This is a genomic window from Clostridium beijerinckii, assembly GCA_003129525.1.
Lineage (GTDB): Bacteria > Bacillota > Clostridia > Clostridiales > Clostridiaceae > Clostridium > Clostridium beijerinckii_D.
In genome coordinates, this window is sequence record CP029329.1 from 698,185 (window position 1) to 785,000 (window position 86,816).

The 86,816-nt window shown below is 29.7% G+C and carries 68 protein-coding genes, 4 tRNA genes, 3 rRNA genes and 2 pseudogenes (2 of these 77 only partly in view); 10 read left to right on the forward strand and 67 right to left on the reverse strand.

Annotation, left to right across the window (positions count from 1 at the left end):
• The 3 genes from DIC82_02790 to DIC82_02800 all read right to left on the reverse strand — a co-directional run.
• A protein-coding gene (locus DIC82_02790) for a PTS glucose transporter subunit IIBC (GenBank protein ID AWK50079.1) crosses the window boundary here: on the reverse strand, window positions 1-762 show its 5' end (the start). The gene continues 831 nt to the left of window position 1, outside the view; only the first 762 of its 1,593 coding nucleotides appear in the window; the start codon lies at window positions 760-762; its stop codon lies beyond the left edge, outside the window.
• A gap of 194 nt (window positions 763-956) precedes the next feature.
• Window positions 957-1,682, reverse strand: coding sequence for a MurR/RpiR family transcriptional regulator (locus DIC82_02795; GenBank protein ID AWK50080.1), 726 nt, complete (start codon window positions 1,680-1,682; stop codon window positions 957-959).
• A 33-nt stretch (window positions 1,683-1,715) separates the two neighbouring features.
• Window positions 1,716-3,479 carry a GGDEF domain-containing protein gene (locus DIC82_02800; protein AWK50081.1) on the reverse strand — a complete coding sequence of 588 codons (1,764 nt, stop codon included), beginning with the start codon at window positions 3,477-3,479 and terminating at the stop codon, window positions 1,716-1,718.
• A gap of 120 nt (window positions 3,480-3,599) precedes the next feature.
• On the opposite strand from DIC82_02800, the gene DIC82_02805 reads away from it, so the two are divergent.
• Window positions 3,600-5,294 carry a DDE transposase gene (locus tag DIC82_02805; protein ID AWK50082.1) on the forward strand — a complete coding sequence of 565 codons (1,695 nt, stop codon included), beginning with the start codon at window positions 3,600-3,602 and terminating at the stop codon, window positions 5,292-5,294.
• Window positions 5,295-5,489: 195 nt separating this feature from the next.
• On the opposite strand, the gene DIC82_02810 is transcribed toward DIC82_02805, so the two are convergent.
• From DIC82_02810 to DIC82_02835, 6 genes and pseudogenes are all read right to left on the reverse strand, one after another.
• Window positions 5,490-6,668, reverse strand: coding sequence for a metallophosphoesterase (locus DIC82_02810; GenBank protein AWK50083.1), 1,179 nt, complete (start codon window positions 6,666-6,668; stop codon window positions 5,490-5,492).
• Between the two features lie 87 nt (window positions 6,669-6,755).
• The gene (locus DIC82_02815; protein ID AWK50084.1) at window positions 6,756-7,973 is read right to left on the reverse strand and encodes an amidohydrolase; all 1,218 of its coding nucleotides are present in this window, start codon (window positions 7,971-7,973) and stop codon (window positions 6,756-6,758) included.
• A gap of 43 nt (window positions 7,974-8,016) precedes the next feature.
• Complete coding sequence (locus DIC82_02820) at window positions 8,017-9,063, reverse strand: CPBP family intramembrane metalloprotease domain-containing protein (protein AWK50085.1); 1,047 nt, start codon at window positions 9,061-9,063, stop codon at window positions 8,017-8,019.
• A 236-nt stretch (window positions 9,064-9,299) separates the two neighbouring features.
• Window positions 9,300-9,434: pseudogene (locus DIC82_02825) on the reverse strand (radical SAM protein).
• Between the two features lie 389 nt (window positions 9,435-9,823).
• Window positions 9,824-10,549: a chemotaxis protein MotB gene (locus tag DIC82_02830; protein AWK50086.1), complete on the reverse strand. Its 726-nt coding sequence runs from the start codon at window positions 10,547-10,549 to the stop codon at window positions 9,824-9,826.
• 17 nt (window positions 10,550-10,566) lie between these two features.
• Entirely contained in the window at window positions 10,567-11,352 is a 786-nt protein-coding gene (locus tag DIC82_02835; GenBank protein AWK50087.1) for a flagellar motor protein MotA, read from the reverse strand.
• A 426-nt stretch (window positions 11,353-11,778) separates the two neighbouring features.
• Between DIC82_02835 and DIC82_02840 the strand changes: the two genes are divergently transcribed.
• Together DIC82_02840 and DIC82_02845 are read left to right on the forward strand one after the other, a co-directional pair.
• Window positions 11,779-12,507: a DUF421 domain-containing protein gene (locus DIC82_02840; GenBank protein ID AWK50088.1), complete on the forward strand. Its 729-nt coding sequence runs from the start codon at window positions 11,779-11,781 to the stop codon at window positions 12,505-12,507.
• 13 nt (window positions 12,508-12,520) lie between these two features.
• Window positions 12,521-12,886, forward strand: coding sequence for a hypothetical protein (locus DIC82_02845; GenBank protein ID AWK50089.1), 366 nt, complete (start codon window positions 12,521-12,523; stop codon window positions 12,884-12,886).
• A 55-nt stretch (window positions 12,887-12,941) separates the two neighbouring features.
• Here DIC82_02845 and DIC82_02850 read toward each other — a convergent pair whose 3' ends face one another.
• The 40 genes from DIC82_02850 to DIC82_03045 all read right to left on the reverse strand — a co-directional run bounded on the left by DIC82_02850 (window position 12,942) and on the right by DIC82_03045 (window position 64,477).
• A complete protein-coding gene (locus DIC82_02850) occupies window positions 12,942-14,384 on the reverse strand; it encodes an aryl-phospho-beta-D-glucosidase (GenBank protein ID AWK50090.1) in 1,443 nt (480 codons plus the stop codon).
• A 268-nt stretch (window positions 14,385-14,652) separates the two neighbouring features.
• Window positions 14,653-16,017: a 23S rRNA (uracil(1939)-C(5))-methyltransferase RlmD gene (locus DIC82_02855; GenBank protein AWK50091.1), complete on the reverse strand. Its 1,365-nt coding sequence runs from the start codon at window positions 16,015-16,017 to the stop codon at window positions 14,653-14,655.
• Between the two features lie 496 nt (window positions 16,018-16,513).
• Window positions 16,514-17,935, reverse strand: coding sequence for a pyruvate kinase (gene pyk, locus DIC82_02860; GenBank protein ID AWK50092.1), 1,422 nt, complete (start codon window positions 17,933-17,935; stop codon window positions 16,514-16,516).
• Window positions 17,936-18,021: 86 nt separating this feature from the next.
• Window positions 18,022-18,978 carry a 6-phosphofructokinase gene (gene pfkA, locus DIC82_02865; GenBank protein AWK50093.1) on the reverse strand — a complete coding sequence of 319 codons (957 nt, stop codon included), beginning with the start codon at window positions 18,976-18,978 and terminating at the stop codon, window positions 18,022-18,024.
• 448 nt (window positions 18,979-19,426) lie between these two features.
• Entirely contained in the window at window positions 19,427-22,999 is a 3,573-nt protein-coding gene (locus DIC82_02870) for a DNA polymerase III subunit alpha (GenBank protein AWK50094.1), read from the reverse strand.
• Window positions 23,000-23,092: 93 nt separating this feature from the next.
• Complete coding sequence (locus DIC82_02875; protein ID AWK50095.1) at window positions 23,093-23,377, reverse strand: stress responsive protein; 285 nt, start codon at window positions 23,375-23,377, stop codon at window positions 23,093-23,095.
• Between the two features lie 39 nt (window positions 23,378-23,416).
• Complete coding sequence (gene whiA, locus DIC82_02880; GenBank protein ID AWK50096.1) at window positions 23,417-24,367, reverse strand: DNA-binding protein WhiA; 951 nt, start codon at window positions 24,365-24,367, stop codon at window positions 23,417-23,419.
• A gap of 39 nt (window positions 24,368-24,406) precedes the next feature.
• Window positions 24,407-25,759 (reverse strand): hypothetical protein, encoded by a 1,353-nt coding sequence (locus tag DIC82_02885; GenBank protein AWK50097.1) that lies wholly within the window; start codon window positions 25,757-25,759, stop codon window positions 24,407-24,409.
• Complete coding sequence (locus DIC82_02890) at window positions 25,756-26,640, reverse strand: RNase adapter RapZ (GenBank protein ID AWK50098.1); 885 nt, start codon at window positions 26,638-26,640, stop codon at window positions 25,756-25,758. Before DIC82_02890 ends, DIC82_02885 begins: the two co-directional genes overlap by 4 nt.
• Window positions 26,641-26,847: 207 nt before the next feature.
• Window positions 26,848-27,762 (reverse strand): UDP-N-acetylmuramate dehydrogenase, encoded by a 915-nt coding sequence (gene murB / locus DIC82_02895; GenBank protein ID AWK50099.1) that lies wholly within the window; start codon window positions 27,760-27,762, stop codon window positions 26,848-26,850.
• Window positions 27,763-28,019: 257 nt separating this feature from the next.
• The gene (locus DIC82_02900; protein AWK50100.1) at window positions 28,020-29,885 is read right to left on the reverse strand and encodes an excinuclease ABC subunit C; all 1,866 of its coding nucleotides are present in this window, start codon (window positions 29,883-29,885) and stop codon (window positions 28,020-28,022) included.
• 35 nt (window positions 29,886-29,920) lie between these two features.
• The gene (locus DIC82_02905) at window positions 29,921-31,393 is read right to left on the reverse strand and encodes a penicillin-binding protein (GenBank protein AWK50101.1); all 1,473 of its coding nucleotides are present in this window, start codon (window positions 31,391-31,393) and stop codon (window positions 29,921-29,923) included.
• 3 nt (window positions 31,394-31,396) lie between these two features.
• The gene (locus tag DIC82_02910; GenBank protein ID AWK50102.1) at window positions 31,397-32,617 is read right to left on the reverse strand and encodes a cell division protein FtsW; all 1,221 of its coding nucleotides are present in this window, start codon (window positions 32,615-32,617) and stop codon (window positions 31,397-31,399) included.
• Between the two features lie 259 nt (window positions 32,618-32,876).
• Window positions 32,877-33,320 (reverse strand): hypothetical protein, encoded by a 444-nt coding sequence (locus tag DIC82_02915; GenBank protein ID AWK50103.1) that lies wholly within the window; start codon window positions 33,318-33,320, stop codon window positions 32,877-32,879.
• A gap of 335 nt (window positions 33,321-33,655) precedes the next feature.
• A complete protein-coding gene (locus tag DIC82_02920; protein ID AWK50104.1) occupies window positions 33,656-36,481 on the reverse strand; it encodes an excinuclease ABC subunit UvrA in 2,826 nt (941 codons plus the stop codon).
• Between the two features lie 102 nt (window positions 36,482-36,583).
• Window positions 36,584-38,557: an excinuclease ABC subunit B gene (locus tag DIC82_02925; protein AWK50105.1), complete on the reverse strand. Its 1,974-nt coding sequence runs from the start codon at window positions 38,555-38,557 to the stop codon at window positions 36,584-36,586.
• Window positions 38,558-38,735: 178 nt separating this feature from the next.
• Window positions 38,736-40,106, reverse strand: coding sequence for a signal protein PDZ (locus tag DIC82_02930; GenBank protein ID AWK50106.1), 1,371 nt, complete (start codon window positions 40,104-40,106; stop codon window positions 38,736-38,738).
• Between the two features lie 11 nt (window positions 40,107-40,117).
• Window positions 40,118-41,383 carry a peptidase S41 gene (locus DIC82_02935; GenBank protein AWK50107.1) on the reverse strand — a complete coding sequence of 422 codons (1,266 nt, stop codon included), beginning with the start codon at window positions 41,381-41,383 and terminating at the stop codon, window positions 40,118-40,120.
• A gap of 369 nt (window positions 41,384-41,752) precedes the next feature.
• A complete protein-coding gene (locus DIC82_02940; protein AWK50108.1) occupies window positions 41,753-42,643 on the reverse strand; it encodes an ABC transporter permease in 891 nt (296 codons plus the stop codon).
• A complete protein-coding gene (gene ftsE, locus DIC82_02945; protein ID AWK50109.1) occupies window positions 42,633-43,319 on the reverse strand; it encodes a cell division ATP-binding protein FtsE in 687 nt (228 codons plus the stop codon). Before ftsE ends, DIC82_02940 begins: the two co-directional genes overlap by 11 nt.
• A gap of 278 nt (window positions 43,320-43,597) precedes the next feature.
• Window positions 43,598-44,446, reverse strand: a complete 849-nt coding sequence (locus DIC82_02950) for a hypothetical protein (GenBank protein AWK50110.1) — start codon at window positions 44,444-44,446, stop codon at window positions 43,598-43,600.
• Window positions 44,447-44,955: 509 nt separating this feature from the next.
• A complete protein-coding gene (locus DIC82_02955) occupies window positions 44,956-45,900 on the reverse strand; it encodes a transketolase (GenBank protein AWK50111.1) in 945 nt (314 codons plus the stop codon).
• Window positions 45,900-46,721, reverse strand: a complete 822-nt coding sequence (locus DIC82_02960) for a transketolase (GenBank protein ID AWK50112.1) — start codon at window positions 46,719-46,721, stop codon at window positions 45,900-45,902. The genes DIC82_02955 and DIC82_02960 overlap by 1 nt, the downstream gene beginning before the upstream one ends.
• 497 nt (window positions 46,722-47,218) lie before the next feature.
• Window positions 47,219-47,572, reverse strand: a complete 354-nt coding sequence (locus tag DIC82_02965) for a PemK family transcriptional regulator (protein ID AWK50113.1) — start codon at window positions 47,570-47,572, stop codon at window positions 47,219-47,221.
• Window positions 47,573-47,582: 10 nt separating this feature from the next.
• The gene (locus DIC82_02970) at window positions 47,583-47,840 is read right to left on the reverse strand and encodes a hypothetical protein (GenBank protein ID AWK50114.1); all 258 of its coding nucleotides are present in this window, start codon (window positions 47,838-47,840) and stop codon (window positions 47,583-47,585) included.
• 237 nt (window positions 47,841-48,077) lie between these two features.
• The gene (locus DIC82_02975; GenBank protein AWK50115.1) at window positions 48,078-48,707 is read right to left on the reverse strand and encodes a hypothetical protein; all 630 of its coding nucleotides are present in this window, start codon (window positions 48,705-48,707) and stop codon (window positions 48,078-48,080) included.
• A 121-nt stretch (window positions 48,708-48,828) separates the two neighbouring features.
• Entirely contained in the window at window positions 48,829-50,334 is a 1,506-nt protein-coding gene (locus tag DIC82_02980) for a bifunctional ADP-dependent NAD(P)H-hydrate dehydratase/NAD(P)H-hydrate epimerase (protein AWK50116.1), read from the reverse strand.
• A complete protein-coding gene (locus tag DIC82_02985; protein AWK50117.1) occupies window positions 50,334-50,705 on the reverse strand; it encodes a holo-ACP synthase in 372 nt (123 codons plus the stop codon). Before DIC82_02985 ends, DIC82_02980 begins: the two co-directional genes overlap by 1 nt.
• Before the next feature lie 72 nt (window positions 50,706-50,777).
• On the reverse strand, window positions 50,778-51,107 hold the full coding sequence (locus tag DIC82_02990; protein ID AWK50118.1) for a hypothetical protein: 330 nt from the start codon (window positions 51,105-51,107) through the stop codon (window positions 50,778-50,780).
• 617 nt (window positions 51,108-51,724) lie between these two features.
• Window positions 51,725-52,066, reverse strand: a complete 342-nt coding sequence (locus DIC82_02995; protein ID AWK50119.1) for a single-stranded DNA-binding protein — start codon at window positions 52,064-52,066, stop codon at window positions 51,725-51,727.
• Between the two features lie 92 nt (window positions 52,067-52,158).
• Complete coding sequence (locus tag DIC82_03000) at window positions 52,159-53,019, reverse strand: YihY/virulence factor BrkB family protein (GenBank protein AWK50120.1); 861 nt, start codon at window positions 53,017-53,019, stop codon at window positions 52,159-52,161.
• 243 nt (window positions 53,020-53,262) lie between these two features.
• Entirely contained in the window at window positions 53,263-53,496 is a 234-nt protein-coding gene (locus DIC82_03005; GenBank protein AWK50121.1) for a D-alanine--poly(phosphoribitol) ligase subunit 2, read from the reverse strand.
• Between the two features lie 12 nt (window positions 53,497-53,508).
• Window positions 53,509-54,654 carry a D-alanyl-lipoteichoic acid biosynthesis protein DltB gene (dltB, locus tag DIC82_03010; protein ID AWK50122.1) on the reverse strand — a complete coding sequence of 382 codons (1,146 nt, stop codon included), beginning with the start codon at window positions 54,652-54,654 and terminating at the stop codon, window positions 53,509-53,511.
• Window positions 54,651-56,165: a D-alanine--poly(phosphoribitol) ligase gene (locus DIC82_03015; protein AWK50123.1), complete on the reverse strand. Its 1,515-nt coding sequence runs from the start codon at window positions 56,163-56,165 to the stop codon at window positions 54,651-54,653. Before DIC82_03015 ends, dltB begins: the two co-directional genes overlap by 4 nt.
• A gap of 127 nt (window positions 56,166-56,292) precedes the next feature.
• Window positions 56,293-57,480 carry a D-alanyl-lipoteichoic acid biosynthesis protein DltD gene (gene dltD, locus DIC82_03020; GenBank protein ID AWK50124.1) on the reverse strand — a complete coding sequence of 396 codons (1,188 nt, stop codon included), beginning with the start codon at window positions 57,478-57,480 and terminating at the stop codon, window positions 56,293-56,295.
• A gap of 424 nt (window positions 57,481-57,904) precedes the next feature.
• Window positions 57,905-59,221 (reverse strand): UDP-N-acetyl-D-glucosamine dehydrogenase, encoded by a 1,317-nt coding sequence (locus tag DIC82_03025; protein ID AWK50125.1) that lies wholly within the window; start codon window positions 59,219-59,221, stop codon window positions 57,905-57,907.
• 118 nt (window positions 59,222-59,339) lie between these two features.
• Window positions 59,340-59,918 carry an N-acetyltransferase gene (locus DIC82_03030; GenBank protein ID AWK50126.1) on the reverse strand — a complete coding sequence of 193 codons (579 nt, stop codon included), beginning with the start codon at window positions 59,916-59,918 and terminating at the stop codon, window positions 59,340-59,342.
• A 163-nt stretch (window positions 59,919-60,081) separates the two neighbouring features.
• On the reverse strand, window positions 60,082-61,263 hold the full coding sequence (locus DIC82_03035) for a transcriptional regulator (protein AWK50127.1): 1,182 nt from the start codon (window positions 61,261-61,263) through the stop codon (window positions 60,082-60,084).
• Window positions 61,264-61,390: 127 nt separating this feature from the next.
• Window positions 61,391-63,676, reverse strand: coding sequence for an ATP-dependent helicase (locus DIC82_03040; GenBank protein AWK50128.1), 2,286 nt, complete (start codon window positions 63,674-63,676; stop codon window positions 61,391-61,393).
• Between the two features lie 210 nt (window positions 63,677-63,886).
• The gene (locus DIC82_03045) at window positions 63,887-64,477 is read right to left on the reverse strand and encodes a hypothetical protein (protein ID AWK50129.1); all 591 of its coding nucleotides are present in this window, start codon (window positions 64,475-64,477) and stop codon (window positions 63,887-63,889) included.
• 563 nt (window positions 64,478-65,040) lie between these two features.
• On the opposite strand from DIC82_03045, the gene DIC82_03050 reads away from it, so the two are divergent.
• On the forward strand, window positions 65,041-65,292 hold the full coding sequence (locus DIC82_03050; GenBank protein AWK50130.1) for an AbrB family transcriptional regulator: 252 nt from the start codon (window positions 65,041-65,043) through the stop codon (window positions 65,290-65,292).
• Between the two features lie 158 nt (window positions 65,293-65,450).
• Here DIC82_03050 and rsmI read toward each other — a convergent pair whose 3' ends face one another.
• From rsmI to DIC82_03065, 3 genes are all read right to left on the reverse strand, one after another.
• Window positions 65,451-66,296: a 16S rRNA (cytidine(1402)-2'-O)-methyltransferase gene (rsmI, locus tag DIC82_03055; GenBank protein ID AWK50131.1), complete on the reverse strand. Its 846-nt coding sequence runs from the start codon at window positions 66,294-66,296 to the stop codon at window positions 65,451-65,453.
• A 1-nt stretch (window position 66,297) separates the two neighbouring features.
• Entirely contained in the window at window positions 66,298-67,047 is a 750-nt protein-coding gene (locus tag DIC82_03060; GenBank protein AWK50132.1) for an SAM-dependent methyltransferase, read from the reverse strand.
• A 319-nt stretch (window positions 67,048-67,366) separates the two neighbouring features.
• Window positions 67,367-68,608 (reverse strand): glycoside hydrolase, encoded by a 1,242-nt coding sequence (locus DIC82_03065; protein AWK50133.1) that lies wholly within the window; start codon window positions 68,606-68,608, stop codon window positions 67,367-67,369.
• 318 nt (window positions 68,609-68,926) lie between these two features.
• Here DIC82_03065 and DIC82_03070 point away from each other — a divergent pair.
• Together DIC82_03070 and DIC82_03075 are read left to right on the forward strand one after the other, a co-directional pair.
• Window positions 68,927-69,002 (forward strand) — tRNA-Pro (locus DIC82_03070).
• A gap of 74 nt (window positions 69,003-69,076) precedes the next feature.
• On the forward strand, window positions 69,077-69,721 hold the full coding sequence (locus DIC82_03075) for an HAD family hydrolase (protein AWK50134.1): 645 nt from the start codon (window positions 69,077-69,079) through the stop codon (window positions 69,719-69,721).
• Window positions 69,722-70,182: 461 nt separating this feature from the next.
• On the opposite strand, the gene DIC82_03080 is transcribed toward DIC82_03075, so the two are convergent.
• Window positions 70,183-70,929, reverse strand: coding sequence for a peptidylprolyl isomerase (locus DIC82_03080; protein AWK50135.1), 747 nt, complete (start codon window positions 70,927-70,929; stop codon window positions 70,183-70,185).
• Window positions 70,930-71,125: 196 nt separating this feature from the next.
• Between DIC82_03080 and DIC82_03085 the strand changes: the two genes are divergently transcribed.
• Entirely contained in the window at window positions 71,126-71,803 is a 678-nt protein-coding gene (locus tag DIC82_03085; protein ID AWK50136.1) for a uracil-DNA glycosylase, read from the forward strand.
• Between the two features lie 163 nt (window positions 71,804-71,966).
• The gene (locus DIC82_03090) at window positions 71,967-72,377 is read left to right on the forward strand and encodes a DUF3785 domain-containing protein (protein ID AWK50137.1); all 411 of its coding nucleotides are present in this window, start codon (window positions 71,967-71,969) and stop codon (window positions 72,375-72,377) included.
• Between the two features lie 246 nt (window positions 72,378-72,623).
• Here DIC82_03090 and DIC82_03095 read toward each other — a convergent pair.
• The 4 genes and pseudogenes from DIC82_03095 to DIC82_03110 all read right to left on the reverse strand — a co-directional run bounded on the left by DIC82_03095 (window position 72,624) and on the right by DIC82_03110 (window position 74,183).
• Window positions 72,624-72,699: transfer RNA gene (locus DIC82_03095), tRNA-Phe, on the reverse strand.
• A gap of 5 nt (window positions 72,700-72,704) precedes the next feature.
• Window positions 72,705-72,821 (reverse strand): 5S ribosomal RNA (gene rrf, locus DIC82_03100).
• Between the two features lie 371 nt (window positions 72,822-73,192).
• A complete protein-coding gene (locus DIC82_03105) occupies window positions 73,193-73,699 on the reverse strand; it encodes a hypothetical protein (protein AWK50138.1) in 507 nt (168 codons plus the stop codon).
• A 355-nt stretch (window positions 73,700-74,054) separates the two neighbouring features.
• Window positions 74,055-74,183 (reverse strand): annotated as a pseudogene (locus tag DIC82_03110) (acetyltransferase).
• Window positions 74,184-74,526: 343 nt separating this feature from the next.
• Between DIC82_03110 and DIC82_03115 the strand changes: the two are divergent.
• The gene (locus DIC82_03115; protein ID AWK50139.1) at window positions 74,527-75,264 is read left to right on the forward strand and encodes an NAD-dependent protein deacylase; all 738 of its coding nucleotides are present in this window, start codon (window positions 74,527-74,529) and stop codon (window positions 75,262-75,264) included.
• A gap of 85 nt (window positions 75,265-75,349) precedes the next feature.
• Complete coding sequence (locus DIC82_03120) at window positions 75,350-75,919, forward strand: NAD-dependent protein deacylase (protein ID AWK53021.1); 570 nt, start codon at window positions 75,350-75,352, stop codon at window positions 75,917-75,919.
• A gap of 398 nt (window positions 75,920-76,317) precedes the next feature.
• On the opposite strand, the gene DIC82_03125 is transcribed toward DIC82_03120, so the two are convergent.
• The 10 genes from DIC82_03125 to DIC82_03170 all read right to left on the reverse strand — a co-directional run.
• Window positions 76,318-77,553: a competence/damage-inducible protein A gene (locus DIC82_03125; protein ID AWK50140.1), complete on the reverse strand. Its 1,236-nt coding sequence runs from the start codon at window positions 77,551-77,553 to the stop codon at window positions 76,318-76,320.
• Between the two features lie 583 nt (window positions 77,554-78,136).
• Window positions 78,137-79,090 carry a glucokinase gene (locus DIC82_03130; protein ID AWK50141.1) on the reverse strand — a complete coding sequence of 318 codons (954 nt, stop codon included), beginning with the start codon at window positions 79,088-79,090 and terminating at the stop codon, window positions 78,137-78,139.
• Window positions 79,091-79,166: 76 nt separating this feature from the next.
• Window positions 79,167-79,418, reverse strand: a complete 252-nt coding sequence (locus DIC82_03135) for a hypothetical protein (GenBank protein ID AWK50142.1) — start codon at window positions 79,416-79,418, stop codon at window positions 79,167-79,169.
• 289 nt (window positions 79,419-79,707) lie between these two features.
• Complete coding sequence (gene fusA / locus DIC82_03140) at window positions 79,708-81,789, reverse strand: elongation factor G (GenBank protein ID AWK53022.1); 2,082 nt, start codon at window positions 81,787-81,789, stop codon at window positions 79,708-79,710.
• Window positions 81,790-82,522: 733 nt separating this feature from the next.
• Window positions 82,523-82,993, reverse strand: a complete 471-nt coding sequence (locus tag DIC82_03145) for a hypothetical protein (GenBank protein ID AWK50143.1) — start codon at window positions 82,991-82,993, stop codon at window positions 82,523-82,525.
• A gap of 165 nt (window positions 82,994-83,158) precedes the next feature.
• Window positions 83,159-83,596: a hypothetical protein gene (locus DIC82_03150; protein AWK50144.1), complete on the reverse strand. Its 438-nt coding sequence runs from the start codon at window positions 83,594-83,596 to the stop codon at window positions 83,159-83,161.
• A 330-nt stretch (window positions 83,597-83,926) separates the two neighbouring features.
• Window positions 83,927-84,002 (reverse strand) — tRNA-Ala (locus DIC82_03155).
• Between the two features lies 1 nt (window position 84,003).
• Window positions 84,004-84,080: transfer RNA gene (locus DIC82_03160), tRNA-Met, on the reverse strand.
• 46 nt (window positions 84,081-84,126) lie between these two features.
• Window positions 84,127-84,243 (reverse strand): 5S ribosomal RNA (gene rrf / locus DIC82_03165).
• A gap of 68 nt (window positions 84,244-84,311) precedes the next feature.
• A 23S ribosomal RNA gene (locus DIC82_03170) occupies window positions 84,312-86,816 on the reverse strand (it continues 409 nt past the right edge of the window).

Here is an 86,816-nt window from a genome sequence, read left to right on the forward strand (position 1 = left end):
AATTACATTTTGCCCATTAATAATCATTTGATCACCTACTGCAGAGTATAGGAATGGTGACCAAATCAAATGGTGGAGTCCAGTTGGAACTAAGAATCTATTTAAAAATCCATAAACAAATACACCAAATGGCCCTGCTGTACTCATAAATCCTGTAAGTGCTGTAATTCCATTTGCTATGGTAGGCCAAATATATGTTGTTCCAATACTAAATATTGTAATCACAGGAATCATAATAACAAATACAAATTTACTATTACCATAAGGAGCCATGGCACCTTTAAATTCTGTGTTTCCATACTTATTGTGAACTAAAGCCACTAAAACTCCTAAAATCATGCCTAGAAAAACTCCCATATCGGTTACATGAAATCCCAGTTGAATTGTTTGTCCAGTACCATATAAAGTACTTGCTGTATCACCCTTAATTAATTTACCTGATAATTCTAACCACTTACTGTTAGCACCTAAAAATAATATATAAGACATTATAGATATAAATGCTGCATCTGATTTTTTCTTTTTTGACATACCAATTGAAATTCCAACGCAAAACAGAATACTTAAATTCCCCATAATCGGTGACAGCATACCATTGAAGAATTTTCCTGTCTTCCAAATTAGTCCTCCTTCTGTAACGAAAGTTGTATTAGTAAAAACTGCAGTTAATGCAATCAACATCCCCACAATAGGCAAGAATAATACTGGTCCAATCATAGCCTTAGCAAACTTTTGCATACTATCTAAAATCTTGTCTTTCATTTAAATTTACCCCTCTCTAATCTTATAATATTTTCCTTTGGTAATTACCTAGGCATATAATATCATGATTTACAAACTGTGTTAATAGTTTTAGGCATTTCAGTAACATGTTGAGCAAAAAGTAAACATGTTTACCTCTTTATACGAAAAAAGGCTGCCTCCAGAATTAATCTTAAGGCAACCTTTTAAGCGGCTTATATATTATTTATTACTTTATCTAATAGGTATTCCATAATAATCATCACTCTAGCATAAAAATAATTCGCAGTAATATTTCGATCATCTAATTCTTTATCATCCAATATAGAAAAATTCAAAGTCGATTCTTTAGCCATATGATTCACTTTTTCTCCAGTAAATGTAATGATATCCAGATCATTTTTAACTGCATAATCTATAACTTTCGTTACGCTTTCAGTCTCTCCACTTTTGGATATTCCAATTACTAAAGCACCACCTATTTGATTATTATCATACACTCCATAAGAATTTGTTTTGATACATTTAAATCCTAATACCAACATCTTTCTCCAGAAAAATTCTGCAATGGGGGAAGAAAAACCAGTAGCTGTTATAAAAATTATATCCTCTCTATGTTTAATTAACATGGATATAAAGATATCTATCTTTTTTTTATCAATATGAGATATGAAACTAGTGATGTCAGAAGTATGTTCTTGATTCTTTTTATGGTTTTTTATTATGAAATTCAAGCGATATAACATATCAGTATAACCAGTATAACCTAACTTTTTTGATAATTTAATTACTGTTGATGCAGAAGTATAATTAATGTTGGCAACTTCCCTTACACCTTTATCTAATACCGTCTCACTATTTTTCACTATATACCCAAGCACTTGTCTCTCTATTTCCGTCAATTTATAGTTATCAGCAATTTTATAAATATCAAACTCCATCTGATTCCTCCATATTGTATAACATATTTACTCTTAATTAGTTTGTGTTAGATATTCTACGAATATTTTAACTATATCAGGATCAAATTGCTTTCCTGAACATCTTTGTAATTCTTTAATAGCATCTTCTTTACTAAAAGTTTTTTTATAAATATTATTACTAGTCATGGCATCATATGCATCTGCAATATTAACAATTCTAGATATTAACGGTATACTTTCTCCCTTTAATTTAAGAGGGTATCCCTCTCCATCCCATCTTTCATGATGTGTTAATACACCTTTAGCAATATTATCTAATTGATTAGAAGCTTTTATAATTCTATATCCCTTTTCCGTATGAGTTTTAACTATTTCAAATTCATCATCTGTTAATCTTCCTGATTTCAGTAGTATTTCTTCGTTTATACCTATTTTACCTATATCATGAAGTTTAGCAACTATTGTAAGTTCATCCATTACAGAGATTGGAAGTGATAATCTTTCCCCAATAATCAAAGAATGTTTTAAAACTCTATCTGTATGTTCTTCTGTTTCTAAACTTTTAGTTTGAAGTCCTGTTTGCAATGAATACATCACCGAACTGTTAAAACTACTTTTTTGTAACAACTTCTGCCTATACACCTTATCTTCAGCTTCCTTTAAAGCCTCATATATACTTTTATTTATATTATCAGTTATAGATGCACCTAAAGATATACTTATATCAATTAAGTCATGCTTATAAAGTTTACACTGTTCAAATATTTTTTTAATAATGTTTTCACACTCATAATCAGTACTATTGGGAACTAGAATTACAAATTCATCTCCACCTATTCTAAATATTAATTGTCTATCATCACAAACATCTCTAAGAACCTGAGCTATAAGTTTTAGCAACTCGTCCCCTTCACGGTGCCCTAAGGTATCATTTACTAATTTCAAGCCATTTGCATCTCCCATTATCACTCCTAGTGGAAGATGTTCTTTTGCTAAAAGTGTCTTTGCCCTTTCTTCAAAATAAGTTCTATTATATAAGCCAGTTAAAATATCTGTAAAACTTGCACGTTTTAACTCTTCTTCTACTTTTTTATTTTCAGTAACATCTAAAATTAGTCCAACTACACCAACAATTTCATTATTTTTATCTATTACAGGTACTTTTACCGCTGCCGTATATATGTCTTTTCCGTCATCTGAGTGAAGTATTGTTTCAGTTTTTATGCTTTGCTTTGTTTTTATAACTTCATTGTCTTCTTTTGTATATTTAATTGCTAATTCTTCTGAAGCATGTATATCAAAATTTGTTTTCCCTACAAATTCATCTGTTCCTTTTTCATTATAAAACTCATCAAATTTCTTATTTGTATAAACATATTTCCCATCTTTATCTTTATAAAAAACCATACCTGGCAATGTTTCCATTACTATCTTTAATACTCTTTCTTTTTCTTCTATAATCTTATCCTTCTCATTTATAATATCTAAATTTGTATATATACCAGCTATAGCAATTATTTGTTCACTTTCATCAATTAATGGAATTATAGTGACTTTTCTATAATTTCCATCTAAACATATTTGTTCTGTTATGGGCTTCAATGAATTTATAACTAAATTATAATATCCACGCAATTCATTATTTACTGCTCCATTAAAAATTTCTTCATCTTTCAGTCCAATAAAATCCTTATTTGTACCTTTATATATATTTTGATATTCTTTATTAACGTATATAAATCTCAAATCAAGATCTTTTATCCATATAGGTTGTAGAATATTATCCACTAATAATTTGAACAGTTTGTACTCCATATCATATTTTCTCCTCTTTAAGTTTATATAAAATAATTATAACATGATTAGACCACAAAAAGCTGACAAATATCATCCAATTAGAATTTAATGATATAATAGCATTATAAAATTAAACGTATGAGGAGAATTACTATGTTTTGCAAAAATGACCTTCAACAAACTTCATTATTTGAACCAATCAACCAAATGCCAAAATACCTTCAAGATATTTTAAATAAAAGTTGGGCTAAGGCATTTAAGGATCATATTTTTCCGCGAATAAATGAGGAGCGTTTTTCGGTTTTATATAGCAATAAAGCCTCAAGGCCTAATTCACCTATTAATGTTATTCTTGGCTTACTAATTATAAAAGAAATATTTCAGCAGACTGATGAAGAGCTTATCGGCTCTATTCATTTCGATGTAAGATATCAATATGCTTTAAATACAACTAATTATGAAACACAACCAGTATCTATAAATACTCTAACAAATTTTAGAAACAGACTTGTTGAATATGAAGCGTCAACTAATGAAGACTTAATAAAAGCTGAAGTTGAAGCTTTATCCGAAAGCATTGCTAAGTATTTATCTGTTGATAATAAAAAAGTTAGAGTGGATTCGTTAATGGTTAGTTCATCATGCAAAAAATTAAGTAGAATTGAGCTAGTATATTCTATAAATAGCAGACTTATTAAAGCTCTAAATATAATAAATCCACCTATTATAAGTGATGAACTAAAACCGTACCTTGAAAAGGGGCATAAAAATGACACTATATATAGAACTCAAGATTTAAAGGCTGATTCAAAACTTTCAATTTTAATCGAACATTCTAAAATTCTATACAATATCGCTCTGAAAGCTGGAGATATAGTTACTTCAACAGAAGAGTTTCAACTTTTAAATAGAGTTATTCAGGACCAAACTACAGAAGATGCTGCAAAAAATTTAGTTATTAAAGATTCAAAAGATATAACTTCAACTAGTTTACAAAATCCAACTGACAAAGATGCAACCTACAGAAAAAAATATGGTGGTAACGTTGGTTATGTTGTTAATATACAAGAATCATTTAATGATAAAAACAGTGTTATAACAGGCTATGACCTTAAGCAAAATATTCACAGCGATTCAAAATTTGCTGATGATGTTATTGCTAATTTAGCTTCACAAAATAAAAATTCAAACTGTAAACTACTAGTTGATGGTGCTTACTATGAACAAGAAAAAGCCAAAAATGCTTTAAAACAAGGAATTGAAATGATTCCAAGTCAACTAGTTGGCAGAAAAGTATCTACTGATAAACTGAGTTATTCAAAATTCATTGTAGATGACGAAAAAAATGTAATAAGTTGTTGTCCTAACGGAGTCGAACCTGTAGAGTCTTATTATAGTTCAAAATCTTATACAGCCAAATTTGACTCCAGTACATGTGAAAAATGTCCTTTAAATTCACAATGTCCAAAGAAAATATCAAAGAAATTTAATACCATAAGAGTTAGCGAAAAAGCTTATAATACAGCTACTCAAAGAGAAAAAATGCACGAGAGTGAGTATATAAAGCTTGCAAATAAAAGGGCTGGTATAGAAGGTATTCCTTCTGTTTTGAGGAGAAGATATAAAATTGATACCATGCCTATCCGGGGATTATTGCGCTCAAAATTATGGGTTGGATTTAAAATCGCAGCCTATAACTTCAAGAAACTGTTAAAACAGTTTCTTGAAAGTGGCATAGAGTGTTTTCTCAATATAATTGCATGTATAGTTGCTGTAATAATTAACTGTTTTAAATTATATTTTTTAGAATTTGAAGCAAAGCTGTCAAACTAATCACGATACTTTATAGTTTTTGTGGTTTAATCATAACATTAAAATTTAAACCTTGTAGATGCTCGTCTAAATACTTAACACAAATTACCAACATATATATTATGTATATATTACCATATAAATTGTACTGGTTAAACTACAAAAGATTGTAATATAGGGTTTCTCAATAATAATTTCAATTATCATTGGGAAACCCTATGTTTTAAAGTTAATCTTAATATTTACTATTTCGTTTTCACTTCCAATTCTTATTGGCGGCCCCCATGTTCCATATCCTGAACTTACAATTAAATTGAAATTATCCTTTATTAAATGCCCATAATCCTTTTCATTTAAATAGTTTGTAATAAGATTACCTGGAAATATCTGTCCTTTATGCGTATGCCCTGAAAGTTGTAAATCCACATTCTCTGTTTCTGCTTCCTCTAAGTTCTCTGGTCTATGGTTTAAAACTATAATCGGAAGTGATTTATCAACATCTTTCAAAATATCGCTTAACGGTTTTATTTCTTGTCCTGTTACTCTTCTGTTTGCTGGATCATTTCTTCCAACTACATAAAAGCTCTCTGCTATTTTTATTGACTCATCTTGCAAAAACTTGATATTTGCATCTTCAAAGTATGAAATAGTTTGTGATAAATCACCGGTACCATATTCATGGTTTCCTGTAATATCATATACTCCATACTCGGATTTTATATTCTTAAATGTTTCTCTAGAATATTCTTTTAAATTTGTAGTTGTATTTTCATCAAATATATCCCCACAAAATAAAACTATATCTGGATTTAATTCATTTATTGAATTTACCATTTTATTAATGCCATTTTCTTTTATTGTTATTCCCATATGAACATCAGAAATCATAACAACATTTAATGAAGTGATTTTTCCTGCATATTTATTAATATTTACTTCATAATTAGTTACAACTTGATTTTGAGCATTCCGAATCCCTAAACCAACAACAATAAATACTATTATAAATACCGAAATTCCATTACAATATATATTTTTTAGGTTTTGTTTAATTGGTTGACCAATATTAATCTTCTTTAAAATAAACTTTATAATATCTACCACAAAAAATATCATTATTGAATAAATAAAAATACCAAGATAAGTTGTACCAATCAATGTAACTATAGATGTTATCCAATTATCTGTAGTTAATATGCCCATAAATATATCCCTTAAAATAAAAGCTAAGGCAACAGTCCAATATATCAACCAATATATTAACCAACACCATCTATATTTAAATTTTAAGCGCCCATGTAAAAATATTCTTTTCCCTTTTAAGCCAATATAATAACAAAGGCTAATATATAAACCTAATACAATAAAAATTAATATAATCACCTTAGTATTCATTTTTTTATTTACCTCTTTTCAATTGACATAGAATAATTGTAAGTTACAAATTACAACTTCAATGAGAAAACTCAATAATCCAATAATTTAACAGTCAAAAGTTCTTGGTTGCGCTTCGCGCTTTTTTAGAGGTGTATATTTTTTATCCAATATTTCTTTTAATCCACCTTCTGCTAAATGAGCAAAGTATTTTGAGCAATTTAAAATTGCTTTTTCATCTACTTGATACGCAGGGTGATGATGTGCATAAGATAATCCTGTTCCTATAATAATAAATGCCCCCGGTATCTTCTTTTGATAGTATGCAAAGTCCTCTCCTTCTAATCCCATAGAAATCTGTTTAACATTATAGCCTGCCCTTTTCCCAAGTTTAGTACCAAAGTCAACCCATTCTGCCGTATTATTAGTTGCTGGTGATCCTGAATGCCAAATAAGTTCTGCACTTCCCCCAAAAGATTGTGCTATTCCAGTAATTATTTCCTTCATTCTTTTAGATATTAACTCACGTATATCTTCATTTAATGTTCTAACAGTTCCTTCAAGATATGCAGCTTCTGGTATTACATTCCACGTATTTCCACCCTCTATATGTGTTACACTTAAAAGTGCTTTTTCTGTTGCACCTATGTTACGACTAACAATTGTCTGAAGAGAAGTAACTATGTTACTTGCAATTATGATTGGATCTATTCCTCTTTCTGGTTTAGCTGCATGACTTCCAACACCTGTGACTTTAATTTCAAATCTATCAACTGCTGCAGTCATAGCTCCGGGTTTCATCCCCATAATACCAACTTCTGCATCAGAAACATTATGTACTCCAAAAATTGCCTCTACATCATCTAAAACACCTGTTTCTAAAATTTTCTTGGCCCCATCTGCACTCTCTTCTCCTGGTTGAAAAATAAATTTTACCGTACCTATTAAAGATGTTTGATGCCTTTTAACTAAATAAGCCGCTCCCAAAATTACTGCTGTATGAAAATCATGTCCACATGCATGCATCTTACCATTAATTTTAGACTTATAAGGTAAACTTGTCTCTTCTTGAATCGGCAATGCATCTATATCACATCTAATAGCAATAACTGGTCCATTAGGATTTCCTTTTATTTGAGCTACAAGCCCTGTTTCTAGTGGTAAATCAAGAACTTCTATATCTACTTTTCTCAATAACTTCTTTATCCACTTTGTTGTTTCAAATTCTTCATTAGGCAATTCAGGATTTTCATGTAATTTACGATACACACCTATAAGCTCATCGTTCAAATTCTCTATTATTGATAATAATATCTTATTCATCATATTAATCCCCCTTATTTAATTCTTAATTATTCATTAAAATACATTACTTCTTTATTACATTAGTTACTATCATAATTCCAACTACAAATATCACATAAAATGTTATATATGACAATCCCCATATTCCACTAAAAGAATACCTAACTTTTTCATGAGTTTTTAGTATTCTATTGTCCTCTTTTATTGTTTGAGCGAAGTCTTTCCCATATTTAATAATAAATGCTGTAAGCGCTAAAATTCCAGCAAAAGCATATATAGCTATAGACATGGATTTTAGTAACTGCATGTCAATCAATGACACTCTTGTCATTGTAAAAGTTATTGTGTTGTTAAATATATGCGCTATTATTGATGGTACAATGGACTTAGACTTAATAGTAATAAATGCTAAAACAATTCCCATTAATACAGGATTAACAAATTGAACCAAGTTTAAATGAAACATAGAAAATAAAATAGAAGATACGATAATTGCTGTTAAGTTTCCATACTTTTGCATACTCTTAAGTATAAAACCTCTAAATATTATTTCTTCTAATATAGGTCCTAGTAAACATGCATATATTAGAAACAATATTAAATATTTACTTTGTGCGGGAAAACTAAAATCTGGCTCTGGAATAATTATACCGTACCGTTTAATAATTGTTGAATATGTTAAATAGATTATGCTTGAAATCATTCCTATTCCTATACAAGAAATTGTTCCTAATAATATAAATATTTTAGGTGATTTATTTTTGTTAAATATGTCTTCTTTAAATTTTATATTTGTAGTCTTCATTGCTATTATAATTGCTACTATATCTCCAATTATACAGGGAAGATATCCTACCAAAAAATTATACTTATCTTTAGAAATCCCTAAAATAGTATTTATTTCAGGATTAGTTGTTATATCTATACCTAAAACTCTCCCCCTAATTTTAATGCCTAATATAATTACAAATCCTATTACATATACTAATATCGCCAGTATAAGAAGCATTCTTGCACAATTTCCGCCAGTTTTCTTCATATCATTTTTTATTCTTAATTTCCTGCCCTCAATTTCTTGTTGAAAATCATTTACCATCTCTTTACCTACCATTCCATTAATTAATTATCAAGTGAAACTTGATTCGAGTTGGGGTAATCTCAATCTAGACATTAGTTGAACCTATACCCTAAGAGGGTAAAATATCTCTGCAAAGTTTAATATTATTATACCATATCAATAGTTTTATTAATTTTTTTAAATCAAAACATGGAAATTTGATTGTCCTCGTACCACTTCTTATAAGCAGCAATAATATCTTCCATTTTATATAATATTCCAAATCTATCACATTCACTACGGCTGTCACAATAAATACATCCATGACAACATCCCTTGTAGATATTCATATTATAATTCTTCCCAAACCGCTCATTATGCTCAGCATATCCTGATATAATTGTTTTTGCAGTTATGAATTCCATTATTGCCCTCCATTTAATTCTATATATATCTTTTCATTATACTAAATTAAGCGTCTTAAAATAACTTTTCAAAGATATCTAAAGTTAGTATACCAATTTTAACATAGCAACGTACTTCACATTATAATTTATAATATATATGTATTATTATAAATATATATTATTAATAAGTTATTATATAGTTAAAAATATCACTTAATTATGTGAAATATTATAATAGCTTGCCTATATTTATCTTTTCCGTTGAAAATGAAAAAAGCTATTATGAAAAAGCACTCAATTAGCTTGAACTATACCCTGCATAATTAACAGAATGTTGTTCACTTAAATTGAATGCTTTTTATTATCCTCAAATCTCTATTTAATTAAATAGTTTTTAATTTTTCTTATCAATTTGATTTTTCTTCTGTAGCTGACGGATACTTTCGAACTACAATAATTTCTACTCTTCTATTTTTAGCTCTACCGTCCTCTGTGGTATTCTCAAATTTAGGCATATATTCACCATAAGCTTGAATGGATACTTTATCTGCACTAATTTTTCCTGAGCTGACGATAAAATTCATTACATTTATAGCTCTCATTGAGCTTAATTCCCAGTTAGATTGGAATTTATCATTCTTAATAGGTACATTATCTGTATGCCCTACAACTTTAATTTGATTATCTAAGCCTTGAAGCAGATTTGAAACTTGTACAAGTAATGGTGATAAATTGTTTTTCACATCTGCCTCACCGGTATTAAAAAGCACAGCATCTTGTATTGAAATTTCTAGTCCCTCATTGTTAAGATCAACCTTAACCTTATCCGAATAACCCTCTTTTGTAATTTCTTCCTCTAACATTTTTTTTACTTCAGACATCTTGTCATACTCAGCTTGTCCTGGTGAAATCTCCATAGGGATAACTGAGTTACCATCTTGTTGCATTACACCACTACCACCTGCAAAAATAATATTAAATTGTTCGCTCATTGCCTTAAACTTTCCTGCATCTGTTTGACCCATAGCAAACATAACAATAAATAGTGCTAATAGGAGTGTTAACATATCTGAATATGGAAGAAGCCATGCTTCATCAACATGCTCTTCATGATGTTCTTTTTTCTTTCTCATCATTACTCTCCTTTAAATTATTTTTCACTATTGTTTTCTTCAAATATTCCTCTTTTGCTTGGTTCTATCATCCCTACTAGTTTTCTTTCAATACTCTTTGGATTATTCCCTGCTTGAATAGCTAAGATTCCTTCAAGCATAATATTCATACTAGTTACTTCTTCTAAAGATTTTCTTTTTAATCTGTTTGAAAATGGATGCCAAATTAAATATCCAGTAAAAATACCATAAACGGTTGCAACGAAAGCTGACTTTATACTCTCTCCAAGTTTGTCAATATCATTAAGATTTCCAAGAGCACCAATCAGTCCAATAACAGCTCCTAAAACTCCAAGGGTTGGTGCTGTACCTCCTGCTGATGAAAAGGCTGTAATACCAAGACGATGTCTTTCTTCCATACTCTCAATTTCTATTTCTAATACTTCTTTTATAAGGTCTGGCTCTAAACCATCGACTACCATCTCTAATCCTTTTTTTAAGAACTTGTTTTCTAATCCATTTATAGTACCTTCAAGAGATAATAATCCATCCCTTCTAGTTGTTTGAGCCATTTCTACAAGTTGCATAATAATTTCACTAGGCTCTTGTTTATTCTTATTACTAAAAAGGACCCCAAAAACTTTACCAATTTTAAGAAACTCACCTTTTGGAAAAGAATTCATTAATCCAATTACGGTACCACCAAGAATTACCATTATTGCTTCAAGACTTAGTAGTACAGAAAGACTCGCCCCTTTTTCTATCATAGCGGCAACTACAATTACAAAACCGCCAATAAGACCTGTAATCAAAAATATATCCATGTTTGTCCTCCTTTTAATATGTGTTCTTCAATTCGTCAAATACTAAATCTTCATTTAGCACTTTAATTATTTCACCTAATATAATTGTAATAATTCAAATTTTCCCTCATATTCTTCAAATTTCTTCTAAAAATATAATACCATAATATTAGTTAATCGAAAACCATATTTTTATATGTATTGTCACAATAATGAAATTTATTATAATATTTGAAAGGCCTATTCCTGTAGCTTACATTGAATTATATATGCCTGTATTTGATTATTTATTTTCTTTAATAAACATTATTAACGTTCATATTTTCTTATTCTTCTTTGTCGAAAATTAAATACTCCATCAGTCCTATATTATGTATAGTATAAAATTTAATTTAAGTTAGATAATAACTATATATTATGGATATTTAAGATGAGGAGGTGTGAAAATTGAATGAAGGATTAGTAGTTCTTGTGCGATCTATTATCGCATTCTTTTCTTTACTTATTTTTGCGAAGATATTAGGTAAACAACAAATAAGTCAATTAACATTTTTCGATTATGTGCTTGGAATAACAATTGGATCTATTGCCGCAAGTCTTACTACAGATTTGTCCAGCAGAGCATGGCCACATTTTGTCGGCCTTTTCACTTGGGCTTTGCTTGGATATGTAATGGAATATATCACTATGAAATGGAGATATGCTGACAAATATATAGATGGAGAACCTACAATTGTTATTATGGGTGGTAAAATAATGGAAAATGCATTGCGAAAAATGAAGTATACAGTATCCGATATTATGGCGTTATTAAGAAATAAAGATATTTTTGACTTGTCACAAGTGGATTTTGCAATCATTGAACCAAATGGTCAGTTATCTGTACTTAAAAAACCAGAGTATGAGCCTTTAACAGCTCAAGATATGAATATTACTAAAGCATCAACTGGTATAAGCACAGAACTTATTTATGATGGAATACTTATAGATCAAAATCTAAAACAACTTAATAAAACTAAAAAATGGATTATGCATGAACTTAAGCTACAGGGAATTAAGCATATTTCCGAAGTATTTCTTGCAACATTAACTCCTTCTGGCTCTTTGTATGTAGATAAGTATGATGATCATATTGTAAAAATAACTGATATTGGTGATTATAAAGGACCATATTAAGGAGTGAAGTATCATGAGAAAATTTTTAGTTATAACTATTCCTATAGTGACATTAGCTCTTTTTGTATTAATTATGTTTAGTAGTAGTATTTTAAAACGTTCTATTGGAAAGGATGATAATATCCCTGAATCAATACAAATAATCATTCAGGACATAGAGTCCGAAAATTGGGAAGATGCTAATAATAAAACAGATAAGTTATCAAATACATGGAAAAGGGTAGTTAAAAGAATTCAATTTAGTTCAGAAAGAGATGAAATAAATTTATTTAGTACAAATATAGCCCGTCTTCATGGTGCAATTATGGCAAAAGATAAGTCAAGTTCATTTGCTGAATTAAATGAAGCATATGATCATTGGGAAGAATTAGGCAACTAAGATTTAAAGGAGTCATTGATAAAAATATCAACGACTCCTTTAATTCATCTTGAAACTATAGTTCTTCACCATTAGTCTTTATTACATTTTGATACCAATAGAAGCTATCCTTCTTGTAACGATTCATAGATGCTCCTTCTTCTTCTTCACGATCTACATAAATGAAACCATAACGCTTTTGATATCCATTTAACCAGCTTAATAAATCTGTTATTGACCATGTGCAGTATGCAAGTACTTCACAACCTTCATTAACAGCTTCCTTTAATTCTTCTACATGAGCTTTTAGATATGCTATACGATAATCATCATGAATCTTATTATCTTCAGTCTTCTTATCAAATGCTCCGAGCCCATTTTCAGAAATAACTATTGGTAAGTCATATCTGCTTGTGATAGTTCTACAGCACATTCTTATACCCATAGGATCTATAGTCCAATCCCAATCTGTAGTTTTTAAATATGGATTTGGTGGGTTCTTGTATAATCCTGGTGTTCCACTAACTTGTGCTGTACCTTTTTTACCTGTAGTATTCATTTCAGCCATTCCAACCCCATCTATTGGATTGTATTCAACAACTGCAGTTTGATAGTAGTTTACTCCCATAAAGTCAACTTGTGCTGCTGCCTTCATAAGCTCTGCATCTCCATTTTCAAACTTTGGTGCAACGCCTTGTGATTCTAAATATTTAAATGCTGCTTTTGGATAACGTCCATATGCATAAACATCCATCCACCAAAATGATTGTAAATCATCATAATCTGCCTTTGCCATATTGTTTATTGGAGAACAATCAATTGGATAAGATGGTCCGAATGCAAAACTTGCACCTATCTTACCATTTGGAACTATTTTTCTAAATGCAAGTACTGCCTTAGCATGAGCTATGTTTGCATGATGATTTACTTGATAGAACATCTTTGAATCATTCTTCTTACCTGGTGGGTGTGTTGCCATCATCCATCCATGAGCTGTAAATATATTTTGTTCATTTAGAGTTATCCAGTACTTAACTTTATCCTTATAACGTTCAAATAGAGTTATTGCATAACTTTCATAATCATCAATTATCTTTCTACTTTCCCACCCATTATACTCTTCTTGCAAAGCTTGTGGTAAATCCCAATGGTAGATTGTAACCATTGGTTCAATTCCATATTTTAAGCATTCATCAATTACATTATCATAGAATTGTAAGCCTTTTTTATTAACTTCGCCTTTACCTTTTGGGTAAATTCTTGGCCAAGAAATTGAAAATCTATAAGTCTTTAATCCCATTTCTGCCATTAAAGCAATATCTTCTTTAAAACGATGATAATGGTCAACTGCTACATCACCTGTTGTAGATTTAAATGTTTTCCCAGGAATCCTTACAAATTCATCCCAATTGCTTCTTCCTTTTCCTTCTTCTTCAGCAGCACCTTCTACTTGATAAGCCGCAGATGCGCTTCCCCATAGAAAATCCTTTTGGAAACCATGTTTTTCTTTAAAATACATTTCCATCCTCCTTGTATAATATTTCTTATTTGCTTTTAATTAAATGTCGTATTCATTTAATATAAGAAACTACCCATATTTATTAACAATTTTATAAATCTAGATTATCATAAAACCATGAAGTTTGTCTATATCTTTTATATTTTTATGTTATAACTTTTCATTCAAAAAGAAGTTCAATATTCTGCAAAAAATAAAAAATAAAATGCGTTGGTTCCAGAATCTTACTTCCAGCTACCAACGCACTAAATATCTTGTTATAATAATTCTACTTACGATATAGCAAAACTACACACTCTACATGCTTCGTCATAGGAAACATGTCAACCGGCTGTACTTCTACCGTCTCATACCCCAACCCATTCAAATGTTTTAAATCCCTCGCCAAAGTACTAGGATCGCAAGATACATAAACTACTCGTTTAGGTTTTGCATTTCCTATAGCATCTAACAATTTAACATCACAACCTTTTCTAGGAGGATCTACAACTATTACATCTGGTTTAATTCCATCATCTATTAATCTTGGAATTACCTCTTCTGATTTACCTGAATAAAATTCAGAATTAGTTATTTTATTTTGCTCAGCATTAACTTTTGCATTTTCAATTGCTTGTTCTAAAATTTCTACTCCATAAACCTTTTTAGCCCTTTGGGATAAAAATAATGTTATTGTACCTGTACCACAATAAGCATCAAATACAGTCTCATTTCCACTTAAATTAGCATATTCTAAAGCCTTATTATAAAGGACTTCTGTTTGCATTGGGTTTACTTGAAAGAAAGATAAAGGTGATATGTTAAACTTATATTTACCTATGTAATCACATATATAATCTGATCCCCATAAAGTAGAACATTTATCTCCAAGAACTAAATTAGTATCTTTCGAATTTATATTTTGAATTACACTTTTTAAATTTATAACTTCTTTAGTCAATTGATTTATTAATTCCTCCTTATGAGGAATTTCTTTATCATTAGTAACTAATACAACCATAACGTCTTTAGTCTTAAAGCCTTTTCTAATCATTATATTTCTAATTAACCCTTGTTCATAAAACAACCCATCTTGTTTAGCTGGTATTATTGAATACTTTTCCATCCAATCTCTTATAGTTCTTACAATTTTATCAGCTTCCTCATCTTGGAGTAGGCAAGTGTCCATATTAATTATTTCATGAGTTTTTTCACTAAAAAATCCTATTGCAAGTTTATCTTCTACCAATCCAACAGAATATATAACTTTATTTCTATATCTATATCCATTCTCCATTCTCAGTGGATATTTTACGACTTTTTCATCTAACCCTGCAATTTTCTTTATACAATCCTTTACTCTATCAAATTTAAAATCTAATTGTCCTTCATAACTTAAATGCATTAAAGTGCAACCACCACACTTTTTATAATTACCACATTCAGGTTCTTTTCTTTCATTTGATTTTTCTATTATTTCTATAAGTTTTCCATAAGCATATTTTTTCTTAGCTTTAATTATCTCTGTTTTTACTGTTTCTCCCTTCAATCCTCCTGGTATGAATATTGGATATCTATCTATTTTTGCAACACCTTCACCTTCATAACCTAAGGATTCAATCTTCACAATATATTCTTTATTATTTTCTAACACGCACACACGTCCTTCGTTAAAATTTAGGGATATGAATCAAAATAGAAAGTCAACGATGCTATGTATATTTTGCGCAAGGCAAGATATACTAGCATACCAACTTGTTATTTTTTAATCTCTCTTAGTCTTATTTAAAAAAAGAGCACCTTTCGGTGCTAATACAGAATCAGTTGCCATTTAATTCCATAGTCATTGAATAAGTATCTCTCTTTTAAATCAATAATATACATTATATATTAAATATTACTTATATAAATGTTAATTTTTTGTTAACTTTTTTATTTATCCACAATAAAATATATAAAATTAAATCAATCTAGAATTTTTAATTATCAATTCTAATGTTCCCTTGCTTATATTAGCCACTAAATATTATTAATTTTTCTAACTATCATTGAAAACTTCAAATCATATAATTTTTAAATATTCTTAAATATAAAAAAGAGACTTCAGTAAAATAATTACCAAAGTCTCTGTATGTATTATGTTTTAAATCTTATTTTACAACGCTAACCTTTAATAGGTTTGTTGCTCCAATTTCATTAACAGGTACTCCAGCTGCTAATACAACTGTATCTCCTGATTTAACATATTCATATACCTTAGCAGTTTCAACTGATTTTTCTAACATTTCATCAGTTGATATCATCTTATCAGCAACTATTGGATATACACCCCATGAGAATGCTAATTGTTTAGCAACTACTGAATCAGAAGTAACAGCTATAATTGGACATTCTGGTCTACATTGAGAAATTCTTCTTGCAGTAGCTCCAGTTTGAGTTGATGATATAATAGCTTCTGCTTGTAATTCACTAGCTGCATTACATGCTGCTCTTGATATTACTCCTGATATAGCTGGTGTATGAGTTTTAGCATTTGAAACAGCAACTGTATAAGTTAATTGTTTTTCAGTTTCTTCTGCAATTTTAGCCATTGTAGCAACAGCTTCTACTGGATAATCTCCGTTAGCACTTTCTCCTGATAACATTATTCCATCAGTACCATCTAAAATAGCATTAGCTACGTCTGAAACTTCAGCTCTTGTAGGTCTTGGGTTTCTCATCATTGAATCTAACATTTGAGTTGCAGTTATAACTGGCTTTCCAGCAGCATTACATTTTTGAATCATCATCTTTTGAACTGCAGGAACTTGTTCTATTGGAATTTCAACACCTAGGTCTCCTCTTGCTACCATTAAAAGATCTGAAACTTCTAAGATAGAATCGATGTTGTCAACACCTTCTTGGTTTTCGATTTTTGAACAAATTAATATTCTTTCTCCACCATTTGCATCAAGTATATCTCTAATAGTTTTTACGTCAGATGCTTTTCTTATAAATGAAGCAGCGATCATAGTAACTCCAACTTCACAACCAAAGATTAAATCAGATTTATCTTTTTCAGTAAGAGCTGGTAATTTAATAGATACTCCTGGTACGTTAACTCCCTTATGAGTTCCAACGAATCCAGTATTTTGAACTTCACACTTTATAGCGTTTCCTTCAACAGATTTAACAGTTAATCCAACTAAACCATCATCTATTAAGATAGTATTTCCTGGTTTAACATCATTAGCCAATCCTTCATATGTAACAGCACATTTAGTAGCGTCTCCAACTAATTCCATATCTCCAGCATATACTGTAAATTCTGTACCTTTAGTTAATTCAAGTTTCTTAGGTTCGAACTTTCCTGTTCTGATTTCAGGTCCCTTAGTATCAAGAATTATTGCAATTTCTCTGTTAAGTTTCTTTGATAATTCTTTAACCTTTGCAATTCTTCCACCGTGTTCTTCGTGGTCACCATGTGAAAAATTATGTCTTGAAGCATTCATTCCTGCTAACATTACTTTTTCTAATATTTCCATATCCTCACTTGCTGGGCCAATTGTACAAATCATTTTAGTTTTTCTCATTAAACTAACACTCCTCTTTCTTTGATTAGTCACATAATTAAATGTGTCTCTATTTATAAACTTTATATAAATAAACTATATTATTATTATGATAATACTTTCGCAATATCATATAATTCTTGATCAAATTTACTTTCTATATCTAAAGCTTCATCGATATCTTGATCAATGATCTTGTTATCTTTAATTCCTATTACTCTTGAAGTTTTTCCTTCTATTAATACTTCAATAGCCTTTGCTCCCATTCTTGAAGCTAAAACTCTATCTGTTGCTGAAGGGCTTCCGCCTCTTTGAATATGACCTAAGATTGTTGCTCTTGATTCAATTCCTGTTACTTCTTCAACATATTTTGCAAGTTCAAATGCTCCACCAATTCCTTCTGCAAGGATTATTAAGTTGTGCATTTTCCCTTTGTTTTTGCCTTCTAAAATAGTTCTGCAAAGTTCATCTTTATTAAAGTCGATTTCTGGAATTATAACTGCTTCTGCTCCACCACAGATACCTGCATATAAAGTTAAATCTCCACAATCTCTTCCCATAACTTCTACAATTGAAACTCTTTCATGAGAAGTTGAAGTATCTCTAATTTTATTTATAGCATCTACAACAGTATTTAATGCTGTATCAAATCCTAAAGTAAAATCAGTATAAGCTAAGTCATTATCAATTGTTCCTGGTAAACCAATTGTTTTGATTCCAAGTTGTGATAATAATTTTGCTCCCATAAATGAGCCATCTCCACCTATAACTATTAAAGCTTCTACGCCATAGGCTTGTAATATTTTAGCAGCTTTTTTTCTTACTTCTTCATTTTTGAATTCAACGCATCTAGCAGTTCTTAAGATTGTTCCACCTCTTTGAATTATATCTGACACTGAATTTCTATCCATGCTGAATAATTCTCCATTGATAAGTCCAGCATATCCTCTTTGAACTCCCATAACTTCAATTCCGTTATGAATTGCAGTTCTTACTACTGCTCTAATTGCAGCGTTCATTCCTGGTGCATCTCCACCACTTGTTAACACAGCTATCTTTTTCATAATATATATTTCCTCCTTAAATATCACAGGACACTTATCGTCCCCCGTGAACATAATATAACCATAATTTATTAACCAACAATTATTGTACATAAATTTCTATAAATTATCAATCATATTTATCCAAATTCTGATATTATTCTAAAATAAATCTCTTAATTTTATGAAAAATTTTATATTATATATATATTCTTAATTATACTACTTATTTTGCTATTTTACATACATTTCTAATTATAAGTTCATATACATTCTTAATTAAGATATTGGCTGCATTTAATGTATTATGTTTATTTATAAATATATATTAAACTTTAATTTACCTTCTTTATTATACCCAATAATCGATAAATTAATATAATTTAATATAATTTTTGCAAGATTAATTTTTGTAATATTTTTCATTTACATATTTGATAATTTTAAAGTCCTCAATTGCTATTAATTGTCATTCTTGTATTTTTACATTCTCTTCACCCAAATTTTCCTTTAACAAATTCACCACATTACTTTCTAGTGATACCCATCTATCTCTTGGCACTCTAAATTTTTGTTTTTCTTTACTTGCAAATATATAAATAGGTGTATCTCCAAGGTGTTCTTTTATTAACAGTTCTTTAAGTTTTTTACTAAGTTCTTTTGCTGCTATTGTATCCTCTGCTCTCAAATAAATTTTCGAATTATCTATTTTTTCTAAAGGTTCTATACTTTCACAGATAAGTTTAGGTGGTTCATCTTCTTTTAAACTTAATCTACCCTTTATTATAACTAAACTATCAGTTACACATAATTCTTTAACTTTATCTAATGTTTTAGGAAAGACTATTACTTCAATTGTCCCTGTTAAATCTTCAAGTTTTAAAAATGCCATTATCGTATTATTTCTAGTTACCTTTTGATTGACTACTGCAAGTATTCCTCCAAGAATTACTCTATCATTATCTTGGAGAGTGTCTTGACTATTAAATATTGCAACTTCAGCTATATCATTTTCCAATGTATCATCAAGGGTCTCTTGAACTAAAAATATTTTAGATATTTCATTTGAAGTTTGCATTTTTAAAGTTTGAGCATAATCATCTAACGGATGTCCTGTAATATAAAGTCCAGTCATTTCTTTTTCCATAGCCAACAAATTTCTTTTGTTAAATTCTTTTATATTAGGATACTTGACTTCTGGATTTTTTAATTCTTCAGTTGCGAATAAACTTATTTGTCCATCAATATTTCTTCTCTTATCACTTGATATATTTTCGATCATTTTTTCATGAACTGCTAACATTTTCGATCTAAAAACTTTAAAATTATCTAAAGCTCCAGCCTTTATTAAGCACTCAACTGCACGTTTATTTATTGCTGATGGTTCCATTTTATTTATAAAGTCTACTAAAGATTCAAATTTACCTTTCTCTTCTCGCATCTTTACAATACTATCTACAACATTAGCTCCTACATTTTTAATAGCTGCTAAACCAAATATTATTTTATCACCTTTAACTGTAAATCTTGAAAAACTCTCATTTATGTTAGGTGGCAGTACTTGTATCCCTAATTCCTCTGCTATTGCAATGTAATAAGCAACCTTTTCATTTATTCCCATAATTGAATTAAGCATAGCTGCAATCATTTCTACAGGATAATATTTCATAATATATGCTGTTTGATAGCCTACAACTGCGTAAGCTGCTGCATGTGATTTATTAAAAGCATAAGAAGCAAAGTCCATCATAGAATCAAAAATCTTATTTGCTGCGTCCTCTGTAATTCCATTTCTTATACATCCCGGAACTACTACTTCATCATTTTCAACAATACCATGAATGAAATTTTTTCTTTCCTCTTCCATGACTTTATGCTTTTTCTTAGACATAGCTCTTCTAACCATATCACTTCGTCCCATAGAGTATCCTGCCAAATCTCTAACAGCTTGCATAACTTGTTCTTGATATACTAAGCATCCATAGGTTACTTTTAATATGGGCTCTAATTCTTTAGTTAGATAAGTAACTTTCTCTGGATTTCTTTTTCCATCTATGTACCTTGGTATTTCAGCCATTGGACCTGGTCTATATAATGAAATTCCTGCGATTATATCCTCTATAGAATCAGGTTTTAATTCCTTCATGAAAGATGTCATGCCAGCTGATTCCAATTGGAATACTCCTGCTGTATTACCTTCACCAATCATTTTATAAACTTCTTTATCGCTAAAATCTATCTTATCAAGATCTATATCCACATTTCTATTTTGTTTAACCATGTTAATTGCATCGTTCATAACAGTTAAAGTTCTGAGTCCTAAGAAGTCCATCTTTAACAATCCAAGCTCTTCTAAAGTTCCCATCCCAAATTGAGTTACTATCATTTCATCATTCTTTTGTAATGGCACATACTCAACTAATGGTCTTGATGCAATAACAACACCTGCTGCATGGGTTGAAGAATGCCTTGGTAGTCCTTCTAAGTCCTTCGCAACATCTATTAATGTTTTTACTCGTTCCTCATTGTCATAAGCTAATTTGAGTTCTGGATTCATTTCTAATGATTTTTCTATAGTTATATTTAGCATTGTTGGTATCATCTTAGCAATTCTATCTACTTCTGAATAACTATAGTTCATGGCCCTTCCTACATCTCTTATGCATACTCTAGGAGCCATTGTACCAAAAGTTATTATCTGTGAAACATTACTTGCCCCATATTTCTCTACAACATAATCAATAACTTCTTGTCTTCTTTCATAACAGAAGTCGCTATCGATATCAGGCATAGATACTCTCTCTGGGTTTAAAAAACGTTCAAATATCAAACTATACTTTATAGGATCTATCTTAGTAATTCCTAGAGTAAATGCTACTATTGACCCTGCTGCAGAACCTCTACCAGGTCCTGTTGGAATTCCACTTTCATAAGAAAATCTAATGAAATCCCAAACAATTAAAAAGTAATCAACATAACCCATTTGTTTTATAACATCAAGCTCATATTCTAATCTATCTATGTACTCCTTTGCTTTCGCACTACCATCCTTTATCTTATCTACTTGTTCATAATTTAAAGGCTTTCCAATTAATTCTTCAAAAATGCCATATCTCTCAATAAGCCCTTTATAACAAGTGTCTCTAAGATATTCATATGGGTCTTGCCCTTCTTCTAATGGAAATTTAGGCAATTTAGATTCATGAAACTTATATTCATAATTGCATTGTTCTGAGATTTTAATTGTATTTTCTAGTGCTTCTGGCACATATGAAAAAATATCCCACATTTCTTCAGCACTTTTAAAATAAAATTGATCTGAAGGATATCGTCTTCTATTAGGGTCGTCAATAGTTTTAGCTGTTTGTATGCACATTAACACATCATGAGACTTAGAATCTTCTTTATTTATATAATGGACGTCATTAGTTGCTACTAATTGTATCCCTGTTTCCTCTGCTAATCTTATATTTTCTTCATTTACTTTTTTTTGTTCTTCCATTCCATGATTTTGTACTTCAAGATAGAAATCACCATTAAATATCTCTTTATATATTAAAGCTGCTTCTTTAGCTTTTTCGTAATTTCCTTTAAGGTGATAATTTTGTACTTCGCCCCCTAAACATGCACTTAAAGCAATTAATCCTTCACTATGCTTTCTTAAATAATCATGGTCAACTCTCGGCTTATAATAAAAGCCTTCAATAGATGCTGCTGATACTATTTTCATCAAATTTTCATATCCAATTTGGTTTTTAACTAATAAAACCAAATGATAAGTCGAATTTTCTTTATCTGGTTGTTTAATATGCATAGATTTTGGTACCACATATACTTCACAACCTAATATTGGCTTTATTTCATTTTCTTTTGCAGCCTTAAAAAAGTCTACAAGTCCATACATAACACCATGATCTGTTATCGCTATACTCTTCATTCCTAGTTCTTTAGCTTTTTTCATAAGATTTTTAATTTTACCTGATCCATCTAATAAACTATATTCCGTATGCAAATGCAAATGACAAAATTGTTTTTCTTCCAAATGCAACTTCTCCTTCCCTTAAATATCAATTGTCAATTATCAATGCTCAATTATCAATAATTGACAATTGAGCATCGAGCATTGAGCATTGATCTAAAAATCTATAGTTTTACTTCCTTCTAAATAAGGTGTTATAACCTTCTTAACTTTCTCCACATGAAATTCATTCATATCATAAGCTAAGTAGTCCTCCTTGGAATCAAATCTTGTTATAATTCCAATATCATAACTTCTATCACTTCTTACTACATCTATTCCTACTTCTAATTGCTTTAATTCTTTAATATTTCCGTCCATAGATAAAAATGTTTTTTCTAACAATTGTAAATTCATATTTGTTGGTTCTTTTACTTTAAAAAGTACAATATGTGTAAACATGATATCCCCCCTTTGTTTAATTGTTAACTGTTAATTGAGTTAATACTCGCCTGTTCTCAATTCCTCTGCTATTTTTTCTATTTTTCTTAATCTATGGTTTATTCCTGATTTCCCCACTGGAGGCTCTAGCATTTCTCCTAATTCCTTTAGTGACTCATCTGGATAACTCAATCTTAATTCTGCAATTTCTCTTAGATTATCCGGTAATCTTTGAAGGCCTATTTGTGCTTGTATTAGTTTTATGCTTTCAACTTGTCTTACAGCTGCATTTACTGTTTTTGAAAGATTTGCAGTTTCACAATTAACAAGTCTATTTACATTATTTCTCATTTCCTTCATTATTCTTATATTTTCAATTTCTAATAAAGATGAATGAGCGCCAATTACGTTGAGTAAATCTACAATTTGTTCTCCTTCTTTAATGTATACTATAAAGCTGTTCTTTCTTTGTATTACTTTTGAATTTAAACTAAAAGTATTGATAAGATTCGATAAGTCTTTAGCATATTCCTCACTATGAGTTACAAACTCTAAATGGTAAGTTTTTTCAGGGTTACTTATACTTCCACCACCAATAAAAGCACCTCTTATATATGCTTTTTTTGTATCATCTTCTTTAAAAATGTGTGTTTCAATCCTGTAGTCTAAACTCATTATCCCATCGATTTCTTTAAGTATACCAGTATCACTTAGTAATCCTCTAACACCCATTTCTTCTGTAATAACTACCATATAAATATTATTCTTTTTTAATGAGTTACTTTTTTTTACCATTAATCTTGAATGAATATTAAAATGTTCTTTTAAAAGTGTAAAAATCAATCTAGCACTAGCTGGATTTTCCGTGGTCATTTTAAAGCTAAGTCCACTTCCACTAAAAGCTAATGTGCCACTAACCTTCATTATAGCTGATATTTCTGCCAAGGCTTCTACCTTAGAAATATCTATATGCCTGCATATTTCTCCTTTAACTTTTGATGAAAATGACATCTTGTTTCCTTCCTTATCTATACATATTTCAATTTACAATTAATCTATTTCTTTTCCCTTTTCTTCTCTTACTCTTTCCTTAATACGTTGTGATAAATACATATATTCTATAATTTTCTTCTTATCATATAAAAGTTTCTTTTCCATTATTGTATCTGCTAATACTTCTGCTAATTTATCTGAATCGTGTTTTATAAATCCATTTTTAATTTTAACTAAATTATCACCGACTATTTTTACTCCTAAACTATTTATATCTTCTCTATCTAACTTAACAAGTTCTGCACCATCTTGTTCATATTTTTCTTTTAACTCATCTGTTATTTCACCTGTATTTGCAATTACATAATCAACAATATCTTTTCCACCGTATTTAAGCAAAACCTTCAAGTGGTCTGATGTTTTAAATCCTGTAGTTTCACCAGGTTGAGTCATTATATTTGAAATATAAATTTTAATAGCATCACTTTTTCTAATTTCCTTTGCAATATCTTTAACAAGTAAATTCGATATTATACTAGTATATAAACTTCCAGGTCCCATAACTATTGCATCTGCTTCTTTTAATGCATCTAATGATTCTTTTAATGCCATTGCATTTTCCGGCCTTATTTTAAGTTCTTCTATTCTAGAATTTTGTTTAATAGCCTCTTCTGGAATTTGAGATTCGCCTTCCACTATGTTGCCGTTTTGAAGCTTTGCTACTAATTCCATATTATCTAAGGTAACTGGTATAACCTTTCCTGTTACTGCAAGTACTGAGCTCATTTTTTGAACTGCTTCTTCAAAATTATCTGATATTCCAGTCATCGCTGCTAAAAATAAATTCCCAAAACTTTGATTTTTCAATCTACCGTCTTTAAATCTATATTGAAGTAAATCCTCTAGTATAGGTTCAGTATCTGCAAGTGCTAAAATACAATTTCTTATATCTCCTGGTGGCAATATTCCTAAGTCTTCTCTCAAATCTCCAGAACCACCACCATCATCCCCAACTGTTACTATTGCAGTAATATTAGATGTATAGTATTTTAATCCTCTAAGCATTGTTGAAAGACCAGTTCCCCCACCAATTACAACTATTTTAGGACCTTTAACTAATAATCTTTTCTCATATATTAAACTTTCAATTTTTCTACTATCCAAGGACACTTTTAGATAGCCTCTATTAACTAGTGCAATTATAGATCTCATCATTTCTGTAACTGAAATATATAACACAAATACTCCTGTAATATTTAGAAACACATAAAAAACTTGATAATATAAATCATAAACTCTATGAGTCACTAATTCTGTAAAACCAAATGCTATTAATAATATTCCGAATACTCCAAATGCTAGCCATCGTTTTACCTTAATCCCTATTTTAAGCCAGTCGCGTATCCTCATAGCTTCTTTTCCCCTTTATGAAGATCTTCTGCTACATCTCTATGTTCTATTCTTGAGTTATAGTTTTCTTTATTTAATCTTTCATAAACTTCATTTGCAATTGCAACGGAGCGATGTCTTCCCCCTGTACATCCTATAGATATTATCAACTGTCTTTTTCCTTCTTTAATGTAATTAGGAATTAAATATTTTAGCATATCCATTAATTTTTCTATAAAATTAACAGTTTCCGTTTGCTTTAATACATATTCTTTAACTTGTTCATCGTTTCCTGAATACTGCTTTAATTCTGGAATATAGAATGGATTTGGTATAAATCTAACATCAAAAACCAAATCGGAATCTACAGGTATTCCATATTTAAATCCAAAACTCAATACTGTAATTGATAATTGCTTTTCTGGATAAATATTATCCCCGTAAGTTTGATTTATCTTTTCTCTAAGGTGTCTTATTTCATACTTAGATGTATCAATCATAATGTCTGCCAAATTTTTGACTTCTCTTAGTTTTTCTCTTTCTTGAGTAATACCAGTTAAAACCCTTCCATCTGGTGATAACGGATGACTTCTTCTTGTTTCTTTAAATCTTTTTATAAGAACTTCATCAGTTGCCTCTAAAAATAAAATTTCATATTTAAATTCATTTTGTTTTAGATAATTCAAAGTTTCTAAAAAATCATCAAAGAAAATTCCACCTCTAATATCTATAACCAATGCTACTTTTTCAATATTGCCGCCACTTTGCGTACACATTTCTGCAAATTTTGAGATTAACTTTGGTGGAAGATTATCTACACAAAAATACCCCAAATCTTCTAATGCTCTTGTTGCTTGTGTTTTTCCTGCTCCTGATAATCCTGTAACTATAACAAATCTCATATTACACACTCCCCTTTTGCCAAAGATCACTTTTAGGCACATAAGTCCATTTTCTTGAATGTGCCTTAGGATTAAAATTATATCATACTATTATAATTAAATCATAAAAAACCCAAAAGTCATAAACTCTTGAGTTTCAGTATTTAACCTAACATTGATCTCTTCAATCATCCTAATCATACTCAAAAGATAACAAATAAGTATGCCTTAATCTTCACCTAAAATTCTAACTTCTGGGTGTAACTCTACACCAAACTGTCTTTTCACTTCATCTTTAACATGATATATTACATCTAATACATCTTTAGCTGTTCCATTTCTCTTATTAATTACAAAGCCAGCATGTTTTTCTGAAACACATGCTCCACCTATTGTAAATCCCTTTAGACCTGCATCTTCAATTAACTTTCCTGCAAAATAACCTTCTGGTCTCTTAAAAGTACTACCTGCTGAAGGATATTCTAATGGTTGCCTATCTTCTCTTCTTGTAGTTAATGCATCAACTCTAGCTTGAATTTTTTCTTTATCTCCAGGTGTTAAATCAAAAGTTGCACTTAATACTATATACCCCTTTTGCATAACTAAAGATTGTCTATACCCTAAATTTAATTCCTCTTTAGAAAAAACTTTAACTTCTTGGTTATCATCTAACACTTCTGCTTTCTCAATAACGAATGATATTTCTCCATCATAAGCTCCTGCATTCATAAATACAGCTCCACCTACACTACCTGGAATTCCACATGCAAATTGAAACCCTGCTAAGGATCCTGCTGTAGCTTCTGTTGAAACATCTTTAAGTAATGCTCCACATTGTGCTGTAATTTTATTACCAACACGTTCTATTTTATTAAGTTCGCATAACTTTATAACAACGCCTCTAATACCACCATCTTTAACTAAAATATTAGATCCATTTCCTATAACATAAAATGGAATTTTATTTTGTTTACAGATAGTGATAGTTTCTTTTAGTTGTTCTATATTATTGGGAGTTAAAAGTATATCTACCGCTCCCCCAACTTTAAAGTATATATGTTCACTCATTTTCGCATCTAACTGAATCTGTGACTCTTCATATATCTTATTAAACAAATTATTATACTTTCCATACTGATTCATGCTAAAACTCCTCAAACACTGATATTAATATCATTTCTTTACATCATATAGAATAATCCATAAATTAAACTAACACAAGAAAAACTTTATCCGATTGTTAACTGCGCTAATAAACTCAAAACAATACAAATTAAATTTTATTCATATTAACCTATACTTAGTAAATTTTTATTCCGTATTATTATAGCATAATTTATTTATTTTGTTCATGTTTTTAATCATATTCAAAAAATTAACAATCATTATGCTAGTCTACTTTATGTATTATGCCTAAAATATGTGAAAATGCTATTTGCTGCCTTGTTATCGATTGACTCAGTTTCAAGAAGTTCATCTAGTGTAGCTTTTTTTATATTATCAATGCTTCCAAATTTCATAAGGAGTGCCATTCTTCTTTTTTGCCCAATATTGGGTATATCATCTAATATTGAATGTAATGTTCTCTTATCTCTTAAACTTCTATGATACGTAATTGCAAATCTATGAACTTCATCTTGAATTCTTCTTATCAATTGCATTAAATTAGAATTTCTATTTATTATTAACTCATTGTTATTATAGATTATTCCTCTTGTTCCATGATGATCATCTTTAACTAATCCACATACCGGTATATTTATGCCTAATTTATCTAAAACTTCAACAGCTATGTTTACTTGACCTTTTCCGCCATCCATCATAATTAAATCTGGAAAGTTAGAAAATTTTCCATTAGAAAATTTAATTTCTTTATCTTGGATTTCTTTAATTTCCTTTAACCCATGAGTAAATCTTCTTTCTAAAATTTCTCTCATGCTATCATAATCATTCGCATTTTTTACAGTTTTTATACGGAATCTTCTATAATCACTGTTTCTAGCTTTTCCATCTTCAAATACAATCATTGATCCTACAGAATCTACACCTTGTATATTAGATATATCATAAGCCTCTATTCTAAATGGCATACTATCAAGCTCTAATAAGCCTTGTATTTGTTCTAAACATATTATATTCATTTCTTTATCTTTTAAAATTTTATCCTTGAATTGATCTAAAGTAACCTTAGCATTACTTTTTACCAATTCTAGCATATCTTTTTTCTCACCTTTTATTGGAATCTTAGCAAAAACCTTCGAACCCCTCTTTACACTTAAGAATTCTTCTAAAGATTCTATTTCATCACTTTCTGGAATATAAATGTTTTTAGGTACCTTTGGAGTACCTCCATAAAATGATATTATAAATTGAGAAATAACAGTACTATCTTCTTCATAAGAACTATTTTCAATAATAAAATGTTCTCTTCCTGTCACTTTTCCATCTCTTAAAAAGAAGATTTGGATGCAGCAATCTTTCTCATCTTTATACATATTAATGAAATCTTCATCACCTTCTTGAGATTTAAATACTTTTTGTTTTTCAGCTATATTCTCTATAGCTAAAATTTTATCTCTTAGGGATGCAGCCTTCTCAAATTCTAAATTTGAAGAATTTTCTTGCATCTCTTTTTTTAATTTATTCAATAAGGTCTTATCTCTACCACTTAAAACATCCATAATCTCATCTATCATATTTCTATAATCAATCTTCGAAATATGCCCTTCACATGGAGCTTTACATTTTTTTATATGGTAATTCAAACATGGTCTTGTTTGTTTTCCACCTTCTACAATAAATTTCTTACAAGTTCTAAGAGGAAATATTCTTCTTATTAAGTTTATTGTTTCATGTACAGCTCCAGCATTAGGATACGGTCCAAAATACTTATTTCCATCTTTTGCATAATTCCTAGTAATAAAGACTTTTGGGAAATCCTCATTGGTAGTTATTTTTATGAAAGGGTAAAATTTATCGTCCTTTAATGAAATATTATACTTGGGGCTATATTTTTTTATTAAATTACATTCTAATATTAATGCTTCCATTTCAGAATCTGTAACTATATATTCAAATTCAGAAATATTCTTAACCATAGCTTTTACTTTTTCTGAATGATTCTTTGAATTTTGAAAGTATTGCCTAACTCTATTCTTCAATACTTTTGCTTTTCCAACATAAATAATTTCTCCAAGAGTGTTTTTCATTAAGTATACTCCTGGTTTGTCAGGTAAAATCTTTAATTGAGCTTTAAAATCGAACATAATCCACCCCCATTTGATCAATTAACAGTTAATTATTACTTGTTACTTGAAATTACTCTTCCTGCCACCTGTGCTGCTGCTACAGATCCATATCCTCCATTTTCAACAATTACTGCCACTGCAATCTTCGGATTATCTGCTGGTGCAAACCCTATAAACCATGAATGAGGAGTCGCATTTTGCCCGTTAGGAAGAACATAATCTGCTGTTCCAGTTTTACCTGCAGCATTAGTTCCTTGGAAATAAGTCCAACTACTATTTACTTTAGAATCGACTAAGTTCTTCATATAATCTTTTATAATAGCTGCATTTGTTGTACTAAGAACTTGTTTATATACTTTTGAATCTATAGTTTTTACTATATTGCCATCCTTATCTATTACTTTACTAACTAATGTAGGTTCCATCATCTTTCCATTATTAGCTATAGTACTTGAAATTAGCGCCATTTGCATTGGTGTAGCTAAAATACTACTTTGACCAATTCCTGTTTGTGCTATACTTCCAACTTCTACTGTTTTTAATGTGGGGAATTGGCTTTTTGTAATATTAAATCCTTCTGAGTCAATTGTATTATTGAATCCATATTTCTCTGCTGTAGTTTTTAATTTATCATTTCCAAGTTCCATGGCTAATGTACCGAATACTACATTACTTGACACTTTAAAGGCATCTTTTAAATCTAAAGTTCCATAAACAGCATTATTCGCATTGCTTAAGGATTGTTTAGAATTAAATACTATTTTTCCTTCATCTTGAAAGGTTCTATTTGTAACACCAGTTATGTTATCCAACGCACTTGTTAAGGTAACAGTTTTAAAAGTTGATCCTGGTGGATATAATCCAGAGGTTGCTCTATTTATAAGTGGGCTATTGTCTGCTGTACCTGCATTGGCTGCTTTCATTGAACTCTCTAAATCATTAGGATTATATGTTGGTTTTGAAACCATTGCAAGTACTTCTCCAGTTTTAGGATTCAATGCAACTACGGCCCCCTTGTTATTTCCAAGAGCATCATATGCTACCTTTTGGAGCGTAGAATCAAGTGTTGTTATAACCCCATTTCCAACTTTAATTTCATCTTCTTTTCTATTTTGAAACATTTCTTTTAATTTATCCTTACTAAAATCTTTAGTTAAATTTAAAATGTTATCTGTAATTTTATTATGAGTTGTTAATTCACTATCATAATTTGCCTCTAATCCTGTTAATCCATATCTTGGATCTACATATCCCAAAGCATGAACATATAAGTCTCCATTAACATAAGTCCTTTTTTGTGTAAGCGCATCTACTCTTGCACTTGTTGTTAATGCATTTTTATTTCTATCATATATAGTTCCTCTTAAAACTTCATTTCTTTTTGCCCAAAGTCTTTGATTTCCTTGTCCCTCTGCTATGTTAGGTGCTGAAAAAACTTGAAAATATGCAATATATGATATAAGAGCTACAAAGCAAAAGAGAAAAACTACCATTACTTGTTTTATACTATTAGAAATATTTTTCAAATTTTAGCCCTCCTCTGATATCTTTTGAAGTATTGCCAGTGCAAAGAACATACTTAATATGGAAGATCCACCATAGCTAATAAGAGGTAATGTAATTCCCGTAAGTGGTATTAATGCAAACACTCCTCCAATTATAACTAATACTTGGCAAGCTATCATAGCGCTTATCCCTATAGTACCAAGTTGTGAAAATCTATCTTGAACCCTAAAAGCTGCTCTCATTCCTCTATAGAAAAACAAGAAATAAATCATCATAATTCCAATAGCAAATACCATTCCTAGTTCTTCACAAATTACTGCAAAAATAAAATCTGAAGTATTAACTGGTACAAATCCTGGATAGCCCTCACCTAAGCCTGACCCCAGCATACCACCAGAAGAAATTGAATATAAACCTTGAACTATTTGATATCCTTCTGTATTTGAATATTCCCATGGGTTTCTCCAAATTAATATTCTTTGTCTTACATGTGGGAATAATTTATATGCAAGAAATGAACCAGCTATAAATAATACAAAAGTAATTACTACATATTTTTTCTTTCCAGTAGCAACATAAAGCATTGTTATTGCAATACCAAAAAATATTAAAGCTGAACCTAAATCTTTTTGCATAAACAAGCATCCCAATGAATACATGACTACTAATGCAGGTTGCCAAAGTTGTCTAAAGTCCTCTTTAATATTATTTTTATCTTCGTAATCTTTAAATGCGGCTGCAAGATAAATCACAAAACTGATTTTACCAAATTCAGATGGCTGGAATCCCATGCTTCCAATCATAACCCAGTTAGTTGCTCCATAGACTTCTTTTCCAAAAACTAATGCCATTGGCATAAAAATTAGTGTTATAATTAAATATATTTTTTTATATTTTGCAAAATCTCTTAAATCTCGAATTGCTACAACTAACGTAATAAATATAACAATGCCTGCTGTAAACCAAATTAATTGTTTAATTGCAACGCTAGTATCTAATCTATATAACACAGCCATGCCTATAACTGACAATATGCATGCAAATATAATTAAAAACTTATCTCCTTGTGGATAAAATTTTCTAACTAAAATTTGAGTGACTGTTAATAATACACATACTACCAATCCCATGTATATTGCACCCATATCAATAGGATCCTTTAATATAGCTATATTGGTAAAAAGAGCCATACATAAAAGATAAGTCAAAATTAATAGTTTTACCTCATCCTTTTTAATCTTCAATCTATATCACCTCGTTACGTTTATTTATTTTATATGTACACTTTTAATTTAGCATAGAACAAAAGTTGCTGTATACATTTTTTAATTCCCAGTAAACAATGATCGTATAATTTCCTATCCATTAAATAAACAAATAACAAATCCGTACCTAGCCTATTTTCTTTCATATGCCTTAATTTTTTGTAAGGCTCAGTGAAAGATGTATACTCCTCCACTGAGCCTAATTTGTCTGAATTCTTTAAGTTATGCTAGATATGCTTTACCTTAAAATTTTAAAAACTGCTGTTCCAATCTTTATTTCATCTTTATTAGTTAATTTCATTTTTCCACTTATTTTGTTTCCATTTAAATAAGTACCATTTGTGCTATTCAAATCTTCTATAATTAATGAATCATTCCTCACTATAATTTTAGCGTGATTTCCAGAGACATGTTGATCATATAAAGCAATTGAATTGCCATCGTTTCTACCTATTGTCAAATCTGATCTTATGGGGATAATGGATCCATCCTTTAAATCTTTGTTATTTCCCGAATTTATTATTTCTAATCCATAATTTCCTTTTGCTATAGGTAGTTTTCTCTTCTTACCACCATTTTTAACATCCTTATACATTATCTTCAGTGCATAGTATATTATTACATATAACATAATAATAAAAACTACTCCAAAAATTCCAGCAATCATTCTTGAAAAACTCATATTTTCACCTCAATATCTATTCCTGTATCATAGGCATCTGAAAAATTACTATTCAAACTATATGATATGTATTTTGCATTTACCTTATTAATGATTATACAACAAAAAATTAAGTCTGACACGTAAAATTCAGTTAAGAGTTAACAATGTACGGTCAATGCATGTTCAATTCACAATTCTCAATGCATAATTATGTAATAATTTCCTTTGGAAATTGAATTATTACATATAGAAATGTTTGATACCTACATTTCTTATTTTCCTTAATATTTTCAAATCTATTTATGGATTTGTTCCTTCATTGTGCATTGCACATTATCTCTAAATACTAATCATTAGAACAATATTTTTTTTAAATACTCTCCTGTATACGACGCTTCAACCTTACATAGTTCTTCTGGAGTTCCTGCTTTAATAAGAGTTCCTCCCTTATCTCCACCTTCTGGTCCTAAATCAATTAAATAGTCTGCACATTTTATGACGTCTAGATTATGTTCAATTACAACAACAGTATTTCCTGCTTCAACTAGCCTTTGAAGTATTTCTATTAATCTGCTAACATCATCTACATGTAATCCTGTTGTAGGCTCATCTAATATGTACAATGTCTTTCCTGTACTTCTTTTAGATAATTCAGATGCTAATTTTATTCTTTGAGCTTCTCCACCTGATAATTGAGTTGATGGTTGACCTAATCTAATATATCCAAGACCTACATCATTTAATGTTCTTAATTTATTTTCGATCCTAGGTATATTCTCAAAGAATTTCACTGATTCTTCAACTGTCATATTTAATATATCATCTATATTTTTGCCTTTGTATTTGACCTCTAGAGTTTCTCTATTGTATCTCTTCCCCTTGCAAACTTCACAAGGTACATATACATCAGATAAAAATTGCATTTCTATTTTTATAATTCCGTCACCAGAACAAGCCTCACATCTTCCACCTTTAACATTAAAACTAAATCTTCCGGGTTTATATCCCCTCATTTTAGCTTCCTGCGTTTGCGAGAAAAGTTCTCTAATTATATCAAATGTACCTGTATAAGTAGCTGGATTAGAACGTGGTGTTCTTCCTATCGGGCTTTGATTTATATCTATTATTTTATCTATATTCTCATGTCCAATTATTTCTTTATGTTTTCCTACGGGATTTTTACTTCTATTTACTATCTTATTTAATCCTTTATAAAGTATTTCATTTACTAAAGTACTTTTTCCAGAACCTGAAACTCCTGTAACTGCAGTTAATGTTCCAAGTGGAATTGTTATATTTATGTTTTTTAAGTTATTCTCTTTCGCCCCTATAACCTTTATACTTTGCCCATTACCTTTTTTTCTTATCTCAGGTATTTTAATTAATTTCTTTCCTGTTAAGTATTGACCTGTTATCGATTTTTCACATGCTTTAACTTCTTCGAGAGTTCCAGCAACTACTACTTCTCCTCCATGCTCTCCTGCACCAGGGCCAATATCAACAATATAGTCGGCTTCTTTTATGGTATCATCATCGTGTTCTACAACTATTACCGTATTCCCTACATCTCTTAAGTTTTTTAAAGTTTGTATTAGTCTATCATTATCTCTTTGATGCAAACCAATACTAGGTTCATCTAAAATATACAAAACACCCATAAGTGATGAACCTATTTGAGTTGCTAGTCTTATTCTTTGAGATTCTCCTCCTGATAAAGTTCCTGAATTTCTGCTTAAACTTAAATAATCTAGTCCTACATCCAATAAAAATTGTAATCTATTTCTGATCTCTTTAATAATTTGTTCACTAATAATTCTATTCTTTTCTGAAAATTCTATTCCATTTATAAAATCTAATTCTTCTCTTATTGGCATGCTTGCAAATTCAAATATATTTTTTTCACCAACAGTAACTGCTAATGCTTCATCGCTTAATCTTGCACCTTTACACTTAGGGCAAAAGTCATCGCTCATATATTGTTCTATTTGATTCTTTATCATATCTGAATTAGTTTCTCTATATCTTCTATTCAAAGAATTTATTTCTCCATCAAATGCGTAATTATATACTGCCTTGATACCATCCTTTGTATATTCAACCTTAAGTTTCTTTCCTTTTGTCCCATATAAAAGTAATTCAACATGTTTCTTATCTAAATCTTTTATTGGCGTATTTAAGTCTAATCCATATTCTTTAACTAATGATTGAAGTATGGCATAGGTCCATGAATCTTCTTTAAGTCTTCCATTTCCCCAACTAGCTACAGCCCCATCCATAATGCTTATTTCTGTACTCGGAATTACCAGTTTCTCATCTATCTCAATTAAAGTTCCAAGACCATCGCAATTATCACATTTTCCAAATGGAGCATTAAATGAAAATAATCTAGGTGCTAATTCGCCGATGCTTATTCCGCATTCTGCACAAGCAAAATTTTCACTAAATAAAGTATCATGTCCGCCAATAACACTGGCTATTACTAAGCCTTCTCCAATTTTTAGTGATGCTTCTATAGACTCTGTAAGTCTTCCTTCAATTCCTTCTTTTATAACAATTCTGTCTATAACAGCTTCAATATTATGTTTTTTATTTTTATCTAATTTTACTTCTTCTTCAGTTAAATCATAAATTTGCCCATCAATTCTAGCTCTTGTAAATCCATTTTTCCTTATATTTTCTAATAACTTTTCATGAGTTCCTTTTCTGCCTTTTACTATAGGTGATAATATTTGAAGCTTTGTTTTATCCCCATAGTTCATAATCTTATCAACAATTTGGTCAACAGATTGTTGGGTAATTTCCTTTCCGCATTTTGGGCAATGCGGAGTCCCCACTCTTGCATATAATAATCTTAAATAATCATAAATCTCTGTTATTGTTCCAACTGTAGATCTTGGATTTTTGTTTGTACTTTTCTGATCTATTGATATTGCTGGAGATAACCCTTCTATGTACTCAACATTTGGCTTATCCATTTGTCCTAAAAATTGCCTTGCATAAGAAGATAAAGATTCCATATATCGTCTTTGTCCTTCTGCATACAACGTATCAAAAGCTAAAGATGATTTACCTGATCCTGATAACCCTGTAAACACAACTAATTTATCTCTTGGTATTTCTAAGCTAACATTCTTTAAATTATTAACTTTAGCACCTTTAATTATTATTTTATCCTTCATAACACAACCCCCTTAATTTCTTAAATTTTAAATATATTTATCAAAAATTACTTATATAATTTTCCAAACTCCACAAGGAGTTTGTTCCTTCATTGTTCATTGTTAATTGTTAACTGTTAATTGATTAATGATGTCTCTAAGTTCAGCGGCTCTCTCAAATTGCAGATTCTTTGCAGCTAATAGCATTTCTTCTGTATATTCTTTAATTAACTTATCTTTTTCTTTCTTTGTAAGTTTCTTTTTATCATCTATCCTATACTCTGCTACTTCTTCTGCAATCTTTGTAGCTTCTATAATCTCTCTGACTTCTTTAATTATTGTTGTTGGAACCATTCCATTTTTGATGTTATATTCTTTTTGTATAGCTCTTCTTCTATCTGTTTCCTTTAGCGCTTTATCCATAGATTTTGTTATATTATCTGCATACATTATAACTTTACTTTCTGAATTTCTAGCTGCTCTTCCTATAGTTTGTATCAATGATGTTTCTGACCTTAAAAAGCCTTCTTTATCAGCATCTAGAATTGCAACCAAAGCAACTTCTGGTATATCTAAGCCTTCTCTTAAAAGGTTTATTCCCACTAATACATCATATTCTCCAAGTCTTAAATCCCTTATAATTTTCATTCTCTCTATAGTAAGTATCTCTGAATGCATATAAGTAGCCTTAACTCCAAGTTCTGTTAAGTACTTAGTTAAATCTTCTGCCATACGCTTAGTCAAAGTTGTTATTAATGTTCTAAATCCACATTCTTTAGTTTTATTGATTTCTCCATATAAGTCATCTATTTGTCCTTTTATAGGTCTTATAATGATTTCAGGATCTAATAATCCTGTAGGTCTTATAATTTGTTCCGCAATTACTTCTGAATGATCTATTTCATAAGCTGCTGGAGTTGCACTTACAAAAACCACTTGATTTATTTTCTTTTCAAATTCTTCAAACTGTAATGGTCTGTTATCATATGCACAGGGGAGCCTAAATCCATAATCTATTAAAGTATTTTTTCTAGACCTATCACCTGCATACATTGCTCTAACTTGAGGTAATGTTACATGACTTTCATCAATAAACATCAAAAAATCTTCTGGAAAATAATCTATTAAAGTTTTAGGTGGTGTTCCAGAAGCCCTACCATCCAATATTCTAGAATAATTTTCTATTCCACTACAATATCCCATTTCTTTTATCATTTCAATATCAAAGTTAGTTCTTTGCCTTAATCTTTGAGCTTCTAAAAGTTTATCTTGAGCATTAAGCTCTCTTAATCTTTCTTCTAATTCTCCTTCAATCATCCCAATTGATTTTTCAACAGTTTCTCTTGAAGTTGCAAAGTGAGACGCAGGAGTTATTGCTACATGATTTCTTTCTCCAAGAATAGTTCCTGTTAATACGTCAAATTCCCTTATTCTGTCAATTTCATCTCCAAAGAATTCAATTCTAATTCCCTTATTTGAATATGATGCTGGAATTATATCTAAAGAATCACCTCTCACTCTAAAGGTTCCTCTTGAAAAGTCTATGTCATTTCTTTCATATTGAATATCTATAAGTTCTCTAATAACTTCATTTCTTTCCTTTTCCATTCCAGTACGGAGGCTTATAGTCAATTTTTTATATTCATCTGGATTACCTAACCCATATATACAAGAAACAGATGCAACAATTATTACATCCCTTCTCTCAAAAAGAGCTGAAGTAGCTGAATGTCTTAATTTATCTATTTCATCATTTATGGATGCATCTTTTTCTATAAATGTATCTGTTGAAGGTTTATATGCTTCTGGCTGATAATAATCATAATAGGACACAAAATATTCGACTATATTATCAGGAAAAAATTCCTTAAATTCCGAACATAACTGCGCTGCTAAAGTTTTATTATGAGCTAGAATTATAGTAGGCCTTTGTAATTTCTCTATAATATTTGCCATAGTAAATGTCTTTCCGGAACCTGTTACTCCGAGTAAAGTTTGACATCTATTATTATGCTTTATTGAATTGATTAACTCATTAATAGCTTGTGGTTGATCTCCCGTAGGTTTAAACTTAGAATGTATTTTAAATTCTCCCATTAAACTACCTCCATTTCGAACAGACATTCGCATTATATGTCTATTTTACTTTTCCTTAACTATTAAGTCAATAATTTATGTTATATATTTTTCAATTGCCAATTTTATAAATTCCACAATTATACTTTATTAAAGAAAAAGATGGCTAAGCCATCTTATATAAATTTTCAATTATCAATTATAATTTCTTATCATTATCTTCTTCATCTTGATTAATTTTATTCTCATTAATTCCGTCTTGTTCTGATTTATAGCTTTTTTTCTGTTCTGAATTTTTAAATTTGCTAAAAACACTTTTAAAACTGCTATCATCAACTGGTATAATATCTTCTTTTTTTACCTTTCTAGGTACCAATAATACTCCAAGTCTAGTATTTTTATTATGTCTAAATTCAATATCTCTTATAATCCCTTTTGAATCTTTAATCTTCAAAATTGCATTATACCAGTTCGCTTTTAAAATGGCATAACTCTCTGCTTCTGAATTAATATTTTTATTATTTATCGATAGAATTTTATTTCCAACACCAATACCAAATTTTCTAACTTGTGAATCAGTTGAAATTTCTAAAATTGTTAATCCTTCTTCATCGCTTACAAATTTAGGTTTTCTCTTTTCTTCACTTTTTGTTTGATTATTTAACATAAATTCATGAGCAAATGGTGTGAAAATTACAACTACTATTTCACCCCAAATTCCAAATCTAGTAATTTGAGCTGCAATAATTAAAATAATTCCATAAATTAATATATGCCATCCTGATGATATTGCCTTTTCTCTTTTACTTCTTGTAAAAGTGATTGATGAATATCCTAGAATTGTATAAAATGGTAACATTGAAATTATACTACTTGTTATTAAACTAAGTCCTGAAGATGATTTAATTAATGGCCACCAATCTGGATTTTGTATAGATTCTGTCATATAATTTAGTGATGAATCATTCATAGTTATTCCAATCATTATCGCTACAGGTAATGCCCAATACCTCTTTAATGCATATCCGCCTATAATTTTCCCATCCTTATTTGCGAATACAGGAACTGCACCTCTATCACCATCAATCATTACTAATATACCCTCAATAATATGAAAAACACCAATAAAAATTATTAAATATAGTATGTCAATATTAAATATTATATTATTTGAAAACCCTGGTACAAATTTACTTAATAATTTAATTATAATACTTATAACTCCTAAAATAGCTCCCGAATAGGAAAAACATATTAATCTTGGTTTTATAAACATTAATAATATAGATATAATAAACAAATATTCAATTCCTGAATTTCTATTAAACACTACACCTAAACTCGTAAGAATTAAGCTCCCTATACTTCCGCCCATAATCCCTAAAACAAGTTGAGATAGTGTAAGTTCAATAGATGAATTTACACTACCTCCTAAAATCATTTTTTGCATAGATACTGTCTTTCTATTTTTCAAATGTAACATTATCATTAAAGTAATTAATAGAAATACTAATGGGGGAGCTATTATTGCACCTGCAACATTCCTTAATGTATATATTAATAAACTCATTCTATTTCCCCCTACTGTATCTTTTCCTCTATTTTTTGTATTGCTGTTTTCAATTGTTCATCTGTATTCTTATCATATCCATTTTCATCTATTCCTACTTGTGTTGTAACTTTAACATCTGGAATTATTCCTTTTTTATGGATGTTCTCTCCATTTGGTGTGTAATATTTAGAAATAGTTACTTTAAGACCACCAATCCCATTATCAAATTTAATTGATTGTTGAACTATTCCCTTTCCAAAAGTAGTTTGACCTATAGTTGTTGCTATACCATAATCTCGTAAAGCTCCTGTAACAACTTCTGAAGCACTGGCACTATTTCCATTAACTAATACAACTAAAGGAATGCCTTCGGCTATTCCACCAAGTGATAATGATTCATTTCTATTATCATACTTGTCAATTGTGTAAGTTATTATTTTATCCTTTTGTATAAACTGAGAAGCAACTCCTACGGCTTCTGTTAATAATCCACCCGGGTTTTCTCTCAAATCCAAGATTGTTCCTTTCATGCCTTGATTTTTCAATTCTTCGATGGTTGCTTTAAAATCTTCTGTTGTATTTTCATTCATAAAAGTTTTTATTCGGATGTATCCTACGGATGAATTGAGCATAGCACCTTCTACAGATTTAATTTTTACCTCTTCGCGTACTACCTTAACATCAAATTCATCATTCTCAGCTCTTTTAATAGTTAACTTTATTTCTGAGTCATTAGCTTCTGCAATCATAGATACTGCTTTTTCTAGTTCATCCCCAGATATATCTACATCATTTATCTTTTCTATTATATCATTTTCTACCAATCCAGCTTTCTCGGCAGGTGAACCTTTCATCGTAGATACAATTGTCACTTTATTATCTTTAGGAATTATAGTAACACCTATCCCCATAATACTACCATTACTTTGTTTCATTAAATTATCAAATTCCTTTGCATTCATAAACACAGTATATTGATCATTTAACGAATTAGTCATTCCCTTGATAGCACCTTCCAAAAGAGTATTATCATCAATTTCACCGTCAAACTTTTCAATTAGTTTATCTCTAACTATAAAAAGTGCTGAATATTTACTCTTATCATTAATTTGTTCTGCAGTAGTTTTAACTTGTGATGATGTTTTCACTAAAAAAATACCTTTAGTTGCCATATAATTTCCACCTATGAAAGATACACAACTAATAATTATTATAAAACAAATCAATGGTATTATTAAAATTCTTTTTCTTTTTTGTTTATTATTCCCAAACATATATTTCTTTGATTTCTTCACCTATAAAGACTTCCTTTCACATGTATTATACATATAACCCCAATAATACCTTTATAAACTTAGTCTTAGACACATGAAATAAAATAGCAGACCAAAAATGCGTAAACTAAGTAATCATACTGGTCTGTTATTTTTTTGAATGTGCCTTTGCAGGATTCTTATATAGGCTTCTCTTAAAGATTCCTTGGTGTTAGATTTAATTTTTCTTTATTCTCATCACATTTATCTGATATCTAGTCGTTCTAAAGTTCTCATCCTTCGGATTATAACTAAGAACGTCACGACCCTAGATTAGTTCAACTAGATTTAGTTGGAATATAAAATTCCAACTAAAAAGTTTCACTTTATGTTTATACTAATTTGCAAAAATTATACTACTAAAAATTTTCTTAATGCAATTATACTGGCAACTCCACCAACTACAATTCCACCAAACATAAATTGCCATGATAGTGTTGTTAAAATATAAGCTGATGGCACAAGACTTATGAATACTAGTTGTGAAGCAATCCATTTTACTAATCCATTATATGCAAGGAATAATGCTCCACATGCAAAAGTTGCTCCAATTAATCCTATTACCATACCTTCTATCACAAATGGCCATCTAATAAACCAATCAGTAGCCCCTACAAATTTCATAATCCCAACTTCTCTTCGTCTTGAAAATACAGTTAGTTTTGTTGTATTCATTATTAAAAATATTGAAACGCCCACTAATATTATAAATAGTCCAAATCCAACTACCTTTACACCATTTACAATTCCTATAATTTTATCAACTAGTTCTTGTTGTTCTCCAATAGTTTCGATACCTTCAAAATCTTTTATCGCTTTACTTATGTCAGATGTGTATTCTGGCGACTCTAATTTTACTGTAAATGATGCTGAAAAAGGATTATTTTGTAATGTATATCCTTTTAGTAATCCTTCATTTTCATTTGTAGTTTTTTGAAAGTTCTTATATTCCTCTTCTTTTGATTGATATACTATATCTTTAACCCCATCAATTTCTCTTAATTTTATCTCAATTTCTCTTTGATCAATAAGCTTTATATCATCTTTAAGAAAAATTTTAAGTTCGACTTTATCTTGAACGTTAGTAATTCCTTTGTTTATATTAGTAGCAACCAACATAAATATTCCTAGAACAAAAAAAGTTATAAGAACAGTAATTACTGAAGCAAAACTAATAGTTCTATTTCTTTTTAAACTTGTAAATGCATCTTTAATAAAATGTGTAATAGTATTAATTTTCATCTTCGTACTTACCTCTTTTCTCGTCTCTAACAATTTCTCCTTTTTCGATAGCTATAACTCTTTTTTTCATGTAATCAACAATTTCCTTAGCATGAGTAGCCATTAAAATAGTAGTTCCCGCTTTATTTATATCATCAAGTAATGACATTATTTCTCTAGCTGTATCAGGATCTAAGTTACCAGTAGGTTCATCAGCAATTAAAACAGCTGGATTATTAACTAATGCTCTTGCTAGCGAAACTCTTTGTTGTTCTCCTCCTGATAATTCATTTGGGAACATTTTATATTTATGAGATAAACCAACTAAAGACAATACCATTGGAACTCTTCTTCTAATATCTTTTGGTGATGCTTCTACAACTCTCATTGCAAATGCAACATTTTCATATATATTAAGGTTTGGTATCAATCTAAAGTCTTGGAACACCATTCCTATCTTTCTTCTGTAATAAGGTACTTGCTTTCTAGTAATAATCGTCAAATCTTTATCTGTAACTGTTATCTTACCGTTAGTGGGTTCAATTTCTTTTAAAATCATTTTTATGAATGTAGATTTACCAGATCCACTTGGTCCTACTAGAAATACAAATTCTCCTGATTCTATTTTAACGTTAATGTCTGACAAGGCTTTTACATTATTATCATAAATTTTAGATACTCCTCTAAATTCGATCATACTCAAACACTCCTTCTTTATCTGATGTCTAGTTATTCTAATGTTATCCACCTTCAGATGATAACTAAGAACGTCACTGCATAGATTAATTCAACTAAATCCACGTGAAATGTAAAATTTCACATGAAAAGTTTCACTTTATCCATATATCCCTCAAATTAATTGAAAAACTTACAAAATTAATTATAACATAAGAATACTTTGTAATGTTATACAATTTTATTAAATATAAATGATAAATGGGCCACATTTGATAATATGATTTTCATATACTATTTTTACTCTATGTCATTGAATCCTTCCCCCAAAACTTCATGAACTTCCCCTACTGTTATAAAAGCCTCCGGATCTATCTCTTTTATAAATCTCTTCAATTTTATAAATTCGCTTCTACTTAAAACTGCATATAGTATATTATTTGATTTGCCTGTATAGGCTCCTATTCCATTTAAAAATGTACATCCACGATCTAAACTATATATTATAAACTTACTTATTTCATCATTGTGTTTACTTATAATAAATACACTCTTGCATATATTGAATCCTTCTATAACTCTATCAACTATTATTCCAAGTAATATCACACTTAACATAGAATATAAAGCCACATCTATTCCAAAGACTAATGCACTTGCAAGAGTTATTACAAAATCAACCACTAATAATGACTTTCCTATATCTAAATGAAAGAACTTATTAAGAATTTTAGCCAATATATCAGTTCCTCCAGTTGATGCATTTTCATTAAATACAAATGCCATCCCAATTGCTGAAATTAAAGTTCCAAAAACAGTAGCCATCATTAAATCACTAGTTATTGCTATTGGATTTAAAAACTTTTCTATTACCCACAATATTATAGATAATCCTAAACTAGCATAAATTGTTTTCACCCCAAAGTTTCCATCAATAAACATAAATGCAACTAGAAATAATGCTACATTCAAGACCAATGTTATTATTCCAATTGAGAGATTAGGCATAATTGCATTTATAACTATAGCTGCTCCCGTTACTCCCCCTGCTGCAATATTATTAGGTGCAAAAAAATATTCTACTGATAGTGCAACTAAAATTATCCCTAATGTTATTATTATATATTCCTTAAATTTCGTTGTTTTCATTTTATATTCCCCCTTTTTAATTCTTATTCATATAGAACTTCTTTAAGGAAACTCTACTTACAGACCTTCGCTGAGTACTCACAGAGTAAGCGACCATCATCAAATCACAGATTCGTGATGTCTGCTTAACTGATTCACTCCAAATCATTATTTTAGGAAGGGGCTGTTGCATAATTAATATGAAATAGCAGATCTTTTATACAAATACCTTTAATAAACAGCCGTTTTGCATCAGCCCCTAAGCTCGAGCAACCAAATATAAAATTTGGACATTCACTTTTAGGATTCTCATCTATCTACTTATAGTTTTCCTTGTTTACTTTTGATTATTCAAGAATAGGAACAACGAGTAATCAATCTTCTTTCAATTTCTATTTTCCTATATATGAATAAAAAAATACAGGATATTTTGCTATTTCATAAGCTTTATATCCTGTATTTTTAATATACTATATTTTATTATCTTTAATCTTGAATTATTTCACTTGTTACATAAATTTAAGATTAAATTATTTCTTTAATGAAATAGCCTTTTTGCTATACTCTACTATGGCTTCTGTTGTTAAACCATAAGTCTTCAATAACTCATTAGGTTTACCACTTTCACCAAAAGTATCTTTTATTCCAACTTTTAATACTGGAACTGGACATTCTTCTGTTACAACTTCAGCAACTGCAGAACCTAACCCGCCAATCACACTATGCTCTTCCGCTGTAACTATTACTCCAGTTTCTTTGGCTGCTTTAATTAATAACTCTTTATCAATTGGCTTTATTGTATGTATATTTATTACTCTTGCATTAATTCCTTCTTTAGCTAATTCATCTTTAGCCTCTAAAGCTAATTCAACCATCATTCCTGTTGCTACTATAGTAATATCATTACCTTGTGTTAATGTTACACCTTTTCCAATTTCAAATCTATAGTTTTCTGAATTATTTATAACACTAACTGGTAATCTTCCTAATCTTACATAACAAGGACCATTATATTTTGCTACTGCGAGTATTGCTGCTTCTGTTTCTACAGCATCTGCTGGATTAATTACTATCATGTTTGGAATACTTCTCATCAATGATATATCTTCAATCGATTGATGAGTAGCTCCATCTTCTCCAACTGTTAATCCTGCATGCGTTGCACAAACCTTAACATTTAGCTTTGGGTAACATATTGAATTTCTAATTTGTTCAAAAGCTCTTCCAGCTGCAAACATTGCAAAAGTACTAGCAAACGGAATCTTTCCACAAGTTGAAAGACCTGCTGCAACTCCCATCATATTAGCTTCAGCTATTCCCATATTTATAAATCTTTCAGGAGCTACGGCTTTAAAATCTGCTGTTTTTGTTGATTTAGATAAATCTGCATCAAGAACTACAACATTTTCATTTAAAGTTGAAAGTTTTGCTAAAGCTTTACCATAAGCTTCTCTAGTTGCTATTTTATTTGCCATTAGTTTTTCCCTCCAATTTCTTTTAATGCTTGCTCACATTGCTCTTTACTTGGAGCTGTTCCATGCCATTCTGCTTTATTTTCCATAAATGAAACGCCCTTACCTTTTATTGTGTTACATATAACAGCAGTTGGTTTTCCTTTAAATTCCTTTGCCTTTGCAATTGCATTTATAATTTCATCATAATCATGACCATTAATCTTTAAAACATTCCATCCAAAAGCTTCAAATTTTTTATCTATAGGACCTGGATTCATTACGTTCTCTATGTTTCCATCTATTTGTAATCCATTATTATCTATAAATGCAGTTAAATTATCTAATTTATAGTGAGCTGCTGACATTGATGCTTCCCAAACTTGACCTTCTTCAAGCTCTCCATCGCCCAAGATTGTATATACTCTATAATCCTTCTTATCAAGCTTTCCTGCTATTGCCATTCCTACAGCTGCAGAAATTCCTTGCCCAAGTGAACCTGTAGACATATCAATTCCTGGTAGATCATTCATATTAGGATGACCTTGTAATCTTGATCCAGTTTGTCTTAATGTTTTTAATTCTTCTACTTCAAAGTATCCTTTTCTAGCTAAAGCGCTATATAAGGCTGGTGCTGCATGCCCCTTTGATAAAACAAATCTATCTCTATTAGGATCATTTAATTTAGATGTATCTATATTCATTTCTTTAAAGAATAATACTGCCATAATATCAGTTATTGATAAAGACCCTCCTGGATGACCCGATGCTGATTCTGTAAGCATAGATACTATATCTTTTCTCATTAGCTTTGAAACTTCTTCAAGTTTGTATTCATTATTCATTATAGAACCCCCTATTATTAATTGATTTATTGATTCATCCGATATCTAGCATCCGTAAACTTCCTCTTCTTTAAAGTTCGATATAACGGCTGCACGCTCCTGGACATTGTGCCCCTTGTGGGCACATTGTGACCCTTGTGGTTATAAGTTCTTCTAAGCCTCAGTTAAAAGAGAAAATTATATTTTTATTAAGATAATATATCTGAAGCTAAGAATCATTTTATAGTATGTTTCATTTTTAACATATTTATTCTAACACAGAAGATATTATTTGTATACTACATTTGTTAATGTGATATACTTTTGTCGTTTTATTTCATATATAAAGTGATTAATACTTTAAAAAGGGTAGTATAAATATTATTTTATTTATACTACCCCTTAATTATTATAGATACTTAACTTATGAATTACTCTTATATTCTAAGTGCATACCCCTTATTTTTGGGATATACTATAAATCTAACTTCCACCTTGGGTATCTATACCTTGATTTTTTAATTTAAATTTAAGCTAACTGCTAATGCCTTATCAACCTTTTTCATATCGGCTTCAGTCATATGTCCAATTTTTTCTTTTAACCTTCTTTTATCTAATGTTCTTATTTGTTCTAACAAGACAACAGAATCTCTATTTAATCCATATTCCTCTGAAGAAATCTCAACATGAATAGGTAATTTAGCTTTATTTATTTGAGATGTTATTGCTGCTACAATAACAGTAGGACTATATCTATTCCCAATATCATTTTGTATTATAATAACAGGCCTTATTCCACCCTGCTCAGATCCTATGACTGGACTTAAATCCGCATAGAAAATTTCCCCTCTTTTTACCACAATGTTTGCCATTTTTAAATAATCACACTCCGCAAATCCATGCCTCATACTCATTAACATCGTCTAACATATATTCGAAACCTAATTTGGAATATTCTAGGTTTATTTCAGCCATTTCTTGATAACCCTTTTTCATTAATTTTTCAAAATCAGCTGAAAATCCTTCGTTAATATATTGTATTAACGATTTCTCCATAATTCCACTACTTTTTTTAATTTTATTATTTTTTATATCTCTACTTTTCTTGTTTTTCATATTATTCAGCTTAATTATTGACATATTTTCGCCTCCATAGCAGTAAAAAGTTCTTTATAACTATGATTATATTGCAAATTATGTCAATTTGTCAAAGGATTTGTCTTACTTATTTGTCACTTATTTGTCACTTATAAGATAATTCTTTGTTTTTATCATTTTTCCCATAACTTATGTATGTATTTTAGGTATCTATAACGTTAGTATATCTTTTTTTAATGCTAATGCTGGCTTGATTTCAATTTAATAAACTTATTTTATTTAAAATAAATTATCATTCAAATTTTTTTCTTTTTTGAAATTTTTATAAGTTATTATAACTCTTTCTTTATTATTCTCATCTAGAATTCTCAATAGAACCGGAAGCTTTGTATTTTTATCTACATAAAATTCTGCCCTACTTAAATGTTTATTTTTACTATTATATTTCATATCTACTTGTAAATAAATTCCTTCACCCCATTCAGCCTTAACTTCTTTGATTTCACAACTCTGAGGATTTGATAAAATATTCTCTATAAATGATAATGGATAGATTATATCTATATTTTTATCAAGAATGTATTCCTCATCTTCTTTTCCTTCTACTTTAATCTCTTCACCTTTGTAAACCTTAACTCCTCCAAGTCCATCCTTAAATTCTATTCTTGATCCTTTCTCAAAACTATAATACTGCATTGTGTTTTCCTTAAATTCTGTTTTTGAATTTTTAAATACATATTCAACTGTACTGCTATAGCATTTTGTATTTTTCAATTCATTTATTATCTCTTGATTTGAAGGCGTAATTATATTCCTACATAAAATAATGAATAAAATTATAAAGATTGGAACAAAAATTAAGATTCCTATTATCATTTTTTTGCTAAATAAAAGTTTTTTTAAATTCATAAGTCCTCCAAAGATTTATTACTACATATTACTATTTATGAAAATCTCTAGACTTTTATTCTTAATTAAGACATATGAAAAAAATATTAAGTAAAATATGTGGTGTATATTTTTACTATGGTTAACTAATAATATAGTTAATTTCTTTAGGCAATTCATTTATAATATCCCTTGCATTTACTATGTAAGCTTGCTTTCCTAATTTATCAGCTATATCTCCATGAACATAAGCCCCTAAAAGGGCTGCTTTCTCTAAATCAACACCTTGTGATAGAAATCCATTTATTATTCCTGTTAATGCATCTCCCATACCTCCAGATGCCATTTTACTATTTCCTGTTGGATTTATATAAGTGTCTTTCCCATTCGAAATTACAGTATTATATCCTTTTAATAAAACAACTATTCCATATTTCTGTGCAACTGTTCTTACTATATTAGTTCTATTACATTCCACCTCTTCAACAGTTATCCCTAAAAACCTTGCCATTTCACCCGGATGTGGCGTAATAATTGCTCTACCTTTTAAATTATCTAATAAATATTTATTTTCTCCTATCAAAGTTATTCCATCTGCATCAATTACAACTGGGCATTTACTATTTTTAACAACTTGTTCTAATAATTTTTCTTCCCTATGGCCAGTTCCAATTCCAGGTCCAAAAGCAATAGAAGTTGCACTTTTTATGATTTCGATTACATTTTTCTCCTCCAAATTCAAAGTCATAGCCTCTATGAATCTGCTCGATAACGCTTTTTGAACATCTTCATTACATATTAATGTTGTCAGTCCTGCCCCTGCTCTAACTGTACATTCCGTAGTTATATACGCCGCACCTATAAATCCCATTCTACCTGCTACAACTAATGCTCTACCATAATTCCCCTTATGACCATAAACCTTTCTCTTAGAGAGCAATTGTTTATATTGCTGTTTTTCTAAAATGTAAAAATTTCCGGAGTTAACTCTTTTAATATTTTCTGGTATCCCTATTTTTAATATCTTCATATTTCCAACACAATTTATTGCTTTATAATTTAAAAATCCTTGTTTTACAACTTCAAATGTATATGTAATATCAGCATGTACTGCAATTCCTCTCTCAATTCCTGAATCACAATCCAAGCCTGATGGAGTATCAATTGATACTATAAGCTTCCCATATAGATTTATATCTTCTATAATGTTCTTAAATATACCGGTCAAATCTCTGTTGAGTCCAACACCAAAAATCCCATCTACTACTACATCATAATTTTTAATATCATTAATTATATACTCATCTATATCTTTTTCTGATTTTATGAACAAAAGATCTCTTTTATCAATTAATTTTTCTAATATATTAAAATTAATCCTAAAATCATCTGTATAATTTTGATCTTTACTTATAATATAAACCTTTACTTTTTTTCCCTTTAGTATCAAATGCCTACATAATGCTAGGGCGTCCCCTCCATTATTACCTTTTCCACATAATATTAAAAATGACTCACCTTTATCCACCACTTCTTTGAATATACCTATTGCAGCATTCTCCATAAGTATAATCCCTGGAATTCCTATATTTTCAATCGTATTTTTATCCATTTCTTTGCACTGATTAGCTGAAAAAATTTCAAACATCATATCACCTCCATCACTGCATAAGCTGTTGCATTTTCTTTACTATGTGAAATACTAACATGCATATTAAATTCTTTTATATCTAATAATTTATAAATCTTATAACTCAAATTTACAATTGGTTTTCCTAACTCATCTCGCAATACTTCAATGTCCTTTAATCCAAAGCCTCTAAATCCTGTTCCTAACGCTTTGCTAATTGCTTCTTTAGCTGCAAAATTCCCAGCTATTACATTACCCTTGAATCCCTTTAATTTGAAATATTCAATTTCATTATACGTAAATGATTTCTCAAGAAAACTACTAGTTCTCATCATTACCTTTTCTATTCTATTAATTTCTATTATATCAGTACCAATTCCAATAATCATAATTTGCCGCCTCTCTTAGTAATATCTTACCATATATTAGCGTAAATATTTAATTATTGCTATACTTTAATGCTAGTTTATAGCTTGTTCTTGTATCCCCACATCAAATTCATAAGCATGCTCATCTACATAGCTCCCTATGATATCAATTAAATGGAGAGGTGACACTTGATTATTGTACAACTTAATGAGTAGTTGTTTTACCTTATATCTATGAGGTGAAATTATTTCTATGTTCGCTCTTTCCAAATTTATATTTTTTAAGCCCACATAATCTTCTCTTTCAATTTCAATTCCATATGCTATTATTCCCCTATAGTCTTTTTTTATAAGTCTATAAGCATACCTAAACTCTACATCATCATCTCTATTAATAGATGTGTATTCCTCAACCAAATTCATACCCATTCAACTCCTTAATTAATAATTCTTAATTACATACTTATACTAGCACATAATATATTAATAAATTGTCAAAGCATGTCCGCTATTTCAAAGTTTATATATTTTTTTATTGACAATAAAACATTTTCCTGAAGCTTTTATAACATATAGATACTTCAAGCTTTCATAATTATAATTTAATTTGTCGAATTCAATTAACATTAGTTTTAGTTTTATAAGAATAGAATTATATTTATGAACCTAAAGAAATGGCGGATAAACAATTTATGTGCATTATATTGTGCAAATAAAAAAAGAGCTATCAGCTCTTTTTTTACCTCATAATCTCTTTTTTTGTTTAACCATAATCGAAAAATAACTTTTAGATATCGTTTACATATCTATTATAACACACTATATTCTAAACGCAACACTTTTTATGTAAATATCTTTTATTTCCTATTATTTTTAATATAATCCATATATTTTTATTAGTAATAGTTATTTTTGTGCTTTTTATTTTTCTAGTCGCATATTTATTCCTTTTAAATCAAAATAAATAGTATGTTGAATATTAATATTGCATCATACTATTTATTCTATATTAAGGCATATTCAAATATAATTTATTACTTCTACAAAGCCTGTGTTTCATTCTTATTATTTTCAAGGAATTTAAAATCCTCTGCCACAACTTCTGCTATATATTTTTTATTTCCATCTTTGTCCTCATAACTACCAGTTCTAAGTCTTCCGCTTAACGTTATAAGACTTCCCTTTTTCATATACTTGACTATAGCCTCTGCTTTTTTACCCCAAACTATAATTGGAATAAAATCTGCTTCTCGAACACCATCAGGTAGTCTAAAATTTCTCTGTACAGCAATTGTAAATTTAGTATAAATTTTATCACTATTTTCACTATGTCTTAGTTCAGGGTCTTTAACAAATCTCCCTAATAATATTATTTTATTCATATTTTACCTCCTGAGTATTTTTCATCTAAAGTTATATCCACTTCAGTGATTTATATTCATTGAAAATAAAAATTTCAGTAAATAAAATGCATTTATTTATAATCTAGTAAATGCATTTTATTTTTAATTTCTACTGTAACAAAATTTATTTCTACACCTATAATAATTATCATTGATATGAGAAATAACCAAGTCATAAGTATAAATACAGCACCCAAACTTCCATAAAACCTAGTATAATTATTGAAGTTATCAATGTAAAAGGAAAATCCAAAAGATACTATTATCCAACCTACTGTACTGAATATAGACCCTGGAATCACTTCTTTCCATGTAAGCTTTTTAGTTGGTGCAAGCTTGTAAATAGTTGCAAATATGATTATCATAATAATAAATATAAAAGCATATCGAAATATGTTCCAAACAATAAGTATAATCTCATAAAATTGATTAGTATTTTTAATATATTCACTTATTACATTTCCAAATACTAACATAGTTAATGCTAGTATAATAATTAATGCTAATGCCACTATTCCTAACATGGAGATAATTGAAAGTTTAATAAAGGATCTATTTTCTTTAAAATCATAAGCCTTATTCACGCTTTTAATTATAGCTTTAAAAGCAGATGATGCTGTCCACATCATTAATATTATGGATAGTCCTAATAATCCTGTATATTGATTATCAGATATTTCTTTCACTGTTGACTGTGTTAATTCCAGTATTCTTTTAGGTAAAACAATACTTAATCCTTCTAATATTTGACCAGAACTTAAATCACTGAATCCAACTAATGTCATTAAAAATAACATAAATGGGAAAAAAGACAATACTAAATAATATGCTAATTGAGATGATAATGCAAATACATCATCCTTCTCAATTTTAGCTATAAGGTGTATGAATAAGTTTAATTTATTCCTCAATTTTAAATCTACATTTCTCATTTAATCACCATTTCTTATTTTTATTTCTACCTATTGATCAAATTTTATTGATTATTACAAAGTATAGAATAATTTCTTTAATCTATTTTATTCTATATTTATAGATTATATACAATATTGCACTATCATTATACATTTTCTTATGATCGTTGAGTATTGTATAATTATAAAAGTGGTTACCCTAAAAATTTTAAGGTAACCACTTTAAAAATATACTACATAGTTATATTAGAATGTAATTTGCTAATTTAGTTTACTATTTAGAAATTTAACTAAATTATTTACTGTTGCCATATCCTTTTTTTCTAAATCTGTTGGTTGTAATCTTAATCCAAAGACTTCTTCAATCTTTAATAATACTTCTATAATTCCTAATGAATCAAGTAATCCAGCTTCAAATAAATCTGCATCCCTTTCTTCTGAGATATCATCATTACCAGTAACTTCAATTAATATGTTTAGTACTTTTTCTTCCATTAAATTCTCCTCCTACTTACTATATAAATATCCTGAAAATAGTAATAAACCAAAACATGCTATATGAAATGTCACGACTATTTGGATATATTGAAACCATTTCTCCTTTTTATGAGCTTTATAAAATTTTGATTTGCGTTGATATATATCTGTACCCACCAATGCTAATCCTTGATAAAGTCCATAAATAATATAATACCATTTTAAATCATGCCATGCTCCCATAACAAGCATCGTTATCATTTGTCCGATATGTGAAGCAATAATTCTATTTTTAAATCTCTTATTTCTCATGCTATTTAATACAAATCTTGAATATATATAATCTCCAAACCATTTTGACAATGATATGTGCCATCTAGTCCAAAATTCCTTCATATCCTTACTCAAAAATGGCTTATTAAAGTTTTCGGGTACTTTTATACCCAAAATATGACTTGTTCCTACTGCAAAGGCAGTATATCCTGCAAAATCAAAAAATAGATATAAGCTATATGCATACATATAATTCAAAGAATTCATAAATGTTATATCAGTTGGAATCTTACTCATCCATAATGCACTAATTAAATTAGCAATAATAAATTTATATACTATGCCTCTAATTATACGTTTTATACCCAAATTTAAATAATCACTTATATATTCTTTTTTATCTATACTTTTTTCTAAATCAGCCTCAAATCTTCTTGACCTGTCTATTGGCCCACAACTTAGTGTTGGGAAAAATAAAAAGAAATATAAGACTTTAAATATATTTACTTCCTTAATAGCTCCATCATATATTTCAATAATCATTTGTATAGCTTTAAAATTAAGATATGAAAGACCTATAAATCCTATACTCCGTTCAATTGTTATAGCACTTATTTTGAAAATAATTACTGGTAACATAGAACAAAATAAAGCAAAATAATATAAATACTTATTGTCTGTCTTTTTTCTCAAGACAAAATACACTTTAATTAATATAATTTCTGCTACTAAAAACAGTGGAAATACCTTCCCGATTCCCATAATTGCTATTATCATTAAAATTGATATAAAAACACCATAATATTTAATCTGTTTTTCTAATAATCCTAAAATAATAGCTGGTATTAAGGCAATTATTAATACATATAAATAAAAATAATCACCATATTGAATTAGTGTCATTTTAATTCCTCCATAAGTTTCTTTCTGTCAATTTTCCCATTAGTATTTAATGGAAAATCATTTAAGATTTTTATATTTCTAGGAATCATATATGACGGTATTAACTTTTTCAATTCATTTTTTATTAATGTTGCATTTTTCAAATTTGATAGTTCATTCTTATCATTAAGAACTATAAATGCTGTCAAGTGTGAGATTTTATGTTCTTCATTAGAAACAGGAAATACCACTGCATTATTTATATTTTTCACTTTTCTTAAATTATTTTCTATGTCTTCAATTTCAATTCTAAAACCATTTAATTTTATTTGGAAATCTTTTCTACCACAATAATATATTATACCATTTTCATAATATGCTAAATCCCCAGTCTTATATCCTTGTTTACCTTTTTTTGTTTTAAAGAATACTTTGTTTGTCATTTCAGAATTATTTAAATATCCTATACTTATGCTATCTCCGATTGCAACAAGTTCACCTTTTTCCCCATCTTTTAATTTATTTCCTTGTCCATCAACTATATTTAACTCACAACTATCAATTGGATATCCTATAGGTATTCCTTTTTCGCACTCCATTATATCTTGATTGATATTTATTGCTGAAATTAAAACAGTTGCTTCTGTTGGTCCATAACCATTTATAATTTTAGCATTTGGGAATCTATTCATTAAGTTTCCAACTAATTTCTTTGTTAATACTTCCCCTGCAAATATAAATTCCGATAATTTATTTATTTTTTCATTATTAAAATCATCAAATTTACTGCATATTTCCGCTAGTGCCGGTGTTGATACCCAGTAATCTATATTAGATCTTGTTAATTCACTAAATAATAATTTTAAATCTTCTAAAGTATCCTTGTTTAAAGTAAACAAAGTCTTTCCATTACCTAATCCCATATATATAGGAATTACTGATACATCAAAAGAATATGATACTTGATTTAAAACTGTCTTTGGACTTTCATCAAATTCAAGAAATTCTTCAAACCACTTAGTAAATGAATCAATATTTCTTTTATTTATTTGCACACCCTTTGGCTTTCCTGTACTTCCTGATGTAAATAATATATAGCAATTATCTTCATCTTTTACCCAATTATCTTTAGATGGTACTTCATTTATAGGCATATTAAAAATATTATCTACTTCATTTTGTTTTATTTCTAATTCATCCTCTAACTCCAAAAAATCATTGGTGAAGTTAAATATAATTCTAGGTTTTACTTCCTCTATTATTTGTTTTATTCTAGATTCTGGGAATGTCACATCTAGTGGCACATATGCTCTTCCAGATTTCAAAGCTCCTATCATTACTGGTAAGATATTATTTTCCTTGTTACCATAAATAATAATTGGTCTTCTATCCTCTTTAAATTCTTTTAATAAATATATTGCTATTTTATCTGAATATTCTTTTAGCTGTTTATATGTCAATTGTTTGTCCAAACATTTAACAGCTACTCTGCTAGTTTCTGAAAACCTATCAATACCTTCTAATACTTTCACGATATCATCCCTCTAATACTACTAAAATTGACTATATACAAATGGCAAATCTGATGCTGAATAAAAAAAATAAACTACTAATGCTGCTACTAGTATAAGTGTTAAGCTTATTCCTCTACTTAAATCTTTATTTCTTGCTAAAGTGTTTATAAATTCCTTCACTTGCATTAAGCCACCCTTCTCTTCCTAAATGCTTTGCATCTATCAAAAAATTCTTTTTATACTCATTTTTGCTTAAGTCTAAGACTTCTATATTATTATCATTAGATATTTTTTTTACTTTATCATAATATTCTTCTCTCTTATCTTTGGTAAGCCCTGCATAATCATAATACCAACCATTAACTGGTTGCAGAATAATATATGGTTCTATATTTAAATCTTTGCAAACACTTAAGAAGAATTTGTAATCATCAAATTCCTTTGATTCAACTGGATTTTCCAATCTTGACTCCCCTTTATGTTTATAAAGCTCATCTTTAAATTGGCCATTATAAAATTTATCATCTAAGTTAAATTGATTTGTTGATACTATGGCACTATTTTCTTCTTTAATTTTTGCATATTCTTCTTCCCAGTTAACTTCTTTAAGTTTTTGTTGACCATTTTTATCCGGCAGTTCCTTCAATTCATTATAAATCAAAGCCTTATCTTGAATATCCAATAAATATTTTTTAGTTTCATAATATGGTGCAAATACTAATTTTTCAAAGCTTGTAATCTTTCCGGAATCTAAATAAATTTTAGCATAAAACGCTTCTGCTGGATATTTCTTAGCGCTTGTTAAAAATTTATAAACTCTCTCAGCATAATATTTCTTATTTTCTTCACTTATCTTTGGATTTTCTAGAAACTTATAAAATTGCACATCCGAAAAATTAATAGCAAAATTATATGGTGATATTGCATTTGAATCCTCAAACCATTGAATTGAAAGAATACATGCTACCTTTTGATTTTCTTTTAAGTCTGCTGATCCTAAATAAGTAGCTTGTTGTAAATCTTGACAAAATACTCGCCCAAAACAGCTTACATCATAGTCAATGCCTTTAAAAGGAAATAACTTCAGTGGATTTTGTGGAACATCTATACCCATTTCAGATGAACCAAGTAAAAATAAATCTCCTTTATCAGATAATAACTTTTTATCTAACACACTTTTATCTTTAATGGTATCTGCATATTTTCGCCCCATTAAACTAATGTTTTTTTCTTTAGTAAATGTTTCTATTTTTTTATCCAATAATGAATTAATTGCAATTGTAGTAAATATTGCAATTAATATTGGTATTAATAAACTACTTATTTTCTTCATTACATAACAACCTCTTTGTCGTTCAATTATTAATATATTATAAAAATTCTTTAAATATTAAACTAAGATATTCTATAATCATAATATTATTCATTCATATTGGTGTCAATATAGCAATCTTATATATACGGAAATATCATAGTTTTGTAATATTTTATATTTTTTTCATTTCCTTAACACATAAAAAGGCATATTCCTAAATTTAGAAAAATTTACGAATACACCTATTTTAATAATGAAATTCCACTCATATACTTTCACTGAGTAAGTTAAAATAATCAAATGAATAAGGAAGTTAATTAGCAAAGCTAATTAGCTAAGTTCCAAGAGCAAAATCAATAAGGAATACAAATCACTAGCGTGATTTGCATAAGTTCGAGGAACCAAATATAAAATTTGGGCTCTCACTTATCACTTATCTCACTTATAATTTATAAATCTTTTCTCTATTATTAACTACATTCTTAGTTGCATTTCTTGTATCATATACAACTTTAGCTCTAGCCACAATTGCTTCATAATCATAGCAACTATGGTTTGTTGTTATAATTACTATATCTGAATCATCAATAACTTCTGCCCAATCCACCGAATTATATGTCTTACCTTTATATTTAGATATTGGACAATATGGATCATTTACCATAAGATCAGCACCATTCTTCTCTAATAATTCTATTACCTTAAATGCTGGTGATTCTCTATAATCATCAATGTCATTTTTATATGCAACACCTAATAAAAGAACTTTAGCTCCATTTAATGCTTTCTTATTCTTATTTAAAATCTTCATTACATTATCTAATACAAACTCAGGCATTGAATCATTGATTTCTCCTGATGTTTCAATTAACCTTGTATGATAATCATATTCTTTGGCCTTCCATTCTAAATAAAATGGATCAAGTGGAATACAGTGTCCACCTAAACCTGGACCTGGATAAAATGGCATGAATCCATAAGGTTTAGTTTTAGCTGCATCTATAACTTCCCATACATCTATTCCCATTCTATTACACAAAATAGCCATTTCATTAGCTAATCCAATGTTTATGTTTCTAAAAGTATTTTCTAATATTTTTTCCATTTCAGCTACAGCTGGTGATGATACTGTGTGTATATCCCCTTCTAATATATTTCTATATAATGCTGCTGCAACTTCAGTACATTCTTCACTGCATCCTCCAACAACTTTTGGGGTATTTTTAGTATTAAAATCCTTATTACCTGGGTCAACCCTTTCTGGTGAAAATGCTAGAAAAAAGTCTTCTCCACATTTAAGACCACTCTCTTCTAAAATTGGTTTAAGAATTTCTTCTGTTGTTCCTGGATATGTAGTACTCTCAAGGATAACAAGCATGCCTTTATGTAAATATTCTGCAACACTTCTTGTTGAATCTACAACGTATGATAAATCTGGTTGCTTATATAAATCCAACGGAGTAGGTACACAAATACAAATTGTATCCACATCTTTAACAAAACTAAAATCTGTAGTAGCTTTTAATGTTTTTGCTTCTACTATCTCTTTTAGATTTTCATCTACTACATCACCTATATAATTCTTTCCTTCATTAACCATGTTAACTTTTTCTTCTTGAACATCGAATCCAATCGTTTGGTATCCAGCATTAGCTTTTTCTACAGCTAATGGCAATCCAACATAACCAAGTCCAACTACACCAACTTTTGCGGTTTTATTATTTATCTTATCTAATAATTGTTGTTTTAATACTGACATGATATACCTCCATTATATCAATTAACAATTAACAGTTAACAGTTAACAATTAAGGGTGAACTTTCTCTATGAAATTGTTCCATAATTGTGCATTGCGAATTGTGCATTGTGAATTGAATTATTTATCTATACATTCTACTTTTTCTTTATCTTTTCTATATTTTCCACTACAAGCACTGCAAGTTGCATGCCCGTCTTTAAATCTTAATTTTTCTCCACATTTACATACATATCCTAACATGCTTGCTGGATTTCCTACAACTAAAGCATAATCGGGTATATGCTTAGTAACAACTGCACCAGCACCAACTAATGCGTATTTACCTATATTGTGGCCACATACAATTGTTACATTTGCACCAATAGATGCGCCAGTACCAATTATAGTATCTTTATATTCAGTCTTTCTTTCAATAAAACTTCTTGGATTAACTACATTTGTAAATACACAAGATGGACCTAAAAACACATCATCTTCACAAATAACACCTGTATAAACAGATACATTATTTTGTATTTTTACCCCATTTCCAAGTTTCACGCCTGGTGATATTACAACATTCTGACCTATATTGCACTTTTTCCCGATTTCACAATTACTCATAATGTGAGAAAAGTGCCATATCTTTGTTCCATCTCCTATTTTAACATTATTATCTACATAACTCGATTCATGTACAAAATAATTATTCTCCATAATTAAACCTCTCGCACTTATATTTTTTCAATGCTCAATGGTCAATGAATTATGAAATTGCTTTGCTATTTCATAATTGATAACTCATAATTGCCAATTGAACATTGATAGCTATCCCAATAACATAACTTCAAGCACCACCCTAGGTAATGCTTATTATCATCTATTCTTTTATGCTTTCAATTATATAATTAATTTGTTCATCTGTTAATTCTGGATAAACTGGTATTGCAAAAGTTCTATGTGATAGATACTCTGCAACTGGCATATCGCCTTCTTTATATCCAAGGTCTTTATATACTTTTTGTAAGTGTAGTGGAACTGGATAATATACTCCTGTTGCTACACCCTTTTCTTTAAGTTTATTTAACATAGCATCTCTATTTTCACATTGTAATATATATTGATGATAAACTGTTTCGTTTTCTTCATCAATAATAGGTACTACTACATTTAAATTTTTTAATTTTTCATCATATATTTTAGCTATTTCTCTTCTTCTACTATTCCATTTATCTAAATGGGGTAATTTAACCCTTAAAATCGCTGCTTGAATTGCATCTAATCTTGAATTAACTCCAATTAAATAATTATAATATTTTAACGGATTATATACAGTATCGTCTCCGCCTTTAAATGTTTCTATTTCTTCTGTTATATTATTTAATAAGTTATAAGCTTTTTGACCGGTTTCTCCACTTCCATGAGTTCTTAATGCTCTTGCTATAGTTGCTATATTATCATCAGAAGTCACTATCATTCCGCCATCGCCCGCACATGAAAGATTTTTAGTTGGGAAAAATGAGAAACAAGCTACATCGCTTAATGTTCCTATCATTTTCTCTTTATACTTAGAGCCTACCGCTTGACAGGCATCTTCAATAACTTTTAAATTATACTTTTGAGCTATCTGATTAATTTCATCCATCTTAGCACTTTGCCCAAATATATGAACTGGTATAATAGCTTTTGTCTTTTTAGTTATTTTTTCTTCTATCTTAGTTGGATCTATATTAAACGTTTCTTTTTCTACATCAACAAAAACAGGTGTTGCACCAACAGCTGAAATAACTTCTGCTGAAGCGAAATAGGTAAATGGTGAAGTTATTACTTCATCTCCATGTCCTATCCCTAAAGATTTTAATGCAATAACTAATGCATCAGTTCCATTACCTACTGATATTGCATGTTTAACTCCTATATATTCTGCAAATTCCTTTTCAAATTCTGTTACATTCTTACCCATAATATAACTTGCAGAAGAAAGCACCTCTTTAGTTACTCTATCTAAATCTTCAGCAATAGACTTATATTGAGCTTTTAAATCAATTAATGGAATATTCATTTTCCTCGCTCCTTAACTCTACTTTAAATATGTTGTTTACGTCCACTTTGTTTCATAAAACTAACATGAATATTTTAACATACTTAAATGGATAAATAAACTTTTTGTTTTCTTAAGTTTATTCTTGTCAATATTTATTTATAGGATACCATTCATTTGGTAGTAGCATCTTATATTTATTAGTTATATATCTATCATCAATAAGCAGAACTCTGCCTGTATCAGTTTCAGTTCTTATTACTCTACCTGCAGCTTGTTGTACCTTATTTATACCTGGGAATACATAAGCATAATCATAACCATCATCTTTATAAAATTCTTTTATTATTTCGTTTTTCATAGCTATCATAGGATATCCTACACCTATAATTATAGCTCCTATTAGCTGTTCTCCTGGTAAGTCTATACCTTCCGAAAACATACCGCCTAAGACACAAAACATTAGTAAATTATTATTTGTTTTAAATGTCTTTAAAAATTCATTTTTTTCATTTTCACTCATATTCTGTTTTTGCTTTATAAGTTCAAATTTTGTTAGATTTAACTTACTCATTTCATCCCATAATAGTTCCATATATGCATATGATGGTGAAAAAACTATGTAGTTTCCCATCTGCTCATTTGTAAAATCACAAATTTTGTCTTTAACAAATCCCAATGTTCTTTTTCTATGTGTATATCTGATATTAATTGGACTAACATGAACTTTTAGATTTTCTTTTTTAAATGGTGATATAAGCTTTAATCTATAAGTTGCATCATGCCCCCCAAGCATATTTATATAGTATTTTATAGGAGATATAGTTGCTGAAAAGAAAATCACTGAATAACACTTTGATAAATATTCTTTTAAATTCTTAGCTGTATTTACACAATACAATGTTAATTTAAGTTCCTGAATCTCTTTTTCCATACAAGTTATATAATTTTCATCATATAGCTGCATAGTAGAAACAAACGCATTTACATCAAAATACAGTTGCAATATATCTTCATAACCATCAAATTTATTTCCTCTTACTAAAATTTCTTCACTCTCTTTTAAGTAGAGTTGTAAATACTTGTTTAATTCTTTAGGTGACTCTCTTTCATAAAACCATTCCACTTCTTTATGATCACATTCATTTCTTAAATCAATAAAATAATTATTGATTTTATCTAATACAGAATGTAATTTATTAAGTTTACCTTTAGATATTTTTTTACATTTAATTATCTGATTTTTGGATAATGATGCTGAATACATATTTCTTGCTCTATCTATTAAATTATGTGCTTCATCAATTAAAACTATATTTCCCTTACTTTCTAATACTCTGCCTAATGATACCCTTGGATCAAAAATATAATTGTAATCACCTATAATCCCATCACAATAAAGACTTAAATCTAAGGAGAGTTCAAAAGGGCATACTTTATATTTTTCAGCATAGTTCCGCAATATTTCCGAGGAAATTCTTTCTTCATTCTTAAGAATATATGATATTACATTTTTCACCTTACCATAGTAATTTTTTGCATATATACATCTTTCAGGATTGCAATCAAAAGTCTCATTAATGCATATTTTTTCCTTTGCAGTAATTGTAATACTCTTAAATTCCAATCCTTTTTGTCTTAATTTTTCAAATGTATCTTCCGCAACTTCTTTATTTATAGTTTTAGCTGTCAAATATATAATCCTTTTTCCAATGCCTTGCCCTAATGCTTTTACTGCTGGAAATATGGTTGATATTGTCTTACCTATTCCTGTTGGTGCTTGAGCAAATAACATTTCCTTTTCTTTTATAGTTTGATATGATATGTTAATTAACTTTCTTTGACCTTCTCTGTATTTTTCAAATGGAAACTTAAGAATTTTTATTGAATCGTCCCTAATACTTTTTTGTTGAGATATTAAAACATTAAATTCTTCATATTCCTCTAATATCTTTAAAGTGAACTTTTCTAATTCTTGTATATTAAATTTTTTCTCAAAGCTTTTTACTTCACTTGTTTCAAGTTGCATATAAGATAATCTTATATAAATCTCCTGAAGTTTATTTTGTTTCCCATAAATTAACGCATATACTTTTGCTTGAGCCCAATGTACTTCATTTGAATCATCTATATATGCAAAGCTCTTATATGTAGATTTAATTTCCTCAATTATGATTCTATCTTCCTCTATTATAATTCCGTCTGATCGTCCTTCAATAGTTATTAAACTTTTATCCATTTCAAATTCGTAAGTTAAATATACTTCTTTTTCATAATTTTTATAAATATTGGAATTATCATCTTGAAGTTTTTGATGTGCTCTTATACCCTCTGTAGCTCTTGCACTTCCTGCAAATCTATTGTCTATATCACCTTTCTTTAAGCAAAATTCAACTAAATTTCTTACAGATTCTCTTATAATAATTTTATTCATAAATTAATTCCTCTTTGTAATCAAGTTTAGATACATTTAAAAATAACAAGTCAATATGATAGTCTATTTGATTTGTTATTTTCTTTCATGTACATCAAGAATTTTCTAAATACTTATAAAACACTTACTAAATCGGTATCATTTCAAATACCCATCTAATAAGTGCTTTAATTTTATTATATTTCTATATATCTTATAATTTTATTTTAGTTATTCTGTATCATACTCTTTTACTATTTTCTGTACTAATTTCTTAATAACACTTGCTTCTGCTATTAAAGATAATACTAATAGAAAAATTTTTATTCTTTCTTGGTCTTTATCTTTCAAATCAAAGTTCTTTATTATTTCTTCCAATTTGTCTTCATGATTTAATGATGTAATCAAATAATCATCTAAACTTTCTTTTTGTATTTGTGTGAAAGTTTTATAAGTTTCTTCCCATGATAATATATCATCACTTCTATCATTAACTTCATTAAAGGCAAGTCTAAAAACTTTTTTAATTTCTTCCGTTGTTAAAAGTGGCCTCATATAACTAAGCAATACTAACTGTATTAAATGCATTTTAGTATATCCTCTTTTTTTACCGTCCTCTGGTTTAGTTATAACTTCACTTTTAGTATAATTTTGTACTATATTATTAGTGAATTTTTCATCAACAAACTTATCATTTAAATAATCTATAACTTGGGATAGAAATAAATCATATTTAGGAAGATCTTCATATGAAACTAAACTTCCCTTAGACAATTCTTCTGCTAATTCCTTTATATATTCTGAATCAAATTTTCTCTCCATTTTATACACCTATACTTTCCACTTTTATCTAGATATATTATATAGTAATTATCAACCCATTACAAGTTATTCTAAACATTATCAAAGAGATTTTTATTGCTACATTTGTTCATTGCTTACATTAATAATATTATACGACATATTTATATTTTTTTAAATATAATTGATTTTTAAAAAATATCTAATTTATGTAATTCATCGACATTATTATATATAGTATTTGCTTTTATGATAAAGAATTTACTAGCTGTTTTTTATGCTTTTATTTGTAAATTTTTTTTATAATTTAAGAATCCAACATAAAATCCAATGTTAATTATGGCTTATATCTGTTGATATAAGGTCCATTTTCTTTATTTACTGCGTTGCAATTAATCTTGTGATTTATAAATAAACCCCCTTGACTTTTCTAAAATATGGTAGTATATTTTATATAAGATGTTTATTTAAGTTGAAATTTGTAATTTCTTATAAATTAAAGTAAAGTTTTTATTGACTTTATATTACAAGCTTGGTAATATATCATTATAGAATGTCGAATTGTGGAATTAGGAGGAATTTTTATGAAATCAACAGGTGTAGTTAGAAGAGTGGACGAGCTAGGAAGAATAGTTATTCCTATAGAACTTAGAAGAACTTTAGATATTGCAGAAAAAGATGCATTAGAAATTTATGTAGATGGAGAGCAAATAATCTTAAAGAAATATGAACCAGCTTGTATATTCTGTGGAGATGCAAGAGATGTAATAAACTATAGAGGAAAAAATATTTGTACTAAATGTTTAGAACAAATTAAAACTTCTGCTAATTTTTAATAATGTCTAATGTACTTAATATCAAATAAATTATATACTTAAGAAGATAGCCTATCTCATTTTCGAGATAGGCTATCTTCTTAAGTTCATAATATAAAAGAAAAAAAGTCAAAATCCGATGTATATTGTGACTTTTTTTCTTTTTGAATATACCTTAACTATATATTCATTGAAAATTTATACACTTCACTTTTAGGCAACTCTCTTTCTTTAGCTACAAGCTTTATCGCATCTTTTTTATTTATACCATCATTTATATATTTAAGTATATGTTCTTCAATAGATAAATTAATCCATGCTTCTTTTTTCTCTTCTTTTATGTCCTCAAGCTTTTTACCTTCTAATACAAGCACGAATTCTCCTCTAGGTTTATTTTGTGTAAAATATAGTAATGCTTGGTTTAAAGTATTTCTATATATTTCTTCATATATCTTAGTCAATTCCCTACATACTGCAATCTTTCTATCTCCAAATGTATCTAATAAAAATTTCAACGTATCTATTAATCTATGAGGTGATTCATAAAATATCAGTGTTTCTTGACTTTTCAGAAGTTCATCAGTTACAATTTTTCGATCTTTATTTTCTCTAGGTAAAAAACCTCTAAATAAAAATTTAGTTGTATCTAATCCGGAGTAAACTAATGCTGTAGTTATAGCAGTTGCTCCTGGAAGTACTTCAAAATCAATCATTTTTTCTATACATCTTTCAACTATAACACTTCCTGGGTCTGATATTCCTGGTGTTCCAGCATCAGATACTAATGCAATATTTTTCCCTTCCATAAGTAAATCCATAATTTTATCGCTTTTGCTTTGCTCATTAAACTTATGATAACTTATCAAAGGTTTTTTTATCTCGAAATGATTTAATAATTTTAATGTCTGTCTAGTATCTTCTGCTGCTATCATATCAGCTTCTTTCAATGTTTCTAACGCTCTTAATGTAATGTCCTTTAAGTTTCCAATAGGAGTTGGTACTAAATATAATTTACCATTTTTCATGTCATGTCCTCCAATATATTGAATCTATTTCCTTAGTATAATTTCCATTCTCATCATAAACATATAATGGAGCCTCCCACTTCAAATATGCTCCACCATCTCTTTGACCTTCAACTAATACAATATTAGGGGCTTTCCCTATTTTAGGATGTATCATTTTTACTCTTTTGGGTTCTATTTTATATTTTCTCATCAAAGTAAATATATCTGCTAATCGTTCAGGTCTATGTATCATAAAAAGTCTTCCATTATCTTTTAATAGGACTCTTGAAGCAGAAATTACATCTTCTAAATTGCATAATATTTCATGTCTAGCTATAGCTAACTTATCATTTGGATTAATAATGCCTGCATTATTTAGCTTATACGGTGGATTTACTGTAACAACATCGAATTTCTCAAGCTTTTTTAAAAATTCTATGTTTTTTAAATCTTCATTTAAGAAAAAAATTTTTTCCTCTAATGAATTTAACTCTACACTTCTTTTAGCCATCTCAACCATATCTTCTTGAATTTCTAATCCATATACAATTTCCGGCTCATATTTACCATATATTAAAAATGGAATTATTCCTGTTCCTGTACATAAATCAATTACTTTATGCTTATTTTTTACATTCGCAAAATCTGATAATAAAACAGCATCTATTCCAAATTTAAATCCATCTTTTTTTTGAATTAAATTCAAATTTTTAAGTTGTAAATCATCTATTGTTTCATCTTCTTTTATGTATTTCAATTTGCTATCCACATTATTCTTCCTTTACTTTAATCTCATGTACTATTTTAATCCAATTTAATATATTTCTTCATAAAGTGAAACTTAGCTTCAGAGGGCCTCTTGAAGGTAAATCTCCAACTGAAGGAATACAAATTCTAAACGAATTTGCATAAGTTCGAGTAACCAAATACAAGATTTGGACTCTCACTTATCTCACATTATAACACATAAATTAAAATACAAAAGCCCTTCTGTATCTAAACAGAAGGGCTACAAATTAAAATCAGATATTAAACATATTATTTGTTATTTTTTTAAATATCCCTTAACAACTAATTTATTATGTTCACTAACGAAGGACTCTTCTTGCTGCATAAAAACTATATACTGGTCCTACTTTAACTACATCACCAGTTTGTGGTGCATGAATCATTTGTCCATTTCCAACATATATTCCAACATGACCTGCATGTGTAAATACTAAATCACCTGGTTGAAGGTCACCTTGATTAACAGCCTGTCCAGTATTGATTTGTGAATATGTTGTTCTTGATATATCTACTCCAGCTGCATTTTCATACACATATTGAGTAAATCCTGAACAGTCAAAGTTTGCCGAACCTGTTGCACCATACACATAAGGCTTTCCTAATTGAGCATATGCTTCATTTAAAATTGCTTGTGCATTTCCTGACGATGGTACAGATACTGACGAACCTGATTTCCCTCTACTTGGTGTTACTGTTTTAACCTCAGCTGCTTTCTTTACCGAATATGCTACTTTAGCGTTCTCTATTTTTTCATTTATTTCTGTAGTAACAATTTCACTCTTAATTTGATTGTCTCTAATATTTCTCAATTGAGTAATAGCTGATTGTAGTTCTGCTGCTGAACTATTCGAGTTATTTATAACATCATATTGAGATTTTACAATATCTCTTTCTAATTGTGATAGATATTGTGAATCAAATTTACTTTTTTCATCCTTAGCTTGGCTTACCAAAATTTCTTGATCTTTCTTCTTTACATCTAAATCAACTAAAGTAGCTTGTACTTCTTTGTTAAGTTGATCTATTTCGGCTTTTTTATCTTCTAAAGATTGCATTTTATTATTTAATTCTTCTTTTTTACTAGTAACATCTTCTATAGCTGCTTTATCTTTTCCTACGATTTTACTTACTGCCTCTGCTCTAGAAAAGAAATCACTTGTTGATTCTGATTCAAGTATAAAATTTAAATAACTGAACTCTAAATCGCCTGACATATACATTGCTTTAACTCTTTGTCCCAAAGCTAAATCTAATGTATTCATTTCTTTTTTACATTGTTCAATATCTTTCGTAGTATTATCAATAACCTTGTTAATACTGATTATCTCTTTTTTATTCTTATCTACTGTTAATTGTAGCGGTTCTATTTGTATATCTAAATCGTAAATCTTACTCTGAATATCTGTTATTTTATTTTCAATTTCTGCATATTTCTGTCTTGAATCACTCAATTGTTGATTATCCGGCGTCGCAAACGCAGGTATAGAAGTACCTATAACGATTACGGTTGCTAACATAATAGCTAGAATTTTATTTTTCATTCATTATCGGTCTTTAAAAAACCTTCCCTCCCTATTCCTTTGTATTCTTTTACAATTATATCACTTAAATTAAAAATGGACAATTAGTATATATGGCGAGAAATTAATTTATTCTCCTATTATCTGTATATCGTCCATATTCCCCTCTTATCCTAACTCATGCTATATATTTGTTATTATAACGTATTCATAAGCATTTATATGAATAGAACAACCAATAGTCATTGTAATAAAGTCCATTTCACACTTATAATTTAATCATATATATGAAAAATCCTTGACATGAAAATTCCTTGAATATATAATTAAATATATCTTCGGGGTGTAGCGCAGCTGGGAGCGCGCGTGGTTTGGGACCATGAGGTCGCAGGTTCGATCCCTGTCACCCCGACCAAAACTATTATTAATTATACTTGTTTTAACTTAAGGAATTATCCTTAAGTTTTTTTATTATTTAGGAGGTACTTTATGTTAAATGATATTAAAGGTGCAATATTCGATTTAGATGGTACTCTAGTTGATTCTATGTGGGTTTGGACTCAAATTGATGTTGACTATCTTAGGATGAAAGGTCATTCCATGCCTAAAAATTTAAGAAACGAAATTGTTCATTTGAGCTTTTCTCAAACTGCTGTTTATTTTAAAGAAAAATTTAATCTTGATGATTCAATTGAAAAAATTTCAGAAGATTGGCACGCTATGGCATTTAATCACTATTCTAATAATGTTAAATTAAAATTGGGTGTAAAAGATTTTTTAAATATGTTAAAATCTTTAAAAATAAAAATTGCCTTAGCTACTAGCAATTCAATTCCTTTACTTGAAGCTTGCTTGAAAAATAATGAAATCTACGATTATTTTGATTCAATTACAACAACTGATGAAGTTTCTACTGGAAAGGATTGTCCTGATGTATACTTATTGGCTGCTAACAAGTTAGGTATTCATCCAAAGGATTGCTTGGTATTTGAAGATATATTACCTGCTATACAAGGCGCAAAAGCAGCTAATATGAAGGTTATTGCAGTTGAAGATACTGAGTGCTTGGACTCTAAGGAAGATCTCCTTAAATATGCAGATAAATATATCCATTCTTTCGAAGAATTGTTATAGATTCAATATTTACTGCATCAACCATTAATGATCACTAATTTAATTTTATCAATTTTTAATTTAACATATACATATAAGTATACCTAATTAGAAATGAAGGTCCTGCTTTTGTGGAAGTGTTACATTGAAGATTTCGTTGTAGATATCTCTTTAGTAGAAGTTGTTCCAAAATGCTTGTTTAAAAAGTGAGAATCGAAAAGTGAAGGTCCAAAAAGTGATGCTCCAAATCTTGCATTTGGTCAGCAGAACTTTCTCTTTAGAGCTTTTATATTTGGCCTCCTGAACTTTCCCCTTGTGGGCATTTTACATTTCGTTCTTCGAACTTTCTCTGTGAGCGCTTGCCTTTAAGGATAGTCTTTTGGGTACAACTTCTTCTATTAGAAATTCACAACTAAATCTTTACGTAACCTGAACAAATGCATGACCTTCATTTGGCGTATTATATGTATTAATATAGACTATTATTTTCTTTCTACGCCATATTTAGCTTCTAATTCTTTTAATATTTGATCATATTTTGTGTGTTGATTTTCTTGTAATAATTGATTTAAAACACTATCTTTTACTTCATCAAAGCTTTTAACTGACGCTTCATTTTTTGAGTCTACTACTATTAAATGATATCCAAATTGAGTCTTAACTGGATCGCTTACTACTCCTATTTCTGCTGTAAACGCAGCATCTTCAAATTCTGGAACCATCATTCCTCTTGAAAATTCGCCTAAACTTCCGCCTTGTTGATTTGATGGACATGTTGAGTATTTCATTGCAGCATCACCAAAAGATAAAGTTCCACTTGCAATTTCTTCTTTTGCTTTTTTAGCTTTTTCTTCAGTCTCAACTAAGATATGTTTAGCAGAAACTGTTGCTGGTTGTCCAAAGGCTTCTTTATTATCTTCATAATACTTTTTAACTTCTTCATCAGTTACAGTTACATCAGCTAATATCTTATTTATTGCCATTGAAGTTATAACTTCTTTTGATATATTTTCTATAGCATCTTTATATTCTTGTGTCTTATCTAATTCTATTTCTTTTCCAAACTTATTCATTAATTCAAATGAAATTAATTGTTCTACTAATTGTTTCTTTTTGTCTTCACCTTGTAATGCACCTCTTTGTTCTTGAGGGTATCTTGAAATTATTGTGTTTAAGTCTTTTTCTGTTATTTCATTTCCTGCAGCAATTGCTAATACTTTATTTTCCATGTAAATTCTCCTTTTATATAATTATTTTTATATTTCATTTTAATTGAAATTTGATATACCTTTTTATTTTAGCAGTATCTACCGCTTCTAACAATAATATAATCAAATAAATTTAAAATTTATAAGTAATGCTTTTTTTGAGGATGCCTTATACATAAATTTGTCATAAAATGTTATAATAATCTTGGGTGATGTTATGTCTGAAATATTAAAAAATGATTGGAAAATTTATTTAGAATCTGAATTCCAAAAAGACTATTATATTAAACTAAAAAAATTTTTAGTAAGCGAATATAATTCTAATGTTATTTATCCAAATATGTATGATCTTTTTAACGCATTACACTTTACACCTTATGAAAATGTTAAAGTTGTAATATTAGGGCAAGATCCTTATCATGGTCCAAATCAAGCACATGGACTAAGCTTTTCTGTTAATCCAGGTGTAAAAACTCCACCATCTTTAGTTAACATTTATAAAGAGTTAAATACTGATTTAGGTTGCTATATTCCAAACAATGGTTACTTAAAAAAATGGGCTGATCAGGGAATACTATTATTAAACACAGTACTTACTGTTAGAGGTGGCGAAGCTAATTCTCATAGAAATAAAGGTTGGGAGGAGTTCACAACTAAAGTTATTAAAGTATTAAATGACAAAGAGACTCCTATAGTATTTATCCTTTGGGGTAATAATGCTATTTCAAAAACTAGCTTAATTACTAATCCAAAGCATCATATTATAAAATCAGTTCATCCTAGTCCACTATCTGCATCCAGAGGATTCTTTGGTAGTAAACCATTTTCAAAAACAAATGATTTTTTAATTTCTACTAACCAAACACCAATTGATTGGCAAATTGAAAATATATAAATAAATCTTATATAAAAGTAATTATTTTTATTTACATACATAATTATAAATTTTTGAAACACTCATTATTTATATTTGGTGTATAATATTTGCAAGACACACTCAAAGAATATCAGGTATATACTTGATTATATGTCTAAACTATTTAAGGAGCTGGTGATTTATGGATTATAAATTTGTTTACGAAGGTAAAGAATTTGTACTAACAGAAGAAAATTGTGAAGGGATTTTTTTTGATTCTGAAAATGAAGTTACAGGTTTATCTGTAGCTACAATATTAAATGCTTTAAATGAAGGCGAGGAAGTGAACTTCTCAAATGAATATTATGCTGGTAGCTGTTCTTGTAATACTCAAGAGCAAATAAATAAATCTTATCGTTACTTAGAATATCACTTTTATGTATATACAAAAAATAATGAATATGTATTAAACACTCTTAGCGAAGAATATAAAAGCACATCTTTTAATAGATTATTCAGTTTAGGTAAGATTAATGATAGTTATATAGTTAATATAACTGTGTGTCCTAATTGCGGTACTTATTCAATAGAAGTTGATCAATGTGACGTTTGATTTATAACCTCAATGGGCACATTGTGACCCTTGAGGTTATAAGTTCTTCTAACCTTCAGGTTAATAAAATTGTATTCATATTAAGGAAACTCTACCTGAAGCTAAGAATCACTTTATAAAAAATAGTTGTAACCATAAGTTAAGGCTATCTCATAATAGTAATCTAATGAGATAGCCTTAAATATAATTTTGCATTTTTTTATTCTATCAAAGTAAAAAAGCACTAACTTAAGTTAGTGCTTTTTGTGGTGGCTCGAACTGGAATCGAACCAGTGACACGAGGATTTTCAGTCCTCTGCTCTACCGACTGAGCTATCGAGCCATCTTACCTGGCAACGTCTTACTCTTCCACACAGTCACCCGTGCAGTACCATCAGCGCTGTAGACCTTAACTGTCCTGTTCGGAATGGGAAGGAGTGTTACCTCTACGCCGTCATCACCAGATACAAGTAGTATTATATCGAGATATTGACGTTATGTCAACAACTTTTTTAAAATACTTTTTATTTTCTCTTTAAAGTTTTTTTATTTAGGCATAATTATAATAAATATAATGATAATCGTTGTACTATAATTAATATATTGCAAATTATAATCATCGTTATTATTAGTTCCCGTTACGGAATTTTATTAATCCAACCGCGTTCGTAATATCATTAAAAAGACATTGGATAATTAAATAATACAATAAAAAAGAATAGCCATTACAGCTATTCTTAAATAAAATATTGATTTTATATTTAGGTTCTTTGTAAAGAAAGATTCGACATATCTAAGCTAAAATAATTTCAGTAAATATAAATTGACGTATAAAACTATACTGCCAATCCTTCAAACAGAATATTTGAAACCTGACTTATAACTTCTTCTCTTCTTAATGCTTCATATGAATATTTACCTGTATTAGCAGGATTCAACAATACATTTGCTAATATTTTTACCACATCATAATCAGTAACAATTTTTTCAAGTTTCACTGGATCATCTGCTTTCACGAATAGCTTGTTATTTCTTGCACTCTGGCCTATTAATGTATCATGATCAGTGAAGTATGTCGAAAATAACTGTAAACCCTTTGCAGGCTCCTCTTGTGCCTTATTTGTTGACAGAAAAATTGCTATACAATTTTGGAAAATATCTACTGCAAATATCTGTTTTGGATTCTTATGTGCGTCTGTCTGTACTACTTTATTAAAGTAATTGACAGCATTCAATATTTCCTGCTTACAAGTTGTCAAATCTACATTATTTCCTTTAAATCTTAATGTCTGCATAATTCTATAATTTAATGAATAAATAGGTTCTTCAATCTTAATATACATATTTACGCCTCCGTACACACCTTTTTTGTTTTTTATTTTGTTCTTGCTATATTTTTTATTATACACGAAAATATTTACATATCAAGAACAAAATTTTAAAGTTATTTATTGTCCTTGATACGTGTTTCATTCGCTTGCGAAATAGCTTTCCAGTAATTCTTCTACAATAGAAACCACTTCATGTGAATTCACATCTTTAAAATACTTCTCATATTTTCATAATATCTCCTAATAAATCTTACCTGTGTATCATTTTATCATCTTACCTCTATATCTACCTTGATTGGCACCTTATACATACATTATAGGTAATAAATATATTAAAAGATCTATTGATAAATACATCCTTACCTTATCTAATATTAACTCCAAAACCTGTGTTAAATGGTGATAACACTTGTACAGGACTGTCAATTTTACTACCAGTAATTTTTAATAAAATAGTTCTGACCTCTTCCCGTATTTTATATCCTGAATTTAATTCATATATTCAAATTTCTTTTTTATATAAAGTTTAGCAAATTACTATTTATTGAGTTGTTTATATCGTTCATATGATATATTTAAACTACAACTCTGAACTAGTTACATTAGATAGATGGTATTGTACAACTTAAATAAAATATCTATTTTATCTCATAAGGATACCTTCTAACTATCTCCATAATTCAAGCACTCTTTAATTATTAAGATACTGATTACATCATAATAGTTGATTAAACGTAAGAATATAACTATGATGTTTTTAGTATGTTTAAATAATTTTATTTTTTTATAAAATATGCCATAATAAAGATATTAAATTGTATTTTGGAGATGATTATTTTATGGAAAATAAAATAGAAAATTTAACTCAAATTATAAAGGATAGTAACAATATAGTATTCTTCGGCGGTGCTGGTTGTAGTTGCGAAAGCGGTATTCCAGATTTTAGAAGTTCAAATGGATTATTTAATGAAAAACTGAATATTACATTTACTCCTGAACAATTAGTTTCACATACATTTTATATAAGATACCCACAAGAATTTTTTAGATTTTATAAGTCAAAGCTTATATATCCAGATGCTAAACCAAATGATGCTCACTTGGCATTAGCTAAACTTGAAGAAATGGGAAAATTAAAAGCTATAGTAACTCAAAACATAGATGGGCTTCATCAAGCAGCTGGAAGTAAAAATGTTTTTGAACTTCATGGATCTGTCCATAGAAATTACTGTACTAAGTGTCACGAATTTTATGATGCAAAATTTATAATAGAATCTAAAGGAGCTCCTGCTTGCACTAAATGTGGGGGAACTGTTAAACCAGATGTAGTTCTTTATGAGGAAGGTTTAGATGATAATGTAATTAGAGGTGCAGTAGATGCAATTTCTAAAGCTGATACCTTAATAATAGGTGGGACTTCTCTTGTAGTTTATCCGGCTGCTGGACTTATAAACTATTTTAAAGGTAAAAATCTTATTCTTATAAATAAAAGCACAACTTCTGCTGATAACAAAGCTGACTTAGTTATTAATGATGCTATAGGAAAAGTATTTAGTGACGTTATGAAACTAATTTAAAAGAGGGTTTACGTTCTATTCTCCATTGAATCAGGCATACCGATTATATAGAACTGATAGCGGCCTAAAATATACTCCGGAAGTTATGTTATCTCATACTTTCTTTATGGGACATACAAGCGATTTTTTTAAGTTTTACAAAGAAAAAATGATTTATGTTGATGCAAAGCCTAATTCTTCTAATTTAGCTCTAGCTAAATTAGAAGAAATGGGTAAATTAAAAGCTGTTGTAACTCAAAATATCGATGGCCTTCATAACGCTGCTGGAAGTAAAAATATTTATGAACTCCATGGATCAATTCATAGAAATTATTGCACTAAGTGCCATACTTTTTATGATTTAAATTTCACATTAGAATCAGATGATATTCCTGAATGTCCAAAATGTGGTGGAACCGTAAAGCCTGATGTTGTTTTATACGAAGAAGGATTAGACACTAATGTAATAAATGGAGCTGTTAATGCCATTGAGCATGCATATACATTAATTATTGGAGGTACTTCACTTGCTGTTTATCCTGCAGCTGGACTTATAAATTATTTTAAAGGGAAAAATCTTATATTAATAAATAAGAGTTCTACTCCTTATGATTCTAAAGCTGATTTAGTCATCCATGATTCTATTGGTAAAGTTTTAGATGAGGCATTAAAATAATTTAATACTTGTCTTTAATTAATGCATAGGACTCGTGTCTTAACTACCCACTTTCAAATTAGCAGCATGTAGTTCAGTAATAGTTTTATTATAAAACAAAATTTTTAATTTAATTTATGTATAAATGAATTTTATTTGGCAATAACTAATAATGAAGTATTTAACTTCAATATTTAATCGCCTCTCCCCCATTTTTATTTATATACAATATTTAAGTGCTGTAACTATGTTCAATGATTTGACATAATTACAGCACTTTTATTTTATATTTATTTAGAACAATATTTATATATATAGAAGATATCAAACCTCTAATGTATAGTTAGTATTATATTTACTATACTTACTCGTATATCTAAAAGTAGAAATGAGTGATATATTCATACGCGCTGTATGCCTTATTTTTTTATTAAAATTCTTCTAAGCATATCTAACCCAGTTATTGTTGCTTGAAGTCTAACTCTGTTTCTATTTCCATTAAAAATGCATTTTTTCACTGTTACTTCGCCTTGTACATACACGCCTACATAAACTAATCCTACAGGCTTTTCTTCAGTTCCGCCTCCTGGTCCTGCAATTCCTGTTGTAACAATGCTTACATCCGTTCCAGAGGCCTTTGCAATTCCAATTGCCATTTCCCTTGCTGTTTCTTCACTTACAGCTCCATATTTTTCTAGCGTCTCATTCCTAACACCTAATCTATTATGTTTAGCCTCATTAGAATACGTTACAGCGCCTTCCAAAAGCACTTCAGATATTCCAGGATAATTGATAAGGGTACTTGCTATCATTCCTCCTGTACATGATTCAGCTGTAGATATTGTAAGCTTTTTATGAATCAATAGCTTACATACAACATCTTCTATGGCAATATCTTCTGTTGCATAAACATTATCACCTAATCTTCTTTTAATTTCTTCTTCTATAGGTGCTATTAATTTTAATGCTTCTTCTTCATTTTCAGCTTTTGCTGTTACTCTAAGCATTACACCTACTTCTTTTGCATAAGGCGCAATGGTCGGATTCGTTTGAGCCTCCATCAAATCCTTAACCTCTTCTGCCACAGCACTTTCTCCAATTCCTAATATTTTTATCATTTTAGATACTAATATTGAATCAGCTTTTTTTTGTAGATAAGGTCTAACTGTCTCTTCAAACATTGGCTTCATTTCCTTTGGTGGTCCCGGTAAAATAATCATTATTTTATTATTTTCTTCTATGATTACACCTGGTGCTGTACCATTATTATTATTTATAATAATAGTTCCTTTTGGAATTAACCCTTGTTTTAAATTATTTTCAGTCATTTTTCTTTCTCTGAATTTGAAATAATCTTTTATTTTTTTAATTGATTCTTCATCTGGTAGTAATTCTTTATTAAAATACATTGCTGCAACTTCTTTTGTAAGATCATCATTGGTCGGTCCAAGACCACCTGTTGTTATTATAATATCACTTCTGCTATAAGCCTCATCAAAAGCATGTACAATTCTTTTTTCATTATCTCCTACCACTTGTTGATAATACATATCTATTCCTAAGGTTGCTAATTCCTGTGCTAAATATTGAGCATTAGAATTAATTATGTCTCCTAATAATATTTCTGTTCCTATAGCTATAATTTCTGCTTTCATTTTTATTACCTTCTTCTTTTTATTTGTTTATAAAAAATTGTTTTGAAATGTTTTTAACAATGTTAGCTTATTAGTAATTAATTGTCAATTATTTCAATGCAATAAAAATTTAAGACCTATTCAATAAAATACTGAATAGGTCTATTTTTTTATAATACGCTATCTCTAAATTAAATTTAGAGATAGCTTATATAAAAAATTTTTTCATCTCAATGTATTTTGAGTAAACACTTAAATAATAAAAAAACAAAAAGTTTTTTACAAAAGCCTTTACTTAAAATTAAATTAGTAATATGTATGAGAAGAAAAAATTCATTGCAAGAGAGCTTCTATACTTCTATTGTATGTATAATCACTCCTGCTTATTCATACTATTAAAAATTTATCTGATAGCTAGCATCCGTAACACTCCCACTTCTTAAAGTGGAAGATAACGGCTGCACGCTCCTAGATAAGTTCAACTAAGATTCAGATGGGGATTAAACCCCACCTAAATCAAGTTTCACTTGATATTATTTCCAGCCATTCTAATATTCCCATCTCTTTAGATAGGAATTAAAAAGATTATGACCTTAGTAAATTATTATTTATCTTCTGTTTCAAGTAATGCTAATGCTACTGCTCCTATTACTCCTGCATTTGTGCCTAATCCTGCTGGAACGATTTTAACTGATGCCGCCATAGATTTAAAACATCTCTTATCAACTACTTTTCTTACTGTATCGAAAACTATATCTCCTGCAGCTGCTACTCCACCACCAATTATTATTATTTCTGGATCAAAAATTGCTACTGCATTAGCTACTGCTATTCCTAAGTAATTTAATGCATTATCAATTATATCTTTACAAACTGGATCTCCTGCTGCAGCTTCTGTAAATACTTCATATGAAGTAACAGTTTCATATTTTCTTAATGAAGTTTCCACTTTACTAGTTAATGCTTCTTGTCCTCTTTTAGCAATTGCAGTTCCTGATGATGTTGCTTCTACACAACCAATATTTCCACAGTTACATCTTGGACCATCTGGTGCTACTGTCATATGTCCAATTTCTAAAGCATTTGAAGTATGTCCTCTATATACCTTTCCATTTAAAATAGCTCCTCCGCCTACTCCAGTACTTACTGTAAAGAATACTACATGTTTAGCGCCTTTTCCTGCTCCAAACATATATTCTCCAATAGCTGCAACGTTTGCATCATTATCTAAAAATACTGGTACCCCAAACTTCTTATTTAATGGTTCAACTAAATTAAAGTTTTTGAATGGAAGATTTGGTGTATAAATTATTGTTCCTTTTTCTGCATCTAAAGGGCCTGGTGAACCTATTCCTATTCCCTTTATTTCTTCATAAGTAACTGAACCATCCTTAATTACTTTTTCTATGGATTCAATAATTCTATTAAGTACAGGAATTTCTCCTTCATTAGCATTTGTTGGCACTGTTGTTTGACTTATTACCTCTCCATTTAAATTAGATAATGCAGTACTTATCTTAGTACCTCCTAAATCTACTCCTACAACATAATTTTGCATAAAATAACTCTCCTTCATTTCAATTTATTCTAATAGCTATTATACTATATTATGTAATATTAATAAAACCTGTATTTTAAATATTATTTCTTGAAGATAATTTATTGGCGCTAATGTAATAGTTACCAAAATCATCATAATGTGTATAGTTAATAATAAATTTATTATCCTGAAGCATTGAGTTGATTACATCTATTTCTCCTTTGTTATCTTTATTAATTCTTATTACAAAATTATCATCTTTATCTATTATATTTAAATAATCAAATATATTACTGTAATCACTTAATTCTATATTCCCACTAATGTTCATACTATAATCTGACATTAATTTATCCTCCTTGCAATGTATTTTTTAAAATTTATATAACATTCCTAAAAGTAGTATGTCTTCGTATAAGTAATTTTATCCTATTCTTATTAATGTAAAATTACCCTAATTTACTAAAATAAAGTTTAATCTTAAATAAATAATTCAGAATGTTAATAGACAAATTTCACATCTCTCCTATTTCCCAAGTATACTCATAATTTAAAATTATATGAAACTAAAAATAAAGGTCATACATTTTATCAAAAGCATGACCTTTATTTAAATGGATATATTATATAAACTTTTATTTTCTTAATTTATTTACACTTTCTATAGCTTTTACTAATTCTACTTCTGGAACTTCTTCATACCTTATAACTTCCTTTGTGAATGTTCCTCTACCTTGAGTTAATGATCGTAATTCAGTAGCATACTTTCTAACCTCTGCAAGTGGAACTTCAGCTGTAACCTTTTGTTTCTCCCCTTCTGATTCCATTCCAATTACTCTTCCTCTCTTTTTGTTTATATCTGCTATTACATCTCCCATATATTCATTGGGTAATATAACTTCTACTTTCATTATAGGCTCTAATAGAATTGGATTAGCTTGTTCAAGGCCTTTTTTGTAAGCTATAGATGCAGCCATTTTAAATGCCATTTCAGACGAATCCACAGCATGATATGATCCATCATGAAGAGTTGCTCTAAGTCCTATAACTGGGCAGCCAGCTAAAACTCCATGTGATATACAATCTCTTAATCCCTTTTCCACGGCTGGTATGAAGTTTCTTGGAACTGCACCACCAACAACATTGTCTATAAATTCTAAATCTTCTACATCATCACCTCTATGTTCAAACTTAATAACAACATCTCCATATTGACCATGTCCACCAGACTGTTTTTTGTGTTTTCCTTGTACATCTGCAAAGCCTTTTATAGCTTCTTTATAGGGAACCTTAGGCAAATCTAATACTACATCCACACCAAATTTACTTTTTATTTTACTTGCAATTATGTTAATATGAGTTTCACCTAGTCCCGAAATAATAATTTCTGCATTTTCTATATCTCTAGATATTTCAAAAACAGGATCCTCTTCTTTTAACTTATTTAATGCTTGAGATATCTTTTCTTCATCCCCCTTAGCTTGTGGTATTACAGCCATAGAGCAAACTGCTTTTGGGAAATTCATCTTATCATACATAATTTTAAAATTTGGACTAGCTAATGTGTCTCCTGTACTTGTATATTGCAATTTAGAAATTGCACCTATATCCCCTGCAATAATACTTTTAGCTGGTATTTGTGTCTTACCTCTGATAAAACAAATATGAGCAAGTTTTTCATTCTTATCCTTATTAACATTTAATACTGTCATATCTTCCTTTGCTTCTCCTGTTATAACCCTAAAGAACGATATTTTTCCTACAAATGGATCTGCAATAGTTTTAAATATCAATGCTGAAAAAGGTTTGTCTTGGTCAAGATTTATGAAAATCTCTTCATCATTTACAATATCTAAAGCTTTTTGTGGAATCGCATATTCTGGTGAAGGAAAACATTCTACTATATCATCAATTAAAGAATCCATTCCTATGATTTTAGTTGCACTTCCACACATAACAGGTGCAATATCTCCGCTAGCACATCCACTTATTAATCCTTTATATATTTCTTCATCACTTAATTCACCTTCATTAAAATATTTATCAAGTAAAGTTTCATCTGTTTCAGCTACAGCTTCCATAATCATTCTTTTACACTTTTCAACTTCATCCATTAATTCTTTAGGTATATCTAATATCTCTATTTTCTTTGTTTTCACATCATATATTCTAGCTTGCTTAGATATAATATTTATTACTCCCTTAAAATTATCTTCTTCTCCTATTGGATATTGAATAGGAACTACACTTATTCCAAACTTATCTTTAAGAGAAACTAGCACCTTATCAAAGCTTGCATTTTCTCTATCTAATTTATTTATAAAAATCGTTCTAGGCAGTTTAATTTTATTACAATATTCCCATGCTCTTTCAGTTCCAGCTTTTATTCCTGAAACTCCACTAACAACTATCATACCTACATCTACAGCTCTCATTCCTTCAATACATTCACCTTGGAAATCAGCGTAACCTGGAATATCTATAAGATTTATTTTAACATGATCTAATTCAATTGGAGCTACTGAAAGTGAAATAGAAAATTGTTTTTTCTTCTCTTCTGCATCAAAATCTAAAACAGTAGTACCATCATCAATCTTTCCTAACCTATCTGTTATTTTTGAATAATATAAAATACTTTCTGCTAAAGATGTTTTTCCTGTTCCGTTATGTCCCATTAATCCTATATTTCTTAAATTTTTAATACTATAATCTTTCATGAACTCTGCCAAACCCTTAAGTCACCTTAGAAGCTGGCTTTCACCTGCCTTTCGCCTTATAATACTATATTTTATTAATAATAATTCTATTTATTTTTCTAAAACCCTCTTAATTTTCTTAATTTTCTGAAAACTCATATTAAATATTTATTCATTCGCAAATTTTCTAATTACTATTTAAATTTTAATGTAGTAATTAGAAAAAATATTCTCATTTTACCTATTGGATTTTATTATTTTAAGTGTTGAATTTAAATTACTGAGGGACAAACTTATAACTATTGTTGGTTGATATTTAATTATTACTACTTCAATCAGCAAAGCGTTTATAGACTCTATATTTAAAACTCACCATTTAACTATAATCTATAATATAATATATATTCTTACATTAATCATAATATTAAAATATTTTAATATAAAAGATAATATTAAATTTATCTTAATTTCCTTACTAATTTTTTTCTTCTTTATAGTAATTGTTTAGTTTATTTCAATAGTTTGTATAGTAATCCACTGGTGGTAGTTAAATTACCTAAATAGTTCTGTGTGTCTAGAAATCCATTTATATAGCTTGATTTGGTTCAAATTTTACTGCTATATCTATCTAGTTTAAGGTAGCTTTTCCTGATATTTATTCAAACCTTTTAATTTGTATTAGTGGGTTATAATTCGTTAGAAAGCGAAAAAAGCTAATCGAATGCGTGAGTCGATTAGCTTTTAGATCAATTTTTTATTTTAATTTTGTCAGGTCTTTATTTTGAATATCAGATCTTTTTAAGTGAGTGACAAATAATTTGATTAATACTAAAGCAGTGCCTCCACAAGTATCAATTATTACATCTCGAATTGCTCCTTCTCTTCCTGGAACAAATAATTGATGCACCTCATCAGAACAAGCATAAAGAAATATGAATATTATTGTTATAATAACAACTTGCTTCATATTAAAATATAATTTTAAAACATTTGAAACAAGTAATGCTAAAATCATATATTCAAGAAAATGTGCACATTTTCTAACAATAAAGTTAGCAAATTGCCCAAAAATATTGTTCATATCTATTCCAATTCTAGAAAGCATCTCTATTACACCACCACTTTGAGAATCTGATATACTTGCTGGTTGATTTGACATGATAGCTATTCCAATCATCCAAATAATTAATAAAATCCAATAAATAACTACTCTTTTGTTTTTCATATTCTTCCTCATCTACTTTATAATTTTATTAGCCAATTTTAGCTTTGAGTATCTATGGGCATTTCATCTGATATCTAGTCATTCTTAACCTTAATGATGGGCCTCCTTGAAAATATAAGTTTAGCTTCAGATGTATATAACCTCCACCTAAAGCTAAAATTCACTCTATTCGGACATATATCTATTTATATACGCAAGAGATTCTTCTAATAATTCTTGCCCCTTTTCTAATCCATCAACTTTCATCTCCAAATTACAAATTCTTTGGTCAATTTTATACATGATTTGTTTCATATCCTGCATTAGTTTTGCTTCATATGTTACTTGTATACCCTCATCATCAATAAATACTTTTTCTGGAGGATATCCACATTTAGTGCACTTTGCATATATACCTTGTTTTTCTAAATTGTTAAATACTTTAAATGTATCATTATTACACTTTTTACAACTTGATAACATCACAAATTCATAATAACTTACATCATAGTAATAAGTACTTCCACAATCCTTACATGCTAATTTTAACTGATTATCTTCTGTTACTATATGAAATTCATTACCGCTACATCCATCTTTTTTGCAGACAACAGTTTGTACCATAATCCTACCTCTCATAATATAATTTTTTGTTTATATATCTAACTATAAGTTAAATATTAAAATTACATTTTTGTATATATTTTACATCTAAATTATATATTATAATTTCTCTATTGTACACTTTAATAATTAGTATTTTTAATTCATTTTATGAGTTAGTTCTACATTTTCTACATTGATGTAACTCAAACTTAATTACAAACTTAGAATTACTGCATTTTAGATATAACTGAAAAATAAATTTAATCATAATTTCTTAGTAAATTTTACTTAACTCTTATAATTTATTAAATAGCAAAAAAACTATGAATTACAATTCATAGTTTCTAATGGTGGAGATTAAGGGATTCGAACCCTTGACCCCCTGCGTGCAAGGCAGGTGCTCTCCCAACTGAGCTAAACCCCCATGGTGGACCTTCAGGGACTCGAACCCTAGACCTACCGGTTATGAGCCGGTTGCTCTAACCAACTGAGCTAAAGATCCGTTAACTAATAATCTTTAACTGAAAAATCTTGTATTCTACAAGAATACCTCGCAACGTCCTACTCTGCCACACAGTCACCCGTGCAGTACCATCGGCGCTATAGACCTTAACTGTCCTGTTCGGAATGGGAAGGAGTGTTACCTCTATGCCATCGTCACGAGATTTTCGAAAGATTTGTTCTTTCAAAATTGCATATAGATGTTAATGTATATTTTACAACTTGATTATATATTGGTCAAGCCCTCGACCTATTAGTATCAGTCAGCTAAATATGTTACCATACTTACACCTCTGACCTATCAACCTTGTAGTCTTCAAGGGGTCTTACTAGCTTACGCTATGGGAAATCTAATCTTGAGGTTGGCTTCACACTTAGATGCTTTCAGCGTTTATCCATTCCCGACTTAGCTACCCAGCTATGCTTCTGGCGAAACAACTGGTACACCATAGGTCAGTCCATCCCGGTCCTCTCGTACTAAGGACAGCTCCTCTCAAATTTCCTACGCCCGCGACGGATAGGGACCGAACTGTCTCACGACGTTCTGAACCCAGCTCGCGTGCCGCTTTAATGGGCGAACAGCCCAACCCTTGGGACCTACTTCAGCCCCAGGATGCGACGAGCCGACATCGAGGTGCCAAACCTCCCCGTCGATGTGAACTCTTGGGGGAGATCAGCCTGTTATCCCCGAGGTAGCTTTTATCCGTTGAGCGATGGCCCTCCCACGAGGTACCACCGGATCACTAAGCCCGACTTTCGTCCCTGCTCCACTTGTAGGTGTCGCAGTCAGGCTCCCTTCTGCCTTTGCACTCTTCGAACGATTTCCGACCGTTCTGAGGGAACCTTTGGGCGCCTCCGTTACATTTTAGGAGGCGACCGCCCCAGTCAAACTGCCCACCTAACAATGTCCTGTCACCAGTTTCATGGCATCCAGTTAGAACTTCAATACTATCAGGGTGGTATCCCAACAACGACTCCACCAAAGCTGACGCTCTGGTTTCCCAGTCTCCCACCTATCCTGTACAGACAATACCGAAATTCAATGCTAAGCTACAGTAAAGCTCTACGGGGTCTTTCCGTCCAATCGCGGGTAGCGAGCATCTTCACTCGCACTACAACTTCGCCGGATTTGCAGTTGAGACAGTGCACAAGTCATTACGCCATTCGTGCGGGTCAGAACTTACCTGACAAGGAATTTCGCTACCTTAGGACCGTTATAGTTACGGCCGCCGTTTACTGGGGCTTAAGTTCACACCTTCGCGTTACCGCTAAGCATTCCCCTTAACCTTCCAGCACCGGGCAGGCGTCAGCCCCTATACATCAGCTTACGCTTTAGCAGAGACCTGTGTTTTTGTTAAACAGTTGCTTGTGCCTATTCTCTGCGGCCTGCATTGCTGCAGGCACCCCTTCTCCCGAAGTTACGGGGTCAATTTGCCTAGTTCCTTAACTGCAATTCTTCCGTCGGCCTTAGGATTCTCTCCTCATCTACCTGTGTCGGTTTGCGGTACGGGCACTACTTCTCTTTCTAGATGCTTTTCTTGGAAGCATGGAATCAGATACTTCGGTTCCGTAGAACCTTCCCCATCACGCCTCAGAATTGTTAGAACGGATTTGCCTATCCTAACTCCCTAAACGCTTAGACTAGCATCCAATAGCTAGCACATCCTATCCTTCTCCGTCACACCATCGATAATAACGATTGTAGTGGTATTGGAATATCAACCAATTGTCCATCGACTACGCCTTTCGGCCTCGCCTTAGGTCCCGACTAACCCTGAGAAGACAAACTTTACTCAGGAAACCTTAGATATTCGGCCTGTAAGATTCTCACTTACATCTCGCTACTAATGCCAACATTCTCACTCGTAATCAGTCCACCGCTCCTTACGGTACGACTTCAGCCCGATTACGACGCTCCTCTACCGCTCACAATAAATTGTGAACCCGTAGCTTCGGTGGTAAGTTTGAGCCCCGGACATTTTCGGCGCAGGATCTCTTGACTAGTGAGCTATTACGCACTCTTTTAATGAGTGGCTGCTTCTAAGCCAACATCCTAGTTGTCTTAGAAATCCCACATCCTTTTCCACTTAACTTACACTTTGGGACCTTAGCTGACGATCTGGGCTGTTTCCCTTTTGACCATGGAACTTATCTTTCACAGTCTGACTGCCGGACTGATAGTATATGGCATTCGGAGTTTGATAAGGTTCGGTAAGCGCTATGCCCCCTAGCCTATTCAGTGCTCTACCTCCACTACTCACATTTTCCGACGCTAGCCCTAAAGCTATTTCGAGGAGAACCAGCTATATCCGAGTTCGATTGGAATTTCTCCGCTATCCACAGCTCATCCCATGCTTTTTCAACAGCAACGTGGTTCGGTCCTCCACGAGGTTTTACCCTCGCTTCAACCTGGCCATGGATAGGTCACCCGGTTTCGGGTCTACAGCATGCAACTAGTCGCCCTATTAAGACTTGGTTTCCCTTCGGCTCCGTACCTTAAGTACTTAACCTCGCTACATACCGTAACTCGTTGGCTCGTTCTACAAAAAGCACATCATCACACACATATGGTGCTTTGATCGGTTGTAGGCATATGGTTTCAGGTTCTATTTCACTCCCCTCCCGGGGTTCTTTTCACCTTTCCCTCACGGTACTGCTTCACTATCGGTCATCAGGTAGTATTTAGCCTTGGGAGGTGGTCCTCCCTGCTTCCCACAAGGTTTCACGTGTCTCGTGG

Excerpts from the sequence above, each read along its gene's own strand:
- DIC82_03085 (AWK50136.1), top strand. The coding sequence starts at position 71,126 with ATGTCTGAAATATTAAAAAATGATTGGAAAATTTATTTAGAATCTGAA.
- DIC82_02815 (AWK50084.1), bottom strand. The coding sequence starts at position 7,973 with ATGATGAATAAGATATTATTATCAATAATAGAGAATTTGAACGATGAG.
- DIC82_02960 (AWK50112.1), bottom strand. The coding sequence starts at position 46,721 with ATGAATAATGAATACAAACTTGAAGAAGTTTCAAAGCTAATGAGAAAA.
- DIC82_02920 (AWK50104.1), bottom strand. The coding sequence starts at position 36,481 with ATGAAGGATAAAATAATAATTAAAGGTGCTAAAGTTAATAATTTAAAG.
- DIC82_02835 (AWK50087.1), bottom strand. The coding sequence starts at position 11,352 with ATGGATATATTTTTGATTACAGGTCTTATTGGCGGTTTTGTAATTGTA.
- DIC82_03080 (AWK50135.1), bottom strand. The coding sequence starts at position 70,929 with ATGGAAAATAAAGTATTAGCAATTGCTGCAGGAAATGAAATAACAGAA.
- DIC82_02800 (AWK50081.1), bottom strand. The coding sequence starts at position 3,479 with ATGGAGTACAAACTGTTCAAATTATTAGTGGATAATATTCTACAACCT.
- DIC82_02900 (AWK50100.1), bottom strand. The coding sequence starts at position 29,885 with ATGTTCGATTTTAAAGCTCAATTAAAGATTTTACCTGACAAACCAGGA.
- DIC82_02830 (AWK50086.1), bottom strand. The coding sequence starts at position 10,549 with ATGAGAAAGAAAAAAGAACATCATGAAGAGCATGTTGATGAAGCATGG.
- DIC82_02850 (AWK50090.1), bottom strand. The coding sequence starts at position 14,384 with ATGTATTTTAAAGAAAAACATGGTTTCCAAAAGGATTTTCTATGGGGA.
- DIC82_03035 (AWK50127.1), bottom strand. The coding sequence starts at position 61,263 with ATGAATATTCCATTAATTGATTTAAAAGCTCAATATAAGTCTATTGCT.
- DIC82_02795 (AWK50080.1), bottom strand. The coding sequence starts at position 1,682 with ATGGAGTTTGATATTTATAAAATTGCTGATAACTATAAATTGACGGAA.
- DIC82_02965 (AWK50113.1), bottom strand. The coding sequence starts at position 47,572 with ATGGCAAACATTGTGGTAAAAAGAGGGGAAATTTTCTATGCGGATTTA.
- DIC82_02805 (AWK50082.1), top strand. The coding sequence starts at position 3,600 with ATGAGGAGAATTACTATGTTTTGCAAAAATGACCTTCAACAAACTTCA.
- DIC82_02810 (AWK50083.1), bottom strand. The coding sequence starts at position 6,668 with ATGAATACTAAGGTGATTATATTAATTTTTATTGTATTAGGTTTATAT.
- DIC82_02885 (AWK50097.1), bottom strand. The coding sequence starts at position 25,759 with ATGAGGATACGCGACTGGCTTAAAATAGGGATTAAGGTAAAACGATGG.
- DIC82_02980 (AWK50116.1), bottom strand. The coding sequence starts at position 50,334 with ATGTTTGAAATTTTTTCAGCTAATCAGTGCAAAGAAATGGATAAAAAT.
- DIC82_03150 (AWK50144.1), bottom strand. The coding sequence starts at position 83,596 with ATGGTACAAACTGTTGTCTGCAAAAAAGATGGATGTAGCGGTAATGAA.
- DIC82_02955 (AWK50111.1), bottom strand. The coding sequence starts at position 45,900 with ATGGCAAATAAAATAGCAACTAGAGAAGCTTATGGTAAAGCTTTAGCA.
- DIC82_02925 (AWK50105.1), bottom strand. The coding sequence starts at position 38,557 with ATGGGAGAATTTAAAATACATTCTAAGTTTAAACCTACGGGAGATCAA.
- DIC82_03000 (AWK50120.1), bottom strand. The coding sequence starts at position 53,019 with ATGAGAAATGTAGATTTAAAATTGAGGAATAAATTAAACTTATTCATA.
- ftsE (AWK50109.1), bottom strand. The coding sequence starts at position 43,319 with ATGATCGAATTTAGAGGAGTATCTAAAATTTATGATAATAATGTAAAA.
- DIC82_03135 (AWK50142.1), bottom strand. The coding sequence starts at position 79,418 with ATGTCAGATTATAGTATGAACATTAGTGGGAATATAGAATTAAGTGAT.
- murB (AWK50099.1), bottom strand. The coding sequence starts at position 27,762 with ATGAATCAGTATGGAAAGTATAATAATTTGTTTAATAAGATATATGAA.
- dltB (AWK50122.1), bottom strand. The coding sequence starts at position 54,654 with ATGACACTAATTCAATATGGTGATTATTTTTATTTATATGTATTAATA.
- whiA (AWK50096.1), bottom strand. The coding sequence starts at position 24,367 with ATGTCATTTTCATCAAAAGTTAAAGGAGAAATATGCAGGCATATAGAT.
- DIC82_03040 (AWK50128.1), bottom strand. The coding sequence starts at position 63,676 with ATGAATAAAATTATTATAAGAGAATCTGTAAGAAATTTAGTTGAATTT.
- DIC82_02940 (AWK50108.1), bottom strand. The coding sequence starts at position 42,643 with ATGAAAATTAATACTATTACACATTTTATTAAAGATGCATTTACAAGT.
- DIC82_02890 (AWK50098.1), bottom strand. The coding sequence starts at position 26,640 with ATGAGATTTGTTATAGTTACAGGATTATCAGGAGCAGGAAAAACACAA.
- dltD (AWK50124.1), bottom strand. The coding sequence starts at position 57,480 with ATGAAGAAAATAAGTAGTTTATTAATACCAATATTAATTGCAATATTT.
- DIC82_03045 (AWK50129.1), bottom strand. The coding sequence starts at position 64,477 with ATGGAGAGAAAATTTGATTCAGAATATATAAAGGAATTAGCAGAAGAA.
- DIC82_02950 (AWK50110.1), bottom strand. The coding sequence starts at position 44,446 with ATGAAAACAACGAAATTTAAGGAATATATAATAATAACATTAGGGATA.
- DIC82_03125 (AWK50140.1), bottom strand. The coding sequence starts at position 77,553 with ATGAAAGCAGAAATTATAGCTATAGGAACAGAAATATTATTAGGAGAC.
- DIC82_03090 (AWK50137.1), top strand. The coding sequence starts at position 71,967 with ATGGATTATAAATTTGTTTACGAAGGTAAAGAATTTGTACTAACAGAA.
- pfkA (AWK50093.1), bottom strand. The coding sequence starts at position 18,978 with ATGAAAAAGATAGCTGTGTTAACAAGTGGTGGAGATGCACCAGGAATG.
- DIC82_02875 (AWK50095.1), bottom strand. The coding sequence starts at position 23,377 with ATGTTTACACATATTGTACTTTTTAAAGTAAAAGAACCAACAAATATG.
- DIC82_03120 (AWK53021.1), top strand. The coding sequence starts at position 75,350 with ATGTTATCTCATACTTTCTTTATGGGACATACAAGCGATTTTTTTAAG.
- DIC82_02820 (AWK50085.1), bottom strand. The coding sequence starts at position 9,063 with ATGGTAGGTAAAGAGATGGTAAATGATTTTCAACAAGAAATTGAGGGC.
- pyk (AWK50092.1), bottom strand. The coding sequence starts at position 17,935 with ATGAGAAAAACTAAAATGATTTGTACAATTGGCCCAGCAAGTGAGGAT.
- DIC82_03075 (AWK50134.1), top strand. The coding sequence starts at position 69,077 with ATGTTAAATGATATTAAAGGTGCAATATTCGATTTAGATGGTACTCTA.
- DIC82_02985 (AWK50117.1), bottom strand. The coding sequence starts at position 50,705 with ATGATTATTGGAATTGGTACTGATATAATAGAAATTAATAGAATAGAA.
- rsmI (AWK50131.1), bottom strand. The coding sequence starts at position 66,296 with ATGAAAAATGGTAAATTATATTTAGTACCAACTCCTATTGGAAACTTA.
- DIC82_03050 (AWK50130.1), top strand. The coding sequence starts at position 65,041 with ATGAAATCAACAGGTGTAGTTAGAAGAGTGGACGAGCTAGGAAGAATA.
- DIC82_02990 (AWK50118.1), bottom strand. The coding sequence starts at position 51,107 with ATGAATTTGGTTGAGGAATACACATCTATTAATAGAGATGATGATGTA.
- DIC82_02970 (AWK50114.1), bottom strand. The coding sequence starts at position 47,840 with ATGTCAATAATTAAGCTGAATAATATGAAAAACAAGAAAAGTAGAGAT.
- fusA (AWK53022.1), bottom strand. The coding sequence starts at position 81,789 with ATGAAAGATTATAGTATTAAAAATTTAAGAAATATAGGATTAATGGGA.
- DIC82_03145 (AWK50143.1), bottom strand. The coding sequence starts at position 82,993 with ATGAAAAACAAAAGAGTAGTTATTTATTGGATTTTATTAATTATTTGG.
- DIC82_03130 (AWK50141.1), bottom strand. The coding sequence starts at position 79,090 with ATGCAAAATTATGTTGTAGGAGTAGATTTAGGAGGTACTAAGATAAGT.
- DIC82_03065 (AWK50133.1), bottom strand. The coding sequence starts at position 68,608 with ATGAAAAATAAAATTCTAGCTATTATGTTAGCAACCGTAATCGTTATA.
- DIC82_03115 (AWK50139.1), top strand. The coding sequence starts at position 74,527 with ATGGAAAATAAAATAGAAAATTTAACTCAAATTATAAAGGATAGTAAC.
- DIC82_03105 (AWK50138.1), bottom strand. The coding sequence starts at position 73,699 with ATGTATATTAAGATTGAAGAACCTATTTATTCATTAAATTATAGAATT.
- DIC82_02930 (AWK50106.1), bottom strand. The coding sequence starts at position 40,106 with ATGAGTTTATTAATATATACATTAAGGAATGTTGCAGGTGCAATAATA.
- DIC82_02995 (AWK50119.1), bottom strand. The coding sequence starts at position 52,066 with ATGAATAAAATAATATTATTAGGGAGATTTGTTAAAGACCCTGAACTA.
- DIC82_02975 (AWK50115.1), bottom strand. The coding sequence starts at position 48,707 with ATGAATTTAAAAAAACTTTTATTTAGCAAAAAAATGATAATAGGAATC.
- DIC82_02915 (AWK50103.1), bottom strand. The coding sequence starts at position 33,320 with ATGAGTTTTTCAAGAATGATTGCTGGAATTTTTGGAGTAGTTTTTATT.
- DIC82_03005 (AWK50121.1), bottom strand. The coding sequence starts at position 53,496 with ATGGAAGAAAAAGTACTAAACATATTAATTGAAGTTACTGGTAATGAT.
- DIC82_03030 (AWK50126.1), bottom strand. The coding sequence starts at position 59,918 with ATGGAGAATAATTATTTTGTACATGAATCGAGTTATGTAGATAATAAT.
- DIC82_03025 (AWK50125.1), bottom strand. The coding sequence starts at position 59,221 with ATGTCAGTATTAAAACAACAATTATTAGATAAGATAAATAATAAAACC.
- DIC82_02845 (AWK50089.1), top strand. The coding sequence starts at position 12,521 with ATGAGAAAATTTTTAGTTATAACTATTCCTATAGTGACATTAGCTCTT.